Source organism: Actinomycetota bacterium (genome assembly GCA_014360645.1).
Lineage (GTDB): Bacteria > Actinomycetota > Geothermincolia > Geothermincolales > RBG-13-55-18 > Solincola_B.
Map to the genome: position 1 here is coordinate 173,014 of JACIXD010000004.1, position 112,649 is coordinate 285,662.

General features: G+C 65.9%; 85 protein-coding genes, 1 tRNA gene and 1 pseudogene (1 of these 87 running past the window's edge). 43 read left to right on the top strand and 44 right to left on the bottom strand.

Annotated features, from left to right (window positions below; genetic code table 11):
- A protein-coding gene (locus H5T74_04920; GenBank protein MBC7229719.1) for a diaminopimelate epimerase crosses the window boundary here: on the top strand, positions 1-468 show its 3' portion. The gene continues 396 nt to the left of window position 1, outside the view; 468 of the gene's 864 nt are visible here — the last part of the coding sequence; its start codon lies beyond the left edge, outside the window; it ends in the stop codon at positions 466-468.
- A gap of 252 nt (positions 469-720) precedes the next feature.
- Here the strand turns inward: H5T74_04920 and H5T74_04925 are convergent, their stop codons facing one another.
- Positions 721-1,272: a TraR/DksA C4-type zinc finger protein gene (locus tag H5T74_04925; protein MBC7229720.1), complete on the bottom strand. Its 552-nt coding sequence runs from the start codon at positions 1,270-1,272 to the stop codon at positions 721-723.
- A 53-nt stretch (positions 1,273-1,325) separates the two neighbouring features.
- Positions 1,326-2,336: a VOC family protein gene (locus H5T74_04930; GenBank protein ID MBC7229721.1), complete on the bottom strand. Its 1,011-nt coding sequence runs from the start codon at positions 2,334-2,336 to the stop codon at positions 1,326-1,328.
- A gap of 539 nt (positions 2,337-2,875) precedes the next feature.
- Here H5T74_04930 and H5T74_04935 point away from each other — a divergent pair.
- From H5T74_04935 to H5T74_04945, 3 genes are all read left to right on the top strand, one after another.
- The gene (locus H5T74_04935; protein ID MBC7229722.1) at positions 2,876-3,925 is read left to right on the top strand and encodes a DUF2804 domain-containing protein; all 1,050 of its coding nucleotides are present in this window, start codon (positions 2,876-2,878) and stop codon (positions 3,923-3,925) included.
- Between the two features lie 409 nt (positions 3,926-4,334).
- Complete coding sequence (locus tag H5T74_04940; protein ID MBC7229723.1) at positions 4,335-5,207, top strand: hypothetical protein; 873 nt, start codon at positions 4,335-4,337, stop codon at positions 5,205-5,207.
- A gap of 246 nt (positions 5,208-5,453) precedes the next feature.
- Positions 5,454-5,960 carry a hypothetical protein gene (locus H5T74_04945; GenBank protein ID MBC7229724.1) on the top strand — a complete coding sequence of 169 codons (507 nt, stop codon included), beginning with the start codon at positions 5,454-5,456 and terminating at the stop codon, positions 5,958-5,960.
- A 156-nt stretch (positions 5,961-6,116) separates the two neighbouring features.
- On the opposite strand, the gene H5T74_04950 is transcribed toward H5T74_04945, so the two are convergent.
- The 3 genes from H5T74_04950 to H5T74_04960 all read right to left on the bottom strand — a co-directional run bounded on the left by H5T74_04950 (position 6,117) and on the right by H5T74_04960 (position 8,444).
- Positions 6,117-6,740, bottom strand: a complete 624-nt coding sequence (locus H5T74_04950) for a PHP domain-containing protein (GenBank protein ID MBC7229725.1) — start codon at positions 6,738-6,740, stop codon at positions 6,117-6,119.
- Positions 6,741-6,743: 3 nt separating this feature from the next.
- Positions 6,744-7,394, bottom strand: coding sequence for a PHP domain-containing protein (locus H5T74_04955; protein MBC7229726.1), 651 nt, complete (start codon positions 7,392-7,394; stop codon positions 6,744-6,746).
- A gap of 342 nt (positions 7,395-7,736) precedes the next feature.
- Positions 7,737-8,444 (bottom strand): hypothetical protein, encoded by a 708-nt coding sequence (locus tag H5T74_04960; protein ID MBC7229727.1) that lies wholly within the window; start codon positions 8,442-8,444, stop codon positions 7,737-7,739.
- Positions 8,445-8,610: 166 nt separating this feature from the next.
- Here H5T74_04960 and H5T74_04965 point away from each other — a divergent pair, with 166 nt between their 5' ends.
- Positions 8,611-9,234, top strand: a complete 624-nt coding sequence (locus H5T74_04965; GenBank protein MBC7229728.1) for a GerMN domain-containing protein — start codon at positions 8,611-8,613, stop codon at positions 9,232-9,234.
- A gap of 286 nt (positions 9,235-9,520) precedes the next feature.
- Here H5T74_04965 and H5T74_04970 read toward each other — a convergent pair whose 3' ends face one another.
- A complete protein-coding gene (locus H5T74_04970) occupies positions 9,521-10,276 on the bottom strand; it encodes an SGNH/GDSL hydrolase family protein (GenBank protein ID MBC7229729.1) in 756 nt (251 codons plus the stop codon).
- A 339-nt stretch (positions 10,277-10,615) separates the two neighbouring features.
- Between H5T74_04970 and H5T74_04975 the strand changes: the two genes are divergently transcribed.
- Positions 10,616-11,368 carry an alpha/beta fold hydrolase gene (locus H5T74_04975; GenBank protein ID MBC7229730.1) on the top strand — a complete coding sequence of 251 codons (753 nt, stop codon included), beginning with the start codon at positions 10,616-10,618 and terminating at the stop codon, positions 11,366-11,368.
- Between the two features lie 81 nt (positions 11,369-11,449).
- Here H5T74_04975 and H5T74_04980 read toward each other — a convergent pair whose 3' ends face one another.
- Positions 11,450-12,652 carry a glycosyltransferase gene (locus tag H5T74_04980; protein MBC7229731.1) on the bottom strand — a complete coding sequence of 401 codons (1,203 nt, stop codon included), beginning with the start codon at positions 12,650-12,652 and terminating at the stop codon, positions 11,450-11,452.
- Positions 12,653-13,278: 626 nt separating this feature from the next.
- Between H5T74_04980 and H5T74_04985 the strand changes: the two genes are divergently transcribed.
- Positions 13,279-14,235 carry an NAD-dependent epimerase/dehydratase family protein gene (locus H5T74_04985; protein ID MBC7229732.1) on the top strand — a complete coding sequence of 319 codons (957 nt, stop codon included), beginning with the start codon at positions 13,279-13,281 and terminating at the stop codon, positions 14,233-14,235.
- Positions 14,236-14,364: 129 nt separating this feature from the next.
- Positions 14,365-15,918, top strand: coding sequence for an NAD(P)/FAD-dependent oxidoreductase (locus tag H5T74_04990; protein ID MBC7229733.1), 1,554 nt, complete (start codon positions 14,365-14,367; stop codon positions 15,916-15,918).
- A 54-nt stretch (positions 15,919-15,972) separates the two neighbouring features.
- Here the strand turns inward: H5T74_04990 and H5T74_04995 are convergent, their stop codons facing one another.
- A complete protein-coding gene (locus tag H5T74_04995) occupies positions 15,973-17,064 on the bottom strand; it encodes a 4Fe-4S binding protein (GenBank protein MBC7229734.1) in 1,092 nt (363 codons plus the stop codon).
- Positions 17,065-17,311: 247 nt separating this feature from the next.
- Entirely contained in the window at positions 17,312-18,826 is a 1,515-nt protein-coding gene (locus tag H5T74_05000; protein MBC7229735.1) for a long-chain-fatty-acid--CoA ligase, read from the bottom strand.
- Between the two features lie 816 nt (positions 18,827-19,642).
- Here H5T74_05000 and H5T74_05005 point away from each other — a divergent pair.
- A complete protein-coding gene (locus H5T74_05005) occupies positions 19,643-22,522 on the top strand; it encodes an alkaline phosphatase family protein (GenBank protein ID MBC7229736.1) in 2,880 nt (959 codons plus the stop codon).
- 396 nt (positions 22,523-22,918) lie between these two features.
- Positions 22,919-25,147, top strand: a complete 2,229-nt coding sequence (locus tag H5T74_05010; protein MBC7229737.1) for a PAS domain S-box protein — start codon at positions 22,919-22,921, stop codon at positions 25,145-25,147.
- 87 nt (positions 25,148-25,234) lie between these two features.
- Here H5T74_05010 and H5T74_05015 read toward each other — a convergent pair whose 3' ends face one another.
- The 7 genes from H5T74_05015 to H5T74_05045 form a co-directional block, all read right to left on the bottom strand.
- Positions 25,235-26,059 carry a hypothetical protein gene (locus H5T74_05015; protein ID MBC7229738.1) on the bottom strand — a complete coding sequence of 275 codons (825 nt, stop codon included), beginning with the start codon at positions 26,057-26,059 and terminating at the stop codon, positions 25,235-25,237.
- Positions 26,052-27,110 (bottom strand): CoA transferase subunit A, encoded by a 1,059-nt coding sequence (locus tag H5T74_05020; protein ID MBC7229739.1) that lies wholly within the window; start codon positions 27,108-27,110, stop codon positions 26,052-26,054. The genes H5T74_05015 and H5T74_05020 overlap by 8 nt, the downstream gene beginning before the upstream one ends.
- 656 nt (positions 27,111-27,766) lie before the next feature.
- Positions 27,767-28,723 carry an amidohydrolase gene (locus H5T74_05025; protein ID MBC7229740.1) on the bottom strand — a complete coding sequence of 319 codons (957 nt, stop codon included), beginning with the start codon at positions 28,721-28,723 and terminating at the stop codon, positions 27,767-27,769.
- Between the two features lie 43 nt (positions 28,724-28,766).
- Complete coding sequence (locus H5T74_05030; protein ID MBC7229741.1) at positions 28,767-29,654, bottom strand: heme-binding protein; 888 nt, start codon at positions 29,652-29,654, stop codon at positions 28,767-28,769.
- A 2-nt stretch (positions 29,655-29,656) separates the two neighbouring features.
- On the bottom strand, positions 29,657-30,043 hold the full coding sequence (locus H5T74_05035) for a DUF1667 domain-containing protein (protein ID MBC7229742.1): 387 nt from the start codon (positions 30,041-30,043) through the stop codon (positions 29,657-29,659).
- 1 nt (position 30,044) lies between these two features.
- Complete coding sequence (locus H5T74_05040) at positions 30,045-31,298, bottom strand: FAD-dependent oxidoreductase (GenBank protein ID MBC7229743.1); 1,254 nt, start codon at positions 31,296-31,298, stop codon at positions 30,045-30,047.
- Positions 31,291-32,772: an FAD-dependent oxidoreductase gene (locus H5T74_05045; protein MBC7229744.1), complete on the bottom strand. Its 1,482-nt coding sequence runs from the start codon at positions 32,770-32,772 to the stop codon at positions 31,291-31,293. The genes H5T74_05040 and H5T74_05045 overlap by 8 nt, the downstream gene beginning before the upstream one ends.
- Before the next feature lie 292 nt (positions 32,773-33,064).
- On the opposite strand from H5T74_05045, the gene H5T74_05050 reads away from it, so the two are divergent.
- The 13 genes and pseudogenes from H5T74_05050 (at position 33,065) to H5T74_05110 (ending at position 49,476) form a co-directional block, all read left to right on the top strand.
- On the top strand, positions 33,065-33,943 hold the full coding sequence (locus tag H5T74_05050; GenBank protein ID MBC7229745.1) for an SDR family NAD(P)-dependent oxidoreductase: 879 nt from the start codon (positions 33,065-33,067) through the stop codon (positions 33,941-33,943).
- A 456-nt stretch (positions 33,944-34,399) separates the two neighbouring features.
- Positions 34,400-35,059: a TetR/AcrR family transcriptional regulator gene (locus H5T74_05055; GenBank protein ID MBC7229746.1), complete on the top strand. Its 660-nt coding sequence runs from the start codon at positions 34,400-34,402 to the stop codon at positions 35,057-35,059.
- A 42-nt stretch (positions 35,060-35,101) separates the two neighbouring features.
- Positions 35,102-36,178 (top strand): 4Fe-4S binding protein, encoded by a 1,077-nt coding sequence (locus H5T74_05060; protein ID MBC7229747.1) that lies wholly within the window; start codon positions 35,102-35,104, stop codon positions 36,176-36,178.
- Positions 36,179-36,209: 31 nt separating this feature from the next.
- Complete coding sequence (locus H5T74_05065; GenBank protein ID MBC7229748.1) at positions 36,210-37,295, top strand: 4Fe-4S binding protein; 1,086 nt, start codon at positions 36,210-36,212, stop codon at positions 37,293-37,295.
- A 259-nt stretch (positions 37,296-37,554) separates the two neighbouring features.
- Complete coding sequence (locus H5T74_05070; GenBank protein ID MBC7229749.1) at positions 37,555-38,433, top strand: amidohydrolase family protein; 879 nt, start codon at positions 37,555-37,557, stop codon at positions 38,431-38,433.
- Between the two features lie 172 nt (positions 38,434-38,605).
- The gene (locus tag H5T74_05075) at positions 38,606-39,316 is read left to right on the top strand and encodes a DUF169 domain-containing protein (GenBank protein ID MBC7229750.1); all 711 of its coding nucleotides are present in this window, start codon (positions 38,606-38,608) and stop codon (positions 39,314-39,316) included.
- 641 nt (positions 39,317-39,957) lie between these two features.
- Positions 39,958-41,643, top strand: a complete 1,686-nt coding sequence (locus H5T74_05080; protein ID MBC7229751.1) for a fatty acyl-AMP ligase — start codon at positions 39,958-39,960, stop codon at positions 41,641-41,643.
- 183 nt (positions 41,644-41,826) lie between these two features.
- Complete coding sequence (locus H5T74_05085; protein MBC7229752.1) at positions 41,827-42,675, top strand: CbbQ/NirQ/NorQ/GpvN family protein; 849 nt, start codon at positions 41,827-41,829, stop codon at positions 42,673-42,675.
- Between the two features lie 29 nt (positions 42,676-42,704).
- Positions 42,705-44,696, top strand: a complete 1,992-nt coding sequence (locus tag H5T74_05090) for a hypothetical protein (protein ID MBC7229753.1) — start codon at positions 42,705-42,707, stop codon at positions 44,694-44,696.
- A 151-nt stretch (positions 44,697-44,847) separates the two neighbouring features.
- Positions 44,848-46,147: pseudogene (locus H5T74_05095) on the top strand (IS1380 family transposase).
- Between the two features lie 219 nt (positions 46,148-46,366).
- A complete protein-coding gene (locus H5T74_05100; GenBank protein MBC7229754.1) occupies positions 46,367-47,326 on the top strand; it encodes a hypothetical protein in 960 nt (319 codons plus the stop codon).
- A 408-nt stretch (positions 47,327-47,734) separates the two neighbouring features.
- Positions 47,735-48,079 carry a hypothetical protein gene (locus H5T74_05105; protein MBC7229755.1) on the top strand — a complete coding sequence of 115 codons (345 nt, stop codon included), beginning with the start codon at positions 47,735-47,737 and terminating at the stop codon, positions 48,077-48,079.
- Between the two features lie 326 nt (positions 48,080-48,405).
- On the top strand, positions 48,406-49,476 hold the full coding sequence (locus tag H5T74_05110) for a hypothetical protein (GenBank protein MBC7229756.1): 1,071 nt from the start codon (positions 48,406-48,408) through the stop codon (positions 49,474-49,476).
- A 42-nt stretch (positions 49,477-49,518) separates the two neighbouring features.
- On the opposite strand, the gene H5T74_05115 is transcribed toward H5T74_05110, so the two are convergent.
- The 10 genes from H5T74_05115 to H5T74_05160 all read right to left on the bottom strand — a co-directional run bounded on the left by H5T74_05115 (position 49,519) and on the right by H5T74_05160 (position 61,118).
- Positions 49,519-51,234 (bottom strand): amidohydrolase family protein, encoded by a 1,716-nt coding sequence (locus H5T74_05115; GenBank protein MBC7229757.1) that lies wholly within the window; start codon positions 51,232-51,234, stop codon positions 49,519-49,521.
- Positions 51,235-51,272: 38 nt separating this feature from the next.
- The gene (locus H5T74_05120; protein MBC7229758.1) at positions 51,273-53,084 is read right to left on the bottom strand and encodes a metallophosphoesterase; all 1,812 of its coding nucleotides are present in this window, start codon (positions 53,082-53,084) and stop codon (positions 51,273-51,275) included.
- A 249-nt stretch (positions 53,085-53,333) separates the two neighbouring features.
- The gene (locus H5T74_05125; GenBank protein ID MBC7229759.1) at positions 53,334-54,581 is read right to left on the bottom strand and encodes an MFS transporter; all 1,248 of its coding nucleotides are present in this window, start codon (positions 54,579-54,581) and stop codon (positions 53,334-53,336) included.
- 136 nt (positions 54,582-54,717) lie between these two features.
- A complete protein-coding gene (locus H5T74_05130; protein MBC7229760.1) occupies positions 54,718-55,335 on the bottom strand; it encodes a DUF4125 family protein in 618 nt (205 codons plus the stop codon).
- Positions 55,336-55,383: 48 nt separating this feature from the next.
- Complete coding sequence (locus H5T74_05135; GenBank protein ID MBC7229761.1) at positions 55,384-55,659, bottom strand: GlsB/YeaQ/YmgE family stress response membrane protein; 276 nt, start codon at positions 55,657-55,659, stop codon at positions 55,384-55,386.
- A 143-nt stretch (positions 55,660-55,802) separates the two neighbouring features.
- Complete coding sequence (locus H5T74_05140; protein MBC7229762.1) at positions 55,803-56,471, bottom strand: L-2-amino-thiazoline-4-carboxylic acid hydrolase; 669 nt, start codon at positions 56,469-56,471, stop codon at positions 55,803-55,805.
- A 328-nt stretch (positions 56,472-56,799) separates the two neighbouring features.
- Positions 56,800-57,825 carry a 6-phosphofructokinase gene (locus tag H5T74_05145; protein ID MBC7229763.1) on the bottom strand — a complete coding sequence of 342 codons (1,026 nt, stop codon included), beginning with the start codon at positions 57,823-57,825 and terminating at the stop codon, positions 56,800-56,802.
- A gap of 361 nt (positions 57,826-58,186) precedes the next feature.
- On the bottom strand, positions 58,187-59,041 hold the full coding sequence (fba, locus tag H5T74_05150) for a class II fructose-1,6-bisphosphate aldolase (GenBank protein ID MBC7229764.1): 855 nt from the start codon (positions 59,039-59,041) through the stop codon (positions 58,187-58,189).
- A gap of 826 nt (positions 59,042-59,867) precedes the next feature.
- Positions 59,868-60,677: an enoyl-CoA hydratase/isomerase family protein gene (locus H5T74_05155; GenBank protein ID MBC7229765.1), complete on the bottom strand. Its 810-nt coding sequence runs from the start codon at positions 60,675-60,677 to the stop codon at positions 59,868-59,870.
- Between the two features lie 219 nt (positions 60,678-60,896).
- Positions 60,897-61,118 (bottom strand): hypothetical protein, encoded by a 222-nt coding sequence (locus H5T74_05160; GenBank protein MBC7229766.1) that lies wholly within the window; start codon positions 61,116-61,118, stop codon positions 60,897-60,899.
- Between the two features lie 151 nt (positions 61,119-61,269).
- On the opposite strand from H5T74_05160, the gene H5T74_05165 reads away from it, so the two are divergent.
- Positions 61,270-62,727 carry a B12-binding domain-containing radical SAM protein gene (locus H5T74_05165; GenBank protein MBC7229767.1) on the top strand — a complete coding sequence of 486 codons (1,458 nt, stop codon included), beginning with the start codon at positions 61,270-61,272 and terminating at the stop codon, positions 62,725-62,727.
- Between the two features lie 1,714 nt (positions 62,728-64,441).
- Here H5T74_05165 and H5T74_05170 read toward each other — a convergent pair.
- A tRNA-Met gene (locus H5T74_05170) sits at positions 64,442-64,518 on the bottom strand.
- Positions 64,519-65,016: 498 nt separating this feature from the next.
- On the opposite strand from H5T74_05170, the gene H5T74_05175 reads away from it, so the two are divergent.
- The gene (locus H5T74_05175) at positions 65,017-65,634 is read left to right on the top strand and encodes a class E sortase (protein ID MBC7229768.1); all 618 of its coding nucleotides are present in this window, start codon (positions 65,017-65,019) and stop codon (positions 65,632-65,634) included.
- 6 nt (positions 65,635-65,640) lie between these two features.
- Here the strand turns inward: H5T74_05175 and H5T74_05180 are convergent, their stop codons facing one another.
- From H5T74_05180 to H5T74_05200, 5 genes are all read right to left on the bottom strand, one after another.
- Positions 65,641-66,735: a hypothetical protein gene (locus H5T74_05180; protein MBC7229769.1), complete on the bottom strand. Its 1,095-nt coding sequence runs from the start codon at positions 66,733-66,735 to the stop codon at positions 65,641-65,643.
- 395 nt (positions 66,736-67,130) lie between these two features.
- Complete coding sequence (locus H5T74_05185) at positions 67,131-70,043, bottom strand: UPF0182 family protein (protein ID MBC7229770.1); 2,913 nt, start codon at positions 70,041-70,043, stop codon at positions 67,131-67,133.
- A 96-nt stretch (positions 70,044-70,139) separates the two neighbouring features.
- Positions 70,140-70,874 (bottom strand): NAD-dependent deacylase, encoded by a 735-nt coding sequence (locus H5T74_05190; protein MBC7229771.1) that lies wholly within the window; start codon positions 70,872-70,874, stop codon positions 70,140-70,142.
- A 114-nt stretch (positions 70,875-70,988) separates the two neighbouring features.
- Positions 70,989-72,605, bottom strand: coding sequence for a hypothetical protein (locus H5T74_05195; protein MBC7229772.1), 1,617 nt, complete (start codon positions 72,603-72,605; stop codon positions 70,989-70,991).
- A 381-nt stretch (positions 72,606-72,986) separates the two neighbouring features.
- Positions 72,987-74,117: a hypothetical protein gene (locus tag H5T74_05200; protein MBC7229773.1), complete on the bottom strand. Its 1,131-nt coding sequence runs from the start codon at positions 74,115-74,117 to the stop codon at positions 72,987-72,989.
- Between the two features lie 806 nt (positions 74,118-74,923).
- On the opposite strand from H5T74_05200, the gene H5T74_05205 reads away from it, so the two are divergent.
- From H5T74_05205 to mutM, 4 genes are all read left to right on the top strand, one after another.
- Positions 74,924-75,844 carry a response regulator gene (locus H5T74_05205; GenBank protein ID MBC7229774.1) on the top strand — a complete coding sequence of 307 codons (921 nt, stop codon included), beginning with the start codon at positions 74,924-74,926 and terminating at the stop codon, positions 75,842-75,844.
- A 5-nt stretch (positions 75,845-75,849) separates the two neighbouring features.
- Positions 75,850-76,542 carry a response regulator transcription factor gene (locus tag H5T74_05210; GenBank protein ID MBC7229775.1) on the top strand — a complete coding sequence of 231 codons (693 nt, stop codon included), beginning with the start codon at positions 75,850-75,852 and terminating at the stop codon, positions 76,540-76,542.
- A gap of 4 nt (positions 76,543-76,546) precedes the next feature.
- Positions 76,547-78,010, top strand: coding sequence for a HAMP domain-containing histidine kinase (locus tag H5T74_05215; GenBank protein ID MBC7229776.1), 1,464 nt, complete (start codon positions 76,547-76,549; stop codon positions 78,008-78,010).
- Between the two features lie 282 nt (positions 78,011-78,292).
- Positions 78,293-79,114, top strand: coding sequence for a bifunctional DNA-formamidopyrimidine glycosylase/DNA-(apurinic or apyrimidinic site) lyase (gene mutM, locus H5T74_05220; GenBank protein ID MBC7229777.1), 822 nt, complete (start codon positions 78,293-78,295; stop codon positions 79,112-79,114).
- A gap of 221 nt (positions 79,115-79,335) precedes the next feature.
- Here mutM and H5T74_05225 read toward each other — a convergent pair whose 3' ends face one another.
- The 6 genes from H5T74_05225 to H5T74_05250 all read right to left on the bottom strand — a co-directional run bounded on the left by H5T74_05225 (position 79,336) and on the right by H5T74_05250 (position 90,660).
- On the bottom strand, positions 79,336-81,597 hold the full coding sequence (locus H5T74_05225; GenBank protein ID MBC7229778.1) for a caspase family protein: 2,262 nt from the start codon (positions 81,595-81,597) through the stop codon (positions 79,336-79,338).
- Positions 81,598-81,977: 380 nt separating this feature from the next.
- Entirely contained in the window at positions 81,978-84,965 is a 2,988-nt protein-coding gene (locus H5T74_05230; GenBank protein MBC7229779.1) for a glycosyltransferase, read from the bottom strand.
- 184 nt (positions 84,966-85,149) lie between these two features.
- Entirely contained in the window at positions 85,150-85,686 is a 537-nt protein-coding gene (locus H5T74_05235; protein ID MBC7229780.1) for a hypothetical protein, read from the bottom strand.
- Between the two features lie 468 nt (positions 85,687-86,154).
- Positions 86,155-88,023 (bottom strand): DUF362 domain-containing protein, encoded by a 1,869-nt coding sequence (locus H5T74_05240; protein ID MBC7229781.1) that lies wholly within the window; start codon positions 88,021-88,023, stop codon positions 86,155-86,157.
- A 5-nt stretch (positions 88,024-88,028) separates the two neighbouring features.
- On the bottom strand, positions 88,029-89,342 hold the full coding sequence (locus H5T74_05245) for a glycosyltransferase family 2 protein (GenBank protein MBC7229782.1): 1,314 nt from the start codon (positions 89,340-89,342) through the stop codon (positions 88,029-88,031).
- A 1-nt stretch (position 89,343) separates the two neighbouring features.
- Complete coding sequence (locus H5T74_05250; GenBank protein ID MBC7229783.1) at positions 89,344-90,660, bottom strand: HEAT repeat domain-containing protein; 1,317 nt, start codon at positions 90,658-90,660, stop codon at positions 89,344-89,346.
- Positions 90,661-90,752: 92 nt separating this feature from the next.
- Here H5T74_05250 and H5T74_05255 point away from each other — a divergent pair, with 92 nt between their 5' ends.
- The gene (locus H5T74_05255) at positions 90,753-91,610 is read left to right on the top strand and encodes an amidohydrolase (protein ID MBC7229784.1); all 858 of its coding nucleotides are present in this window, start codon (positions 90,753-90,755) and stop codon (positions 91,608-91,610) included.
- A gap of 280 nt (positions 91,611-91,890) precedes the next feature.
- Positions 91,891-93,042 (top strand): DUF3048 domain-containing protein, encoded by a 1,152-nt coding sequence (locus H5T74_05260; GenBank protein MBC7229785.1) that lies wholly within the window; start codon positions 91,891-91,893, stop codon positions 93,040-93,042.
- A gap of 19 nt (positions 93,043-93,061) precedes the next feature.
- Here the strand turns inward: H5T74_05260 and H5T74_05265 are convergent, their stop codons facing one another.
- Positions 93,062-94,000, bottom strand: a complete 939-nt coding sequence (locus H5T74_05265; protein MBC7229786.1) for a carbon-nitrogen hydrolase family protein — start codon at positions 93,998-94,000, stop codon at positions 93,062-93,064.
- A 147-nt stretch (positions 94,001-94,147) separates the two neighbouring features.
- Positions 94,148-94,873 carry an HAD-IA family hydrolase gene (locus H5T74_05270; protein MBC7229787.1) on the bottom strand — a complete coding sequence of 242 codons (726 nt, stop codon included), beginning with the start codon at positions 94,871-94,873 and terminating at the stop codon, positions 94,148-94,150.
- Positions 94,874-95,060: 187 nt separating this feature from the next.
- Between H5T74_05270 and H5T74_05275 the strand changes: the two genes are divergently transcribed.
- From H5T74_05275 to H5T74_05315, 9 genes are all read left to right on the top strand, one after another.
- On the top strand, positions 95,061-96,452 hold the full coding sequence (locus H5T74_05275) for a DUF1727 domain-containing protein (GenBank protein MBC7229788.1): 1,392 nt from the start codon (positions 95,061-95,063) through the stop codon (positions 96,450-96,452).
- An 8-nt stretch (positions 96,453-96,460) separates the two neighbouring features.
- Complete coding sequence (locus H5T74_05280; protein MBC7229789.1) at positions 96,461-97,246, top strand: glutamine amidotransferase; 786 nt, start codon at positions 96,461-96,463, stop codon at positions 97,244-97,246.
- A 473-nt stretch (positions 97,247-97,719) separates the two neighbouring features.
- Positions 97,720-98,964, top strand: coding sequence for an NAD(P)/FAD-dependent oxidoreductase (locus H5T74_05285; protein ID MBC7229790.1), 1,245 nt, complete (start codon positions 97,720-97,722; stop codon positions 98,962-98,964).
- 513 nt (positions 98,965-99,477) lie between these two features.
- Entirely contained in the window at positions 99,478-99,675 is a 198-nt protein-coding gene (locus H5T74_05290) for a 4Fe-4S binding protein (protein MBC7229791.1), read from the top strand.
- Positions 99,676-99,736: 61 nt separating this feature from the next.
- Entirely contained in the window at positions 99,737-100,456 is a 720-nt protein-coding gene (locus tag H5T74_05295) for a Crp/Fnr family transcriptional regulator (GenBank protein ID MBC7229792.1), read from the top strand.
- A gap of 134 nt (positions 100,457-100,590) precedes the next feature.
- Entirely contained in the window at positions 100,591-100,845 is a 255-nt protein-coding gene (locus tag H5T74_05300; GenBank protein ID MBC7229793.1) for a glutaredoxin family protein, read from the top strand.
- Positions 100,846-100,889: 44 nt separating this feature from the next.
- Positions 100,890-101,921: a hypothetical protein gene (locus tag H5T74_05305; GenBank protein ID MBC7229794.1), complete on the top strand. Its 1,032-nt coding sequence runs from the start codon at positions 100,890-100,892 to the stop codon at positions 101,919-101,921.
- A 386-nt stretch (positions 101,922-102,307) separates the two neighbouring features.
- Positions 102,308-103,948, top strand: a complete 1,641-nt coding sequence (locus H5T74_05310; GenBank protein ID MBC7229795.1) for an FAD-binding oxidoreductase — start codon at positions 102,308-102,310, stop codon at positions 103,946-103,948.
- Between the two features lie 318 nt (positions 103,949-104,266).
- Positions 104,267-105,361 (top strand): hypothetical protein, encoded by a 1,095-nt coding sequence (locus H5T74_05315; protein ID MBC7229796.1) that lies wholly within the window; start codon positions 104,267-104,269, stop codon positions 105,359-105,361.
- 467 nt (positions 105,362-105,828) lie between these two features.
- Here the strand turns inward: H5T74_05315 and pyrF are convergent, their stop codons facing one another.
- Positions 105,829-106,536 carry an orotidine-5'-phosphate decarboxylase gene (gene pyrF, locus H5T74_05320; GenBank protein MBC7229797.1) on the bottom strand — a complete coding sequence of 236 codons (708 nt, stop codon included), beginning with the start codon at positions 106,534-106,536 and terminating at the stop codon, positions 105,829-105,831.
- A gap of 167 nt (positions 106,537-106,703) precedes the next feature.
- On the opposite strand from pyrF, the gene H5T74_05325 reads away from it, so the two are divergent.
- From H5T74_05325 to H5T74_05335, 3 genes are all read left to right on the top strand, one after another.
- Entirely contained in the window at positions 106,704-108,812 is a 2,109-nt protein-coding gene (locus H5T74_05325) for a vitamin B12-dependent ribonucleotide reductase (GenBank protein MBC7229798.1), read from the top strand.
- 146 nt (positions 108,813-108,958) lie between these two features.
- Complete coding sequence (locus tag H5T74_05330; protein MBC7229799.1) at positions 108,959-109,810, top strand: hypothetical protein; 852 nt, start codon at positions 108,959-108,961, stop codon at positions 109,808-109,810.
- A gap of 360 nt (positions 109,811-110,170) precedes the next feature.
- On the top strand, positions 110,171-110,860 hold the full coding sequence (locus tag H5T74_05335; GenBank protein MBC7229800.1) for a response regulator transcription factor: 690 nt from the start codon (positions 110,171-110,173) through the stop codon (positions 110,858-110,860).
- A gap of 637 nt (positions 110,861-111,497) precedes the next feature.
- Here the strand turns inward: H5T74_05335 and H5T74_05340 are convergent.
- The 3 genes from H5T74_05340 to H5T74_05350 all read right to left on the bottom strand — a co-directional run.
- Complete coding sequence (locus H5T74_05340; protein ID MBC7229801.1) at positions 111,498-111,884, bottom strand: type II toxin-antitoxin system death-on-curing family toxin; 387 nt, start codon at positions 111,882-111,884, stop codon at positions 111,498-111,500.
- Positions 111,885-112,112, bottom strand: coding sequence for an AbrB/MazE/SpoVT family DNA-binding domain-containing protein (locus H5T74_05345; GenBank protein ID MBC7229802.1), 228 nt, complete (start codon positions 112,110-112,112; stop codon positions 111,885-111,887).
- Positions 112,113-112,403: 291 nt separating this feature from the next.
- On the bottom strand, positions 112,404-112,649 hold a 246-nt coding region (locus tag H5T74_05350; protein ID MBC7229803.1), incomplete at its 5' end, for a transposase.

Below are 112,649 nucleotides of genomic sequence, written 5' to 3' on the forward strand. Positions count from 1 at the left end.
CTGGGAGAACAGGAGGAGGCCGTGGAGGTGGAGCTGGAGGCGGCGGGAAGGAAGCTGGCCGCCACCTGCCTCTCGCTGGGCACGCCCCACTGCGTGATCTTCGTGGAGGACGTGGAGGGATTCCCGGTGGGAGAGATCGGCCCCCTCATCGAGAGGGATCCCCTCTTTCCTCTCCGCGTCAACGTGGAGTTCGTGCAGGTGATGGACGTGTCGGAGCTCGGCCAGCGCTCCTGGGAGAGGGGGGCGGGGGAGACCATGGCCAGCGCCGCCGGAGCCGCCGCCGCCGTCGCCGCGGCGGAGCGCACCGGAAAATGCAAGCGGAAGGTCCACGTGCGCCTCGCGGGAGGGCTCATGGAGGTGGAGATCAACCCGCGGGGCGAGCTGCTCACGCGCGGCACCGCCCGCAGGGTCTTCCGCGGCGAGCTCGACGCGGACTGGCGCGAGAGGAGCCGCATCGTCCTCGCCTGACGGCAATGCCCGGCCACCCTTTCTCTCCCGCCGGTCGCCCATCGCGTCGGTGCCGGTCGGGACCGGGTCCCCGGCGCGGGAAACCCGGTTATGCCCCCCACTCAGACAAGCCCGCGATCCTCTCCTCCCCGACAAGCAGAGCCGGGATATCTCCACGCGAACACGGCCGCGTCCAACGACACGCGCGCGACCCTTGGCCTGACGCGCCCTAAGCAGCGGCCGTGAGCGCCGCCCCGTACGGCCCCGGGCGGTTTATCCCTCCCGGGCCCGTGCGCAGGGGATGCAGAGGCGTCGGCCGTCCTTCTCCACCAGCCGCGTCTCCATGGTGGGCTCCCCGCATTCATCGCAGGGCACGGAGGCGCGTATCTCCGCCTCGGCCGGGAGCTCGTACTCCACCTCCGTGATGGAGAAGAGCTCCTCCGCCGGCGCGGTGAGCAGCCGTTCCGTGACCATCTCGCGCCTGCGCGAAGGGTCCTCTCCCTCTCCGGGGGGAGGGATGGCGCCGGCCTTGAGGCTTACCCGCACCGCCCTGCCGGGGCGCCGCCGCGACGCGAAGGTGAACACCTGTTTGCCGTGGTCCCTGAAGACGAGGTTTCCCTTGCCGAAGGTACAGCCCGCCAGGAACTGCACCGCGTCCACGCTGCAGGAGTCGTTCTCCACCTCGCAGACCAGCTCCTCGTCATAGGCGCGGGCGATGCCCATGCGGAGCATGGCCTCGCGGGTGGCGCGGTAACCTATGGTCAAGCCCGGGCATAAGTGCCCGTGGAAATCCGCCGCCGCGCGCAGGTCCTCGGGTATATCCATGTCCTCACACCTCCTCATCTCCTCTCCCGAGGGCGCCGCCCGGCCGCCCTCCGTCAGACCAGCCTAAGCGCGGCCGCCAGCTTGAGCAGCCGCACCAGCAGGACCTTCATCACCCGGGGCGAGGCATGCAGCACCCTCTCCACCTCCACCATCTCCACCACGTTTCCCTCCGGGTCCTTGATATAGGCGAAACTGCCGATGGTGCCCGACCCCATGTCCACGCGCGTGGGCGGGTGGTAGAGCTCCGCTCCCCGCCCCAGAAGATCGTTGACCGTGCCCGTAAGATCGGTGACGTCGAAGGCCATCTCCATGAGGCCCACATCCCCCCAGCGCCTTCCCTCGTAGATGGCCTTGCCCCTGTAACCCGGGGTATGCACCAGCTTCACCACCGCCCGCTCCAGCAACGGCAGGGCGCTCTCTCCCTCCGGGCGGTGGGCGAGGACGGCCATCTCCATCTCCCTGCCCTCCGTCACCTCGTCCATCTCCGGGATGCGTCCCTTGAACTCGTGCAGGACCTCATTAAAACCGAGGATGTCCGTATAGAAGGAACGCGCTCTCGCCATGTCCGCCACCCCGATGGCCACGTGGCGAACTCCCCCCACGGCGGGGCGCCTGCCCCCCTCCACCTCCACCAGCTGCACCAGAAGGCCGTCGGGATCCCGCAGGTATGCATAGCGCTCCCTTCCGCCCGAGCTCAGCTCCATGCTCCTCACCGGGGTGAGGAACTCGGCCCCTCTGCTCCTCAGGTCCAGGTACAGCCGGTCGAGCAGATAGGCCTTCAACCCCACCTCGAGGTAACCGAGATCTCCCCACCGCACGGGCTCGGGCGGCTCCAGGGGACGGGTGGAGGTATGCTCTATGAGCTCTATGGCCCCGCCGCCCCCGATGTTCATGGCCATGAGTGCCCGCATCTCCACCACCGCACCGATGATGGGCGCCATCTCCTCCAGGTAACTGGTCTGGTCGCTGAGCTTGATGCGGAAACCCATCAGCCCGCGGTAGAACTCATAGGCACGGTCGGCATCGCGCACCCCCATGCCCACATGCTGGAAAGCGGTTATCATCTCCATCCTCCTCGCCGACTGCCGCGGCGCCGGGCCCGCGGGACCTCCACCCTGCATGGCATGCGGATATCCCCACCGGTCACTATTCTATGCCAGCCGCGCCATCCGCGACAGGCGTTCCCTTCCCTTTCCCGTTTTCGGCACGGTCACAGGGGAGGAACGTGTCCCCCCGGGATGCGAAACGGGCCGCATGGAGGCCGCGGCCGGGCGCGAGGGGGCAGGAGCGCCGCCGTATGGGTCTCTGCCTCCTTCCGCCCCGCCGGAGGAGGCCGACCGCACGTCCCCTCCTGCCGGCAGTAGAGGAGATCCTCAACGAGAGCGGGGCGCCCCACCAATCTGGAGAGGGAGGAAAGAGGGCCTCGCCTCGTCGGTCGTCAGGCAAACCACGACCGGCACGGGGAAATGTCAGTAAGAGCCCGGGGGTGACCCGGGAGGCGCCCTGGAGGATAATAGAGGAGACGCGCGCCTCGGGACCGCCGCACTGGGGCGCAGACCGGGGGCACGGCCCCGCGGCGAAGAAGCGCGAGGAAGGAGGAGCCTTGCGAGAGATAAAGAGAACGCCTCCCCGCCTGGTGGAGGAAGGGAGGGTGGTGGAGTTCGGCGCCTTCGATGAGCCTTTCAGGGAGCTCAACCTTGAGGAGGCGAGGATATTCGTGGGCGGAAGGTCCTCCCTCCGCCCCCTCAACCGCCTCCGGCTCAAGGAATGGCAGCACTTCGGGGTGATCCACCCCCGGCACTATTTCGGCATGGTGATCTTCGACGCCAAATTCATGGCCGTTTCCTTTCTTTACCATTACGACCGTATAACGGGAGACATGGCGGAGCATTCCCGCCAGGCCGGAGGAGGAAAGGCGCAGGTGGCGGAGACCACCTGGCGGGGGGAATGCTCCTTCGCCGCCTCCGGCTACTCCCTGCGGTTCGAGAACCGTCTCGAGAAAGGGTATCACCGCGTGCGCCTCGAGGTCAGGGAGAGGCGCGGCCTGCCGGACATGAGCGGGGAGTTCCGTATGCTGGAAGACATTTCCAAATATCGTCCCCTGGTGGCGGTGAGCCCCTTCGCCCCCAACCGCCCCCTCTACACACACAAGGCGGCCTGCCCCGTGGAGGGGCGCATCACGGTGGGAGGCACCGAGGTGGAGCTGGAGCCGGAGCGGGACGTGTGCCTGCTTGACGAGCAGAAGGCCTTCTACCCCTACCGCAGCTTCTGGAGGTGGCTCTGCTTCGGCGGTTTCACCTCCGACGGCACCCTTGTGGCCGCCAACCTCTGCCACAACAACATCGCCGACGACGAGGAGTACAGCGAGAACTGCTACTGGGTGGGCGGCGAGATCCACCTCACGGGGGCGGCGCGTTTCGGATACAGCGAGGCGAAGATCCTGGAACCCTGGTTCATCAGGACCACCGACGGGGCGGTGGACCTCTCCTTCCAACCCCAGGGAGAACGAGCAGAAAGGATCAGGGTGGGCCCCATCCTCTCGGACTTCCACCAGCCCTTCGGGCTCTTCCGCGGCCGGCTGGGCGCGGGCGACGAGGCGGTGGAGGTACGCGACCTCTTCGGCCTCTGCGAGCAGCACATCACACGCTACTGAGGGCCAGGGCGCGAGGCGGGGTATGGCCTGCGCATAAACCGCTGCCCTGCAGGAGAACGACGTCCCGGGACACCACCCCGGCCCGCCGCGGCCCGGACGGCCTCGTCCTCTTGCCGGCCCCGCCGCTCCGGGAAGGAGTGCGCCGCAAGGCGCTGCCCGGTCGCCGGCGGGCTGACCCGCACCGCTGACGCGCTGGCACGGCTGCGCGGGCCGGGCGAAGAACGGGAACGCGAGCCGTCCCTTGATCATCCCGCAGGTACCGGCATGCGAGCCGGATCCCGGACCGCCTCCTCGGGTCCCCGGGGCATCGCGAGGTTAAAGTATACGCCGCATGAGAACGACAACACACTTATGTGAATGACGGTCCGGCCTGGAAATACTCGAGGCCCGATATCAGGGGGTGTGAAAGATGAAGTGTCCCCGCTGCGGAGCCGACAACGGCGAACAGGCCGAGTGGTGCTACCTCTGCGAATACCGCTTCTCCGGAGAGGCGGAGGCGGGAGCGGTCACGCCGGAAGGCGGAGCCGCCGCAGGAACGGCGCCGGCGGTCGGGGCTCCCTGGGAGGCTGTCCCTCCCTCTTACCCCGCCCCCCCGCAGGCGGTCCAACCTCCGCCGGCCCCGGCGGGTCGGGCCCCGGTCCCGGGCGCTCTTCCGCCCGGCTTCCATCCCCACCCCGTCGGAAAACGCGTTCCCAGGAACGTCTTCGCGCTGGTGCTGGTGGTGGCACTGGCGGTCATGGCGGCGGGGCTGCTGGCCTTTTTCCTCCTCCGCGGAAAGACCTATACCATCAAGGTCGACCCACCCCCCGGATATTCCAGAGCCGATGAGGACATGGTCAAGCAAGCCGAGAAGGGTCTCGCTGACTCCGCCAAGGGCGTATCCCTGGATGAGGTGTTCATAGACGATTCCCGGACCAACTTCGTCTTCGTGTTGCACCAGGACGTGCCCTTCTCCGACGCGCCCTCGGGCAAGGACCCCGAGGAGATGGAGAAGTACTTCTACGATCATAAGGACGAGTGGACGGAGGCCTTCTCCAGCGGCATGCTGGAGGCACAGCCGGACCTGAACCCCCGGCTGGAAAAGTACGAGGTGATAAGGCTGGCCGGGGGGGAGGCCGCCCTGCATATGACCACCTCCCTGGGCATCCAGCAGTACGCCTTCACGGTGGATACCCTGTGGATCATCAAGGAGAGCTCCGCCTTCGCCATCGTGGTGGAGGGCCTGGACCCGAACGGGGTCGAGGTGATCGAGTTCCTGCGCCAGAACGTGACCTTCGAATAGCCCCGGAGCGGTCACCTCTTCGATCCTCGGGCACGGGGATACAAGGCGCCGTCCAATATAAATGGCCGCGGGGAAGAGAGCTTGGCCCAAGGAGCCGTGCCGTAGGGTCTCACCTACCCCTCGAAAAATGACCCGGCGTTAGCGGAGCCCCCGTCAGGCCTCCTCTGCACAGGCTTTGCAGTCCCCCTACCATGCCTTATCCTGGCGCCCCTGGGATGTTAGAATGGCTCCGGGAGGTGATGGGAGATGGAGATGCTGGTATGCCCCGCCATGTCCGTGGACGACAAGTACCGTACCCTTTATGCAGCCCTCATGGGGGTGTTCAACGATATCGCGCAATACGCCTCCTCCAGCCTGACCCGGGAACAGAAGCAGGCCCTGGTCAACGCGGCCATGCACGGGGTTGGCTGGAGCGCGGGCAAGAGGCTGGTCAAGGTCTACCGCCTGAAGCCCACGGTAGAGGACGCGCTTCGCCTTCTGCTGCTGCTCAACAACGAGTCCCTGGCCTACCTGCCCAAACTGAAACAGATCTACGCCGAGCTGGACGGCGATGTGGGCTACCTCACCATCCGCCGGGATCCCTGGTACGACTGGTACTTCAAGCACATCGACATCGACTGCGAGGAGAGCTGCTCCCGACACGAGTTCACCGGCCTCGTCTCCCACCTGGGCGGAGATTTCCGCATCGAGGTGCTGGAGTCCCTGCCCCGCGGCGACGAGCGGTGCCGCTTCCGCATCAGCAAGGGGTCGTAGCCTCGAGCTCAGACTGCTGCGCTATGCAGAGTTCACCGACGGATTGATGGATCTGGTCCTCGACTCAGTGATGAGTGGAGGGGAATCGCGTCATCTCATCATCGAAGATCGAGGCTGCGATTCCCGCAAATGTCCCATGTCCGGGGCTGACCCCATTTATTTTTTCAGCTCATCCAGGTAGGTGGCGTAGAACCTGCCCGCGCGCAGCTCCTCCACCAGCTCCTCCTCGCTGGCGATGTCCCGTTCGAAGACGGTCACGCACTTGCCCACCTGCCATAACGCGTGGGCGTCGCTCCCGCCCGTCCCGCGCAGGCCCAACTCCTCGGCCAGGGCGAGGGCCTTGTCGTTGCTGCGCACGGTGTTCGCCCCGTTAAGGGTCTCGATGGCCACGATGTGCCCCAGGAGCTCGCGGGGAAAGTTATGAGCGTGCTTGTGCTGGCGGCCCCAACCGCGGCAGGGGTGGGCGGGGATGATAACCGCTCCGTCCTCCTCCGCCATCTCCAGCAGCTCCTCGAAGGTGGTCAGATGGTACCTGGTGTCTCGCTTCATGCCGTACACCAGCATGTCGCCCAGCTCGGTGTATATCTCGACCCCCCTGAAGACGGGGTAGCCGCTGCCGCGCGCGAACTCCACCATCTTGTGGGCGCCGCGGTGGGAATGGTGCTCGGTCACGCAGATGGCGTCGATGCCCAGCTCCCGCACCCTGTCCAGCAGCTCCACGGGCCCGAGCTGGGAGCAGATGGATCCCAGGTTGGTGTGGATGTGCAGGTCGATGATCAAGTGCTACCTCCAGAACGCCGTAGTCCTGATGCCCTCCGCCTCCGCCGCGTAGGCCGCCCGGCACCTTCCCGCCCTGATCTCCTCCACCAGTTCCTCCTCGCTCCCCAGCTCGCGTTCGAAAACGGTGAGACAGCGGCCCAACTGCATGAGGAAGTGGGCATCGCTACCTCCCACCCCGGGCAGGCCATATCTGCGCGCGTAGGCCTCGGCCGCCTGGTTCGACTCCGGGCTGGAGCCCCCGTTGCGCACCTCTATGGCATCCACGTTGGAGAGCAGAAACTCCGCTCTCTCCTCGCCCAGGACGTGGTGAAAACCCAGCGACCCCCGGCAAGGATGGCAGGGGATGATCACCCCTCCCCCGCTCTTTACCTCCTCCAGCAACTCCGCGAAGGGCGTGGTGACGGGATAACGCTCGCGGCAGGCGCCGAAGACCAGCATGTCCCCGTACTCCGTGTATACCTCCACGCCGCGAAAAACGGGGAACCCCGCCTCCTCGCCCAGGCGCCTCGCTACCTCCGCGCCCTCCAGCTCCTCGTGCTCGGTCACGCATACCGCGTCAAGCCCGATCTCCGCCGCCGTCCTGATGAGCATGCGGGGCTCGATCTGTGAACAGGGCGATGAGACGGAGGTGTGCACGTGCAGATCCACCAACATCGCTTTTGCCTCCTCGCGCCGCCGTCCCGCGGCGGCACCGCATATTCTTTCACATCGTCCGCCCGTCCTTCAAGGTGAAAGGTCAGGGGTGGGGGGGAGCCCGGGGCGGCCGGGAGCTGCCCCGGGGGGCGGGTTCGCGGGCCGTGCCCGGCGGAGATGTGCCGCGGCCCGGCACAACGGGTACGGCGGCGGTAGGCCGTTCCCGCGCCCGGGCGGCGAAGCTCCTGGAGATCGGGCGCCGTCCCCGAAAGCCCGGGACAGCCGCCGGAGACTTCCGGCAGGGAAGGCGATTGAGCCGCGGCGACGCGGGCTACCGGCGGCTCCGGCTCATATGCTCCCCCCTCAGGCAATAGGCCGCAGCGCCAGGAAGACCATGGACACGAGGAACAGGGCGTACCCCATGACCAGAACGCCGACCCGTGCTCCCGGCACCTTGAACTTGCTGCAGAGACCCGCGAAGAAGAGCACCGCCGCGAAGAGCACCGTGAGCAGCACATATCTGTCGGAGTTCTCCAGGGCTTTCCTGGCCTCTTCTTTCTTTGCGTCAGCCTCCCGCTCCAATTCCTGCGCCTGCTCACGGTTCGCGTTACGGTACTCGGGCAGCTCGAAGGGCGTTGCGGGAGCCGTCGGCGACCGTTCCGTGTATGCCGGTTTCCAGACCTCTACCGCCGCCTTCATCTCTTCGCGGAAGAGCCCTTCCTCGTAACGCAGCACCGTATCCCGGTCTCCCGCGCCGAGGGCCTTCAGGTAATCGAGGAACATGGTGACGTCGATGGTGAGCTCCGTATCCGCCAGGTCGCCCGCCTCGTCGGCGTGGACGCGGGCGGAGTTCGACGCGCTGAGGAGCAACGTCTCCCTGCTGCGCCAGCGCGATGCCTGGTACGCGCTCCAGGCAGACGCCACGGTCGCCAGGGCCAGGAGTGCGGTGGCCAGGATCTCCAGCCATTCCCCGTGCAGGCGCGCGAAGAACCCCGGCCTCTCCTCAAGGACCGCGCTTTCCGTGTTCTCCCCGTCCATGGCCATGACCCTCCCCGTTCCCGTGCGTATCATCCCCCCTCCTACCGCCTATATCTTCGGCAGGACAGGATAGCCCTTGAGCCGGCTTGCGGCGGCTCGGTTCACGCCCGGCATCGGCCGGAGGCCAGACCGCCGGCGATGCGGTATCATCTAAGAAGTCGATAACGTCGTGGCCGGACAGGAAAGGAGGTCGTTCGCCTTGCGCGGGAAGATCGGACCGCTGCTCGGGCTGGCCCTGGCGTCTCTGCTCTGCCTGCTCCTCGTGGGCTCGAACTGCGCCTGCTGGAGAACGGAGGGCAATAGAGGCGATGAGCCCGTCGAATCGGACGGAGCGGAGCGCGGAGACGGCGAGACTGCAGAGGTAGGCACCGTGGAGGTGACCCTCTATTTCCGCTACGACACCCCCGAAGGATCTTGGCTGGCGCCTGAGAAGAGGATGATGGAGGGCGCCGAGCCCTGCCGCGCCGCTATGGAGGCCCTCATCGCCGGTCCCGGACAGGGCTCCTCCCTGAAGCCCGTGCTCCCCAACACCGTCAGGGTCCTCGAGACCGCCGTGGAGGGAGGGATATGCACGCTGAACGTCAGCGGAGAGATAATCACCGACGCCGCGCAGGTGGGGGTGAGCGCCTCCGGCGAGATGCTGGCCCTCGCGGCCATCGCCAACACCCTCACCGGCCTTGCCGGCGTGGAGAAGGTGAGGTTGCTGGTGGAGGGGCTCCAGAGCGGCATGGTGGAGGGCCGTTTCGTGGAGGACTTCTGGGGACACGTCGGGCTCCCCGAATACCTGGAGAGGAACGAGAGGCTCATTTACGGAGGAGCTTGAGACGTCCGCCTCGCTCCCGAGAACACCGGACCTCATTGGGTTGCGGATGTCGTCCCTTTCTTATGGACCGTGCCCTCCCCCCGTTCCGGGGAAAGTCTCACCATCACGCCCCTGGCGAGGCAGCACCTCCCGGCAACGGGATCGCCGTAGGAGGGTTCGCGCGAGAACGCGATGCGCGGGGATCCCGCCAGAGTAAGTCATCAGAATCCTATACCGTATCGATGCTGCCTTCCGTCTCCCCGCCGTATCGCGGCCGGCCCGGAGATGCCCCTTGCGCCTCCGCCCTTCAGCCGCCTTCCAGGGCGGAGAGGGCCCCCTCCAGCACAAGGTCCAGGGCGCGGTAGGCGGCGTCGTTGAGATGCGAATCGTAGGGGTCGGCTGCGTATTCGGGCCTGAGCCACCCTCCCGAGACCGCCAGGGTACCATAGAGGTCCACTACCACGATCCTCCCCGGATGGCTCTCCGCCAGCTTTTCCAGGAAGGCGTTGTATCTTCTCTGGTTGTCCACCAGCCACTGGTCGCAGTATTCCCTCACCAGGGGCAGGGCGTTGCCCAGGAGCAGGAAGACGTTCCCCGCTTCCACCGCCGCATCGGCCACCGCCCGCACGATCCCCTTGTTCCTCTCCAGGTTAGCCTCCGCGTCATCCCGGTCTCCTCCCTCGAAATCGGCGAAGCAGAGCTTGAAGAAGACGATGCCTCCGCCCTCATCCGCGAGGTCCTCGATCACCTCCCGCGCCGTGTCCGCTATCCCGGGTGGGGATTCCATTTCATGGTAAAACATGGAATAGCCGCGGAATAAGGCGGGGTCGGCCGGGTCCCATTCCCAACCCCAGTGATCGAACCACCCCCCGAGCACCGAGCGCCCGCACATATGCACCGCTCGGGAGCTTGTTGCCGTGCGTCCCTCGTCGCCGCCCCCCTCCTCCACGGCGACCTCTCCGTTCCCGCCCTCGCCGCGCGGCTCCTGTTTCTCCGCCGCGCCGCCGCAGCCGAGGCTGAAGAGGAGCACCGCCACCGCCAGCAGGACCGCCGTCCTTTTCATCCCCCACCTCCCTGTTCCACGAGACCGGGCAGGAAAGCCGGGAGGCCGCCACCGCCCCGCGCGCCGTACGCCATCCATCGACCATCAGTATAGCAGGCCGGGACCGGCGGGCCGTGTCCCCGGGCTACGGCATGCCGTTCTTGTATATAATCAGATCGGCCCTTCTAAGATGAATGCAGGCGATAGGTGGCGGTGAAAGGGGTCGCGATGAGAGAAGCCGCGCCTCCGACCTGCGATCAGGTCGATGATCACGAGGATACGGTCCCGTCGCGCCGCGATCGAAGATCGAAGACGCAGCCCCCGGAGTGCGACGTAAACGCGGCGCTGCCGCGGGGGGTGATGTTCGCGGCCTACACCGTCCCCGCGAGGGAATATGCCCTCGCCTGCGAGGACGGCACGCCCATCCACGCCCTGCGCCTGGGCAGGGAGCCCGCCAGGGCGGTGGTCATGTGCCACGGCTTCGTGGGCAACAAGAACATCCGCGACTTCGTGGCCCTGGCTCAGGACCTCTCCCTGCGCTATACCGTCTATACCTTCGACTTCCGGGGCCACGGCCTCTCCCCCGGGCGCTCCACCTTCGGATACCGGGAGACGCAGGACCTCCACGCGGTGGCGAGGCTGGCCCGCGAGGAGGGGAACCGGCGGTTGGCGGTGGTGGGCTTTTCCATGGGGGGAGTGGTGGCCATGCGCTACGCGGCCCTGCACGGGGGGCTCGACGCGGTGGTGGCGATCAGCGTCCCCGCGGACATCGCCTCCGCTCGTGCCCCGGGAGCCCGCCTCATCCGCACCCTCCTGGGCAACCCCCTGGGGAGGATGGCGGCGGCCCGCCGCTACGGCGTGAGGGTGAGCGGGGAATGGAAAAAACAGGCAGCTCCCGCGGACCTGGTCAGGCTCATCGTTCCGCAGCCCCTGACCATCATCCAGGGAGAGGACGACTTCATCTTCGAGGTGGAACAGGCGCACGAGCTGGCACGGCGCGCCGGGGACGGCTGCCGCCTCAAGACCTTTCCCGCCTTCGGCCACGCCGAGCAGGGGTACGGCCCCCGCCTGGTGGAATACCTGCTCGAGGTGCTGGAGGAGGACCTGGGCTGAGGACTCCGGTCCTCATTGACCGCGGCCCGGGACGGCCGCGGCGGCGGGCCGGAGCCGGAGAAGGCCTTCCCGTATTCCCGCCTACGGACCCTCCACCACCTCCAGGAGGACCTTCTCCAGCTCCTCCACGCCCTTCTCCCAGGAGAAGCATTCCACGGCCATCTCCCGTGCCCTTTCCCCCAGCAGGGCGCATGCCTCGTCGTCTTCCAGCAGGCGGGCCACCGCGTCGGCGAAGGCGGCGGGGTCGTCGGCGATGACCATCTCCCTGCCGTTCTCCGCCTCCACGCCCTCCGCCCCCAGGGCGGTGGTGACGATGGGCAGCCCCATGGCCATGGCCTCGAGGAGCTTGCCCCTGAAGCCTCCCCCGATGCGCACGGGGTTCACGAACACCTTGCTGCGCTCGAAGTAGGGACGCACGTCGTCCACCGTTCCCGTGACCACCACCGAGGGATCGCGGCGCGCGATGGCGAGAAGGTCCGGGGTGGGGTCCTTGCCCACCACGTAGAAGCGCGCATCCGGGACCCTTTCCTTGACCCGCGGCCACATGTTGGCGTGGAACCAGACTACCGCGTCGCGGTTGGGATCGTGGGGGTAGTTGCCCAGGAACATCACCGCACGCTCCTTCTCGCACTCATCCGAGGCGCAGAAGTGCTCCACATCCACGCCGTGGGGGACCACGGAGATGTTCAGGTCGGGACGGATGTCCAGCAGTTCCTGCCGACCCTCCGGGGTAAGCACCAGCACGCGGTCGGCGTCCGCGTACATGTCGAACTCGAACTTCCTCAGGCCCTTGAGGTTCACAAGGGCGGAGAGGCCTTCGCGCGAGAAGCGCTGCACCCGCCAGGCCTTGCGGCGGGCCAGGTAATAACACTCGTGCACCGACATCACCCGCTTGATGCCCGCGAGGTCGGGGTTGCGGAAGAGATACTGGGCGACCATGGAATATTCGGACACCACCACGTCGTAATGGGCGCTCCTTACCATGTCCCGTAACACGGAATACATCTCGGGGGAATGGCAGTTCAAGAAATATATGGGAACGGGGGAGAAGAGGAAATCCCGCGCCTTGCGCAGGGGATTGTCGTAGACGGGCATGGGCACCCCTCGGAAGTCGCGGCAGAAACGCGCCACCGTCTCCACATGGTCCCATTCTTCAGGGGAGACGAAGGAGAGCAGCGAGACGTTGTGCCGCCGGGAGAGGATGCGCACGCGGTTGTAGATGATGATGGGACCGCCGATGACCCTTTCATGGGGAAGGGTCTTGCAGATGAACAGGATATCCATGCTCCTCCCTTCACTCGCGGCTATCGCCCGGTCACCGCCGCCAACGCATTCCCTGCCCAGATTCTAACCCGCCGGCACGAGGTCCGGAACCCGTTCCCCGGGGCGCTTGCGGATAGCCTGCCGCCGCCCGTTCCCGCCACGGGAGTCAAAACAGCCCGTAGCCCTCCTTTTCCCGCTCCGTCCGGTGGTAAAGCGGCGGAAAAACCGGGGGCCAGCTCCCGGTGAGAGCCCGGGACTTTCCCTTGTACGCTCACTCCTTTCACCGCGAGGCGCCGCGACCCCGCCTCGGAGCGATTTCTCCAACCCGGGGACCTTGCCTTTTCCCCTCTCTCCTTTCCCACCTTATAGACCGCTCCCGTGGCGACGGGGAACCATCGAACGGGGGATTGCGCCGCGAGAAAAGCTCCCTCCTATCTCTCCTCCGCGCCGACCCTCGGAGCCGGAGCCGGGAGGGAGCCTGAGTGCCAGCCGGGAAGGCCCTCTCCGGGGGAACGCGCCGCAGGACGTCAACGGGGGAGGCCCGGAGCCGCGGCGCTTATCAAAAGCTAGCCTGAATCTATGGTCAATCATGGTATCCAAACAGGCCGTGTTTCTGCTACAATCCTGGCGGAGACAAAGGAAGGGAGGTGGCGGCCTTGCGGCTCTTCATCAGCGGGATATCCGGTTATCTGGGCGGAGTGGTGCTGCGTTCCCTGGAGCAGGAACCGTTCATCGAGGAGATCGTGGGCATCGACGTGCGCCCGCCGGCCGTCACCGCGTCCAAGCTGCGCTTTCACCGCCTGGACGTGCGGGACCGCGAGGGCGTGAGGCGGGCTCTGCGGGGCTGCGACGCGGCCCTGCACATGGCCTTCATCCTGGACGAGATCAGGGACAAGAAGGAGACCCACGACATCAACATCAACGGCTCCAGGAACGTCTTCCACGCCTGCCTGGATACCGGGGTCCCCTGGTTGATCCAGCTCTCGAGCATGGCCGCCTTCGGCGCACATCCCGACAACCCCTTCCCCATGGACGAGGAGGAATACCCCCGGGGCGACCCCCGCTGCTATTACTCCTACGGCAAGGCCGAGATAGAGCACTACCTCTTTCGCCTCACCCAGCTGCACCCAGAGCTCACCTTCACCATCCTCAGGCCGTGCGTGATCGTGGGCGAGGGCATGGACAACACCGTCTCGCGCATCTTCGGCCGCCGGCTGGCCATGCGCCCGAGGGGCTCCGATCCCCATACCCAGTTCATCCACGAGGACGACCTGGCGGAGGCCGTCCGCCTGGTGCTGATCTCTGGAGCCAGGGGTATATACCACGTGACCAGCGACGACACCATCGCGCTTTCGGAGATGATCAAAAGGGCCGGCATGGCGGCGCCGGCGGTGAACGCCGACCTCATGTGCGCCCTGGCGGACACGGCCTACCGCCTACGCCTCTCGCCCATCTCCTCGCACTGGATAAACATGTTCCGCCATTCCATGGTGGGAAGCAACGAGAAGATCAAGCGGGAGCTGGGTTGGAGGCCGCGATTTACCTCCCGGGAGCTGTTCGGGCTGGTGCTGGAGGCGGGCCGCGGGTCCCGGCGCAGGGGATGAGCCGACCCGCCTTCCAAGGAAGGGAACGACGGCGAGGCCGGCAAGAGAGCCGGTCCGGAGGCCGCCATATGCAGCGCGGTCATAGCGCGTAGGTCATGTAGGCGGTCAGCGGTAAAGAGGAGGGAGAGGATGAGCGGGAGCGGTGAGCGCTACGACGTCGTGATCATCGGGGCAGGGGTGGCCGGGCTGGTATGCGGCTGCTACCTGGCGCGCGCCGGTCGCCGGGTGCTGCTGCTCGAGCACGGCAACGCGGTGGGGGGCAACATCCAGGGCATCCGGCGCAAGGGCTTTTATTTCGATGCCGGCTCGCAGTCCACGGAGAACGTGGGCATCCTCTTCCCCATCCTCCAGGACCTGGGGATATACGACCCGGGGCAGTGGGAGCGCTCGGAGTGGCGCTGGGTCACCCCGGACTGCGACGTCACCCTGCGCGACTTCGGGCAGGTGCGCGAGGACTTCAAGGGCTTCTTCCCGGAATCCGCCGTCGACATCGACGCCTGGTTCGACTTCATCGAGCCGGGATGCGCGGTGATGCGCGACCTCATGTCCGCCCCGTTCCCCCTCGTCCTGAGGGGACGCGAGAAGCTCCGCAACCTGGCGAGGATGACCAGGGTGGGCCTTCCCATGCTGGGGCTGATGTCCGAGACCCTGCGCATGTCCGGCAGCGAAAAGGGCCGGGAGATATTCCGGGACCCGCGCCTGGCATTCCTCTTCGGGGAGTTCGGGGACACCAACATGCTCCTCTTCATGCACTACTCCTTCTGGTACAGCTTCCTCTACGACTACGTCTATCCCCGGGGGGGCCTGGCCGCCCTGGGGGAGATGCTGGCGGCGAGGTTCCGGGAGCTGGGCGGCGAGCTGCGCCTCTCCTGCACCGTGGACCGCATCCTCACCTCGGGAAACACCGCGGTGGGGGTGGAGACCCGCGCCGGCGAGCGCTTCGCGGCGGAAAAGGTGGTGAACACCGGCAACCCCAAGCGCCTGGTCACGGAGATGTGCGACCCCTCCCTCTTTCCCGCCCGCTACCGGGAGAGGATAAAGAACGCCCCCGTGAGCATCTCGGTGATCACCGCCTTCCTGGGGCTGGACATGTCCGACGGCGAGCTGGCGCAGCACATGAAGACGCACCACGTGGTGCACTGGAGGACCTATTCCAACCGCCAGGACATCTACGACCCCGAGCAACACCGCAAGGGTTGGGCCCTCATGAGCTGGTGTTCCATGCACGACAAGAGCCTGGCCCCGGAGGGGAAGAACTCCCTCATCGTGCAGATCCCCGTGCCCTACGACTGGATGAACGGATGGGGGACGGGATCGGCGGACCCCATGGCGCGCAACGAAGCCTACCGAGCCCTGAAGGAAAAGGTGCTAGAGGACGTCATCGCGGACACCGAACACATCCTGCCCGGGCTGCGGGACAGGGTGGCCTACCGCGAGCTGGCCACCCCCCGCACCCTGGCGCGCTACACCCTCAACCCCCAGGGCTCCATCATGGGATGGTCGTACGACATGTACAACACCCCCCTCTTCGGGCGCTTCGGGAAGTTCACCACCCCGGTGAAGAACCTCTACATGGCCGGCCATTACTCCGTGTGGCCGGGGGGCATCGTCTTCAGCGCCCTATCCGGGAAGCTGGTGGCCGAGGGCATGTACGAGGGTTTCGCGAAGGTCTTGCTGTACTGACCGTCACGCCGGGCGCGGCCGTCTTCGGAGGCCAGTACGGGCCGAACGCCCCCCTCAGGCCAGGCGGCGAGGGGGCACGAAGACCGACCTGATCCCGGTCCGCCGCAGGGCCATGGCCTCTCCCGGACAGTGATAGGCGCACACGCCGCAGCCTATGCATCTCTCGTCGTCGATGCGGGCGAGGTCGTCCACCAGCTCTATGGCCTCCATGGGACACATGTCGATGCAGGTGCCGCATCCGTTGCACAGGTCGGCGTCCACCCCGGCCCGGTAGGAGGTGTAGGTCTGCATGGGGGCGGCCCCGCGGTAATACAGCTCGAAGGTCCCGCAGCAGCACTTGCAGCAGTTGCAGATGGCGAACTCGTCCCGCTGCAGGTCGTTCTTCTCGTGGAAGAACTTGTGGACCAGTCCCGCCTCCTCGCATTCCTTGAGGATCCTCTTGGCCTCCTCTCGGGATATCTCGCGGCCGAAACCATAGTCGATCATGAAGCGGGCCGAGCGCCCGAAGGTGAGGCAGTTGACCTTCTCCTCCGTGACCTCGCATCTCTTGCCCAGGAGGTCCTTGTGGTGGCGGCAGTAGCAGTGGCTGACGGCGAAGGTGTCGAACTTGTCCGCGATCTCCATGGCGTCCTCCAGGGGCATGACGCCCTCCCCTTTTACGTCCACCTCGCACTCCACCGGCACCACCCGGGTTATGGGGGGGATGGCCTTGAGCGCCTCCACCACGTTGTCGTAGTTCGACTGCACCATCTGCGAGAGTTCCTCGAAGAGCCTCTCGAAGAGCACCGCAAGCTTTTTCTCCTTCTCCCCCTTCTCTCCCCGCACCATGGTCAGCTCGAAAAGGCCCGGGAAGGGGGGCATGATGGTGAACACCTCCACCCCCGTGCTGCGGCTGGTGGTGACCATCAGGGCTCCCTTGCGGAGGAGACGGTCGAGCATGGACCTCATGGCATCTTCTTCCATGCCGCAGCGCTCCCTGATCTCCTCCAGGTTCAGCGACGGCTTGGTGAAGAGGTGCAGGAAGGCCGCCTCCTCCTCGTCCATGATGGTGCGCAGCAGCTCGAGCAGGGTGTCGTTCACGGGCATGGGCACGGGCCCCGCCGCGATCATGGCCGCCGCCGCCTTCGTCCATACCTTCTCGGACATGCCTACCTCCTTGGTGGAACGTGCCGCCGACCGGCACATCCTCTTCCCTTTTCGCGCTGGGATCCCGGACAATCCTTGCTTGCCCATACTATACCACCCGCCGTAAGGTGAGTCGGCCCGCCCTTGGGATTGCGCCGCTTCCCCGCATGAGAGAATGCGGCGACCCTTCCCGGTGTACGGGTTATGGAAGGCGACCCGCCAAAAGGATTGATACCGGACCTTCGATGTGTTGGCGATACCCCCATGCTTATAGCTGGGAGCGCAGCTCGCGTTTCAGTATCTTCCCGATGGAACTCTTGGGGAGGGACTGCAGGATGCGCACCTCCCGGGGCCGCTTGAAGGACGGCAGGCGCTCTTCGCAAAAGGCCAGGATCTCCTCGGGCGCGGCCTCCACTCCCGGTTTCAGGGCCACGCAGGCCACGATCTCCTCCCCGTAATCGGGGTCGGGGACCCCGATCACCGCCGCCTCCGCCACCGCCGGGTGCTGGTAGAGGACCTCCTCGATCTGAGTGGGCATGATGTTCTCGCCGCCCTTGATGATGATGTCCTTCTTGCGGTCGGTGATGTAGAGGTAGCCGTCCTCGTCCAAGTACCCGATGTCGCCGGTGTGCAGCCAACCGTTCCGCAACGCCTCCGCGGTCTCCTCGGGGCGCTTGAGGTACCCCTTCATGACCTGGGGTCCCCGGATGACCACCTCCCCGATCTCGCCCGGCCCGAGCTCGTTGTCGTCCTCGTCGAAGATGGCCAGCTCCATATTGTCGTAGGCCTTGCCGGTGGAGCCGTCCCTCCATTCCATGCTGGGGCGCAAGCAGGCCCCCATGCCCGTGGATTCCGTGAGCCCGTAGAGCTGGCGCATGGTGCAGCCGAACTTCTCCATGAAGGCGCGGCGGAGCTCCAGGGGCAAAGGCGCTGCGCCGGCGATGCAGTCCTTGAGCGAGCTGGTATCGTACTTGTCCACGTTGGGATGGTTGAGGATGAGGGAATACATGGTGGGCACGGCGGGGAAGAAATTGACCCGGTAACGCTCGATGAGGCGCAGGCACTCCTCGGGGTCGTACCAACGCATCATGATCGCCTTGCCCTCCGGGAACTCGTTGAAGTTGCTGGCGTTCATGGCCCCCACCCCGTAGATGTGCGCCAGCGGCAGGCACATCAGCCCGATCTGGGGCTCCTTGACCTCGTTGGCGCGGTAGGCGCTCTCGGCGGAGGTGACGAGGTTCTCGTGGGTGAGCATCACCCCCTTGGGCTTGCCCGTGGTGCCGGAGGTGTACATGAGCATGGCCAGGTCGTCCGGCTCGCGGTCCACGATCTCCAGCTCGGAGGGGCCCGAAGAGAGAAGGCGCTCGTATGAAAGGGTGCGCGCCCCGTCCTCTCCCCCCACCACGATGACGTGGCGCACCCGCTCCATCCCTTCCACCGCCTCCAGCACCTTGGGCGCGATTACGGCGTCGGTTATCACCGCCACCGTCCCGGAATCCTCAACTATAAAGCGCATCTCCTGCGGGGTGAGCACGAAGAGGATGGGGAGCGCCACCCCTCCCATGGCGAAGATGGCGCTGAAGGACTCGAAGACCTGGGGGCAGTTGGACATGGTCACCGCCACCACGTCGCCCACGCCCACTCCTAGGTCCCGGAGCGCGCGTTCCAGGCGCCCGGAGGCGTCCCGCAGCTCGGTGTTGTAATACTCGCGGTCCTCGAAGACGATGGAGACCACCTCTCCCACCCTCTCGTAATACTGTTCCCCCAGCATGGCCACGTTCATGGCTTACCCCCTTCTTACCTCACCTTCTCCCCCTGCATGGGACCGTATCCCCCGATCCCGTGTAAGTGGCAATAAATACCATCCGCGAACATGACATCCGCGCCACCCATGATCGCGGGACCGACCCCCTTCAAGAAACCGACCGCCTGTCAATAAATATACAGCAACCCAAAAGCTGCGGAAAGCAATATTTACTTCCTAGTTTACTATGCTGACCGTTATCACGCCGCCATACTCTTTATATCCCCGGCCGCCAAACCTAAACCCCCTGCCATCGGGAATCCCGTAATACCCGCTTCCGGCCACGGCGTGTCAGCTGCCGGGCTTGAGAGCGCGGGTCAAGCACCAAACCGCGAACCACCTCAAGGCTCCGGCAATCGGAAGAGGAGAGAACCATGAGGTTGAATGGCGCTATCCGGTATGCTACCATGCGGTAGTAAAGGGGATGCTTGCGAGCACCGTCGGATTGGGGGGAAACCATCCGCTCTTTCGCGAGTCCTCGAGTTGGCTGTTCCATAAGCACCCGGGCTATCCGGTCGAGCCCTTCCGCCGCATGGAGCGCGGCGTTCCAGCAGCCGTGCCATAAGGCGGCGCGAGAAGTCCCGTGCGGTAGGAGGTCATGTCGCCCCCTCACCCTGGCGGCGGAGTCTGGGAGACCGATGCCTGGACATATGGATCAACGCGACCAAGACACCCCCCGCCTGGTGACGTCACCTTGGCCGGGGCCGCCCACGGGGATGCTCGCGTACCCCCGGCATCACCTCACGGAAGTATATCGGCTTGCTAAGAGACGGAGAGGAGTAAAGGAGGGAGCCAATGCGCGCACCGGGTAACAGCGGATTTCGGAGGAGGCATTCCTTTTATATCACCTTCGCGACCCTGATCGCCGTCTTGGCGGCAACCGCGCTGGCGCCGCTGCCGGTTGAGCGAGCCCAGGCACAGCCGCCGACCTTCACCCCCGCCACCTTCGACCTCTTCAGCATGTTCCCCCAGCAGGCCCTCTCCCCGGCCACGGGCAGGACGGTCACCTGGATGCCGGTGGAGACCCGCAACATCTCTGGCACCGGAGACTGGACCTGGCTGTCGGTCAAGGTGGAGTCGCCGTACTTCAACGCCTTCGTCTTCCCGGCCCTGGTAAGGCCGTCCGGTCCGGAGGGGAAAGCTAAATCGTGGGTGCTGGTCACCTGTTCACCCGCCACCCCGGAAGGAACGGTCGGCTACTTCAAGGTCACCGCCACACGCGGAACGGAGAAGCACCGCCTGTGGCTGAAGGTGACCTCCCTTACTTCCCGACCAGTGCTGGAGAACTCGCCTGGAGACACTCTCACCGGGCAGGGCTACCGCAAGCCGCTCCTGCAGGCCTATACCGGCACCCCGCTCACCTGGTGCCTCGCGGCCACCAACCACGGGGGCGGCACGGACACCTTTTCCCTCTCCTACCGCGCCGACTTTCCCTGCAGGGTCAGGTTCACCAACACCGCGGGAGCGGAGATAGACCGGGTGACCCTGGGTGGGCTGAGCCATAACTACCTCTATTCCACCCCCGCCTACGTCACCGCCGAGGTCGTCCCCACCGCTCCCCTGCCTAAGAACCGGCCCGGAAGCGTGGTCTTCGAGCTGGGGCCCGGCACGCGTTCCTCCACCACCTCGCAGGTGACGGCGCAGTTGCTCAACCCCGGCATGCTCTTCTGCGTCAACGATCTCGAGGGCCTGCGCCCCCACGCGCACCAGGTGATGCCGGGGGAGATGACTACCTTTATCTTCCATGTGACCAATTTCGCACCCTCCCCGGCGGACATCACCCTGGAGGTCTCCGCGCAGGGGGAAGGTTGGGATGCAAGCCTGGACAGCGCCAGGCTGGAGGGCCTCGCTCCCGGAGAGACGCGGCAGGCGATGCTCACCGCCGTCGCCCCCGCAGGCGCCGCGGCGGGCGATGCGCTGGAGGCGACGGTAACCGCAAGAAGCACCTCGGGAGAGGCGGAAACGGTGGAGGTGGCCGCGGAGGTCACGGACGTGCCCAACATCTATTATTTCGCCATCGATTCCATGGAACCCCAATACCTCGACCTAAACCGCGCCGGCACGAGGCCGGGCCGCGACGGGGACTGGCTCATGCCCAACGTCCGCGCTTTTCTCTCGGACTGTGTACGTTACCGTGACGCGCGCGTCTACCTGCCCTCCGCCACGGACATGAACCACACCAACGCCCTCGCCGGCACCTACACGGGCACCGCGGGCATCTACATGGTCGGGGGCAACTTCGTTTCCTTCACCGAGCATGACGAGGTGATCACCGCCGCCAACTCCATGGCCCTGATGCGCCACGGCCCGCAGGGCGAGGCGGTGAAAAGGGTCTTCGAGGTGGCCAAGGAGGAGACGGGGGGCAAGGCCCTCACCGGGTTCTGGTCCAACAAGAACTGGCTGGCGGACATCGAGGGAGAGCGGGGGGTGGACATCGTGGGTAGCAGCGAGCGCTTCCCCCTCTTCTTCCCTCCCCCCTATAAATACTTTGCGGCGGGAGACCCGCGGACGGACAACGATCCCTGGGACCCCCTCTCGGCGCCCTTCTCCGCCTGCCTGTACAACGACACCATGCGCGAGATCATAATCCCGGCCCTGTCGGGTCAGTTCAACCTCGTGCTGGGCCTGGGGCTCTACCTCATGCCCATCAACATGGTGATCGGGTTCATGCCCGGCAACCACTGCGAGGACCGCTATCTTGTGGACTCCTTCCTGCGCTCCATCGCCGAGGAGGACCCGGACGTCTGCTACATCAACGCCGCCGACCTGGACAACACCGGCCACTTCACGGGGAGCTCCTGGGAAAGCGGGGAATGGGACGGCCGGGGGACACCTGGCGCCACGGATGACGTGAGCCGCTATAGCCCCTGGATGCGCCGGGACGAATGCCTGGACATCTGCCGGGAGGTGGACGAGCTCTTCGCGGAGTTCATACGTACTCTGAAGGAACGCGGGGTGTATGACAACAGCATCGTGGTGCTGCTCTCCGACCACGGCATGGAGAACGTCAAGGACGCAAAGAACGGGTACGAGGTCCTGGACCTGCGCCTCATCCTCAGGGCTCACGGCCTGCTGCTCAACGAGGACTATCACGAGGGCGGCGGCACGGAGATCAACCAGATATGGTGCGACGACCCCGCCAAGCTGCAAGCCATCGAGGAGATCCTGGAAGGGTATACCGTGAACGACCCCCAGCTCGGGCCGGTGCAGCCCCTCATGGTCATCAACAGGGACGAGGCCAAGGCAGGCGTGGACTACGGGGAGCTGGGACGCGTGCGCCCCGGGGAGCTGTACTCTGAATTCTGGGCGGAGTACTGGCCCGCTCACCCGGACGGGCAACAAGGACAACTCTGGCCTGACCTCTTCGTGTTCCCCAGGTACAACTACAACGTGGCCTCCCACGGACAGGTCCTGGCCAGCGCCATCAACCCGGTGGGCATCACCCTGGGCAACGTCCCGGACAACGTGCAGCTCGGCTTCCCCGCCGCCCACGGGGGGCTGCAGACCGTGCACATACCGCTGTGCTTCAAGGCCCCCGCCGGTTGGTCCTCCTACCGCCCGGGAACGGCGGTGGACGAGGAGGTTGAGGTGGGAGACATCGCCCCCACCATCTACTTCATCATGGGCTGGGCAGCCCCGTCCTGCGTGGACGGCAAGCCCCTGCCGAAGCCGTAATAGACCAAGCCGCCGGGGGCTTGTCGGGAAGGCGGGCTCCGGTGACAGGGTAGGACGTCACGAGACCACTGCGGCGCGCCGGCAGACCCGAAAGCCGGCGCGCGCCTTTTTGAATGGTGCGGCTCCCCGTGCCCCCGAATGGACGCGCCGGCACGCGAGCATGGCTGCCCCACGCTTCTTCCCTCTGTTCCGAGCGGTCCCGCAAGCCGCGTAACCGCGATGGAGGGCTGAAGCCTGCAGGTGTTATTATCATTTGTGAAAAAACGACGCGAGGGAAAAATCATCTACATGGGCATCTCGAGATGGATTCTTATCCGGATGCTGGTATGTTGTTTCCGGTCAGAGACGGCGTGGTGAAGGATGGGCGATGACCTAGAGGGACGGATCCGGTCACAGGTGCGGGACGGAGCGTTCTCGCCGTGGGCTACAGTCACGGCCTACACGGGCGCGGCCTGCCTGGTTTTCGGATTCCTCTACCTGCTCTCACGTTACAGCTACCTCCTCTTCCACGGCATAGCCGAGGTGTTCAGCGTGCTCATCGCCTGGAGCATCTTCATCATCGCCTGGAACACCAGGAAGACTTCAGCTAATGGATATCTGCTCTTCCTGGGGATCGCCTACCTCTTCGTGGGAGGCATCGACCTCGTCCACACCCTCGCTTACAAGGGCATGGGGGTCTTCCAGGGATACCAGACCAACCTTCCCACCCAGCTCTGGATCGCCGCCCGCTACCTGGAGAGTATCTCCCTGCTCGTCTCCCCCTTCTTCCTGCGCCGCCGGTTCAAGCCCGCCTGGGCCTTCGCCGCCTACGCCGCCGCCTCGGTCCTCATCTACCTCACCATCTTCATATGGGACATATTTCCTGCCTGCTTCGTGGAGGGAATCGGCCTGACCGTCTTCAAGAAGGCCAGCGAATACGTCATCTGCGCTATCCTGCTGGGCGCCCTCGTCTACCTCTACCGCGGCCGGGAGAGACTGGGAAGAAAGGTCTTCTTAATGCTCTCCGCCTCCATCCTGATCACCGTGGCCTCCGAGCTCTCCTTCACCCTCTACGTGGACCCTTACGGGCTCTTCAACCAGCTCGGGCATTTTCTGAAGATCGTCTCCTTCTACCTCATCTACCGCGCGGTGGTGGTGACCTCGCTGACCGAGCCCTACGATCTCCTGTACCGTGAGCTGAAAGAGAGCGAGGAACGCTTCCGCGGCATAATCGAGAACGCCCCCTTCGGCTACTACCGCGTGGATAGGGACGGGCTCTGCCAGTACGTGAACCCGGTATGGGAACGCATGCACGGGCTTACCCTCGAGGAAGTGGTGGGCAAGCCCTTCGAGGTGCTCCGTCCTCGCGAGGAGCCGGAGGCTTACGACCGGTACCTGGAACAAGCTCTCTCCGGGAAGACCGTGAGCGGCGAGATGAGCCGCCTCGCCCGGGATGGCGAAACGGAGCATCTTATCTTCAGTATTCAACCGGTCAGGCGGGGCGGCGAGGTCGTTGCCGTGGAGGGCTTCATCAACGACGTCACCGAGTTGAAGAGGGCGGAAAAGGCGCTGCGGGAATCGGAGGAAAGATACCGGATACTGGCCGAGAACCTTCCCCAGGTTGTGTTCGAGATCGATGCGGAAGGATATATCACCTACGTTAACCGCGCCGGCCTCGAGATGTTCGGATACACGAACGAGGAGGTAGCGCGCGGCCTTCATGTTCTGGAGGTCATAGATCCCGCTGACCGCGCGCGCGCCGAGCGTGACGTCAGAAAGATACTGTCAGGGGCCTCATCGGGGGACATGCGGGAATACCTGGCGCGCAGAAGGGACGGATCCACCTTTTCCTGCATGGTATATTCCACGGTCATCAGGGACAAGGGAGGCAGGCCGGTGGGGATGAGGGGCATCCTCACCGATATCAGCGAACGCAAGCGCATGGAGGAGGAGATCATCAGGGCCAACCGTGAGCTCGAGCTCTACGCGGAAGTGGTCTCCCACGACCTCCGCGGTCCAGTCTCCGTCATCCGCTCCGCGGTTGCGGGCATGGAGGGAATGCTGGAAGGGTGCGACGACCGCGGGGCGGCGGAAAACGCCAGGAAGATACTGGAGATCATGCGCCAGAGTTCGCAGGCGGCGCAGGCGCTCATCGACGACCTGCTGGCGCTGGCCAAGGCGGGGCAGGTGCCGGAGAGGATATCCCCCGTGAGGGTGGGCGAGGTGGTGGAGAGGGTGCTGCGGGAAAGGGCGCCGGAGATGGAAAGCAAAGGAGTACGGGTGGAGCGGGATGAGGAGCTGGGCACGGTGGTGGCGGACCCCACGCACATATACCAGATATTCTCTAATCTTATCGCCAATTCTATCGCCTACAACGACAACGCGCGACCAAAACTGCGTATAGCCTACCGCGAGGAGGGCAGCCTCCACCGCTATACGGTGAGAGACAACGGACCCGGCATCCCCGAGGGGGAGCTCGAGGACATCTTCCTTCCACTCCACAGCGGAGGGGACGGGGGTACCGGGCTGGGCCTCTCCATCGTGCACCGCCTGGTCACCCTCTACGGGGGCACCATCCGCGCCTACAACGACGGGGGAGCCTGCTTCGAGTTCACCCTGCGCGACTACGCCGGACCGGGATCTTGAGGGATAGACCGCGCCGCGCCGGCGGAGTGCGGCGGTCCGCATCGTTCAACCGCCGTGGGGAAGGCCACAATCCCCGGCGACGCGACCTCACGAAGTTCGCGAGGCAAGGATGTTCAGGATGCGCGGGATGGAGAGCTCCAGCTGCAGCCTGCGCCCGGCGGCGATCTCCGGAGCGAACTCCCGGATGAGCTCCACCTCCTCGCGCGTGGGCGGGGGCAGCTCCGCGAGCTCATCCGCCACCATGAGGTCCCAGGGCACCTCCGCTTTTATCTCCTCCACGGTGTGTCCCGGGAAGACCCCCGCGAGGTATATCTCTTTGCTCTCCTCGTGGAAACGGAACACCCCCTTGGTGGCGTAAACGACCTTGGGCCCGCTGCCGGGCGGGAAGCCCGCTTTCTCCCGCGCGTCGTATCCATCGAGGTAACCTGGGGACGAGACGTAATCGACCTTCTCGACGAACTTTCCCCCGCGCATGGTGAGCACCGCCTTGCGCGCGTAGCCGAAGAACTCAGGCGCCCCGCCCGCTCCCATCATACGCATGCGAAAGTCATGGTAGTCCCCGAAAACGGTGGAGTTCATGTTGCCGTAGCGGTCGATCTGCCCCACCCCCAGGAAGGTCACGTCCACCAGCCCGCGGTTGACGATGGTGGAGAAGACGTCGATCATGTCGCACGAGTAGGTGTAGCCCCGGGTGCAGGTGGGATCCGCGATATGCAGGGGATTGCGGAAGGGCTCGATGCCCACCAGCCCCGCCTCGGTGAGGATGACGCAGTTGGGGGCGTGGGTGGCCTTTGCCAGCACCCCCGCCGCCATAGGGATGCCCTGGCCGATGACCACGATGTCGCCGTCCTCTATCTCCCTCGCGGCGTTGGCCACGATGATCTCCGCCTCGGTGTATCTCACCTCAGCCATTGACGAACCCCCCTTTCTCCTCCAGGGCACGGAGGAACTCGTCTCGCGTGAGCTGGAAGTTGAAGCTGACCTCGTTCTCGTCCCAGGCGCGCCTTCCCGAGGCCCCGTAATCGGCGGGGATGCTCGGGTAGGGCTTCGCCCGCAACTCCTGCAGGTACTTGAGGCCGAAGCGGTCAGCGTAGTGCTGCAGATACTCCCGCCGGTCCGCGACGCCGTAAACCCATTCATCCATCCACGCCTTCCCGCCCTCCTCGCTCATGGTCTGCATGAAGAGGAGGCTGCGGAAGATCATGTCGTAGTCGTAGAAACCGAGTAGCTCCGAGGGGTGGGCTCCCCAGGGCTCCTCCACCACCGCGCAGACGCGGAACGACGGCACGATGGTGAGATGGGGGGATCGCATGATGGTATCCCTGTCCACGATCTGCTCGCAGGAGACGATGACGCGGCTCGACGCCAGGCAGGCCCACTTGGAGTTGATCAACGCCCCCCACAGCTGGGCGTTGCCCGCCTTGTCGGCGCGCTGGACGTGCAGGACGGCGACGTCGGGGTTGCGTCCCTTGACCACCACCACCTTCTCGCCGGTGAAGGGGCATTCGACCTCTCCGAACTTCTGCCCCGCGCAGATGGTCTCCTTGCGGTAGACGTCCGTCTCCCTGATGCCGGACATCACCGGCAAGAAGGGATAGCCCATAGCCCCCGCCTGCAACATGGCGAGCAGGGTATAGTTGGAATAATCCTCCACCTCCACCTCGCCCCGGCGGAGGGCTCTCTCGAGCACCGTCTCTATCCTCTCGCCGGCGACGCGGAAATTGTAGGCCATGATGAGGCTGCTCACGCACTTTCCCAAGATGAGCTGGTCGATCTCGTCGATGCCCCCCTGTTGGAAGACCGTGAGGTTCTTCCTGCCCTGGCGGATGATCTCGTGGATAAGGGCATATGGTGTGCCGTAAAGGCAGTTGGCGATGACCAGGGAATCGCCGTCGCTCACGAAGCGCTCCACCGCCTCCCTGGCGGTCATGCGCTTGTCCTCCTGCATGAATTTTTCAGGCATGTGGACCTCCTTCCCCGCTTTGCCGTTTCGTATTCGTTTCAGGCCCTGTCCTTTCTGCGCTCATCCTTCGCTCCCTTCGGTTTCCGCGACTCGCTCCGTCCAGGCGACTGGCACCGCTGTGCCTCCCTGCGGTCGGCCCAGTCGCTTTCGCGCTGCGCTTCTCTCCCCGCGTTTGCGTCTCGCGCGCACGCATGCGTGCCAGGCCTGGACCTCGCTGCGCTCGCCTCTCGTTCGCTCCGACCTTCGCGTACTCGCTCCGTCCAGGCGACTGGCACCGCTGTGCCTCCCTGCGGTCGGCCCAGTCGCTTTCGCGCTGCGCTTCTCTCCCCGCGTTTGTGTCTCGCGCGCACGCATGCGTGCCAGGCCTGGACCTCGCTGCGCTCATCCTTCGCTCCCTTCGGTTTCCGCAACTCGCTCCGTCCAGGCGACTGGCACCGCTGTGCCTCCCTGCGGTCGGCCCAGTCGCTTTCGCGCTGCGCTTCTCTCCCCGCGTTTGCGTCTCGCGCGCACGCATGCGTGCCAGGCCTGGACCTCGCTGCGCTCGCCTCTCGTTCGCTCCGACCTTCGCGTACTCGCTCCGTCCAGGCGACTGGCACCGCTGTGCCTCCCTGCGGTCGGCCCAGTCGCTTTCGCGATGCATTCTGTCGTTATGTTATCTATAATCCGAGGAGGTTGGCGGCGTTGTGATAGAGCCACTTCTCCAGGACGCCCTCGCGAAGCGGCATCTGCCTTATCTCCTCCACCAGTTCCGGGACGCTCATGCCCATGAAGAGCCAAGTGGAACCGAAGATCACGCGGTCCGACAGTATGGTGTTGCCATATTCCACCAGGGGCTCCCAGCCGGTGTTGTGCCTCCCCACGTAGCGCGGGCGCATGGAGGCGAAATCGACGTACACGTTGGGATGGCGCCAGGCCACCGCCACCAGTTCCGCCGTCCAGGGCCAGCCGCCATGCCCCGCGATGATCTTGAGCTCCGGGAAATCCAGCGCTACCTGGTCGAGGTGCGAGGGGTGCTCGACGAACATGGGCAGGCTGGCGAAGCTCACCGACTGGTGCAGCCACACCGGCACCCCGAGCTCCACGCACTTGGCGTAGATGGGATAAAACTTGCGGTGATCGGCGGGGATCCCCTGCATGAAGGGGCGCATGGCCACGCCGGTGAGGCCCAGCTCCTTCACGCAGCGCTCCACCTCGCGCACCGCGTCCATGCCCTTGTGAGGATCGATGCCCGCGAAGCAGCGCAGGCGATTCGGGTGGCGGCTCACCACCTCGGCGAAGTAATCGTTGGAGAGGCCTTTTACTCCGGCCACCGTCTCCTCGTCCATGTTGTAGAGCACCGCCACCTCCACCCCCCAGGAGTCGAGCATGGCGATGAACTGCTCTTCCGTCTGCGCCAGCGGCTCCACCCGCGGTTCCAGGAAACGGTAGAGCTCCTCCTCGCTCATCTCCTCCTTGGCCCGCGCCAGTTCCTCGGCCTCCAAGCCCAGCATGGGGGCGACGCGCGGCCCGTAGATCCTGCGGAGGTACTCGGACATCTGAGGAGGGAGGCCGGTTATCTGGTCTATAACGGCCTCCTTGGTCGGCAGGTTGCACAGGCAGTCGATGATCTTCAATACCCCACCTCCATTCTCTTACCTTAACGGCGACCCTGTTCATTCAGGCGGAGACGGCGGCTGCCCTGGCGATACGGACGTCCTGGGACGGCGTCCCTCCCGCCACCCCGATCGCGCCCGTGAGCGCGCCCTCCGCGTCGAAGATGGGCAGGCCGCCCGGCACGGGGCAGAGGCGCTCGTTCCAGCCGGCGGTGGGTATGCCCAGTCCGGGAAGGTCCCGCACGCCGTAGCGCGTCACCTCGGAGCTGGGCGCGCGGAAGGCGGCGGCCGTCCAGGCCTTGTCGCGGGCGAGCTCGGCGGTGGGATAGGGGGCGCCGTCCATGCGGTAGAGCACCCGCGGCCAGCCCTCGGCATCGCTCAGGCAGACGCTCACCGCCAGCCCCATCTCCTCCGCCCTGGCCATGGCCGCCTCCACCAATTTTACATATTTATCCAGCCGACTCTCGAGCGGCGGGTCCTCGGCATCGTACATGGCCGACCAGCAGCGCTGGCTCACGGTGTTGTCGTCCTGGGCGGATGGGGTGCCGCTGGTGCCTACGCCCCCGATGACGGCCATTTCCTTGTCGCGGATGGGGATACCGCCCATGATGGTGGTCAGCCTCCCCTTGTGCTTGAACTGCAGCCCCATGCCGTGGTGCCCGAGGGGGAGCTGGTCCAGGGGCATGACCGCGGTGCGGGGGTCGGTCATGCGGCCCAGCATGAGGGTGGGGGCGAGGAAGGTGGCCGCGGTCCAGGCCTTCTCCACCCCGATGTCGAAGGTGGCCGGCGGGGCTCCTTCCATGCGGTGCGCCGCGATCACCGCACCCGCCTTGTCCACCACCACGATGCTGCAGGGCCAGCCGATGAGGTCCTCGGCCATGCGCTCCGCCGCCTGCAGGCCTTTGCGCGCCAGGTAGAGGGTGACCACGTCTATCTCGTTGCCGTTGGCCATGGTTATCCCTCCTCTCCCACACGCGCCGGCCAGTCCGCGGTGGCTACCAGGTCGGCCTTGGATTTGAGCACGTTCTTCAGGATGACGTCCCCCGCCTTCACGGGCGCCACCACCTTGACCTTCGCCGTCTCGCGCATGATGGGCTTCATGAGCACCTTGAGGACGGGGCGGGAGGTCCGCACCGGCAGCAGGGGACAGGCCTCGTCCTCGGTACGCACGGTGGCGGTGAGGGTGCGCACGGGGTTGCGCAGCTCCTCCAGGACGTACTTCTGCCCCTGCTTGCACTCCGCGCCCTTCAGGGCGGTCACCATGCCTCCGCGGTCGATCACCGCCGTGACGCGGCATCCCAGCGGGCAACCGATGCAGATGACCGTCTCGCGGGGGGACATTTCAATCGCCTCCCCTCAGCTCGCAGTCCACCACCAGTTCTCCCTTGATCCCCGCTTCTTTCATCGCCTGCCCCTTCACCTCCAGGATGATCATCTCGCTGGGACGCACGGTGCGATACCTCTTCCACAGGACGCCGCCCACCTTGACCGTGGCCTTGAGGCCGGGCCGCTCCACCCGCATGTGCAGGGTCACGTCGTCCTTGCCCGAGACGTACTGGGGGACCACGTACTTGATGTTCTTACCCGGGACCACCCTGACCCCCGTGGCGGCCTTGAGCCTGCCCTTATCGGCGTAGGCCGCGGCGGAGCGTCCCGCCGCTTCTGCCTCCCAGCTCACCCAGTCAACGAGGTCGTGGACCTGGACCACGTTGCCACCGGCGAAGATGCCCGGCACAACTGTCTGCCGGTTCTGGTCCACCACCGGACCCCCGGTCGCCGGGTCCAGTTCCACTCCCGCCTTGCGCGAGAGCTCGTTCTCGGGGATGAGCCCGGCGGAGATGAGCAGACAGTCGCAGGGGAAGAGCTTTTCCGTGCCCGCTATGGGGCGGCGCTCCGCGTCCACCCTCGACACCGTTACCCCCTCCACCCTCTCCTCGCCGTGGATGAAGGTGACGGTGTGTTCGAGCAGGAGGGGAATCCCGAAGTCGTGCAGGCACTGCACTTCGTTGCGGATGAGCCCGCCCGGCCAGGGCATGATCTCCACCACCGCCTCGACCTTCGCTCCCTCCAGGGTGAGACGGCGTGCCATGATCATGCCAATATCGCCGGAGCCCAGGATGACGTAGCGCGATCCCGGCATGTATCCCTCTACGTTCACGAAGCGCTGGCACGTGCCCGCCGTCATCACACCGGCCGGCCTGGTGCCGGGTATTCCGAGGGCGCCGCGCGCACGCTCGCGGCAGCCCATGGCCAGGACCACGGCGCCGGGCTTGAACTTCATGTAGCCGTGCCGGCGGCTCACGGCGGTGATGCCCCGCTCCGCGTCCAAGTCGATGACCATGGTCTCGAGCCGCGCCTCCACGCCCAGCGATTGCGCCCTTCCGATGAACGCCTTCTCGTACTCCGGCCCGGTCATGTCCCGTCCGAAGTAGAGCAGCCCGAAGCCGTTATGGATGCACTGCGGGAGCAGGCCGCCCAGCTGCTCGGCCCTCTCGACGATCAGGACTCTCTCCGCGCCGCGCTCGCGGGCGGCGATGGCTGCGGCAAGCCCGGCCGGGCCCGCCCCGATCACGGCGACATCGACCCGCTCAGCCATCTCCGCCTCCTTCCTCCAGAAGCTGCTTGGTCCGCAGGGGCACCTGTTGCGAAGCCCCTCCCGCCTTGGTCACCTCGGTCTCGGGGATGCCCAGCTCGCGGGCGAGTATGCGCGCCACGCGCGGACCGCAGAAACCGCCCTGGCAGCGGCCGGTTCCGGGGCGGACCCTGAACTTGACCCCGTCCAGGGTGGTGGCCCCGCGCCTGATGGCCTCCACGATCTCTCCCTCCGTCACCGTCTCGCAGCGGCAGACCACGTGGCCGTAGCGCGGGTCCTTCCTTATCAAGGCCTTTCTCTCCTTCTCGGAGAGCATGCTGAAGTCGGGGATGTCCTTGCGGTAGGGGTTGAACTTCGGGTTCGGTTCCAGCGCGAGGCCGTCTTTCCGGAGTATATCCAGCACCTCCAGGGCAGCCCCCGGGCTGGCGCTGACCCCGGGGTAACCGATGGTCATGTTGATGAAGCGGGGCACGCGTGCCGACATGGCCACCTCGCACTCGTGCCAGCCGATCTCGAAGTTCCGGAACATGAGGTAGCCGCAGAAGGAGTTGATGACATCCTTCTCCGAGATCTCGGGGATGATCTTGCGCGCGTTTTCGATAGCCCGGCGCGCCATGAGCGCGGTGGTGGAGCGGTCGTGGCGCCGATTGATCTGCAGCTGGATGCCGAAGAGAAGGTTTCCCTCCACGGTGGGCACCACGATGTTCATATCCCCCGGCTCCTCGGGCAGCACCGCCAGCAGGCTCCCGGCCAGTTCGGAGCAGTTGCGGTCGAGCACGCCCACGTAGCCCTTGATGGGGAAGAGGACGAAGTCGTCCGCGTTGACCATGGCCGCGATCCTGTCCACCCATTCCCCCGCCGCGTTGATGACGTAACGCGCCTTGATCTCGCCCCGGTTCGTGCGCACCCTGAACTCGGTATGGCCGGCCTCTATGTCCTCCACCTCCGTCTCCAGCATCAGCCGGACCCCGTTGGCTACGGCGTTTTCCACCAGCGCCTGGGTGAGGTAGACGGGATGGACCACGGCTATGGCATGGTCGTAGAGACCGCCCTTTATCTCGGGGGATATATGGGGTTCCCTCTCCTTCAACTCCGGATAGGGATAGTAGGTGTCGGAGCCCAGGCCCAGGCTCTCGGTGCGCCGGGCCAGTTTATCCAGCTTCTCTTTCTTGGTCATGTCCCGGATCATGAGGTACGCGCCCACCTTCTTGAAGGGCACGTCGAGCTCCCTGCACAGCGGCTCCATGAGGGGAAGCGCCCGCCACAGAAGCCTGGTGCGGTGATACTCGGGCCGGAACTCCAGGGTGTCCCTTCCCTGGCAGACCACGCCGACGTTGGCCTTGGTGATCCCCCAGCCCACGTCGACGTTCTTCTCCACCAACGTGACATCCACCTTGTACCTGGAGAGCTCACGTGCGGTGGCGGCGCCGAGCACCCCCGCGCCGATGATGAGGACCTCGGTTTCCATTACGGGCATCTTCCCCTCCCTTCCTCTAGAGAAGCGTAGAGTCCAAGCATGATGATATTTTCGTTAATGGCATAAGTCAAAAGTACGGGCCGCTGGTGGGGTCAGATCTTCGATCTTCGAAAACGGGTCCCGCGCATGGTTTCTCGGATCGACCGCAGGCCGCTTCCGAACGGGCCGGTGTTTCTCGGGGAAACATCTGCAGTGGTTTGTCCCATGTCCGGGGCTGACCCCATTATATTGCATATTGCAAACTTTTCAGGATTCAATTATCATGGCGTTGTGGACGAACTGAGGAGGACACGTGAATTCTAAGAAGAGACCGAACGACCTGAGTGAAAAGGTCGTGCTGATCACGGGAGGAGCGAGCGGCATCGGTTTCGCCGTCGCGGAGAGTTTCGCCGCCAGGGGAGCGATACCCGTCCTCGTGGACATCAACGGGGACAGCCTGGAGGGAGCGCTTGCGGCATTGCGGGAGAACGGCCGCCGGGCCCATGCCTTCCGCGCGGACGTAACCTCCGTCGGTGACCTGCGCCGTATCACCGGCGAACTCGAGGCCACAGGCCTCGTGCCGGACATCCTGGTGAACTGCGCGGGCATCACCCTCATCGCCCACGTCACCGCCACCGACCACGAGGAGTGGAAGCGCATCATCGACGTCAATCTCATGGGCACCGTCAATACCCTGGAGGTCTTTCTCCCCGCCATGGTCAAAAGGGGTTCGGGACACATCGTCAACATCGGCTCCATCGACGGCATCATCCCCATCCCCGGCCAGTCCGCCTACTGCGCGAGCAAGTTCGCCGTCACCGGCCTTACGGAAGTCCTCTACTACGACCTCAGGGAGAGCGGCGTCGGGGTGACCCTGGTGTGTCCGGGATACGTGAAGACCCCCCTGGCCAACACCTCGACCATCAAGGACCTGCCCCTGCACTTCAGGGGAGCGCGGCTGCTGGAGAGATTCCTTCTGAGCCTCGGCGCATCGCCGCGCAAGGTGGCAGAGCGCATCGTGGACGCCGTGGCCCGCGACCGTTTCCTGGTCATCCCCGGTTTTCCCTCGCGGATGATCTATCACTACCGGCGACTGTTCCCCCGCTTGGCGACGCGCTCCGGCCTGTGGGTGGCGAGGTTCTTCGCCTGGTGGCGGAAGAAGCTGCCCCGGCGGGCGCTGCAGTCGGTCTGAGCGGGCGCGGGCGGCCACGCCCGTCCCGGGTGACCTCGTTCTTGCCGTTCGGATCCGGCAGGAGAGGAGGTATTCCCCGGCCTCGCAAGCGCCGCGCCAGCCGCCGCTGTGGACCTCCTTGCTCTCCAGCTTCTTGTAGGTGAGGAATGAGTCCTCTATTTCACGATGTCCGGAAAACCCGTTCCGACATGTCCCGCCTCGCTTTCTTTTCGCGGGACCGTCCCTGGGGCATGCCGCCGCGCGTCTTTCCCCGTATGGGGTAAGTATACATCCGTGCGGTTGGGGAAAGAACGAAACGGCTTCCCGGGCTGGGTGCCGGCCCTTGCACATATCCATGTGGGCGCGGTGAGGCCTCATGCGGTCCACCGGCCTGAAGGCGGAAAGCCTCTGATGCTTGACGGGAAGACCGGATCGGGACATAATAAACCGACTGGTTGGTCTATTACAGGAGGAAGGTTGGAGGAGACCGAGCCCTCGTCCAAGGGCGAGAAAACGCGCCGGCGCATCGTCGGCCACGCCACCCTGCTCATGTACGAGAAGGGCTATAACCGCACCACCGTGGACGAGGTCATCGCCGCGGCGGGGGTGACCAAGGGGAGTTTCTATTTCCACTTCTCCTCCAAGGAGGAATTGGGGTACGCGGTGATCGAGAGCGCCTCCGAGCATATCCTGGGCCGGCTGCGGGGATTCCTCGACCGCCCGGACCTCACCCCCTACGGGCGCATCGAGGGTATGCTCGAGGAGATCCAGGGCATCGTGGAGTCCGCCGACTGCTCCCGCGGCTGTATCCTCGGCAACCTCGCCCTCGAGACCGGCAACACCCACCGGGGATTCCGGGAGCGGATCGCCCGGGCCTTCCGGGACTGGTCGGAGCTGATCGCGGGCGAGCTGGAGGAGATGAAGCGGGCGGGAGAGCTTCCTCCCGACTTCGACTGCTCCGCCTATGCCGGTTTCGCGGTCAGCGCCCTGGAGGGCGGGATCATGATCAGCAAGGTGACCCGGGACCCGGCCCCCATGCGCAACAGCGTGGCGCTCATCCTCGAGCAGCTCGGGGATCTCGCGGGGCGCGGGAGCACGAGCCCGCGGGCCCGTCCCCGCGGGAAGGGGCGGCGGTAAGAGAGGGGCGGCCGCGGTTGCGGCCGAACGGATGAGGAGGAGATGCTCATGCCGGACGAGACCTACGCGGCGCTGGCGAAACACCTGGACAAGATGCCCATCGGGGCGCCCATGAGCGAGGAGCTCATGGAGATACTGCGCATCCTCTTCACCCCCGAGGAGGCGGAGTTGGGCTCCAGGCTGCCCTTTATGAACACCGGCCTCGATGCCCTCTCCTCCATGACCGGCATGCCCGCGGGGGAGCTGGAAGCGATGCTGGAAGGCATGGTCTCCAAGGGAACCGTCTTCAGGAGCGAGAAGGGCGGGGTGGTCAAGTACCGCTTGCTTCCCACCGTGGTAGGTTTTTCCGAGACGCCCTTCTGGCCCGGGAAGGACAATGAGAGGGTGCGCAAGCTGGCCCCGCTGTGGAGAAGATACTTCGAGTCCTCCTTCGGGAAGGAGCTGGGCGAAAGAGAGGTCCCCGTCCTGAGGGTGGCGCCGGTGCGGGAGGAAGTCGCCTCCGGCTCCCAGGTCCTTCCCTTCGAGACTGTGCGCGACCTGGTGATGGAGGCCGACTACAGGGTGGTGGCCTACTGCCCATGCCGCCAGATACAGGCCTATGCCGGGGAGGGTTGCCGGCACGAGCGGGAGAACTGCTTCCACTTCGGGTCCATGGGGCGCTACATGGTCGAGAGGGGCATGGGCAGGGAGCTGACGCTGGAGGAGACCCTGGAGAAGCTCCGCGAGGCGCACGAGGAAGGCCTGGTGTTCTCCACCGACAACTACCGGGGAAAGGTATCCACCATCTGCTGCTGCTGCGGCTGCTGCTGCGTGTTCATCAACACCAGGAAGGAACTGGGCTTCGCCAATGCCCTGGCTCCCTCCAACTACGTCCCTCACGTCGACGAGAGATCCTGCGTGGGATGCGGCACCTGCGAGGAACGCTGCCCGGTGGAGGCCATAAGCCTGGGAGACGGGGAGACAGCCGTCGTCGACCCGACCCGCTGCCTGGGATGCGGCGTGTGCATTCCCACCTGCTCGGGTGACGCGCTGGTGCTGCGGCGCCGCGAGGATGCCCGGGAGATACCCGCCCTGCAGGAATTCATCGCCGCGCAGATGAAGGAGAAGGGCCGGCCATAAAATGCCATATAATACCGGGGAGGTCCGTGACATGTCGGAGGAAGTATACGAAGGGCTGCGGGAGCTTCTGGACCGCCACCCCACGGGATGTGCGCCGGCGCCGGAGATCATCGAGATCCTCAAGACTCTCTTTAACGAGGAGGAGGCGCGCGTGGCCCTCGGCCTGGGCTTCCGCCCCTTCAGGGTGGAGGACGTGGCTCGCCACGCGGGCGTGGATATCGGGACGGCGCGCGGCTGCCTGGAGTCGTTGGCGGAAAAAGGGGTGGTCTTCGTGCGGGAGAAGGAGGGAGAGCGCGGCTACGCCCTCCTCCCGGTCATGCCGGGCATCTTCGAGTTCCCCTTCATGAAGGGCATGAGCGATGAGATGAGGGATAAGCTCACTCCCCTCTGGAAAGAGTATCTCCCCAAACTGGGAACACGCTTCGGAGGGACGGAGACGAGGTTCTCCCGCATCATCCCCATCCAGGAGGAGGTGGAGAGCGAGCCCGGCGTACTCCCCTACCAGAAGGTCTATGACATGATCGACCGTGCGAAGGTGGTGGGCATCGCCACCTGCGCCTGCCGCGACCTGGAGCGCAAGTGCGACGCGCCGCGCGAGGCGTGCATGCTCTTCGACGAGACCTGCGCCTACCTGGTGGAGAGAGGCTTTGGGCGCTATCTCTACAAGGAGGAGATGAAGGAAAAGCTGCGCCAGTTCGACCGCGCGGGGCTGGTGCACCAGATCAACAACGTGCAGGAGCGCCTCACCTTCGTCTGCAACTGCTGCACCTGCTGCTGCGGGCTGCTGCGCATGAGCCTGGAATGGGGGAACCCTCCCGTCTTCATCTCCTCCGGCTTCGTGCCGGTGGTCGAGGAGGACCTGTGCAACGGCTGCGGCACCTGCGCGGAGGAGAGATGTCCAGTGGGGGCCATCCGGGTAGCGGACGAGAAGGCCGTCGTGGACACCACAAAGTGCATAGGCTGCGGACTGTGCGTGACGGGATGTCCCAACCGCGCCCTACGCCTGGAGGCGGTGAGCGGGTTCCCGGAGCCCCCGGCCACCACCGCGGAGATGGGCATGAAGATCCTGCAGGAGAAGGGCAAGCTGGAGCGCTTCCTGGAGGTGATCAACCCCTGAAGCGACCCGGACTAGAGGGGTCCTTGAGGCTGCGCCGCACCGCCCCTTGTCCTTACCTTCCCCAGCCTGGCGGTGGCCGCCGGACCGTTCATGCCGACATCATGCTCCCGACGGGTTCACCTCGACCCGGGCGGGCCACGGCGCGCACCCGCGCAATCCGACCTGCCGCGCCGCCGGATGACGGACGGCCTTCCGCCTTCCGGCCCATGGCATATAATCGAAACGGTGCTGGGAAAAGCCTGCTCGCGGCACGGAGGTGATGCCATTGATCGTGGACGCGCATGCCCATCTCGAAACCCCCGTCCTCGGCGTGACCCCCGACCCCGGGCGCCGGCGCACGACGCACCTGTTGATGTGGAGCTACGAGCTCCTGGGGTTCCGCAACCCGCTCTGGAAGGGGGAGCCGCCAGGAGCGGCGCGAGCGCTCATCGCCATGGAGAACCAGCTGCGCCTGTCCATGGGATGCAAGAAGAACCTGCTGCGCAGCATGGAAAGGAACGGCATCGACAGGAGCGTGGTGCTGCCCATCGCCCCCTTCTCATCCTCCAGGGAATACCTGGACGCCTGCGAGGGCGAACACCGGCTCATACCCTTCGCTAGCGCCTGCCCGGCTCCGGGATGGGAAAAGGAGCTCGGTGAGGCGATGGAGCGCGGATGCAGGGGCCTGAAGATACATCCCATCCTGCAGCGCATCGCTCCCGAGGACCGTTTCTATTTCGACCTCTTGGAGGAGTTCTCGCCCCACCGCAGACCGGTACTCATCCACGCGGGCGAGTTCGATTACTATGTGGTGAGGGACGGCTTCTCGTCCTACGGGGACACCTCCCGCTACGAGAAGCTCATCCGCGCCTTCCCGGAGGTGCCCTTCATCCTCGGGCACATGGGCCTCTATTATCCACAGAAAGCCCTCCGGCTCGCGGAGCGCTACGAGAACGTATTCCTCGAGACCTCCTTCCAGCCCCTCAAAGTGGTGCGGGAGGCCCTGAGGGTAGCGGGCAGGGAACGGGTGGTCTTCGGCTCCGACTGGCCGGAGAGCGACCCCCGTTACGCCCTGAGGATAGCCCGCAGGGCGGCGGGCGAGGACGGGGAGCTGCTCCGGAGGCTGACGGGCGGGAACATCCTGGCGCTGCTGGGATAGGCGGCTGAAGACCGAGAGAAGAGGAGATGGCGGGAATGCGGCAGCATGGCGGACGGCGCGAAGCAGGTCACGAGATGATCGGTAGGACCTCATCCATGCCGGATAGCGGAAACGAGACCGCTAAGCGGAAGAGGTGCGCTTGGGCATGCTCACGGAACCGGGAGGTGGGAAGATGAAGAAGGTCTGGCAGGGAGAGCTGGACGGGGTGGTGGAAGCGCTGGGGATAAGGAGCAGGCCGGTGGCGGTGACCTTCACCAACCAGGAGTTGGAGGCCGGTAAGCATAAGAAGGTCTGGGTGTGCAACGCCTTGAAGCAGGCGTCGCGGGGGAGGTCCTTCGTCATAGACGCGGAGACCTCGGCCTGTCCCGGAGGCGGCTGGCACTGCGGCCTCACCCCGCCGCCCCAGGGTCCGGCCTGGCGCGGCCTGCAGTGGTTCCTCACCCGCGGCGAGAAACTGACCGCCTCCATAGTGAGCTTTCACCGCATGCAGTCCCTGGCTGCTCCCCCGCCCCTGGGGATGGCGGAGCGCATGGTCATGGCGCCGGTGAGCGAGGCGGAGCTCCGCCCCGACCTGGTGGTCTTCCTGGTCAACGCGGAGCAGGCCTGCCGGCTGGTCTTCCTCGACCACTACTGGGACGGCATACCCCTGCGCGCGGAGCTCACGGGATCCCTTTGCCACTCGGCCATCGCCCATCCCCTGGTGACCGGCCGCTCCAACGTGACCTTCGGGGACTGGACGGCCAGGCGCATGCAGAAATACGGCCCGGATGTGATCTTCGTCAGCGTGCCCTACGAGCGCATCCACAATCTGGTGGAGGCGGTCCCCGCGTGCTCCGCGGGCACGGCCGAGCTGGAGATCCCCAAGGGCTTCCGGAGGCGTTGATCCCCGGACCTCGGGGAAAGCCACCACCAGCCCGGCTGAGACAGACGGTCTGGGGACGAATTCGCGGGAACCGGCACTCGCATGGTCCTCGAGGCGCCTGTGCCGGGGGCCCGCGCGACCGCCTCGCCGCCAACTCACCCGGGTAACGCCCGGTGCCCCCGCGACCGGGCTTCAAGGGCAGGCCGTGGCCCTGAGAACGAGGATAGGAGCCTGCCTTCTGTATGCCATTTAATACCATATGCTCTCCGAGGGGTCATGTTCACCTGCCACCGTCATTCCGCCACTCGGCGGGCACCTGCATGACCTGCGCCGCCCTCCGCCTTCCCCGGCCCGGCTACCGCGGTGCCCGTACACGCGGCGGGAAAGCCGTGTAACCAAACCGCGCTGGGAGGTGTTTAAGCCTGCAGATATCGAGGGGTTCGGCTGGAGGCGGGAGGTCGGTCTTCTCGCAAAAGCTCAGGCAGACAACCCCGATCGAAGCGGCGCTCCACCCGTATTTTCGCGTCCCCAGGGCGCGACAGGGGAGTCGCGGCGGATCGCCTTGTGGCGCATCCGCCGGACGCGGGAGTCCGCGGGAGCGTAGAGGACGAGAGACAGGCACAAGTTCCAGGAAGTAAAGGTCCAAGAAGGAGGTGTTGCCCGTGAAGAACGCGAGAAACGTATGGGAGAGCATACTTAAAGGACTGTCACACTCGGAACGGGGCTTGACCATACTCGAGGAGGAGGGGGAAAAGGTCTATTCACCCCGAGAGCTGAAGGAGGCGGCGGAAAGGGCCGCCTGCGGCCTGATCAGGGCGGGCGTCGAGCCCGGCGACCGCGTGGGCATCATGGCCCAGACCACCCCCGCCACCGTTATCACCTTTCTGGGTTGCTGGGCGGCGGGGGCGGTGGCGGTTCCCCTTCCCCTGCCCATGCGGGCCGTGGACCCCGCCTCTTTCATCGAACAGAGCCGCGGGCGCCTGGAGAGAGTGGGCGCCAGGCTTCTAGCCCTGCCGGAAACGTTCATGCCCATGGTCGGCGAGCTGGGCGTGGGGGTGAGGATGGTCGCCTGCGAGGAGCTCTCCTCGGGCGGGGGCCTTCCTCCCGCGTCCACCACCCCTGAGGACGTCGCCCTGGTGCAGTTCACCTCCGGGTCCACCAGCGAGCCGCGCGGGGTGGTGCTCACCCACGCCAACATCATGGCCAACGCCAGGGCGATAGCGCGCAAGGCCAAAATCACCCACCATGACCGCGTGGTCTCGTGGATGCCCCTCTACCATGACATGGGCCTGATCGGTTTCCTGGTCACCGCGCTGAGCTGCGGCACGGACCTGGTCCTCATGTCCCCCCAGCGTTTCGTGTCCGACCCGGGGCTGTGGTTGCGGGCGCTCAGCGACCACCGCGCCACCATCACCGGTGGGCCGAACTTCTCCTACGCCCTCTCCACGCGCGTCCTGGAGGGAGGCCGCGCTGGCGACCTGGACCTCTCCTCGCTGCGCCTCGCCCTCAACGGCGCGGAGCCGGTTGACCCCGAGGCCATGGACGGTTTCGTGAGGGCGGGCTCGGAGTACGGACTGAAGCCCGAGGTTCCCTATCCCGTTTACGGTCTCGCCGAGGCCACCCTGGCGGTGACCTTCCCCCAGCCCGGCAAGCGCTACCGCGTGGACCACGTCTCGCGGCACGACATAGAGGACGCCGGCGTGGCCTCACCTGCCGAGCCCGGCGAAGAGGGGACGCGAGCCCTGATCTCGCTGGGCACCCCGCTGGAGGGAGTCGGCCTGCGGGTGCTCAAGGAAGACGGCAGCGAGGCTGGAGAGCGGGAGCTAGGCGAGGTGTGCGTGAGCGGTCCCTGCGTGATGCAGGGCTACTGGGGCGACGAGGCGGCCACCGCCCGGGCCATCCGTGAAGGGTGGCTGCACACCGGCGACCTTGGCTACCTCGCGGGGGGCGAGCTCTACCTCGTCGGCCGCATCAAGGACATGGTGATCATCGGCGGGCGCAACCTCTTCCCAGAGGACGTGGAGCGCTGCGCGGAGCGCGTGAGCGGCATGCGCAAGGGCAACGCGGTGGCCTTCGGGGTCAGGACCAGGCGCGGGAAGGAGCGGCTGGTGCTGGTGGGAGAGACGCGCCTCTCCTGCGCCGAGGCGGCGAGGGAGACGGCGCGGGCGGTCTCCGAGGCGGTGCGCGAGGAGATCGGGGTGCCGGTGCGCGAGGTCATCCTGGTGCCCGCCGGCACCCTGCCCAAGACCTCGAGCGGGAAGAAGCGCCGCTTCCTGTGCCGCGAGCTGTACCTGGGTGAGAGGCTGCAGGCGGTGGCGCGCAGCGGCGTCCCCATCTACAGCGGCTGAGCGGCAGCCGATCCCTTGCCTTCCGGGCAAGGCGATATCCTCTCCTGTCGCGGCGTGTGGGTCAGGCCTCCGGTCAAGGGCCGGAGGCCTGACCCTCGAGAGCCGGGCTGGTAGAATGTTCTCGGGTCGCCGGAACAGGTGCGGGCACAACCGGCCCACGGCCGGGCAAGAGAGGCGGTGGAAATGGAACCGGACGGTGGCTACCAGAGGGAGCTGTCCTACCAGGAGCACGTCTTCGAGGAAGAGCCCTTCTACCTTCCCCATGGGGATGAGGTGGAGATATTCCGCGCCGCCTACCGCGCCCGTCTGCCCGTGAACCTCAAGGGCCCCACGGGGTGCGGAAAGACGCGTTTCCTGGAGTACATGTCCTGGCTGCTCGGCAGGGAGGGCGGGTTCCGGCTGCCCCTCATCACCGTGGCCTGCCACGAGGACCTCACCGCGGGCGACCTGGTGGGGCGCTACATCCTCCGCGGCGACCAGACGGTATGGGTGGACGGCCCCCTCACCGCCGCGGTCAAGGCGGGGGCTATCTGCTACCTGGACGAGGTGGTGGAGGCGCGCAAGGACACCATGGTCCTCATCCATCCCCTGGCGGACCACCGGCGCATCCTTCCCCTGGAGAAAAAGGGCGCTTTCATCCGCGCCCACCCCCGCTTCCTGCTGGTGGTCTCCTACAACCCCGGTTACCAGTCCATGCTCAAGGACCTTAAAATAAGCACCCGCCAGCGGTTCGCCGCCATCGAGTTCTCCTATCCACCGCGGGAGGCGGAGGCGCGCATCATCCGCGGGGAGGCGGGGGTGGACGAGGCGGTAGCGCGGGACCTGGCGCTGCTGGGGGAGCGCGCGCGCAACCTGGGGGAGAAGGAGCTGGAGGAGGGGCCGTCCACGCGCCTGCTCATCTACGCCGCCAGGCTCATCGCGGGCGGGGTGCCGCCGCGGCGCGCGTGTGAGACGGCGGTGGTCTCGGCGGTCTCCGACGACCCGGTGGTGCAGCAGGCGCTGCGGGACCTGGTGGCAGCGGTGTTCCCCTGATAAGGGGCGCGCGGAAAGGAAGGCGGGCGTTGACCTCCAGCCTCAACCTCTCCATCTACGCCACCGCCCTGGTGGAGGAACCGGCGGGGTCGGATCCCCGCGCGGTCCACCTCGACGAGGCAAGAGCGTGCTTTTCCCTTTTCTCCAAGGGGGTGGGGGGACGGTACCTGCAGGCCAGGTCCCTGGCGGAGGCCCCGGGCTTGCTCGCCAACCCCAGGCGGCATTTCCCCTTCAGCGACGGTAGGGACGTCTATCTCCCCCCGCGTATGGAGGCCTTCGAGTCGCGCGCTGACAACTGGAGGGTCTTCCGCCTCTACACCGCCCTGCAGGCGGGCCAGTGGGAGGCGGGTAGCTTTGACCGGCCGCGCGCCCGGGAGGCAGGGAGCCCGTCGGGGGGCATGACCTGGCGTGACAGCGGCGAGCCCCTCGCCTTCCTGCGGTACTTCTTGGGAAGATTTCCCATGCCGGGGCTGGCCGCGGACATCTTCATCACCGTGGAGTCTGCGCGCGTGGCCATCCGCCTGGCGAGGGGTTTCGGGGGGATCGCCGCGGACCTGGCATGGTTCCTCGAGCGGTTGGGGCCCAACCTCGAGCCCCTCGACCATCAGTGCGTGCTCTGGAACCTCTTTTTCGCCCTCCTCTCCCCCGTGGCGGGGACCTCTCGCCAGGGTTGCCCCTCGGAGGTCCTCCGCGTGGCGGAAGGGGCCGCGGAGGAGGGCGCGGACCTCAAGACCAGCCTCGAGGTCACCCTGAACCTCTACCGGCTGTTCTCCTCCCGGTTCACCGTAACCGCGGGAGAGGGAGGACGCCTCCGCCTCGACGGGCTGGACGCCTTTTTCTCCGAGGTCATGCCGGGCTTGAAGGGGAACCGCGCCACCCTCTTCGGGCGCGAGGCCGCGGAGGGAGAGGGGGCGGATCTCGTGCCCCCGGAGCTGGGAGAGGTCCTCTCCCTGGATTTCTATTCCCACCTCATCCCCTCCGGGGTGGGCGAGTTCCTGGCGGAGGACGCCCTGGGAAAGAGGCTGGGGGAGGGAGAGGAGCGGAGCGGCGCGCGGCCGGGGCGCGAGGCACCGGGGGACCAGGAGACGTATTCCGGTGAGGAGGGCGTTTTCCGCTACCCGGAATGGGACTACCTCGCCGGCGCCTACCGGCGCGAGTGGACCACCCTCCACCAGCAGGCGGCCGAGCCCGGAGACCCCCTCGCCGCACGGCGCCTCCTGGGCGAATGGGAGGAACTGGTAAGGGAGGTCACGCGGCAGTTCCGCCTGCTCCGCCTGCAGGAGAGGGCCTGGAGGAAGAGACTGGAATGGGGGGAGGAGATAGACATCGCCGCCGCGGTGGAGAGGGCGGTGGCCCTGCGCGGCGGGCTGCCCGCGACGGAGAAGATATACATGGAGAAGCGGCGCGTGACCCGCGAGGTGAGCGCCCTCTTCCTGCTGGACCTCTCCGCCTCCACCTCCTCGCAGATCGAGGATGGCGACCACGCGGGCGAGACGGTGCTGCAGCTGCTTCTTGCCAGCGTGGCGGTGATGGCCCGCGCCCTGGAACAGCTCGGCGACCGCTATGCCATCTTCGGCTTCTCCGGCTACGGGCGCCACCGGGTCGATTTCCTGCGCATCAAGGGCTTCGGCGAGCCCCTGGACGAGGCGGTATGGGGCAGGCTGGGCGGCCTCAAGCCCCTGAAGAGCACGCGCATGGGGGCGGCGGTCCGCCACGCCCACCGTCTGCTCGACGCGGAGGCCTCCTCCCTCAAGCTCATGCTGGTGCTCTCCGACGGCTACCCCCAGGATTTCGACTACGGGGAGGACCGCACCGACCGCGAATACGGCCTGCGCGACACCGCCATGGCCCTGCGCGAGGCGGAGGCGCACCAGATCCTGTCCTTCAACCTCACCGTGGACGCCGCCGGCCACGATTACCTGCGGCGCATGTGTCCCCCGCACGGCTACCTGGTGCTGAAAAGCGTGGAGGACCTCCCCTCCGAGCTCCCCAAGGTGTACCTCAAGCTGCGCGGAAACTGAGGGACCGCCCCTCATTCCCGTCCCGGATTTCACATTTCGAACAGCAAGGGTTCCTTGCATGATTTGCTGAAATAAGCATCGGAACAGCAATATCAGCAATGCAGGAGGGGGAAACATGTAGAACCTTGCGGGTGAAGCGTAAAACGGGCGTCTGAGGCTCCATTTCGACCACGATCTGAGGCTGGAATTTCGCGGTCCCAAGGTCACCACCGACACCGGGTTTCCGGCGGTGAGGGAGCTGGACGAAGTGCTGGGGCTCACCGAGATGGCGGGAGTGATGTTGCAAGACGGAAGGATGGGCAGGAACATCAGGCACCGGATGACGGGGCTTCTGAGGCAGTCCGTCTATGTAAGGCTGGCAGGATACGAGGATGTCAATGACCAGGAGGCGCTTGCCCGTGACCCCGCCATGCGGGCTGTTGTCGGAAAGAAAGCCTTGGAGAGGGGCGCCGTCAGCTCCCAGACCGTGTCCCGCTTCGAGACCCAGACCCTGACAAGCAATGAGAACGTATTAGCCCTGGCCGCCATCAATCACGCCTGGGTGGCCAGGGCGATGCCTGCAAGAAAATCGTCCCGGACACGGACCCGTCCGAGTCTCCGGTGTACGGAAAGCAGGAGGGCTCGGCCTACAACGGGCACTTCAACTGTACCTGCTACCATCCCCTGTTCGTCTTCAGCAGCACGGCGACTGTGAAGGGGCTCATTTGCGGCCGGGCAACGTCCACTTCGCAGACGGCTGGCGGGACCTGCTGGAGCCCATAGTGGACAGATACCGGGCCTCAGGCGGAAAGCTCTACTTCCGCGCCGAAGCCGCCTTCACCTCCCCGGATATTTATGAATACCTTGAGGAGGAAGGCGTCCTCTACGCCATCGGGATCAAGGCCACCGGCAGGCTATATGAACGCGTAGAGCACCCGACGACCAGGCCGGTGGGCAGACCATCGCTGAAACCGAAGGTCTTCTGTCATGACTTCTTCTACCGGGTAAAGTCCTTAAGGAGGCCCCGGAGAATCATCGCCAAGAGATTGAGTGGCACCAGGGAGAGCTATTCCCCCGGGTGGGGTTCATGGTCACCGATTTAGGCAAGGGAGCGAAGAAGGTGGTGAGATCCTACAACCAGCGTGGTTTTTGATAGCAGCACATCAAAGAGGGCAAATACGCCCTTTCCTGTACATACATGTCGTGCCCTAGCTTTCCCTCCAACCAGGTGAGGCTGGCCCTCTTCGCCTTAGCCTACAACCCGGGCAACTTCCTCCTGCGCTTCGCCCTCCCTGAAAAGATATCCCACTGGTCGCTTTCAAGCGTCCAGCTCGAGCTGATAAAGAGAGACGCCTAGGTCGTCTGCCACTCCCGCTGTACGGTCATTTAGGATGGCGGAGCCGGCCATTTCGGGGGCTCTCTCCGCCGAGGTCTTTGCCCGCATCAGGTCACCGGCCATGGCTCCGACTTGAAGCGGCGGATAGAGAAAAGTAACCGCACATGCAGCCCACCTCGAGCGGTCAAGCCTCTCCGTATATCACTGGAATTGAGATTCCCGTTGCGAAAACGGGAGGGGGCATCATGGGTAAGGCGGAATACCGGGGCTATGACTTTTTGGCCTGCCTCAATTTTGGTAGAATCATGCTGTCTGGAGCTGTATATGGGAAATCCTGGAGAAAAGAGGGGGAAAGATGGGGCTTATGCGTATCCTGAACGTCCTAAGCAAACCGCTGTTCAAGATCATCATCAAGCACCGCTGGGGCTACGACGAGGCCGAGTACCGCAAGGCCATGGAGCTGGGCTTACTGGAGGCGGTGGACATGGAGGCCATGACCTACTGGCTGGTGGCCGAGCCGGTATGCTCCCACCACTGCTCCGGTTGTCACAACGAAGGGCGCCCCCTCTATTTCAACCCCATGGGCATGCTCATACGGCACAAGTGCCCGCCGGGCGTCTGCATCCACGGGCTCTCCCAACTCTCGCCGCTGATCTACGACTACTACGACCACATGCTGCAGGGCAAGGACCCTAACCAGATGGTCTTCGACCACGTCACCTGCACCGACGCCGGCCTGGAGATGGGAGGCCTGGGCGACAACCTCTTCAGGCTGCGCCGGGAGAAGATGCCCCTGATCGAATACGCGCGTTTCATGCTCACCATGCTGCCTTTCCTGTTCATCAAGAACAGGCGGGCGAGGGGGGAGTGCCGGGCGATGGAGGAGGCTCCCACCTCGGGCGGGCCGGAGCCGAGCGATTTCATGAGGACCCTGCCCCTGCAAGAGGATGAACTGGAGGCTTTCCTCGCCTCGCCCAAGCGCGCGAGGAGGCTGCAGTCCATCGAGAGGTTCAAGGACCATCATATAGTGATCCGGGTGGTGTCCTCCCGGGCCTGTATCGCAGGGCACAAGGAGGGGGACGAATTCCATCTCGATGCCCTCGGCAGGGTACTGCGGCCCGAGGGAAACGAAGGTGTCTGCATCATGGCCCTTACCAAGATCTGGTGGAGAGTGATGCTGATGATGGAGAGGATGGCGGCCGGCACAGAGTGCGCGAGCAAGCTCTTCGACCTCCCTATGAACTGCTACGGCGCCGGCCTGCCACTGGGAGCCTGCGGCGAGATCATGATGAGAGTCGAGCTCCGTAAGACATGAAACATCTCTACAGTTTGCATCGCGGAAGCGATGGCGCCGACCGTAGGGAGGCGGTACGGTGCCAGTCGCCTGGACGGAGACGGAGCGAGCCCGTGGCGAGCAGAGCGAGGTCCAGGCCTGGCACGCGTTCATCTGCGCAGGCCCCGCATCGCGGAAGCGACTATGCCGCAGGCGCAGCTGTGCAAGTCGCGTGGACGGAGACGGAGCAAGCCCGGGGCGAGCACAGCGAGGTCGAGGCCTGGCACGTGTTCATCTGGTAAGAGGCAAAGATCGAGAAGGGGAAGAGACGGCGTTTGAGAAGTTCAAGAAAACCTTCCTGCCCGCAATCCCGAGGTACAGTCGAACCTGAAGGTCGTCGTAGACGAGGAAAAATGCTCCTGGTGCGGCGACTGCGTGCAGGCCTGCGCCATGGCCTGCCTTTATCTCGTGGACAAGAAGGCGCGCCAGATAGAGAGGAGGATGTGCTTCGGGTGCTCCGCGTGTCTCTCACACCGCGAGAAGGGCGCCTCCTCCATGCAGGACTTCTATAACGTGGATGAAAGCCTCTTCAAGACCATGTCCTTCCATCCCGATGACGGGTACCCGGACATCCCCGAGGTGGAGGGCATCGAGGGCCTGACCCCGGTGGAGGAGGTCATCTACAAACGGCGCAGAAACCGCATTTTCTCCAAGCAACTCGTGCCGGACGCGCTGGTGCGCCGGGCCGTGGAGGTAGCGCCCTATGCTCCCTCGCACGGCAACTGCCAGCCCTGAGCCTTTATCGTGGTCAACGGCTGGGTGGAGATGCACTATATCGCGGCTTAATCCTGTCAATTCCCCTACTAGTGCAGAGGCATACTCATGACATAAGGCATTGTGGTCGAGAGAATGTCCGTCGTCGATAATCCGGATCCCGTTCAACGTCCCCACCTCCCGGCGACCCCGCGCCCAACGCCCGCTCCCTCCACATGCGGGGCGCCCCCTGCCCCGCGCTCAAGTGAATGGTGCCCTCGGGCCGATTCCGACGATATAATGCGTACACCATGCAGGTTTACGCGCCGGTTGACATCGGGGCTGGTAGGTGACCGGAGGTAGTAGAGATGAGCGAGATAGAACGCTGTCCGGCGTGCGGGGCACCCTCGCAGTTCACGGGCAACCACCTCTGGCTCGCGGGAGGGGTCATCGTGCAGGCCAACGACCGCGAGCACCGTATGGTGCTAATCGAGAGCGACAACCTCGACCCCCTCTTCAAGGGCGTGGAGGAGATCATAGGGCTGCCGCTGGAACGCATGATCATCGAGACCAAACGCCGGGCGAGCCGGGAATACATCAACCGCATCATCCCGCCCCAGGTAAAGGAGGGGGTGCAGAGATTGGAGTTGAGCCTGGACCCCCTCATCGAGGCCATCAACGTCATCAACTACGTCATGGGCTACGGCAGGAGCTCGCTGGTGGGATACCGTTACCGGGGGGACGACGACGACTACGTCACCGAACGCATCGTGGAGCCTTACTCCATACCTCTGTGGTGCGGGGACTTCACAGGGTCCACGGAGGCGGTGACGGACCGCGACAACGACGTGACCTACGAGCTGTTGGAGGGCAACGCCATCGAGGTCACCTGCAGGCCTGCCCCCCACCCTCCACAGTTCCAGGGCAGGCTGGAATTCCACAGGCGCCCGTTCGAGGAGTCGGGTATCGAGCTGGAGCGATGCGGCTCCTGCGGCGGCCCGGCCCTCCTCTCCTCCCTGGAATGGGACACGAAAAAGGGCGTCATAACCAGCAGAATCACGGGCCGGCGCATGGCCATGTTCGGATCCGCCTACCTGGAGGTGGTCTTCGACGAGTTGGAGCGCGAGCTGGGAGAGGAGATCCCCCGCGCCGTCGTGGAGGCGCAGAGGCGCTTCTCCCTGGGCGGATTCTACTCCTCCAGGGAGGTCGAGGACGTTGACGGCCTGCGGCAACAGCTTGCCCTGCGCGGCCTGGGAGACCTGCAGGAGTTACGCCTGGAGGGCGCGGCCTTCAGGATGACCCTGCGCAACGCCGCCCTGCCCCTGCTGCTCGTCGGCCTCATGCAGGGATATTTCGAATCGGCCACCAGGAGCGGCTCCGAGGTCACCTGGGAGATGTCCGATGAGGGTGTGCTGTCCATGGAGGTCAGGGGGAAGTGAGGACAGCCGGGAAACGACCCCGGAGCGGCACCCGTCCCGGGTTCATGCGGCGTTCCTGCGCAGCACCTTGCCGGCCAGGGCGCCGGGGACCGGCTCTCCTCCTTCCACCACCGGGGTCCCGTTGATGACCACCGCTTCCAGGCCCCTGGGAAAGCGCTCGGGGTCGCGGAAACAGGCCTCGGTACCGAACGCCTCCGGGTCCAAGACCAGCAGGTCCGCGTAGTACCCCTCCTTCACCAGTCCTCGCCGCGCGATGCCGAAGAAATCCGCGGGCAGGGAGGTGCAGCGCCGCACCGCCTCCGGCAGATCCAGCAGCCTCTTCTCCCTCACGTAGCGCCCGAAGAACTTGGGGTAGCAGCCGTAGAAGAGGTAGGAGGGCTTCCCCACCCCCATGAGGATGGTGTCGGTGGTGATCATGGTGCGCGGGTCCTGCAGGGCGGGGAAGGTGTAGCGCTCGGTGAAGGCGTCGTCGGGCTCGGACATGGACTCGAAGACCAGCACCTTGCCGTCCTCCTCCAGCAGCAGGTCGCACATGACGTCGAAGGGATGCCTGCCCTGCTCCGCGGCGATATCGGTGAAGAGGCGCCCCTCCAGGTGCTTGTTCTTCTCGCTGTGCACGGCCATCACCGTGACCGCGTCCCAGCCCATCTGGCGCATGATGTTGAGGGACCAGTCGTTGCGGCCGCGGTGGGGCCAGGTGGGCCTGCCCTTCTCGATGTCCCGGAGCATCTCCCGGCGCAGCGCGGGGTCGGAGGCGCGGGCCAGCACCTTCTCGCGCCCGCCGGTAAGCGCCCAAGGCGGGAAGAAGGCCAGCAGGTGGGTGAACCCCGCCGTGGTGGGCATGACGTCCATGGCCAGCTCCGCGCCCGACCTGCGGTTCTTCTCCAGGCGCTTGAGCACGGTGTTCATGGACATGTCCAGGGCGAAGTCGGGCAGCACCCTGAGGGCCGCCTCGGGGTGACGACAGAGCCACTTCAGGCCCCTGAGGGCGATGGGGTGCAGCGGCCCCGCCCAGGGGATGGAGAAGATGTGCGAGACCTGTCCCCGGATGCCGTTGCGCCGCGCCACCTCCCCCACCTCGTCGATGGCCCTGCCCAGGGTGGTGGCGGTGTAGGAGCGCAGGTGGCTGGTGAAGATCCCGCCGTAGCGGGCCAGCGGTGCCGCCAGCTCCACCAACTCCCCGGTATCGGAGAACAGCCCCGGGAAATACTGCAGCCCCGTGGAGAGGCCGAAAGCCCCCGCCTCCAGCGACTCCTCCAGCAGCCGCTTCATGGTCCCCATGGCGGCGGCGTCGGCGGGCTTGTCCTCGAGGCCTAGGGCGGAGATGCGCAGCATGCCGTGGGGCACCAGCAGGGCCATGTTGAGCAGGAGACCTTTTTCGTCCATATATTCCATGAACTCCCCCATGTTCTTCCATTTTATGGCAGTATCGAAGTCCATCTGCGTGAAGACCTCGAGGTAGGTCTTGAGGCCCTCGCGGTTCTCGTCGGTGATGGGGGCCAGCGCCATGCCGCAGTTCCCGCCCACGAAGGTGGTGATGCCCTGCCGCACCAGGGGCTGCAGCAGCTCCGCCGCGTCCTCGCGGAACATGGTGAGGTCGGCGTGGGAATGTACGTCGATGAAACCGGGGCAGACCACGCGGCCGGTGGCATCCATGCGCCGGGCCGCCTCCGCTCCGCCCAGGTCCCCCACCGCCTCGATGCGCGGGCCTTTTATCCCCACATCCGCGCGGTACGGCTTTCCCCCCGAGCCGTCCATGACCGTCGCGCCCGTGATCGCCAGGTCGAACAACCTCCTCACCTCCCCTGTACCGGCAATACCCGACCTCTCTTCATGGAGGGAACGCCGGGTCGGTCTCCCGCCTCTCCCGGCACGCCCGCCTCCACCATCACCTCGAGATAGAGCAGCGCCCTGCTGCCATCGCCGGGAAGGGCGACCGCCCGGATCAGGTCCGCCCCCTCCACCTCGTAGCGCCCCGAGGGCGACGCTTCCGTATCCAACACCAGGCCCCGCAAACGCACCGGGACGGCGAGAAAGTTGCCCGCCGCGAACCCGGCGACGGCACCTTCCCCGGGATCCTCCTCCTCGGCCCAGACGGCGGGGGTTTCCAGGAGGTCCAGGTCCACCACGGCGCCGGGATGCGAACCGTCGTAGAGTGGGTATGAGGACGTCCCGTCCAGGTAGGAGAACGAGACGATGCCTCCGTCCTCCACCTCCACCAGCCTGTAGCCGGGATAATGCTCGCTCCAGCCGCCCCCGCCGAAATATACACAGGTCTGGCAGGAATAGACCGTCTCTCCCCCGCCTCCCTCCCAGGGCAGCGAGCTCACCGCGTCCATGTGCAGGTGTCCCCCGAAGACGTGGTGCACGCGGTGCAGGGCCATGAGCTCCAGCAGCTCCTCCCTGCCCCTTCCTCCCCCTCCGGCGTGGTATATGCCCCAATAGTTCACGTTGATGTAGGAATAGCCCCTGCCCTCGGGGGTGCAGGGATCGTGGTGCATGGCCACCACCCTCAAGGCGGAGCCGGCATGGTCGAAGAGGTCCTTTTCCAGCCAGGAGAGCTGCGCGCCGGGCGCCGAATAACCCTCCCCGGCGGGCGCGTCCAGCACCTGTCCCTGCCAGCGGCGCGGCTCCATGAAAAAGAGCTTGTTCATCACCACTCGGTCGCCCTCCGGCCACTGGTAGGAGTCCAGGCAGGTGAAATGGCACCCCCCCACGTCGAAGGAATAATAGAGGGGTCCAAGGTTGGCCTCGAACCACCGCGCGCCGTCGATGCCGTTCACGTACTGGTCGTGGTTGCCGGGCAGCAGGAACGCCGGGACCTCGAGCTCCAGCAATGCCTGGTAGAATCTCTCGTATTCCTTCAGGAGTTCCCCAGGCCTCCGCTGCCCTCGGATGAAATCGCCCAGCATGAGCACAAAATCGGGCCGGATGAGGTTGAGCTGCTCTATGGCCTGGTAGAGGAAGAGCGGCTCGCCGGTATCGGAGAGCCCCCGATCGGTCTGCCGGGAGAACAGGGAGGAGTTGCCGCGCTCGTGCACGTGGATGTCGGAGAGGGTGACGAAGGTGAAGCGGTCATCGCCGTCCTCCATGATCCCCAAGGCGTGGGGCTGCTCCTCGCTCATTGCCGCGCCTTCACCCTCCGCCTCCACCTCCACGCGCAGGTCGTAGAGCTCGGGGAAGGCGTCCCCGGGCACCCGGAAGGAGACCGTCCATACCTCCTCGCCCTCTCCTTCCGCGCCGCGGTAAGGCCAGCGCCGCGAAGGGCCCCTGCGCGCCTCCAGGGGCTCCAGTTCGCGGGAGATGCCCGCGAGCTCCGCGCGCGCCGGGCGCATGGAGGCCCGGAAGTCCTCCGCCTCCAGCCATTTCGCCCCCTCCAGGCCATCCAGGTCCAGCTCCGCCTCCAGCACTCCGCCGGGCGTCACCAGGGCTGGGCAGCCGATGGTGGGCCAGATGAGCCGGTGGATGCGCGCGGGGGGGAACTCGTCGCCGGTGGGGTACCTGAAGAAAGGGGAGTGCAGGAAGCCGAGGGTCAATCCCAACAGGGCCAGGGCCGCCAGGACGAGGACGAGAAAAGCCTTCACGCCCCTCCGCAGCCAGACGCTCACGGTCTATCCCTCTTTCTCTTTCTTTCTCTCACCCTTTTCGGGCAGCCATCCCGCCGCCTTACCGACAGCATCATATTACCAGCCGGACACGGTAACATGTACCAGCCGGGAACGGCACCTTGCCCGCCCTTCCGCCGCAACCCACGGAAAGGGCCTCTCCTTTTTTCCAGCGGCAGCATGGATGAGGGGCAGGGGATTCCTCGAGAAGGGAAAACGCCGGCGTCTCCGGAAGTCAGAACGGAAAGCGCTTCAGGCGTGCTCCTCTCTCAGGCGTGCGCCCAGCAGCAACGCCACCGCGAAGAGCGCCGACAGGAAGGCCATAGCCCACAGGAAATCTCCCGACTCGCCGCCCGTGAGCCCCTTGATGCCCTCCATGGCCAGAGTGATCACCACCCCGCCCGCGTTGCCCAACAGCAGGAGCACGCTGGTGCCGGTGCCGGTGAGATGAGCCCCCGTGGTCTCCTCCGAGAAGGCGAGCAGTACCGGCAGGGCGCTCAGGAGAAAGAAGCCCAGCAATCCCCCCACGACGAAAAGAGCGGGGGTGCCTTCCAGGATCCCGAGCAGGAGCATGGTGGGGATCGCGGCGCCCGCCGCCAGGAGCAGGAAAGGCTTGCGCCGCATCATCCGATCCGAGAGGGCCGGGAGCAGGATACAGCCCACCACCCCGGCCAGCACCATGGCCGCACCGATATTCCCCGCCGTGGTGGTCCCTATCCCCTTGGGAGCAAGGATCTTCTCGATGAGCTGCATAAGACCCACGAAAGAGCCGTTTCCGATGAGGATGATGGCGCACAGGATGCGGAAATTCCGCAGGCGGAACAGGGCACGCACCGCGCCGAGGTCTATGGAAACCTCCCCTCCCAGGGCGTCGGCCTCCGAGCGTCTGGGAGGGTGCGGCGGGCGCGCTTTTCCCAGCAAGGCAAAGAGAACGAAGCCCGTCAGAGCGGCCAGGCTGTAGACGAGCACCACCCAGCGCAGGGAGGATACCTCCCCCTCGCCGAAGGCCTTGAGCAGCGAGGGGGTGGCGGCCATGGCCACGATCATGCCGAGGAAAAGGGACAGGGTCCCCAGTCCGTTGGCCAGAGCCGATTCCTCTCCCGGGAACCAGGTGCTGACCATCTTGGTGATGCTGTTGAGCACGAAGGGCTGGCCCACGGAGACACCGACCATCCCCAACAGCACAAGGGCATAGTTGTCGGCGAAGAGGCGCAGGAAAGAGAATGCCGCGGTCAAAAAAGCGCCGACCATCACCGCGTAGCGGAACCCCTTGCGGTCGATGATGAAGCCCGCCGGTATGGATACCGGGATATATACGAGCGGGAACACGGTGGCCAGCAGCACCACCTTGAGCTCGCTGACCCCCATGAGCTTCTCGGTCTCGGTGGCGATGGGCGCGTAGTTCAGCCATATGAGCTGCGTGATCGCCGCAACGAACATGAAGCTCGCAAGCACCACCCAGCGATAGGGATGGGCTCCGCTTTCCTCCCCGCTCTCCATCCGATCACTCCTTTTCCATCGCTCTCCATGCCGCTGACCTACCGTCCTCTTGCGCCTCCCGAGACGAAAGAAGGACTCGCCAGCCGCAGCGGGCGAATGACCTGCCGTGGAAATGCCGGAATCTCGCGGCGGTGTCTCAAGAACAGGGCGCGTAGCCGACGCTCCCCCCTCGGCCTCCCTGCGAGGCCAGGAGCTCCCTCCAGTCCGCCACCTCCCCGCAGGCCAGGCGCCGCATGTGGTCGACGGCCATGGCGATGCGGTTCTCGCCCCGCGAGGCCATGGCAAGGATGTCCATGTAATAATATTCCAGAGTCTGGGTGGAATAAGTATCCAGCTCCGCGCGGGAGTAGGTCTCGGAGGAGATCACCCCCGGGGCATCGTCGTGCGAGTAGATGGGGCGCGCCAGCCTCTCCCCGGGATTGGCCGCGAGGTACTCCTCCGCCCACAGGCACTCCTTGCGCACGATGCGGTCTATGAGCGAGGCCGCCTCGGGGTTGAGGGGCGGGATCAGGCCCTCCATGCGGGCGTACTTCTCGACCATGAGGTTCCTCCCCCTGGACTTCGCCAGCCTGAGGTCGTTGAGGTAGCTGGCCAGGGTGGTCTCCGACCAGGTGAGGAAACCGGCGGCGCGGATGATGCGGAATGTCTCCGGGTCCTCCCGGCAGGAAGCGCCGCCGCCCTCCGCCTGCAGCGAGGAGAGCATCTCCCATTCCATCTCCAGGATCCCCGAGATCAGGTCCTCTTTCCAGCTCATGGCCCCCTCCCTTTACGTTCGTCTCCTTTCCTCTCTCCGCCTGCTCCGTCAGCCTTTGCGGCGGCCGGAGAAGATCCAGGCGAGCAGCTTCACCGCCAGCAGCAGCACGCAGGCGCCTACAAAGGCTACGAAAAGGCTCCACCAGTCGAAGGCGAAGGTGACCTTCTCGTTGCGGATATAGCTGAAGATGAAACCGCCCACGAAGGCGCCCAGGATACCCACCACGGGGTTGAGCAGGCATCCGAACCGCTCCTTGGTGCGGGTGGCGACGCCCGCCAGCCAGCCCGCGAAGAACCCGATCACTATCCAGCCAATCAAGGACATGGAGGTCCGCCTTTCTTCCCGTGACGCATGGCAACGCCGTCCGGGTCTGCGCCGACATCTTCACGGCAGGGAGGTCTATCCGCATGGCGACCGAAGGCCCTCGCCAACCGCCCCCGGCCAGCCCGGGATACGCACGTCATCACCTAACCCCTCTCCGCCTCCTCCGCCAGCTCCAGGGCTTTTCTCTCCAGCTCTTCGCTGTACTCCTCCCACCGGGACCTCTCGCCTCCGGGAGCGCGCCAGAGCACGAAGCGGCAGGTGTCCGCGCCGGCGGGGATGGTCTGGGTGAAGCGCACCTGCCAGCCCTCGAGCATTCCCTTTTCCCTCACCGCCTCCAGCATGCCCTGCACGAAGTAGCGCTGCACGCGGCAGTCGAAGGCGGAATATACGTCCTGGTGGGGGCACCAAAGGATGTGGAAGCTCACTTCGTCCTCGGAATCGATGCTCGGCTCCTCCAGCGAGGCGTAGGCGATGCAGTTAACCACGGTGGCGAAGAAGCTGGCCATCTCCGCCTCGCTCAGTCCCTCCGGAGGCTCCAGCTCTCCCATCATCTGACGGCCGACCTCCCTTCCCACCTCCACCAGGGCCTCCCTGACCACCCGCTGGCCCTCCTCCCCGAACTCGCGTTCGCAAGCCTTGAGGACCTCGATCACCGCCCTGGCCTGCATGGTTCCCCATACCCATAACACAGCGGGGTCGAAGTCGGTCTTTTCCAGCACCTCCTCGCGCAGTCTCCTCAATCCCTCCGCGTAGGGGAATTCGAAGGTGAACCTCTCCCAGGATTCCTCCTCACGATGATGGTAATGCGCCATGGAAAATCCCCTCCCAGACTCGCTCCTCGCCAAGAGCCTTCGCCGTAAATCTACCAGTTATCGGCCCGCGCGGCAAAGCCTCCGCCCGGCAGGGCTTCTCCTTTCCCGGTCATTCTCCTCAAGGGCAGAGATGGATTAAACGGCCTCGAGCCTCCGGGTGCGCCGACGGCCCGGGCAGGCTGGGCAGAACGCCTTGCCTTATCGCGGACGAAGGCCGGGGGAGGCGGCCCCTTCGGCTACAGGGCCTCGAGCCTCCGGGTGCGCCGACGGCCCGGTAAGAAGGCTTTGCCTCATCGCTGAGGAATACCGGGAGAGGCGACCCCTTCGGCTAGAAGAAGAGCTGGGCGAGCTCGTAGAGCTCGAGGTCCACCTGCTTGGTGCCGGCCAGCGCCTCGGAGTAGGGCACCGCTTTCACCCGGTTGGCGCACATGCAGGCCATGTGGTCGAAGATCCCCTCCTCCACCATCTGCACCGCGTAGGCCCCCAGCCGGGTTGCGAGCACGCGGTCGAAGACGGTGGGGGTTCCCCCCCGCTGCAGGTGCCCCAGGTGGGTCACCCTGGTCTCGTAGCCGGTGGCACGCTCTATCTCCTCCGCGAGCCAGTTACCGATACCGCCCAGGCGCACATGGCCGAAGGGGTCCTTCTTCTGGTCCAGGACGAACTGTTCCTCCACCCCTTCCGGCCGCGCGCCCTCCGAGACCACGATGATAGAGAAGTGCTTGTTCATCCTGCGGCGCTTCTCGATGCGCTCCACCACGTCGTCGAGGGCGAAGGGCACCTCAGGGATGAGGATGCTGTCCGCTCCCCCGGCGATACCGGAGATGAGGGCGATCCAGCCCGCGTCCCTGCCCATGACCTCCAGGATCATGATGCGGTGGTGCGAAAAGGCGGTGGTGTGGAGCTTGTCCAAGGCATCGGTGGCCACCGCCACCGCGGTGTCGAAGCCGATGGAATAATCTGTTCCCGGCAGGTCATTGTCGATGGTCTGGGGGATTCCCACGCACTTCACGCCGTGTTCCGCCAGGCGGTGAGCGACGCCGTTGGTGTCCTCGCCGCCGATGGCTATCACCGCGTCTATGCCGTGTTTGCGCAGGTTCACCATGATGTTCTCGAGGCCGTTCTCTATCTTGAAGGGATTGGTGCGGGAGGTGCCCAGGATGGTACCTCCGCGCTGGATGATCCCCGAGACGGAGCCCATGAAGAGCGGTTCCACCTCGTCGTAGACGAGTCCCCTCCAGCCGCGCTTTATACCTATCACCTCGTGGCCGTCGGCTATGGCCTTGCGCACAACCGCACGGATGGCGGCGTTGATGGCGGAACTGTCCCCGCCTCCCGTAAGCAACGCGATCCTCACTCCGTCATTCCTCCTTTTTCTTCCCCGTCCGTATTTATATGCCCGCGCGGCGGGCTTGATCGCCACGTCACCCCATGACCGTCTCCGCCGGGCGTCTTTCGCCTTTTCCCCTCACCTCCTCGGAGCTCACACGTTGCCGCGTGGGACTCCTTGCCCGTCTTTTCTTACGACTCCGCTGCAACGACTCGGCATTCTGTCCCCGCTTCCGCGGCCCCTATCGGCGCGCCTCTCCGCCACCTCCCCAAGCGTGCGGCTCTCCCGCTTGCCAACCCGGTCGCGCTCTTCTTGCTTCAGGGGGTTGAGGGTCTTTCGGACTTGCTTTCCGGCGCGGATTTATGTCCCATGTCCGGGGCTGACCCCATCAAGCGCGGCCGGCGCAGCCGAAGAGCCGCATCTTGCGCGCCACCACCTCCCGCATGGCCTCCCGTGCCGGGGCGAGGATCTTGCGTGGGTCGATCTGCTCGGGGTTCTCGTTGACGAACCTGGCCACCGCCTGCCGGAAGGCGTCCCGCACCTCGGTGTCGATGTTTATCTTGTCCACGCCGATGGCACACGCCTCCCTGATCATCTCGTCGGGGATGCCGCTCGCCCCGTGCAGAACCAGGGGGATGGAGACCCGGGCGCGGATGGCGCGCAGGCGTTCGAAATCCAGCTTCGGCTCGCCCTTGTACCATCCATGGGCATTGCCGATGGAGACCGCCAGGGAGTCGATCCCCGTCCTCTCCACGAACTCCGCCGCCTGGTCGGGATCGGTCATGGAGGCCTCCCTCTCGGAAACGGATATCTGGTCCTCCACCCCCACCAGGCGCCCCAGTTCCGCCTCGGTGGAGGCGCCCGCAGCGCGCGCCATCTCCACCGCCTGGCGAGTGAGGGCGACGTTCTCCTCGAAGGAGAGCTTGCTGCCGTCGATCATCACCGAGGAAAAACCGTGGTCGAGCGCCGCCTTGACCTCCTCCAGGCTGGTCCCGTGGTCCAGGTGGAGGGACATGGGCACGTCGGCGGACTCCGAGGCCACGCGGGCGATGGCCGCCAGGTAGGCCACGCCGGCGTACTTCATGGCCCCCGGGGACACGGCGAGGATGAGGGGCGAACGCTCCTCCACCGCCGCCTCCACGATGGAGAGGGTGATCTCCAGGTTGTTGGTGTTGAAGGCCCCTACGGCGTAACCTCCGGCCATGGCCCGGTCAAGCAGCTCCGCGTTGGTCACGAAAGCCATGCGCATCCCCTCCTCCGGGTGACGTATTGCCTGCCATCACGCAAGTAAAACGGACGGTTCCCGTCTCTGCTCCGCTCCATATCCATCTTCTTCCATCCCTTTTCGCACCCGCCGGAAGGCCATCGGGCCGCACCTCGCGGGACGCCGGCACGATCCCGCGCCCCATATCCGGGTCCGCGGATCAGGGTAAGACTCCCCGCCCGCACCCCAGGTTCCCGGCGCGACGGCCGGACCACTCCCGCGCCGCCTTTTTACCGCTGCCCGTGCTCCCCCGCCGAAGCCCGCCCGTGCCCTAATACATACGTTCTCAGGCCCGCGGTTCAGCTCCTGCGTGCGCCGACCCCGCAGTATAGCAGCCGTGCCCCGAAAAGGTTACTCGCGAGAAGACGTTTTCGCGGCACGACCACATCCAGCCACCACTCTTTATATTTTTCCCTTCGGACCTGGATTCATGCCCACGCCGCGGATGAAAGGCACCCCGCCGCGCGTCCGGTCGACGGGACAAGCACACGGGCGCCTTTTCGCCGCGAGGTCCTCGCCGGGTCACGAAAACGGGGCCGCGCTGTTCCTCATCCGCCCGGGGGCGGAAGGTGTCACCGTATTCCATGAGGGGTCTCTCTTTTCGAAAGCTCTTTGAAAACGGGGCCGCGCTGTTCCTCATCCGCCCGGGGGCGGAAGGTGTCACCGTATTCCATGAGGGGTCTCTCTTTTCGAAAGCTCTTTGAAAACGGGGCCGCGCTGTTCCTCATCCGCCCGGGGGCGGAAGGTGTCACCGTATTCCATGAGGGGTCTCTCTTTTCGAAAGCTCTTCGAAAACGGGGCCGTCCTATTCTTCCTCCGCCGGAGGGGTCGTCTCGCGCGCGCCGAGTCCTCGCTCCCAGCGCCGCAGTATCCCGCGCACGGCGGCGCGGTGCTCTTCCGACAACAGCATCACCGGCTGCACGCTGCATTCGAGTCCCAGCACCGTGCGCAGCTCCAGCAGGCGGGAGCGGTTGAGCATGCGCTTGGTGGTGGAGATGGTCTCCGGAGACCTCCCGGCGATCTCCCGCGCCAGGTCCATGACCTCCCGCGAGATCCTCTCGTGCTCCACCACCCGGTTCACCATCCCCATCTCCAGGGCCTCCGCAGCGCCCACCATCCTCCCGGTGAAGGCCATCTCCTTTGCCCTGGCGATGCCCACCCTCTCGGCGAGGAAGAACGACGACCCCATATCCGGCGCGGCGGCGATGCGTACGAAGCCCATGCAGAAGAGCGCCCTTTCCGTGGCATAGGTGATGTCGGAGGCGAGGGCCAACCCCAGGCCTCCCCCCACCGCGAAGCCGTCCACCTCCGTGATCACCGGCTTGGGACCCTCGTAGAGCCGGAGGATGACCTCAGCGAGGAGGGTCATGCTCTGGTTGAGAAAGACGGGGTCGAGGTTCTCCCCCAGCAGGCTGAGGTCGGCTCCGGAACAGAAGTGGCCCCCCTCGCCCCGCAGCACGATCACCCGCACCGACTCGTCCTCCAGTACGCGCGTGAGGCCCTCCACCATGGGATAACCGAGCTTGAGGCTGAGGGCGTTCATGTCCTCGGGGCTGTTCATGCTGCAGCAGGCTACGCCGTCCTCGAGCTCCACCTTGAAGATCTCGCCTTCCATGCCCCTGTCCTCCCTGCCATCTCCGGCAGCAAACCCATGCCGCCTTCCCCGTGATCCGTCATGCCAGGCCGGATCGAGCCGCTGAAGCGGGTGCCGCAAGCTGACGGCCCCCTCCTCTCCAGGAGCCGGTGACGCGAGCTCAGCCCCTCAGCGCCTCGACCAGCTTCTTTCTTCGTAATCCTCTCGGAGCCAATTCGGATGAGGCGCGGTTTTTCCTGCTCAGCCCCTCAGCGCCTCGACCAGCTTCTTTCTTCCCTCCTCGTCGGAGAGCATCTCCTTGAGCTTCCTCCACGCGAGAGGACAGTCCTTGTATTCCACGCCCACCAGCGCGTGCAACCTCGCGTCCAGTTCCCTCTTCCTCGCCCCGTCCGCCTTGACCTCCTGGAGGTCTATGCCCGCCTCCTCGAAGAGGCTGGCCAGATGCCGGAAATAGCAGGACATGCAAGGCCTCCTTTTCCTCGCGCCTCCCTCGCCCCGTCCCGAGGGGTCCTTCCCATCCTATTCAACCACAAACGGCCTTACGCCGCAGGGCTCGTTTCCATTATCATAGGGTGTACGCACCCCGCGGCGAGGGAGGGAGACGAGACGGGACATGCGCGTAGCCCTGATATACCCGGACTACTATCACAGCGGCTGCATCGAGGGGGAGCCCCAGGGCAGGGTGCACCTCGGGAGCGGGTACCTCTCCGCGGTGCTCAAGCGCGCGGGGCACGATGTGGCCTTCCTGCACCTCCTGGAGCCCACCGACCGCGACGCCTTCCTGGAGTGGCTCACGGCCCAGGACGCCGGCCTGGTGGCCTTCTCCACCACCAGCCTCATGTTCCCCAAGGTGCGCCGCATGGCGCGATGGGTCAAGGAGGAGACGGGGCTCCCGGTGGTGACGGGAGGGGTGCATCCCACCCTGGACCCCCTCGGGACCCTGGAGGAGACGAGCATCGACCTGGTGTGCGTGGGCGAAGGGGAGGCGGCCCTGCTGGAGCTGGTGGAGGCGCTGGAGGGGCGCGGGGAGGTGGACGCGGTCCCGAGCCTCATGGGAAGGTGGCGGGGAAGGGAGTTCGCCAATCCGGTGCAGCCCCTGCTGGAAGACCTTGACAGCCTTCCCTTCCCGGACCGCTCCATCTTCGACATGTCGCGCCTGGCGCCGGACCAGCGCGAGCGCATCACGGTGATGGCCTCGCGCGGTTGCCCCTACCGCTGCCGCTACTGCTCCAACCACGCCCAGAGGAGCGTCTATCCGGACGGGGGCCGCTATGTGCGCTTCCGCAGCGTGGACAACGTGCTCACGGAGATCGAGGAGCTGGCGGCGTACGCAGAGGGCGTGGACCACGTGCGCTTCGACGACGACATCCTCACCCTGCGCCCCGCCTGGTTCCAGGAGTTCGTGCGGGAATATCCGCGCCGCGTGGACCTCCCCTTCATCTGCAACTCCCGGGTGGACCTCCTCGACGAGGAGAAGATCGCTGCCCTCAAGGAGGCCGGGTGCAAGACCATATGCATGGGCATCGAGAGCGGCAACCCCTGGCTGAGGAAAAACGTCCTCGGCCGCAGGATGAGCGACCAGCGCATCCTGGACGCCTTCCGGCTCTGCCGCAAGTACGGCATCGGGACCGTCTCCCTGAACATGATGGGGTTCCCCCAGGAGGACTTTTCCATGGTCCTGGACACGGTGAAGCTCAACGGGCGCGCCCGGCCCGGCATCACCCAGATCACCGTCTTCTACCCCTTCCCGGGCACCGAGCTCTACCGCGACTGCAGGGAAAAGGGCCTGTTCGTGGACGAGGACACCGACACCCTGTTCACCCGCCGCTCCGCCCTCAGGCTGGAGGGGATCAGCGAGGAGCAGATGGAGCTGGTGAGCGAGTACTTCACCGTCCTCGCCTGGCTCTACCACGGCATCTTCACCCTCCCGGACGCGCTCTCCCGACCCCTAGAACGCCTGACGGACCAGGCACTGTCCAGCGGGCTCATCCCCCACGCATGGAAGAAGAAGGCCTGCGAACGCCTCCTTTCCCGCCTGCCTTGGGAATGGTACATGACCACCAAGTATTAGCGTTCGCCTTCCTCCGTTCTGCGCCGACGGCGCGATGCGCCCCACATGATCCCTCGGGGCGGGCCGGCCGCCTGCGGCGCTGATCCCCGCGCCCGCCGGCCGCAACACCGCCCTCTCCAGTAAGGTCTCGGACATCACCCTCACAGCGGAGCCGGACGGACAAATCGAAGAGGAGGCCTTCGCGGTGCCGGGGGACTTCCGGGCGGCGAACGTAGCCCCCGAACACGTAGGACCTGGATATCATCCCGGGGAACACGCTCCCCAACGTGCATTTCATCGCCCATGACCCCGAAGGGAGGGCCCCACCACCACCCGACGGCAATATGCGGCATATGCGGTGACCGTGCAGGTATCGAGGAGGCCTTCCAGGGATGCAGCGGCCACCTCGTGGAGGAGTGCAAGGCTTACCTGCCTGCGGAGGGGCACGGACTCTACCGGAGGCTCTACCGGAGGCTCAGGAGGCAGTGTCCGGCAAAAACGCATACCGCCAGATGACCTCTTGGACACCCGGCATACTGACCATACGTCTTTCTGCATTCGCCCCGGTCAAAAGAAGAAACACCCCCCTCGTTTTACTGATTCTTGACCTTTTCTTGGTTCCTGTTTAGAAGCGTCCGTTTACCATCGGTGTTGTTGAGGTGCCGGGGTGCGGCCGGTCAAGCGGAGCGGTGGTCGTGGCGGAAGAGAGGCCGCGAGACGATTAGGATACGAACCCGCCCAGCATAAAGGAGGTGTAGGCGGCGATATTGGTGGTCTGGACGCGCCGCGGCGAGGTGGAGCGGGCGGCCAAGTCCAAGGCGACCACAGGGAAGAAGGTGGGTAGCGGAAAGGGGGCAGTACAGATGCCATGATGCCGTGGCGCATGCATGGCTCGATGCGGACGGGCAGAGATGTCGCGAAACCCGTGCTGCCGGTCACGACATGGCGGGACCGCGAAAGGGGAAACGGAGAGAGGGGGTGTGCCGGATGTTGTTCATAAGCTCGTATTCCTGGCTCCTGACCGTCGTATACATATGCTTCGGAGCCCTGCTGGCCGTCTACTTCGCGGCCGTGGTCGTCTCTTACAGGCGCCGGCGCGGCGGGGGGATGCCGTGCGCTGGGGCGAGTATACCGGGTGCGTACGGCATTTCAGGCGCAAGCATGGCCTGATCAGGCACCGGCACGGAATCGTTCACACCTGAAAGCCGCAACTGCCGCGCCCGAGAGCCTGAGAGAGTGTCCGCATCCGGGTGCGTCTGAAGAAGAGTATGCCGGAGGACGCGCAAGCATGCGGCGCCGGCGGGATCTCCCTCGGCGGGCCATATGGTTGCATGATCCGCTGCTGTTCATCTCGATCGGTTTTCCCGGCAGTCGAGAAGGCTCGAGGCGAGGACCGTCTGCCCCGGCCTGCCCCGTGGCGGAGGCCTTCCGATTCCTCGGCATGCAGGCGCCGAAAGCGCGAGGATGAGGCGGGGCCGGAGGCCGCGTCGCCGCGGAGCAAGTCGGGGACAAGCCGTGGAGAGAGGCCGCACAATCCGCAAGGCCGGGGGCCTCTGTCCCGCGTTTTGCCGCGAACCTTCAAAGACGGCAATGGCGGGAAGGGGAAACCTCCTCACGAGGAACAACCCCGGAACGCAGCGCTGCACGAGCCGCCGACGCTCAACGACGCGTTCAGGGGAGGCAAGGGTATGGGTAGAAAACAGGTCAGGGTTCTTGTCCCTGACCTGCTCTTGCCTGGTAGCGGGGGGGAGATTCGAACTCCCGACCTTCGGGTTATGAGCCCGACGAGCTACCTGACTGCTCCACCCCGCGTCGATTCTCACGCTTACAACTATTATATGTAACAGCATACGGGTGAATTGTAAAGGAACCGGCACTCGATCTCCTCACCTTACGAGGAGCTGCTGCGCCAATGGCGGTATGCCCCGGGTGAATCGCAAAGGAACCGGCACTCGATCTCCTCGCCGCAACTCGCTTCGGAGATCAGACATATGGTCATGGTCCATCGGGTCGAATGCCCTTGAGCCCGCCCCTTTCTTCTTGCTGAGCTTGCCGGGCCCGTCGGAACGATCGGTCGTCTTCTTGTTTTCAACCCGGAGCGCCTGCCGGCTCTCCGCAACATCGCTTGCCCGACCTCCATGGACACGATGGCGGCGCACCGGACTCCTTCCACGTTGTCAACGTATCTGCCCAGAAAATACAATCTCATCAGGTATAAAGCCTCGCCAAAGTGGACGTAACGGGCATGTTGCCGCGGTTGCGAGGCGGAGCGGACCGGATCGGGACACGCGAAAGGCGGGAGAGAACAGCATGCGCGGGCGCAAGGGAACCATGGTGGCTGTGCTCATGACCGCCGCGGTGATGGTGGCGGCGGCTCTGATCATCCCCTATCTTTACCGGCGCGCGCGCGACGCGTCCTCCGGGAGCCCGGACGGGGAGACCCGGCCCCAGGACTACAGGCCCCTCACCCACGACGAACTGCTCGGTCCGCCCCTCACCTTCGAGACGCCCGCCTTTATCAGCATCCCGGCGGTGGGCATCGACGAGGAGGTGCGCGAGGGCAGCGACGACGAGGAAGAGCTCTATGCCATCCTCGCCCTGGGGCCTATCCACCTCCCCCACACCGGCTTTCCTGGCTGGCCGGGCAACTGCGTGATCTCCGGTCACCGCACCACCAAGACCAGGCCCTTCAACCGCCTGGACGAGCTGAAGCCCGGGGACGCGGTGTTCATCCGCAACCCGCGCGGGGTCTACGAATACCGTGTCACGGAGCTGCGCTACATAGACCCCAGCGAGAACGTGACCCTCTACACCTCCGAACCCACCCTCACCCTCACCACCTGCGCCCCCGAGGGAGACGCCACCCTGCGTCTGGTGGTGAGGGCCTCCCTGCAAGGCTTCACCCCCGTGGAGGAGATGGAGGAATAGGCGGGGTCATGCCGTCCGGAGCTCCAGCCTGAGCACCCGGGGCTCCACCATGCGGTGTTCGATCAGGGCTTCCTCGCCCTCCAGGTACTCGAACAGTCCCGCTATACGCCCTACCAGCCGGGGCAGATAGAAGGGGTTCGCGATGGTCATCTCCAGGTGGCCCTCTCCGTAGGAGTACTCCATCACGTTTCCGAAACCGCCCGCCAGCAGGTACCTAACGGCGGCCCGGTAGGCGCCGTGACGGGTGCGTATGCTTATCCCTCGTAGGTCCCGGAGATGGTATTCCTTGGTTATCTCCGTGACCAGGGACTCGAGCTCCTTGCCCAGCTTTCTTTGCAGGTCACGGACCACCCCGATGAATATATGCCCGGATGAGAAGATGTAGCGCCTGCCGCTGTCGCGCCTGCGGATCACTCCCTCATCCTCCACCCATTCCAGCTCCGTAAGAGCCCGGGGGAGCCCGCAAAAGGGGCAGGGATCGCCCCGATCCTCGCCGGGAGGGATGAACTCGCCTCCCAGCAGAAGCTCCTTCTTCGCCTCGCGTATCGTCTCCAAGGCCTCCCGGTCAAACGCACCCCGGGCAGCTCCCCGGGGCAGCAGCACGATGGTGAGGATGTAGTCGTCTCCCTCTTTTCTCCAGGAAAGCTGGGCCTCTTTCCCCGTTGAGTACTCGAGAAACCCCTTCGCCCCCCAGGCGATGGAGATGATGTCGAAGGGGGACACGACTCTGAGGACCACGAACTCGCGCCAGCGATGCGCCAGCAGCTCCATGCGGCAGAACCCCAGCAGCGCCATCTCCTTCATCACGGCATCGAAGATCACCCGGGTGGGCAGGTAGCGCGCCATCAGGCCGCGAAGGCCGATGAGGATATGGTCCGCGAGATACTCCCTGGTCGCCGCCTGCTGCCCCCTGATCATGGCATCCGCGGCGTTGACGCCCAACCTCCGCTCAAGTTCGGACCATACGTAAGGGTAATAATCGGCCTCGAACATCACCATGCGCATCTCGGGGTCGCGGCGCGAGAGGATGACGCCGTTCCCCTGCCATACATATCTCTCCGAGAGCTTGCGCGGAAGACCGCACCTATCACAGCGCTTCACGGTCCTGCCTCCCTCCCGGCAGCGACGTTCCCGTATCCATGTTACCATTTTCTGTATCCGGAATCACCGCCCAATCCCGGTCCGGCACCGCATGAACGTGCCTGAAGGTCATCGGGATCGTGTCCGCCCCAGATATGAACCTGCATGCGTAAAAAGGGGAGCGCCGGAGAGGAGAAGATTGACCCTGACCGCGTGCGGCAACGTCCACCGCAGGCATGCGGCGGCGGGCACCCGGCATATCCTGAAAGGGAGCCGCTTCTCCCCGCCTTCGTGGTATCCGCACGACGGCGGGCCCCGGAATATGCCTCCGCGCTCCTCCCTGCGTGCGACCGGGGGCGGCGCCGAAACAGGCGCTTGGATGTGGCCAGGGATACCCGTTACTCCGGCCGCCGCCTTCAGGGCTGGCCGGAGAGGGCTGCCATGCGCTCGAGGACCTGGCCGAGCTGGTCCATCTTCGCCCCGTAGGCCGCCCAGTCCCCGGCGCGCAGAGCCGCCTGCGCCTCTCCGTAGAGCTGGTTGGCCCGCCGTACCAGCTCCGCGAGGTCGCCCTCGGGCTGGGGCTGAGGCCCGGGTTGGGGTTGGGGCGTGGGTCCCGGCTGCGGCTCGGGGGCGGCGCCGAAGACCGCCTGCAGGGCCTCCTCCAGGGTCTCGCCCATCTCCACGCGGTCGCCGTATCCCACGATGACCCGTTTGAGCTGGGGGATGGCGGGATTGGTGGCCTCCAGGTAGAGGGGCTCCACGTAGATGAGCGATCCCTCTATCGGGATCACCAGGGTATTGCCGCGGATGACCCTGGAGCCCGCCTGGTTCCAGAGCGTGATCTGCTCCGAGATCTCCGTCTTCTGGTCCACCAGGGACTCGAACTGCTGGGTGCCGTTCACCAGCCTGCCGGGCGGGAAGGAGAAGTTGATCAGCTTCCCGTAATGGGGAAAATCGCAGCGGGCCGCCACCCAGTCCACCATGTTGCTCTTTCCCCGGGGGTTGAAGGGGAGCATGAGCACCATCTCCTCCTTCTCCTCGCCGGGAAGGTTGATGATCACGTAGTAAGGCCTTACCTGCTGGGACTGGTTCACGTCGTAGGTCTCTGTGGAGACCTCCCATACATCCTCTTTCTGGTAGAAGGAGTCCACGTCGTTGAGGTGATAGGTCTTGTACATCTCCATCTGCACCGAGAAGAGGTCCTCGGGATATCGCAGGTGTCGCTTGATGTCCTCGGGCATCTCCTCCATGGGGGTGAAGAGCTCGGGGAAAATCCTGCCGTAGGTCAGCGCCACGGGATCGCCTGGGTCGGCCAGGTAATAAGTGAGGGTCCCGTCGTAGGCGTCTATCACCACCTTCACGGAATTGCGGATGTAATTGAAGTCCTGGTTGTAGTACTGCGAGTAGGGGTAGAGGTCGCTTGTGGTGTAGGCGTCGAGTATCCACTTCTGGCGTCCGTCATCGGTGACCACCAGGTAGGGGTCGCCGTCCAGGGTGAGGAAAGGCGCCACCTCCAGGGCCCGGTCCTTGATGTTGCGCCTGAACATGAGGCGCGTTTCGCCGGTTATGTAGCCGCTGAAGAGGAAGGTGATGTCGCGATTGCGGATGGAGAAGGCCAGGCGCTTGAGGAAGTTGGACACTTGCACCCCGCCCTGGCCCTCGTAATACGGCTCCACCAGCTTGTTGCCGCTCTCGAGGGGATAATCTATCTCCTCCGCCCCCGTGCGCACCGCCACGTAATCGTGGGCGAGCTCGCCGTAGTAGAGCTCGGGGCGAGTTATCTCTATCCCCAGGCCTTCCTGGGATACGGGAGGTATATCCTTAACGGCGAGTTCCGGGTCGCCTTCCTTTGTCTTGCGGTTGGAAGGAGCCATGACCAGGCCGTAGCCGTGGGTGTAGGAGAGACGCGTGTTCTGCCAGGTCCTGGCATCCTCGCGCAGCTTGTCTATCACCAGCTCCCTGCCCGCTACCAGCATCTGGGTATAACGACCGTCGAAAACCGTATAGCGGTCCACGTCCACGTCGTTGAAGTCGTAGAGCTGGCGCAGCTCCTGGCGCTGCATGAAGACCTGTTTGATCAGCCGCGGGTCCCAAAGGCGCACGTTGCCTATGGTGGCGGCGTTGGCCACGACGTCCTCGTAGGTGAGGTTCAGGTCCGCCGGGAACAGCCTCTTTTCGACGTCCGCCTCCTCGCCCTCGTCCTGGATGCTGTAGGCGTCCTGGGTGAACTCTATGTTGTAACCTATGTATTCCCTCTCCCTCGCCAGCTCCTTGGGCTTGACCACGTAGTTCTGGACGATGAGAGGATAGAGGGACCCCGCCAGCAGGGCTACCACCACGATGCCCACCACCCCCGCCAGAGGGAGCTTCCAGCCTTTGTAGCGGATGTTGAGCAGGAAGAGGCCCGCGCACGCTAAGCATGCGGCGATGAGGATCCAGTAGGCCGGGATCTGGGCATGCACGTCGGTATAGCTGGCCCCGGTCACCGTGCCCCGCGGCGAATACAGCAGTCCCAGCATGTCCAGGCGGAAACTCCAGGCCTGCACCATCAGGGTCACCGCCGCGAGCACCGAGAGATGCACCTTCACGTGGGTGGCGAACTTCCGGCCCCTGCCGGCGCTGAAGCTGATGGCCCCGTAGAGGAAATGCACCGCCGCGGTGACGATGATGATGAATATCAGCGAGGTGATCAACCACCCCACGAAATAGCGCAGGAAGGGGTATTCGAAGACGTAGTAACCGATGTCCTTGCCGAAGATGGGATCGGTCTTGCCGAAGGGCGCGTGGTTGAAGAAGATGAGCGCCTTCTCCCACTGCGCCGCGGAGGCCCAGCCCACGATGAAGGAGACCAGCGCCGAAAATGCGACCAGCCCCCTGTCGAGCCATTTGCCGGCTCGCTCGCGGAAGTTGGCCAGGGATTCCTCCACCGGCGAGGGGGTTTCCGCGGGCCTCTCGTAGCGCGGGACCAGGCGCCTCGCCAGCCAGATGTTGCCGTAGAAGATGGCGAAGAACAGCAGCCCGAAGGCGAAGAAGAGCCAGATCTGGGTGACGATCCTCTTCCAGAAGACGGAGGTATATCCCACCTCTTCGTACCACAGGAGATCGGTGTAGAAGGTGGACAGCCAGGAGGCGCTCAGGATGAGTACCGCCAGCACGAGGATGACCACGCCCGCGATCCACTTGGTGCGGGGCTTGATGCTGTTCCACCTGTCCCGCAGGCCCGATGAAGGCCGCTTGTCGGCCTTTCCGCGGAAGAGTCCGGGAAACCCTCCCCCGTCGCCGCCCCCTCCCCTGAAAATGGAATCCCAGGGGAACTTTTCCTCTGGCACGTCTTTCCTCCTTGTCTCGCCGCACGGTTCCCCGCCGGCCGGTGCGCCTCGGCCGGCCCGCCTCCGCGCCGCGCCCTGCCACACCGGGCGCGCGCTTTAGCCCAGGCCGGCCAACTTCTTGTACTCGGATACTATCGCAGGGAGAACCTCGCCCGCCTTGCCCAGGCACACGAGGTCGGCCTGCTGGTCGTGACAGGTGGCGGTGGTGTTCACGAAGATGAGTTTGCCCCTCCTCCTCTTGGTGTACTCCGGGAGAGCCGCCGCCGGATAGACCTCGAGACTGCAGCCCACCACCAGCATGAGGTCGGAGGTGGAAGCCAGCTCGGCGGCGCGAGCCAGCACCCTGGAGTCCAAGGGCTCCCCGAAGAAGACCACGTCGGGCTTGATGGTCGCCTGGTCGTCGGGGCAGCAGGCGACCTGGTCCCCGTCACGGCTGAGCTCCTTCATCTCCTCCAGGGTGAACACGCGGCGGCAGGACATGCAGTGCCCCGTGCGGTGGGTGCCGTGGAGCTCCAGGACATCCGAGGATCCAGCCCGCTGGTGGAGATGGTCGATGTTCTGGGTGATCACCGCTCGCAGCTTCCCCATCGTCTCAAGCTCCGCGAGGGCGAAATGGGCGGGGTTCGGAGCGGCGTTCTCCAGGGTGGGATTGAGCTCCTTGGCCATCTCCCAGAAGCGCTCCGGGTGGTTGACGAACCCCTCGTAGGTCCCGTAGAGCAGGGGGTCGTATTTCGTCCACAGTCCCCCGGGAGAGCGGAAATCCGGGATGCCGGATTCCACGGAGATGCCCGCACCGGTGAGCGCCACCACCTGGATGGACTCCAGTATCATCTGCGCGGCGCGCCTTACGCACTCCTCATCCATCTCTCTCTCCCGCCGAGCAGCTCATCGCACTTCTCCCCCGGCAGCCCGTTGCAAGTGATTATAGCACGGCGGCGGCGGCTCCTAGGGGACGCTGCCGAGGGCGTTGTGCCCACCCTCCCAGACGCCGTGATAGGAGAAATACACGGAGCGTTCTGCCACCACTCCCCGGTCCGAGCGCACCGTCACCGCCACGTCCTTCTCCGGCCCCACCACCTCGTTGACGGAGATGGTAAAGCGCTGCCCCGGCGCGAGCAAGAACTCCTGCACCTGGCCGGTGGCATCCTGGAAGGAGTACTCCACGCTCACCTGCGCCGCCACCTCGCCGGGGTTGAGTAGGCACAGCCACTCCTCGAAGCCCGCACGGGTGCTGCCCTCGGAAAAATACCACTCCAGGGCGGGGGCCGCCCCCATTGAGAGGTGCCCTCCCCTCCAGGCGCCGCGGTACTCGAAATACATGGGGCGTTCGGCGACGATGGGCCGGTCGGAACGCACCTCCACCGCGACGTCGCGCTCCGGTCCGACCACCGGGTTCACCGGCACCGTGACCCTACGGAGGGCGGGAACCGCGATCTCCTGCTCCATATCCTCTCCGTCCGCGAAATGGTAGGTCAGCCTCGCCGCCGCGTCCTCGTCGCCTGGATTGGCGAGGCAGATCCAGGTCTCGAAGCCCGCGCGGGTGGTGCCCTCGGCGAAATACCATTCCTCGCGCGGTGCCGTGGCGCCCACCGCTATATGCCCGTCGTCCCAAACCCCCCGGTAGGAGAAATACATGGGGCGCTCCGCTACCACGGGCTGGCCGGACTCCACCTTCACGGCCACGTCCTTCCCCGGCCCCACCGCGGCGTTGACGTTGATGGTATATCTCTTCCAGGCAGGGACGGTGCAGCGTATGGTGACCAGGTCGCCGTCCGAGGTGAAGAGGTCCACCCGGGTCTCCGCGTCGGTGCTGCCGGGGTTGGCAAGGCAGAGCCAGGTCTCGAAGCCCGCGCGGGTGGTGCCCTCTGCGAAATACCAGGTGGTGGAGGCCTCCAGCGCTGGCTCGGAACAGTGCCCGCCGGTCCAGGCGTCGCGGTAGCGGAAATACATGGGGCGCTCCGCGTATATCCGTTCCGTCGCGGTGACCGCCATGGATACGTCGCGGTCGGAGCCGATCTCGGAGTTGACGTAGACGGTCACCCGGGCATGGGCCGGGATGTTGTAGTAGCGTATGCGGTTGGCGCCCTCCGCCACCATATAGGTGACGGTGGCGGTGTGCTCCGCGTCGTAGGGGTTGAACAGGGTGAGCCATTCCTCGAAGCCCGCGCGGGTGGTGCCCTCTGCGAAATAACAGGGCACGGCGGCGGGCAGCTCATAGACAGTAAAATCATAGGGGTTGCTCTCCCCGAAAAGAGTGGTGACCACCACCGGCCCGGAGGTCGCCTCCTCGGGCACGATGACCACGATGTAGGTGTCGGTCCATATCACCGCCGTTCCCGCGTCGGCGCCGTTGAAGGTGACCGAGCACACCTCGGGTATCTGCAGTTGCCCGAAGCGCGCGCCCTGGATGGCCACGGGCGTCCCCCTCCAGGCGGCGCCGGGAAGGATGGCCTCTATCTCCGGCCCCAGGCCCTGCGAGCGCGCCACGCCCGCCCATGGATACGCGCCGACGATCAAGACGAGGGCGAGGAAGAGGGCTGCATGCGTGGCTCTTTTCATCATCGACCTCCCGCCATCTCCGCTCCTCCCGTGAAAGGACGCCGTCACGCCCCAGCCCGGGCCGGAGGCTACCGGTCCCGCCAGGACACCCGCCCCGCCGTTCCATACCGCGGCGCGCGTTAACCTCTATTATAACCGCAGCCCCGACATGCGGGCGCCATCGGGGCAACGGGGCGGGATGGCAGTGGAAACCGTGCAGGTCATCCCGTTGGGCTCCCCCATCATTGCCCGTTGTATCCCGGGCTGATCGCGGGCGCGGGGCGGGGCGGCTGCGGACCGGAGGGCGGCGGCGGATCGGGTTGATCTCGGGCGCCGGGCGGGACGGCAGGCATGCAAAAGGGCGGTCCGCGGACCGCCCCTGGCAGCCGCCTCCGCTGCAGCCGGCTAAGGCTGTTTCTTGCCCCCTTCCTCGAAGGACCCCAACACCCAGATGCCCGTGGAGTTGAACCACACCTTGTCCCTGCGCATGGAGTAGTAACCCGTAGCCTCGTCGTAGGTCGGTCCCGGCACATTGGGCAGGCTCTTTATCCCCACCACCGTGCCCACGCCTTGCACGAGCCACTGGTATTCTATGCGCGTCGCGTTCACCCGGCTCTCCGGGAGGGTATAGTCAAAGCGCAGGAGCAGGGCGTCGTAGGTGCCGGCGGGGGTGGTCATCTTGCCCGCGGATACCACCTCGAAGGTGGTTCCGGGATACTCCGACCCTGAGGAGAGATATATGGGGGGGATGGTGCCGGTGTCGCCCACCTTGAGGGGGAAGGATATGGTCACCGAGACCGGCGTCCGCTTGTCGAGGGGACTGAGGTAGCGTACCGTCTCCTTCCTGGAGCTCGTGCTGCCCTGGGGGAAATGCTCGACAGTGTAGCCCCACTCGTGCCATTCGGATGCTATGGAGTCGTTGCTCTCGTAGGCGGTGATCACGAAGCGGTGCCCTCCCGATCCTATATAGGTCTGCCTCAGGGCGTAGGTCGCCTGGGGGAACGCGCCCGCGTCCGCGGCCTCGTGGATGCCTATGACCTCCTCGATAAGCTTGTAGGGAGTGGTCATGTTGAAGTACCAGGGGCCCTCGAGGTCGAAGTACACCGGGTACATGTTGCTGGTGGCTTCCACGCTCTTATAGAAAGCGCTGGACCAGTTCACCGGGGGCTTGGGGCTCTCCGCCGCATAGAGTTCGACGTCGTCCCAGTAGCCCAGGGTCGAGGTGTCGTAATGGTCGCCGTGCTCGTCGTTGATCCAGTCGTTGATGTGATAGACGAGCCGCGTACCCACCGCAGGCTCCCAGAACTGAACCACCAGCCCGTCTTCCTTCCTCTGCTGCTGCTGCGGACCGGGCTGGACGACAACCTCGCCCTTTTCCGCCGGCTGCTGCTCCTGGGTGGTCTGTTCCGCCGGTTGCTGCTCCTGGGCCCATACCGTCATTCCCAGGACCAGGAACAGGCACCCCGCGACCAGCAAGGCGCACATGGTGAGCGCCGCCCTGCGCCAACCTCTCGTCGCGCGCGCCATCTCGTACATCTCCTTACCCCCTTAGCCTCACGCACATGCCGATTCAGCCGCCGGGCCGCCATCATGCAGACCGCTCGTCACCCGCACGGCGGCCGCCCGCCTTTTCCTTTTCCTGCCACGGAAGCAGGTCTCCAAGCGGCAATAATATGTTATTCCCGGGTGGAAGACCTGTCTATCCGCAATGCGTGTTCGCAATGCGCGTTCCTGAACCTTCCAAGTATTGTATTCGGCTCGAAATGCTTACTCCTGAAGGAGGAAAATCCGCGCCGGGACCATGCCCGCAGGTGATAGTACCGGGGCGATCCACGGCGCCCGTGCTCCAGCGCGGCGGCCGGGATATGAGCACACGGCATGGAAAGAGGCGGTGCGCGGACCGCGAGATGGAGAGGTTAAAGCGAGGCCGGCCTGTATCCGACTTCAAGAAGAGTAGGAAGAGCGTCGGGACATCAAGGGGGGCGGCGGACCCCGGAGCGCGCCGCGCCCGGGGCGGGAGCGCGTGTTGGCGGGGGCCACGGCGGCCGCCGTCAGCGAGCGGCCCGGCCGGGCGGCGGCGGGAACCTGATGGGCGGAAAGGAGAGGCTGATCCGCCCCGCCGGTAGTCGGCTCCAGGAGATGGAAGATGTGCCCCGGCGCTGCCATAATCATGGTTATGAGGCCGGGCGGTCCAGGACGGTCGCGACGCGGACATGAGCGCGGCGTCGGCGGAAATGACGGCGCCGCTTACCGCAGGTAACGCCGTGACATGCGGCAGCGAGACGGCGGGTCCGTATAGTCGAAAGCCAGCCGTCCGATAAGTCCAGACGGAGGGAGCTCGCATGCAGGGAAGGATCCTGGTGGTAGACGACGAACCGGAGATCCTCAGGGCGGTCAAGTTCTACCTCGAGGACGAGGACTTCGAGGTGCACGTCACCGAGGACGGAAGCCGCGCCGCGGAGCTCGCGGAAGCCCTGCATCCCGACCTCATAATCCTCGACGTCATGATGCCGGTGACCGACGGCATCCAGGTATGCCGCCAGCTCCGCTCCCGATCCCGCACCCGCCTCATCCCCATCATCTTCCTGACCGCGCGCGAGGCGGTGGAGGACAAGATCAAGGGCCTGGAGGCGGGGGGGGACGATTACGTAACCAAGCCCTTCAGCAACCAGGAGCTCCTGGCGAGGATAAAGGCCCATATCAAGCGCTCGCGCGAGGAGCTCAGCTCCCACCCCGTCACCGGCCTGCCCGGCGCGGTGACGGTGGAGGACGAGGTCAACCGCCGTCTCCACGCGGGGGAGATCTTCACCGCCGTCTTCGCGGCCATGGAGCACTACCGCCCCTTCCAGGAGGCCTACGGGGTGAGCCGGGGCGAACGCCTCCTCCTCCACATGGCCAGGACGCTGGAGGAAGCCCTGGACGCATGCGGGGCGGAGGGATGTTTTCTGGGACAGCCCTCTTACGAGGAATGCATCCTCCTCTTGCCGCCCGACCGGGCGAACGAGGTGTGCTCACGCGCCGTCGCCATCTTCGAGGAGGGCAAGCTCGATCACTACCTTGAGCAGCACCGCCGCCTCGGCGAGCTGACCTACTACGATTACCGCGGCGACCTCGTCCGCGCCCCCCTGGTCTTCCTCGCCCTGGGAGGAGTGTGCAACTCCAAACGCTTCATCGCCACCTACGCCGCACTCGCGGAATGGGGCGCCCAAGTACTCCTCAAGGCCCGCGCCCGCGGGCGCGGCGGCCACGTCCTCGAGGAATGATGGCCATGGCCGGGGAACTGATCCTGGTGGTGGACGACGAGGCGAACATCGTGGAGCTGGCGCGCCTGTACCTGGAAAAGGAGGGGTTCCGGGTCGCCCAGGCCTCGGGAGGCGAGGAGGCGCTGCGGCTCTTCGAGGAGCTGCAGCCGGCCCTCATCATCCTGGACATCATGATCCCCGAGCCGGACGGCTGGGAGGTATGCAGGCGCATCCGTTCCCGCTCGCGCCTGCCCATCATCATGCTCACGGCGCGGGAAGACGAGGTGGACAAGGTGGTGGGCCTGGAGCTGGGCGCGGACGACTACCTCACCAAGCCCTTCAGCCCGCGGGAGCTGGTGGCCAGGGTAAAGGCGGTGCTGAGGCGCACGCAGCCCGCTCCCACATCCTTGGAGGTGCTCCACCTGGATGACCTGGTCATCGACTGCTCGCGGCGCCGCGTGACCCAGGGAGGTAGGGAGGTGGAGCTCACGCCGCGGGAATTCGACCTGCTGTTCGTCCTCGCCCTCAACCGCGGCATAGTCATGAGCCGCGAGAAGCTCCTGGAGCGCGTGTGGGGCTATGAGTACTACGGCGATACCCGCACCGTGGACGTGCACATCCGCCACATGCGCGAGAAGCTCGGTGAGGACTCCTCCAACCCCCGCTACGTGGAGACGGTGTGGGGGATGGGGTACAGGTTCCGGGAAGGGAAGAAGTGAGGCCATGGCGGAGAGTCGAGCCCGCCCCTTCCGCTCCCTGCGCGGGCGTTTTCTCTTCTATTTCCTCATCCTGGGCGTCTTGAGCCTACTGCTCTTCGGCGCTCTCTTCGCCTACCTGGCCTGGAGGGAGCGCGGCCGCGAGGAGCAGGCCGCCCGGGACGTACTGGTGGAACAGGCGAGGGAGATGGGGCGCGACATGGCAATGCTCTTCGCCCTGGGAGAGCGCCTGCCAGGCTCCGCCCTGGCCGATACCCAGAGGGTCACCCAGCTCCTGCGCCTGGAGGGAAAGCTCATCAAGGCGGTGAGCGTGATCGTGGACCGCGGTGGCGAGGTGGTGGCCCCCCGCCCCATACCGGCGCGCACTCCGCGCTCCTTCGACCCCGAACTGCTGGCGGAGAACGAGGTGATCGCCCGCCAGGGTTCATTCGGGATCCTGGGCGAGGTCTACCTGGTGTCCGTGCCCCTGAACATACCCAGCCATCCCGAGTACCACAACCTGCTGGTGGCCAAGCGCCCCCAGGACCTGGTGACGGTGTCCGGCGCGGAGATAACTCGCTACCTAGTCATCGCCGGCGGAGCCGCCCTGCTGCTCTCCATCATCATGGCCCTGTACCTGAGTTCTTATGTGCTGCGGCCCCTGCGCAACCTCACCCACGCGGCCTGGGAGCTGGCCCACGGGAAGCTGGAGCGGAGGGTGGAGGCGTCGGGGCAGGACGAGATCGCCGAGCTCTCGCGCTATTTCAACTACATGGCGGACCGCATCCAGACCAGCGCGCGGCTGCAGAAGGAATTCGTGGCCAACGTCTCCCACGAGATCAGGACCCCCCTCACCTCCATCGAGGGGTTCTCCCAGGCCCTCCTGGAGGACATGGTGGAAAGCGACGAGGATAGGCGGCGTTACCTGGGCATCATCGCCGAGGAGAGCCGGCGCTTGAAACGGGTATTGGAGCAGCTCCTCGCCCTCTCCCGCATAGATGCCGGCGCCTGGACGCTGCAACCCTCTCCCCTGCCCCTGGGGCCCTTCCTCCGCGAGTTGGTCGAGAAGGTCATGCCCAAGGCAAGGGACAGGGGGTTGGAGCTCAAGCTGGCCGCGGGCGATGACCTGCCGACGCTGGAGACCGACCGCGACGCCCTGGAACAGGTGCTGCACAACCTCCTGGATAATGCCGTCAAGTTCACGCCCGAGGGGGGCGAGGTGATCCTTTCCGCCGACCCCCTGCCCCTGGGCGGGGCACGCATCCAGGTCAGGGACACCGGGCAGGGCATCCCTCCCGAGGAGCAGGAGCGCGTCTTCGACCGTTTCGTGCGCGTGGAGCGCTCGCGCTCCCAGCGACACGGAGGATCGGGGCTGGGCCTCTCGGTGTGCCGGGATCTCGTCCGCCTGCTGGGCGGCAGCATCTCCCTTTGGAGCCAGCCCGGCAGGGGTACCGTCTTCACGGTGGAGCTGCCGCCGGAGATCAACCGGTGAGGACCAGGTCTTGCGTCTTGTATAATTTACCATGCTCTTCCATGCAGCGACTCCCGGGAGGAGCGGGGGTCAAAGTTAAGTTGTCGCCGGGACCGCTGCGCGCTGCGCCTGAGCAAGGGCCTCGATGACCCACTTTCGTCCTCCGCGTCCCTCCCTGGGGGGACGCTCGAGGTGGCTGGGACCCCGAAGACGGATCATCGCCGGGACCGCGACGCGATGGTATAAACGGGTGAGGGATTCAAGAACAAGGGCCTGGCCCCGTTTTTTAGGCGAGGAGAGAACATGCCCGAGCTTCCCGAGGTAGAGATCATCCGCCGGCAACTGGAAAGAGAGCTGGCGGGCGGGCGCATAACGGGCTGCGAGGTGTCGCTGCCGCGGCTGATCACCTATCCTACCCCCCTGGGTTACCGCCGGGGGCTTAGGGGGAGGCACGTGCTGGCCGTGAGGCGACGGGGAAAATACCTGCTCCTGGAGCTGGAGGGCGGCCGGGAGCTGGTGATCCACCTGGGGATGACCGGCTCGCTGCTCTTCTCCCGCCCGCACGAGGAGCGTCCCCGCCACACCCACCTCGTCTTCCACCTCGAGGACGGCAGGGACCTCCTCTACGTCGATCCCCGCACTTTCGGCGAGACCGCACTGCTGCGAAAAGGGGACCGCCGGCCGCTGCGCGGGCTGCACAACCTGGGCCCCGAGCCCCTCGCGGAGGACTTCGACTGTACCTCCCTCTCCTCCGCCCTGCGCGGAAGGTGCCGCGTCAAGTCGGCGCTCATGGACCAGTCCCGCATCGCGGGCATCGGTAACATCTACGCCGACGAGGCGCTGCACCGCGCCGGCATAAGCCCCCTGCGCCGGGCTTGCGACCTCACGCCCGGGGAGACCGCGCGCCTGCACGCGGCCCTGCGGGAGGTGCTCGCGGAAGCCATCGCGCGGGGAGGCTCTTCGGTGAGCGATTACGTGGACCTGCGCGGCGAGCGCGGCTCTTTCCAGGAGGCCCACCGCGTCTACCGACGCGCCGGGGAGTCCTGTCCACGCTGCGGAGCCCCCATCCGCCGCGAGGTCATCGCCGGACGCGGCTCCTACTTCTGCCCCGCCTGCCAGGAGTAGTGATCGGCGGGGGAGACGGGGTCCCCGCGTCCCCTATACCCCGCCCGAGATTGCGCGGGCCGCGGACGCCCCCTGCGGCAAGCGCCGGCGGTGCCCTCCTTCCCGGACCTCCTCCCCACCGCCAAGATGACGCGGGCTTCCTGCGAAAAGCCTCGGTGCCCCGGATCCCGCCCAAGTGAAAGGGGCCGGGCGCCGTGCCCGGCCCCTTTGTATGGTAATTATTACCAGGTACCGTACCCGATGGAGCAGGAGCCTCCCGCCTTGCGCGAGCCGTCCTGGGGATCGGTGTATACGAAGTACATGGCCCGCTCCACCACCACCCCGGAGGAGCAGGCGGCATTCACCCCCGCCGCCTCCATGGGACAGGCCTCCACGCGGACGGAGACGTCCGTCGCCTCCAGGCCCGGCACGTCGTCCACCTTAACCGTCATGCGATAGTTGGGCGGGCAGTCGCGCTCCTCCACCATGGGCTCCCCGCTGGGGGTCATGTAGGTTAGTTCTATCTTCTGCCAGAAGTCGTAGGGGTTCATGATGAGTACGAAGGTGTCGAATCCCCCGCCGGTGTAGCCCTCGGCCAGGAACCACTTGGGACGGGTCTCCGGCGCGCCGATGGAGGTGGCCCCATCGCTTGACGCGCCGTATCTGAAATAGACGGAGCGCTCGGCCACGATCCCCGCGGGCACCTTCTCCATCGTGAGATCGACGTCTCCGGCGATACCGTCGAAGATCCGCGGCACCTGGGACTCGCCTTTCTTCGCGTTCACAAGGCCGGTCACCCTGTCCTTCAGGTAGGCATGGGCTTCCTCGGCGCTTACCCGGTTGTTGCCGTTGGTGTCCGCGGCCTTCTTCCCCAGCGCCTCCACGAAGTAATACGCCCAGGCGCCGTTGCCGTAGTCGCCGCTCGCGGCGGTGAAGTCGGCCTCGGGGAACTCGTACGACCTCTCGCCCCTGTCGCAGGAAGCCAGGAGCACCCTCCCTGGAGCGGCCAGTTCCTCAGCGATGCCCCCGCTGTTGTCGCAGCTGAAGAGGCCCACCAGTTTCTGGGTCGGCCAGTCGGAGAAGTAGCCCTCCAGCTCGTCCACGGAGACCCTGCCGTCATAGAGGTCCAGATAATCGCCGGAGGCGTCGGTCGAGCTGCGGCCCCCGAAGAAGAAGACCACGATGTCGTCGGCGTCGGTGTTGTCGGCCAGCCACTCCATCTTGTGCCGGAAGTTATCCACGCAGGCGTTGTCCCCTTGGTAATAGAAGTACGTGAAACCGCCGTTGTCCGCCAGGCGGTGCTTGATGTCGTACATGTCGTCAATGGCATACTCGAGGTCGGTCCCATCCGGGTAGTCCTCGATGCCGAAGAGCACCGCGTAGCGCTTGACCTCGCTCTCCTCGCCGGCCGAAGCGAGCTGCACCTGGCGGGTGGCGGTGACCTTGGTGGACACGTCCGTTCCCTCCAGTCCGGGCACCTCGTCCACGTGGATGGTGTCGCGGGCCCAGGGCTTCACCCCGGCATGGGTCACGCTCACCGGCTCGAAGCCGGGCTTATTGGAGTAGAAGGTGTAGGTGATGTCCACCGTGTCCCAGGAGGGGTTCATGGCCATCACCCAGGTGTCGAAATCCCCGCCGGTGTAGCCCTCGGGGAGGAACCACTCCGGGGAGGTGCCGGTGGTGCCGATGGAGCAGGAGCCGCCCGCCTTGCCGTAATAGTCGAAGTACATAGCCCGCTCGGCGACAAGCGGCCTGTCGGAGAATATGCAGGTCGCGACGTCGGTGTCGTCGAACCTCACCTGCTTGGGTTCCCCGCCGCCCCCCTCGCCGGTGGCGGGGATGAAGTTCTCCTGTCCCTCCGTCCACACCAGCTCGTCGAGCTTGATGGTCTTCCTGCGCCCGGCCGGAATACTGGTCTTGAACATGTAATAGCGGCCGTCCTGGGGCTTCAGCAACTTGACGTGCACGTTCTCGGCATCCTCCTCGCCGGGGTTCATGAGCAGCACGTAGGTGTCGAACCCGCCCCCGGTGTAGCCCTCGGGGAGGTACCAGCTCCAGGCGGGGGCGGTCGCGCCTACGGTGGCATGGCCGCCGGCCCTTTTTCCCTGCCCGGCCTCGTAGTTGAAATACATGGCCCGCTCCGCGATGATCCCGTCGCTCTCGCAGACCACCTCCGCCGCTACCTCCTTCTTCTCCAGCCCGGGGACGGTGTTGAGGAATATAGTGGTCCTGGTCTCCCCATTCAGCGGCACGTCCAAGGAGATGGGCTCCCCGTCCGGCGTGAAGAACCGGCAGTGGGCTATATCGTCACTCTCGTTGGGGTTCTGGATGAGGATCCAGGTGTCGAAGTCGCCGCCGGTGTAACCCTCGGCGAAATACCATCCCCTGGCTCCGCAGGCCGCCTTGACCTCCTGCGCGGGCGCCGCCGCCGTGCCCATGGCGCAGAGCAGCCCGCCGAGGACCAGGGCCAGCAGGACCGTCGCGAACCTCTTTTTCCCGCTCATCTCGCAGCTACCTCCTTTTCGTCGCCAGAGACGGGAAGTCTGCCCCCTTCCGTACCCCGGCTCAAGCTCGCGTTGCCCTTGCCTATCACATCGACGCGCCGAGTACGTCCCTTGAGATGCGGCAAGTTCCGCACTCACGCATATATGAACGGCGGCTGCGGCGCATCATTACAGATCGAGGAACGAAAAAACCGGCCGGGAAGGGAAGCCGGTATGAGGCGCCGGGGGCCTCCGGGAAAGCCCCGCGCGCGCCGGCACTGAGGTCCAGGGGCTCGAGAAGCTGGCCTCGGCGGCGGGGCCGGAGGCGGAAACGGGAGACTTTCGCCCCGGGGGTCGCGGCAGGGCGGTCGCGGCGGCAATCCGCCATCCCGATCCGCCTTTCAGTCGGGTAAGAAGCCCGGCAGAGGGTCGCCGGCGGCGGGGCGCGGCTCGTGGGCTGGGGCGCCGGGCGGTTCCACGGGCCTCCGCCGCGTGGTGAATGCGCGCGCCGTGCCTTGCGGCTCCACGCGGACCGACCCCGGACGAACACGGAAGAACAACCCGTCGATGGTCGCCGATATCAACATGCGTATCCCCGCCACCGCCCCCAGCGAGGAGCTGCCGGAAAGGCGCGGCCTCATCTCCACCGCCGTCTCGCGCACCCTGAGGCCGCAACCGCACAGCAGGAGCAAGGACCTCACCTCCGGATAACGGCTGGTATCCGCGCTGGCCAACAGGCGCATGGCCTGACGCGAATAGGCGCGGAATCCGGATGTGGGATCGGTGAGGGGGATGCCCGTGCGCCGGCGGAGTAGCGCCCTGAGCCAGGAGATGCCCGCGCAGCGGAAAAAGGAGGGCGCATATGACGGCAGCGTATCCGCCATGAACCTGGACCCCACCACCACGTCCGCCTCTCCGCGCACCAGCGGTTCCAGCAGGTCCTGGATATGACGGGCGGGGTGCTGTCCGTCGGCATCGAGCCTCACCGCGAAAGAATACCCGTGTTCGAGGGCAAAGGACAGCCCGTGACGCTCCGCCTGGCCGACTCCCTCGTTACGCGGCAGGCGCATGACCAGGGCTCCTTCCGCCAGTGCCCCGGCGCCCGTGCCGTCCCGGGAGGCATCGTCCACCACCAGGATCTCCATGCCGGGGCACGTGGAACGGATCTCCCTCACCACCCTCTCCACGTTCCCCTCCTCGTCCCGGGCGGGCACCACCGCCAGCGCGGAACCGCCCTTCCCTCCCGCGCCGCCTTCCGGCCGGTCAGAAGGGCTGTGGGGGGAAGGGTCCTGCCATTTCCGCCCGACCTCCCTCTCCACGTTCCCCTCCTCGTCCCGGGCGGGCACCACCGCCAGCGCGGAACCGCCCTTCCCTCCCGCGCCGCCTTCCGGCCGGACAGAAGGGCTGTGGGGGGAAGGGTCCTGCCACTTCCGCCCGACCTCCCTCTCCACGTTCCCCTCCTCGTCCCGGGCGGGCACCACCGCCAGCGCGGAACCGCCCTTCCCTCCCGCGCCGCCTTCCGGCCGGTCAGAAGGGCTGTGGGGGGAAGGGTCCTGCCATTTCCACCTGTTTCCAACCACGAAGAGGTCGAGCACGATGGCGGCCACCGCGGCCAGGACCAGCGCATACGCCGCCCAGAGAGGAAGCGCCGAGGCGGCGGCGGAGACGCCCTCCTCAACCTCGCCGTCTCGTACGAGGAGCAGGTAGCCGCCAACCCTTTCCGCCGCCGACCAGCCCTCACGCGCCGGGAAAGCGTCCGTTTTGCCGCCGGCTCCCGCTCCCGCTCCTCCCCCACCGGCAGGAGGCACAGCCTGCGGGCCGGCGTTCACCACCGCCAGGGTCGCCACTTCCCACGGATCCCCCCTGCGCTCCGGCTGCACCTCGTGGAACATGCCCTGGGTGACGCACCTTCCGGTCAGGGCGTAGATGAGATCGCCCAGCCTGCCCTCGGCCACGTAAACGGTGTCCCCCGGATCGCTGCGGGCCTCGACGGCGCGCATGAGTTCCATGTTCTCCTTACCGAACGCCTCTCTGGAGCCGGGGAGCCCGGCTGGAACCGGCTCCTCCAGCCTCAAGAGCACCGTGAGTACGGTGGGCTGGAGCCTCAGGGCAGTCGAGCCTCTCGCCGGCTCTCGCAGGCGCAAGAGGCGCTGTTGCCGCGCTCCGGCCACGCCGCCCGTCCCGCCTGCCCTGTAGTCTCCACCCGGCAGCGGGGGCGCCCCCTCCCGTAAGTCCGGGTTGCCCCCTCCACCCGGCATGCCCCCCGTACCTCCTGCCGGCCCACCGCCCAGGTACCCCGCGGCACCGGGCGGCAAGCCCGTCGCACGCGGTCCGCCTTCGGACGCCAGTACGGGGTAGACGAAGAAAACCGCCACCGCTATGAGGGCCATGGTCGCGGCGGCCAGCATCCCCGCCGAGGCGCTCGCGCGTTCGCCGCGGGACAGGCGCTCGCGCAAAAGCCCGTGCACGCGGTCCAGGGCCACGCCCCCCAGCATAGCCAGGGGCAGGAAGACATGTCCCTCCCAGAAACGGTGGGAATAGAAGAACGCAATGGGCACCATGGAGATGAGATACGCGGGGAGCAGGTAATACTGCATGCGACGCAGGTAGCATACCACCACGCCGGCGGCCGCCAGACCCCAGAGGAGGATGTGCAGCGCGAAGCCTCCGCCCATCCCGGGCTCCGACACCGAGAAACTCCCCAGGTTGGATGCCACTACCACCCCCCAAGGCAGGTAGAGGAAGTGGGCGGCGGCCAGTATGACCGCGGTCCTCTTCCAGAGCTCGCGGCGGTGGAGCATATAAACGGCCAGCGCCAGCGCCGCCAGGTGACCCAGCACGAGGTGCGCGTAGAGGCACATGGCCAGGAGCAGGGAGGCGGCGAGCTTGCGGTCCTTCTCCAGGGCCAGGAACACCAGGGGGGTCAAGGCGAGCACCACGGAGGCGGCGATGGTGATGCCGGCCTGGTAAAAAAAGGCATAAGGAACCGCCAGGAGGACGAGGGAATAAAAGGCGGCCCGCGGCCCGAACAGCTTGCGCACCGCCCACCACATGGAGATGAGGACAAGGGGGAACATGACCACGCAGACCATGGTGGCCACCGTCTCGGGAGAGAGGCCCGCGTCCTCCAGCAGGGACATGCCCACGTGCAGGAAGGGCGGATAGATGTGCGGGCGACCCGAGGGAGCGGAGTCCCAGAAGTCCCAGGTCACCACGCCTCCCGCCTCGCGGAACGCGCGTGTCACCGCCATGTGATAGGGGATATCGAGGTATACGGGATACATGGACAGGTTCGCGAGGATGAGGACCAGGCACAGGAGCAGGAACAGGCCCGCCAGGAGGTCGAAGGGATCTCTCCCCCTCCACCAGGACAGGATGCCCGCCTTCATCTTCGCGCCCTTTCCTTGTATGCCGGGTCACCGGGGGGAGGGCCTCCCGGGGGGGACCGGAGGACCTTCCCCCTCCCCGGTGCCGGCGGTTCGAAGCGTGGAATACCCTTCCTCTTTCCCGTCCTTTACCGCATGTATCCCCGCATATCGCCTCTCGTGAGGACGGCAGGCGGCCGAGAGGGCCTTATCCGGACCCCAGCGCGTCGCTCACCGTACGCTTCAGCTCCTCGATCTTCACCAGCGCCTGGTCGATCTTCTCCACCGCTCCCCGGGTATCGCCGGCATCCCATGCCTCCCAGGCCGCCTTGAGATCAGCCCTTATGGCCTCCCTCGCGACCCTGGTGGTCTCCGCGACCAGCTTCAGCGGGGCCATCTTCTCGCGCAGTCCCTTCGCCAGCTCGCGCCTTTTGGCGATGCCTTCCCGCCAGCTCTCCTGCTCTCCCATCCAGGCGGAACGGTTTTCGCGCACGTATTCCCGGATGCTCTTCGTCAGGGGCGCAAGGGTTTTCCTTAGCTCCCTCATCGCCTCCTTGAGCTGGCCCAGCTTTTCCTTCAACTCCGGCGGCACCTCTTCTCCTTGCTCCTCATCGAGATGCTCCTCCTGATTCCCTTCCGGCTTCTCCTCCTGCGCCAGCACGGAGCCGGGGACGGAGAGGAAGAGCGCCGCCGCCAGCGCCGCCGCCAGCGAACTCAGGATTACGCTCACGGACCTGCTCTTCATGGTCATCACCTCCTTTTGCTTCCATAATCGTGGGTGATCTTTATGCCGGCTTAAAGAATCTGTAAAGAATCCGTTAAAAAGATCCGCCACCCGCCAAAACCCATACCCGGAGCGAGACCGTTACCCGGCGGCCCGGGCCGGTCATCTCTTCCGGAGGGGAAAACGCACGGGCATAGGAGACGGGCCATACGCCGCCCCCTTGGCGGGTGTCGCCTGAATCCCACCCCCCTGCCCGGAAGGGGTTGCCGGCGAGGCCGCATGGCGCGCGGAGGAGAGCGCCGGGCGCTTCCGCGCAAGGCCCTGCCCGGGAACGACCGGGTCGGTACGAGCGAGGCCGCGCCTGAGGCGGCCTCGTCTCCCGAGCAAGCTCTCATGCGCGCCGAGCGAGACCGTTACCCGGCGGCCCGGGCCGGTAGAATGTCTCCTCGCTTGATATGGGCGAGCCGGTATACCCTTTCGGGCGACCCTCTATCGCTCAAAATACATAGGGCGCTCGCAGACCACGGGGGCGGAGGCGCGCACGGATACCGAGACGTCCTTACCCGGTCCCAGGAGATGGTTGACGTGGAGGGTGGAGCGGGAATGGGGAGGAAGGTCCAGGGCGTGGGGGATGACCTCGCCCTCCCCGGTCATGAAGGAGAGCTCGGCCCTCACGGCGCGGTCCTGGGGGTTTAGCAGGCACAGCCACTCCTCGAAGCCCTCCCGGGTGGTGCCCTCGGCGAAGTGCCATTCCTCCCCGGGGGCGGGGACGCCGGTGACGCAGTGGCCCCCGGACCAACGCAGCCCCACGGCGAGGTCGCGCACGTGCACGCCCATGCGCGAGGGATTAAGGGTCACGTCGTGTCCCCCCTCCCGCAACACGGCAGCGGTGCTCTCCAGCATGACGCGGAAGGCGTTGTACGGATACCCGGTGTTGCGCGTCCCGTCGTGGTAGGGAGAGGTCCCCTCGGTGTATGGGGTGTCGGGATCATGCCTCCCGTAACCGCTGATGGGGTAGAGGACCTGCTTCCCCGCGTACCAGTCCAGGGCCACGGGGTCCTTTCCCGCCGGGAGCACGTTCGCCCGCACCGCTTTGGAATAGGGACCCGCGGGGCCGTCGGGGTGCGCGGGGCTCACCCAGATGGCGTCGATGACGTTCAGGTCCGGGTAGATGACCTCGTTCATAATCCTGCCCATGAAACCCCGGTAAATGAGGTCATGGTGCACGTTCTCGGTCTTGTGTATGGAAGGGACTCCCATGAAGTTCTTGAGGGCCGCGGTCACCCCGGTGGCGTTATGGCTCTTGAGCACGGGCACGTTGATGAGCTTGATCCTGCTCTTATCGTAGCCTGACCCGGTCCAGACGCCGTTGCGCAACGATATGCAGGTGCCGCGCCCGGTAACGAACTTGGGGTAGGAGACGTTGTCGCCCAGCAGCACATAGCCCTGGCGCATGTCGCCGGCGTCGAACTCGTACACCGCCTCGTCGGTGAAGGACCACCAGCTGGATGCGGACACCCTCGCCGGATCGCCGAAGGAATCCACCACCGCCCGGAAGGACTGGGAGGGGTCCTCGGCGTTGTTGCGGACATGGTCGTAATCCGGGCCCCCCTCGCAGTTCTCGACCAGCACCACCTCCCCGGTGAACCCGTCGGGATGCCTGAGCACCGCGGAGATGAGTCCCCGCACCACGTCGGTATTGGTCATGCCGCGCTGGTCCCACGCCGCGTTGACCTTGATGAGCACCACGTCGTCGGGGGAGACGATGCCTTCCGGTCCCGCTCCCGGATAGTCGGCGGCGCTGCGGTAGAAGGACAACCCACCTTCGTCGAGAAAGCGGATGAGCCCGTCCACCCCGGCATGCGCGGGGCTGCCCGCGGCCGGCACGGGCACGTTTTTCACCACGAATATGTCATGGGACCCGTCTGCCAGCTCCCCCGTCCAGGCCGAAAGCTCGAGGGACGCCGCCCGGAATCGGGCCTCTTCCGGGTCGAAGATGCTTCGGCCTTCCGCATCCACCCCGACCTGGCCGCCCAGGGCGAGGGAGAGCAGGGCCACCATCGCCAGGGCCGAGACCGCCGCCGGGCGGCGCGCTCTTACCCGTTTTCTCCACGCCCAGCGTGCCATCCCCGCGCCCGCCGCCCCTATCACCCAGGGGGCATGAAGCGCCGCCGCCTGCTGGCAGGGATAGCGGAGGCGGGAGGGCTTGCGCGCGCTGCGCAGGGCCAGCCAGGCGAGGCAGAGGAGGCTGAAGGCGGGGTAGAGGTATCCGTACAGCTTCCCGCCCTTTATCCCCTGGGTCCCTATATCCTCCTGGAGCCCTTCCCGAGCCGGTGATACCGAACGAGTTCCCTTCACCCTACTCACCCCCGGCTGCCGTACCTTGCCAGAGCTGAGAACTGGCGGAACCATACCTGGGTGAGGAAGGCATAGCCGTAGAGCAGGGCTCCCTGCCCGCCCAGGATGTCCAGTTCCCGGCGCGCGGCGGCCACCGCCAGCACCCCCACCAGGGCGGGATAGAGGGCGAACGCGGCCAGGAAAGCGGCAAAGACCGGCCATCCCACCAGGCCCAGGACGAAAAAGAGCAGCGAGAGCGAGAAGGCAGCCAAGCCAAGGGCGGGAGCAAGGTTGACGAAGAGCCAGAAGGCCGGCAGGTGGACCATCCCCAGCCATCCGTAACCCCGGCGCAGTAACATGTCCGCATGGGAGGCGAAGGATCGTTTCATGCCCCGCCTCATCTCCGCGACCTCCCGCACGTGTTCGCCCCATGTACGCGGAAAACACCGTCTGGCCACGAGCTGGGGGAGGAATGCGAAGCGGTAGTGCCTGCCGCTCTCGCGCATCAGGCGGTGAAGGCGCAGCGTCATGTCCATCTCCGCCTCCGGGACCCGGGAATCGGGGAGGAACCCGCCCGCCGAGACGAGGTCCTCCTTGCGGTAGAGGACGAAGGCTCCGGACGCGACGGCCGGCCCGCCCAGGTAGGGGGAGCCTGCCAGGTAACCGAGCTGCCAGCGCAGCGACTCCATGAGGGAGAACCTGGTAATACGGCGGGGAGGCAGAAGGTGGTCCCCTTCCATCTCCAGGGGTATCTCCACCCCCATCACCGCCGGGGCACACGCCTCGGCCTCCATGAAAGGCCTGACCATGCGGAGAAGGGCGTCCTCGGCCAGGTAGGAACTGCGGTCGGCCACGCCGAAGAGCGGGTAGCGTGCCAGGTTGAGCGCCAGGTTGAGAAGCTCGCCTGTCCGGGCCCCGCCGGCCGTCGCCAGGGTCAGGCGCCGGTCGTCGCTCTGGTAGACCCTCTCCGGGGACGGGGCATCCAGCGCCTTCCTGTACACGCGGTCCACGCGGCGCAGGTAATAGGTCCTTACCAGCAGGTCCGCCCTCGAGTCCTCGAGGTCACGGCACAGGACCAGCACCTCGAGGCGGGGAAAGCGGTGCGCGAGCACGTGGTCCACCCAGCGGACCGGGTCGTCACCCGTGGCGTCGATGTCCACGGCGATGCTCACGGGGGGCACCAGGGCACTGCGGGAAAGGCGGTGCGCCTCCTCGATATATCCCGTGAACCTCCAGCGCCGTGCCGCTCGATAACCCATGAGCAGCAGCTGCAGATGTAGGGAATAGAGGAGAAGGTAATAGGCGATGGCCAGGTATGCCAGCACATTATACAGGGACATCCTACCCTCGCCCCTCTTCCTCCCCGGCGCCGGCCCCGTCCTCGCGCACGTCCTCGCCCTCCGCCGCTCCCCCTCTCGCACGGGCGTAATCCTCCAGGACGTCTTCCAGCTCCCGGGAGCCGGACCCCGCCAGCAGGTCTCTCAAATCGTTTTTGAGCCCTCCCGGGGGGAGGTCCAGGAAGACCTGGATGATGGTCCCCACGCACCCCATCTCCGCCAGGCGGCGGACGACGCGCTCCGCGCGTGCCCTCTCTCCCTGTCCTCCCAGCTCCCTCATCATGCGTTCCACCGCGCCGCTCTCCTCGAGGGCCAGCGCCGCCGTCTCCCGCGCGAAGCGGTCCTCGCTCCAGAGGGCCTCCACCAGCAAGGCCTCCCCGGCCGCGCCCGTCTCGCGCAGCGCCTCCGCCGCGTTGTTCCGCACCCACCACTCGGGGTCGCGCAGGGCACGGGCCAGCAGGGGGGCGTCTTCCCCCTCCCCGATGCGCCCCAGTGCCCTGGCGGCCTGCGCCCGCACCTCCCAGGCGGGGTCTTCCAGGGCCGCCGCCAGGGCGCGGCGAGACCCCGGCCGTGCCATCCTCCCCAGGGAGGAGGCGGCGCGCGCCCTCACGTCGACCTCCCCGTCACGGAGCGCCTCCTCCAGCCGCCGGGCCACCTCCTCCCCTCCCACTCCTCCCAGGACCTCGGCCGCTAAGGCGCGGTGGCGCGGGTCCGCGCTTCCCAGCAGCTCCACGAGGACGGCGCGCGATTCGTCTCCCGCCTCCTCCACCGCCTCGGCCACTTTTTCCTGGGACCAGCGCCCTCCTCCCTCCAGTCCGTCCAGCATGGCCTCCAGCGCCTGCCTGGTGCCGATCCTTCCCAGGGCGAAGAGGGCCGCCTCCCTCACCTCCTCCCGCGGGTCCGCGAGCAGGGTCTTCAGCTCCGGCACGGAATCGGGGTCGCCGATCCTGCCCAGTCGCCGTGCCGCGTCGCTGCGCCTGGACTTGCGCCGCGAGCGCAGCTGCCGCAACCTCCGTTCCCTGAACCCTGCCAGGCCGTAGAGGGCGATCACCTTCTCCTTCACGCCCTCCGCTCCCTCGTCGCCCATGCGCAGCAGGACCTCTTCCAGGGCATCGCGGTCGGGATCCGGGAGCAGGGTCTCCAAAGTCTTTTCGGGGGAGACCTTCTGTAGAGCGGCGTAGAGGATGGTCTCGTAGCCGCGCATGGTCTCCAGCCGGCGCGCCCGTGCGTAGATCCTCAGGATTCGCACCAGGAGGTAGGAGGCGAAAAGGGCGAGCGATACCACCAGCACCAGGAGGATGGAAAAGAGTGCCAGACCCATGCTCACCCCTTCGCTCTCGCCGGCAGGTCCCATGGCACGCCTCTGATATTATAAATCGTGTCGCCGACGCTTGACAGAAAGGCGAGGTGGCGATGTTGGTGGTTGACGCACACACCCACATGTTCCAGCCCTCCGCCCGGGAGCGCCCGGAGGGGGTGGGCGAGGAGGAGGCCGCCTTCCGGCTCATGTTCGGGCACGGCGGAGCGCGCATGGCAAGCCCCGCTGAGATGCTGGCTGAGATGGACGACTGCGGGGTGGACACGGCGGTGCTCTGCCCTTTCCCCTGGTCGACCCTGGAGCGGTGCGCCGAGAACAACGATTACCTCCTGCAGGTGGCCGCGGATAACCCGCGCCGCTTTCTCCCCTTCGCGGTGACCAACCCGAGGCTGGGAAAACGAGCTGTCGAGGAGGCACGCCGCTGCCTGGAGGCGGGCGCCAGAGGCCTGGGGGAGCTGCACGCCCAGCCCCAGGGTTTCGACCCCTGCGATGAAGAGGTCATGGGTCCGCTGGTGGGGCTGGCCATCGCCTACGGGGTGCCCCTCATGATCCACGTGAACGAGCCCGTGGGGCACGACTACCCCGGCAAGGGTCCGGTGACGCCGGGAAAGATATACCGTTTCATCAAGGCCTTTCCCGACCTGGTGCTCATCTTGCCCCACTGGGGCGGCGGCCTTCCCTTCTACGAGCTCATGCCCGAGGTCGCCGAGGCCTGCCGCAACGTCTATTACGACACCGCCGCCTCCCCCTTCCTTTACAGGAGCGACGTCTACCGGCTGGCGGCGGAGGCCGCCCGCGGGGAAAGGATCCTCTTCGCCACCGACTATCCCCTGCTCCCCTACCGGCGCACCCTGGCGGACGCCCTTGCCGGCCTGGAGGGAGCAGGCCATGCGGAAAAGATCATGGGGCTGAACGCAGCCCGCCTCTTCGGCCTCGATCCCCTTTCCGCTTGAAGGCGTGCGCCGTCAAAAGGCGGCGGGGGGCAACTCGTGGGGCCGGCGGCCAAGCGGCCGCTCGCCGCGGGCCTCGAGCCGGATCGCCCGCCGCCAGAGAGAGGAAGAGCGGCAAAGAGAGACGAAAGAAAATAGCGGCGGGGTCGCGATGCGGGAGCGACACGGCGCAAACGAATGGAGAGAGGCGAATGGCCTCAGGTATCGGCGAAGGCTTTACTATATAAGGTATAAGGGACGTAAGGGACGGAGGAAATCACCTGCCCGGAAAGGAGAGCAACACATGGCCGTCACGCGCAAGGGAGGACGATACAAGGCCGCCACGGGCTGGAGACGCCGGCGGGAACCGCTCCTGGTCATCCTTCCGCTGCTCCTGCTGTCAGCAACCCTCCTTCCCCTGGCGGGATGCAAGGCCACGAGGGTGGGAGAGGAGACGGTCGAGCCGCCGCCCGAGCCCGAGAAGCCCCCGGTGAACCCCCTTACCGGAGAGACCGTGGCGTCCTGGGACCTGGTGACCCGCCGCCCCCTGGCGGTCAAGGTGGAGAACGACCCCAAGGCCCGACCCCAGAGCGGCATCGTGGACGCCGACCTCGTCTTCGAGGAGCTGGTGGAGGGAGGGGTTACGCGGTTCATCTGCATCTATCTATCCCGGGACTCCCAGGCCATCGGTCCCACGCGCAGCGCGCGGCCGTCGGATATCGACATCATCTCCTTCCTGGATCCCCTGTTGATCTGCAGCGGGGGGTCAACGGCGGTGATCTCCATGGTGCAGGCATCGGGACTCCACTATATCACCGAGGACGCCTCGCACTTCTGGAGGGAACGCTCCCGGCGCGCGCCTCACAATCTTTATACCAGCACCTCCCTGCTACGGCAGTACCTGGCCGAAAACGGGGACTCCTTCAACAAGCTGCCCGACGCGGGACTGTACTTCGCCGAGGACGGAGCCAGTGAGGAGCCGGAGGGTGCCGGCGGTCAGGAGGAAGGGGAAGACGGCGGGGAAGCGGCCTCTCAGAGCGTCATGTACTCCCCGGCGACCGCCATCAGCATCGCCTACAAGGCCACCATATGCGCCGCCTCCTACCAGTACGACGCCGCGACCCGCTCCTACCTCCATTTCATCCAGGGAGCGCCGCATACCGACGCCACCACCGGAAGGCAGGTCGCCCCCCGCAACGTCATCGTGCAGTACGTCAGGGTGACGGACAGCGGACTGCGCGACACCACGGGCGCCTCGGTGCCCGAATCCCATGTAACGGGAAGCGGCAAGTGTCTGGTGTTCACGGACGGGAAGGCCTACCACGCCACCTGGAGGAAGAACAACCGCAACTCGCCCACCGTGTACGTGGACGAGAACGGCGACCCCGTGCCCCTCGCCCCGGGCCAGACCTGGATACACCTCATCAACGAGGAGATCGCGGTGAAATACCAGTGAGGGCGCCCGGCCTCCGACATCACCCGGGGATCTCGAGCCTGCCGGATCGTTTGGCGCGGCGGTAATACCATCTCCCGTGCAGGTTCTGGTATCCCCATACGGCGCGGATGAGCCAGGGGAGGTCCGGGATCCAGAAGCGGTCCGGCGGATCCTCCACGGGGGCGATCCTCCCAGGTTGGACGTCGGCCACCGCCACGCCCTCGCCGTCCTCGCGGGACAGCCGCGCCAGCACCTCGCCCGTGGCGTCCACCACCATGGTCTCCCCGAGGTAGCAGGACCGGTACGGCAGCCCGGGCAGCAGCGGCATGCGGGCGGCGAGGTCGCCCGCATGGGCGGCATGGACCACGGGCACCCCCAACATGCGGGCCATGCGCACCGGCGTCTCGCGCATGATCTCCAGGTTGCGCCGGTGCACCCCGTTCTTGCCGGGGATGGGGATGGCGCGGTCCGGCACCGTCCACCAGCAGGATCCCCCCACCAGGAGGTCCACCCTGTCCCGCAGGCGTCGCACGGTGCGCGTGCGCACGAGCTCCCAGCACAAGGCCACCCCCACCGGACCCAGGGGCGTCTCCAGGATTCCGTCGTCCTTGCCCCCGAGGTAGTAGCAGTTCTCCCACATGGTCGGCTGGTCCTTGTCGTGGACGGCGTAGTCCCCGTCGGGGAAGGCGAGCACGAAGGCGTTGAAGTTGTCCCCTCCCCGCGAGGCGATGAATGACCCTCCCACAAAACCGCCGTGGCGGCGGGCCATGCCGCGCATCATCTCCAGGGCGGGGCCGTCGAAAGGAAGGGCCGCCTTGAGCATGGCGGGGTGGAAGGCCACTGCCGAGGTGAAGAACTCCGGCAGGATGACCATCTCGCATCCCCGTGAGAAGGCCTCCTCTAAAAGCTCCCGGGCGCGCCCTAGGTTGTACTCCGTATCCGCCACGCGCGCCGCCATCTGCACCGCGCCGACCCTCATACCTCCCTCACCTCCGTGCTCGACGAAAAACCGCACCCCGCGTAGCCCTGTACACATGTTTCCGCGCGCCCTAGGTTGTACTCCGTATCCGCCACGCGCGCCGCCATCTGCACCGCGCCGACCCTCATACCTCCCTCATCTCCGTGCTCAACGAAAAACCGTACCCGATATCACCAGGTCCGGAAGCTCCTCCAGGCTGGTGATCACCGCGCAGTCCGGGCCGGCCGCGAGTTCCCATCGGTCCAGGAGCACAGGATGGATGCCCGCGGCTCTCGCGCCCATGACGTCGGCGTAATAGTGGTCGCCCACATGCACCGCCTCCCACGGAGCCACCCCCACGCGCTCCAGGGCGAGGCGGAAGATGGAGGCCTCCGGCTTGATGCGCCCCAGGTTTGCGGAGCTGATGACGAACTCCAGGTAGGGGCTGAGGCCCAGGTGGTGGCAGAGCCCGGGCAGGCGGACGTCCCAGTTGGAGATGATGCCCATGCGCATCCCCATGTCCCGCAACCTCTCCATGGCGGGCAGCACGTCCGGATACAGCGCCCAGCGGTCGCCCCTCCCGAACTCGTCGTAGAGCTTCCTCCCCAGGCCCCGGGCGGCGTCCTCCTCCACCCCGGCCTCCGCCACAGCGAGGGCGTACATCTCGCTCCACATGGCCGCCGCCTCCTCCTCGGAGGCCCAAAAGGTGTCGTCGCTCCAGTAGCGCTCCTCATAATAACGCTCCGCGCGCTCCAGGCCCCGCCGCAAGTCCTCCGGGGACGGGTGATAGCCGCTCCCCGCCAGCACCTGCGCGCACACCTCCTCCACCGAGGGGTGGGGCAGCAGCAGGGTGTTGCCTGCGTCGAAGAACACCGCCCTGATGGTCGTGCCCAACGCGTTCACCTCCAAGACGGATTCTAACAGACGGGCGCGACATCGCATTCCTCCCCTCGCGGAAAGGGGAAACGGAGGCGGGCGGGGGCGCCGAGCGAGTGGACCATGTCGCGACCGAGGGAGCCCTCCGCCTTGCGACGGTTTGAATAACGGGGCGCGGAGACATCCCAACCATTACAATAGACGCATGAACGCACGACTGACAGCGGCGGTCGCGGCGGGGAAGGCGGCGACCTGGCTCTCCCGCCGGCTGGGGATGGGCGCGGGTTCCAATTTCCCCGGCAAGGTCATCCTGCGCCTGCACGCAGGGGCTCCGGAGGCCATGGCCGCGCACCTCCCCGGGGGGTGCGTGCTGGTCAGCGGCACCAACGGAAAGACCACCACCTCCAACCTGCTCGCGGCCGTGCTGCGCGCCGGCGGCAGGCGGCCGGTCCACAACCGCGTGGGCGCCAATCTCATCACCGGCATCACCGCCGCCCTCGCCCAGGCCTCGGACCTGCGCGGGGTGCCGAGCGGCGACCTGGGGCTCTTCGAGGTGGATGAGGCCACCCTGCCCGCGGCGGCGGAGCGCCTGCGGCCCCGCCTGGTAATAATCACCAACCTCTTCCGGGATCAGCTCGACCGCTACGGCGAGCTGGAATCCCTCGCCCGCAAGATGGATGCCGCCCTGGCCGCCCTGGAACCCGGTGCCCGCGTCCTCCTCAACGCCGACGATCCCCTGGTGGCCTCGCTGGGAAGAGATACCAGGGCATCCATCCACTACTACGGCATCGAGGGCGCCGGGGATACGGAACCGGGCCTCCGCCACGCCGCTGATTCCAAGCACTGCAGGGGATGCGGCTCCCCGCTGGCCTTCGAGGCGCACTATTTCGGCCACATGGGAAGGTACTCCTGCCCGGGATGCGGCCTCTCACGGCCCATGCCCGAGTTCCTCGCCTCTCGTGTGGAGCTGGCGGGGACCGCGGGCTCGCGCGTGAGCGTGGACACCCCGCGCTGGAGCGCCGAGTTCTCCCTGCCCCTGCCCGGCCTCTACAACGTCCATAACCTGCTGGCGGCGCTGGGCGGCGCGCAACTTCTCGGGCTCGACGAGGAGGCGGTGCGGAAAGGGGTGGAGGGATACAGCACCGCCTTCGGGCGCGGCGAGCGCATCCCCGTGGACGGGCGCACCCTTTTCCTGGTGCTCTCCAAGAACCCCACCGGCTTCAACGAGGTCATCCGTACCCTGCGCGGGGAGGGCGAGGGGCTGGTGATCCTGGCGGCCCTCAACGACCGCATCGCCGACGGGCGAGACGTTTCCTGGATATGGGACGTGGATTTCGAGGAGCTGGCGCCGCTGCCACGCCGCCTGGTGGCCACGGGTACGCGGGCCTGGGATATGGCCTTGCGCATGAAATACGCGGGACTCGAAGCCGCGCGCCTGGAGGTGCGGGAAGACCTGCGCGAAGCCCTGCGCGCCGCCCTCGACGCGGCCGCAGAGGGGGAGACGGTCTACGCCCTCGCCACCTACACCGCAACCCTCGACCTGCGGCGCCTGCTGACGCGCATGGGCGCCGCCCCCGGGATCTGGAGGGAGGGATGACCGTGGCCATGCCGGTGCTCCGCATCTGCCACCTCTACCCCGAGCTCATGAACATCTACGGCGACCGCGGCAACGTCATCGCCCTGGTGGGACGATGCCTCTGGCGCGGCTGGGAGGCCAGGGTGGTCCGGCTCAGCCTGGGTGACCCCATCGACCCCTCCTTGCACGACCTCTTCTTCATCGGGGGCGGGCAGGACCGGGAGCAGATGATGGTCTGCGAGGACCTCGCCGGGGAGAAGGGCGAAGCCCTGCGCGCGGCGGTGGAGGACGGGGCGGCGCTCCTCTCCATCTGCGGCGGCTACCAGTTGCTGGGAAGGCGTTTCCTCACCTGCACGGGAGAGGACCTTCCCGGCGTATCCCTCTTCGACGTGGAGACGGTGGGCGGGGACACGCGCTTCATCGGCAACGTGGCCGTGGAATGCGCCCTGGAGGGAGTGGGGGGGACGCTGGTGGGCTTCGAGAACCACTCCGGACGCACCCGCCTCGGCCCCGCCGCGAGGCCCCTCGGCCGGGTCCTCAGGGGCCACGGGAACAACGGCGAGGACGGGACCGAGGGTTGCGTCCACCGCCATGCCATAGGGACCTACCTCCACGGCTCCCTGCTCCCCAAGAACCCGCGCCTCGCCGACTGGCTGATACTGCAAGCCCTGCGCCGCCGCCACGAGCTCGAGGAGCTGCCGCCCCTGGACGACGCCCTCGAGGAGGCGGCTCACCGCGCCGCCCTGCGCCTGGTGCTGGGGGAGAGACCGCGCAAGGGACGTCCGCGCCTGCGGCGACTTCGCCCATCCCGCTGACGCCGGAGGCCCGCTCACGCAGAGCCCGCATCCATCCCGCTGACGCCGGAGGCCCGCTCACGCAGAGCCCGCTTCCATCCCGCTGACGCCAGCGTCCCTTTCCGGGGATCGCCTTCCCTTTCTCTCCCGCCGGAAGACCGCCGGGCGTGCCTGCGACGCCCGTGCGGCCGGACCCGAAAAACGCCGGGCGCCGCGCGAGCCCCGTCCCGGAGCCGCATCCATATGCATCCAGCACCGTGATGGAGCGGGGCATTCCTCTGGTAGAATGTCGTGGGTACGAGGGAACCCGGGGCACTCCACAAAGACGCGGGCCGCCTGTGGCGCGCGAGCCCCGTCCCGGAGCCGCATCCATATGCATCCAGCACCGTGATGGAGCGGGGCATTCCTCTGGTAGAATGTCGTGGGTACGAGGGAACCCGGGGCACTCCACAAAGACGCGGGCCGCCGGGATCGGCGAGGAAGGAGATGCGCCTATGCGTTACCTGATCATCGGAAACGGGGGGGCCGGGGTCCGCGCCGCCCAGGTGATCCGTTCCCGGGACGCGGAGGGCGAGATCATCATCGTGGACCGCGAGACTCACCCCTGCTACTACCGCATGAGGCTTCCCGACTACATCAGCGGATGGCGAGAGAGGGACTCCGTCTTCTTCGTGGACGAATCGTTCTACAGCCAGAACCGCATCGAGTTCCGGCGCGGGGAAAGGGTGACGGGAGTGGATACGCGCAGCCGCCTGGTGAGGCTCGAGGGAGGGGAGGAGCTGCGCTATGAACGGCTGCTCATCGCCGCGGGCGCCCGGCCGCGCGAGCTGGCCTGCCCCGGCGCCACGCTGGACGGCGTGGTCTACCTGCGCACCCTGGACCAAGCGGACGAGATCATACGGCGGGGAAAGGAGGCTGAGGCCGCGGTGGCCCTCGGAGGGGGTCTGCTGGGGGTGGAGATGGCCCGGGCCTTCAGGGAGATGGGCCTCGCCACCTCGTACCTCATCCGCGAGGACCGTTTCTGGCCCCAGATGCTCGACGTCCAAGGCTCCTCGCTGGTGGAGAAGAGACTGGAAGAAAAAGGCATCGAGCTCCGCAAGGGTGAGGGCATCGAGACAATAGAGGAAAAGGACGGACGGGTAGCAGCGGTGCGGACGACCTCGGGCGAGGTGCTGCCCGCGGACATGGTGGGCGTGGCCATCGGGGTGGTGTCCAACCTGGAGTTCCTGGAGGGGAGCGGGCTGGAGACGGACCGAGGCGTCCTGGTGGACGCGGGCTTGCGCGCCTCCCTCCCCGACGTCTACGCGGCGGGAGACATCGCCCAGGCGCTGGACGTCGGCAGCGGCGAGCACCGCCTGGTCACCTCGTGGCTCAACGCCCAGCGGCAGGGAGAGACGGCGGGCATCAACATGAGCGGGGGCGAGGCCTCCCTGGAGGCGGTCATCCCCTACAACGTCATCGTCATCTACGGCCTACCCGTGGCCTGCATCGGGCTCGACCTGCCGCCGCAGGAAGAAGGCTACGAGACGCTGACCGGCGATTACCCCCGCGACGGCAGGTACCGCAAGCTGGTGTTGCGCGAGGGCGTCCTGGTGGGCGCGACCTTCATCGGCGAAGTGAGAGAGGCGCAGGCCGCGGAGGCGCTCATCAGGTCGCGGGCCGACATCTCCGCGTGGCGCGACCGCCTCTTCGAGCCGGGCTTCGACCTGCGTCGCCTGCTGGAGGAATTGAAGGGCTGAGCGCGGGGTCGTCGCCCTCACCTGCTGCACTTGCTCATAACCGTGTCCGGCGAGGTGGAGGGATTGAAGGGCAGATCGCGGGCCACGGACACGCTTTTTCGCCCGCAAAGAACCCCGCTTCCTTCCCAGGGCGACGGCGCCGTGCGTCTTTTTCCCTCCGGAGATACCGGGCACCGCTCTCCTCTCTCTTCCCATCCCGCCCCGTCCTCGTCTTTCCGCCTTCCTCCGCCTACCCTCTCTTTTCCCCGCAGTATCGCCGGGGGGCCGCGAAAAGGCGCCTCGCTTTGCCGCCAGCACTAACCCCCTCGCCGCCCCCCCGGAAGTACGTCCATCCCTCGCCATCACCCTCACCGCAACCCCCCGGAACGGGCTGGAAACGGCCTCGGGCACTGCGCGCCGACCCGCATGCCGACCCGCGCGGTTCCCCATTGCCTGGACTTGATCTCTGTGTTATAGATAGTTGGGGATTCCGGTAGCCCCCGAGGAGCAAGCCTTAGAAAAGGAGGATTCCGAATGGGAGAGCCAAGCGACAAGAGGCCCGTTTTCGACGCGGACGAGTGCACCGGCTGTGGGCTGTGTGTTGACGAATGCCCCAACGACTGCATCGACCTCAACGACGACGACGTGGCCTTCCTCGCCAGGCCCGAGGATTGCGACGGTTGCGGCACCTGCGCGGAGGAGTGCCCTTCCGAAGCCATCTCCATGGAGTGATCCGGGGAGAAAACAGGCAGGGGAGCCCGGGCTCCCCTTTTTAAGTTCCGGGGGGTGGATCATGGGCGGCGAAAAGGGCGACGCTTCGCGGGTTAACATTTTCTGGAAGATTCCCATGTTCGAGTTCCTGGAGGCGGAGGAGCTAGACCGCCTATACTCCCTCTGCACCACCGAGCGCTTCGCCAAGGGGGAGTATATCTTCCTGGAATGCGACCAGCCCCGCAACCTCTACGTGGTGGTCAAGGGCGAGGTCAAGCTGCTCAAACAGACCGATGACGGCCGCGAGACCATCGTGGAGATGGCCTACCCCGGGGAGATCTTCGGCGAGGAGGCGGTCTTCGACGGCCAACCCTACCCCATGACCGCGCAGGCCCTCGACGATGTGGAGCTCCTCTCCATATCGCGCGGCGATTTCTTCTCCTTCCTTCGCGACAACCCGGACCTCGCCCTGGAGATCATCACCGAGCTGGGCGCCAGGCTCCGCGAGGCACAGAACACCATCCGCGCCCTGGCCATGGAGCGGGTGGAATGGCGCATCGCGCGCGTCCTCCTCATGCTCTCGCGCAAGGCGGGCGTCAAGGAGGCGGACGGCGTGAGCATCGACCTCCCCCTCACGCGGCAGGACATCGCGGACATGGCCGCCACCACGGTTGAGACCACCATCCGCGTCCTCTCCAATTTCAAGAAGATGGGGTTGGTGGACACGGAGAAGGGCAAGATCATCCTCCGCGACCGCAAGCACCTGGAGGAGATGGTCAGCGAGGGCTGCCGGCAGCCGTGAGCAGCCGGCCCGCGCACCGCCCAAACCTTCTTACTGACGGAGGTCATGGCACCCTGGAGGGAAAGCGCTAGGATGTTGACCTGAGCGTCGGCTCGTACTCTACCGGACGCAGTCTCGAAGAGGAGGACCAGGATATGCCCGAGGTGAAGCTGTATTCCACCCCCACCTGCCCCTATTGCCGCATGGCCAAGGATTACCTCGAGAAGGAGGGTGTGGACTTCTCGGTCATCGACGTCTCGGAGGACGTCAAGGCCGCACAGGAGATGGTGGACAAGAGCGGCCAGCTGGGAGTGCCGGTCATGGAGGTCGGAAACACCATCATCGTGGGCTTCGACCGCGAGACCTACCGCAAGGCCCTGGCCGACGCGGGGGCGCTGCCCCCGTCCTGAGCGGGGCCGTGGAGCCCGGAAGAGACGGCGCCGGGGATCGCGGGATGATCGCGCCGCCCGGAGACCACCGCCTGGAACTCCCGTCTCCCCTGCTCACCACGGCCATGGGCATCCTGCCCCACCGCGATGCGGAGCGCGCCCTGGATCTCGCCTTTTCCCTCGATATCCCCTTCTGGCCCCAACTCCCCAACCTCTCCTACTCCGAGGACACCTACGTGCAGACGGTGCGGGGGATGCCGGGAGTGAAGGTGGACCACGAGGGTCTGAAGATCGATTTCTACGAGGAGCGTTTCTACGCCGAGCTGGAGGACTATCTCTCCCTCCCGCCCGGCGACGATTACTTCGCGGTGTCGCCGGAAGAATCCGCCACCTACGCGGGTTTTCTGGAACGCGCCTCGGCGAGCTACCCCGCACTGCGGGGACAGTTCATGGGCCCCATCTCCCTGTGCCTCATGGTCAAGGACCTGGAAAGGAAACCCATAATCTACCGCGACGACGCACGCGAGGTGGCCATCCGCCACGTCGCCGCCAGGGTAAACCGGCACCTGGCCGACCTGCGCGCCCTCTGCCCGCATGCCTTCGTATGGGTGGACGAGCCGGGGCTGGAATTCCTCTTCACCGGCATCACCGGCTACACCTCGGAGAGCGCCCGCGCCGACCTGGAGCTCTTCCTGTCCCTGCTGGAGGGCCCACGCGGCGTGCACCTATGCGGCAACCCCGACTGGGACTTCCTCCTGCAGTCGGAGGTGGACCTCATATCCCTGGACGCCTACAACAACCGCGACATCCTGGCGGGATACCGCTCCGGCATCGCGCGCCTCCTGGGACGCGGGGGAGCCGTGGCCTGGGGCGCCGTCCCCACCCACACCCACCTACTGGAGGCGGAGAATCCCCGCAGCCTGGCGGAGCGCCTGCGCGGCCTGTGGGATAAGCTGGAAGAAGAGGGGCTGGAAAGGGCATCCATCGCTTCCCGCTCCCTGCTCACCCCCGCCACCTGCTGCCTGGTCAACCCCGACCTCACCTTCACGGTAGAGAGGGCCTTCTCCCTCCTCCCCGCGCTCCGCGAACATTTGTAAGAATGGGGTCAGGTCTTCGATCTTCGATGGACGGCCGTACGCGAAGCACCAAGAATCTAAGAGCGGGGTTAAACATCTAGCGATAAGTCCATTAGCTCAGGAAGGGATGACGCCGGCATGATATGAGGTTGCGCCATAGGCTTAAAACACCCTCATTTAGCGTGTTCCCGAGCAGATGTCATAATCGTTAAGATTTATGAACGGGATCAGATCTATAGCAGCGTCATAGGCATCCATTTTTATCGGGCAAGCGGATCGTTGGATCTCGCTGGCCGGATCAATGACCTCTCTCGATGTCTTAGGAATGTCCCATGTCCGGGGCTGACCCCATGTCTTTTTCGTATGGGGTAGAATCAAGCTCGGGAGGGGTCGGAAAGGAGGAGGCGATGATAAGCGACGAGGCTTACCGCGACCTGCAGGCCGCGGTGGGGGATGAGAACGCTTCGCGAGAGCCGGCGGTGCTCGACTCCTACGCCTGGCAGCCCTTCCTCAACGAGGACCCCGCCCTGTGGACGGCGCGCCCCGAGGCGGTGGTGCTGCCCGCCTCCACGGAGGAGGTACAGGCGGTGGTCAGGGCCTGCAACCGCCACGGGCTCAAGTTCAAGGCCCTGTGTACGGGATGGGGCGTGCACGCCGGCCCCACCTCCGAGGGCGTGGTACAGGTGGACCTGCGACGCATGGATAGCATCCTGGAGATAGACGAGAAGAACATGTACGCGGTGGTGGAGCCCTACGTGAGCGGGGCCCAGCTCCAGGCGGAGGCCATGAAGCGCGGGCTCAACACCCACCTCATCGGGGCCGGGCCGGTATGCTCCCCCCTGGCCAGCGCCACCTCCATGCACGGGGTGGGGCACGACGGCATCTACATGAGCTACAGTCCCCGCAACGTGCTGGGGGTGGAGTGGGTGCTTCCCGACGGAGAGCTGCTGCGGTTGGGCGCGCCGGACTCCGGACTGGGATGGTTCACGGGCGACGGCCCCGGGCCGTCCCTGCGGGGGATCATGCGCGGCGCCTCGGGGGCTTTCGGAGGACTGGGTATATTTACTAAGTGCGCGCTGAAGCTCTTCAACTGGCCGGGGCCGCCGGTCCTCGATGCGGAGGGGACGGTCTTCGACTCCGTGGTTGAACGGCCGGAGAACATGCGCTTCTACGGCTGCGTCTTCCACCGGGCGGCGGATTTTGCCGACGCGGTCTATGAGCTGGGGGAGGCGGAGATCGGGTACCTCTGCCTGCGCATCACCTTGGGGTCCTTTCCCATGGCCATGGCCCCCAAGCTCTACCGCAAGCTGATGCGCGCCCCCAACCTCAGGAGCATCATCTACGACGCGCTCAGGTACCCCCTCACGGTGCTGCTGGCGGGGGATTCCGAAGATGAACTCCTCTACCAGGAGGCGGTGCTCATGAAGATAGTGAAGGGCCATGACGGCATCGTCCTGGACATGCAGCTCTCTCCTGTGGCGCCCATGCTGCCCCTGAACCTCATCCGCGCCAGCCTCATCCCCGCCGCCTTCCGCCTGGGAGGGACCTTCTGCACCAACCTGGACGAGAACGACGCCCTGGACTCCCAGATGGACTGGGCGGACGCCGTCGCGGAGGTGAAGAGGCCCTGGATCGAGAGCGGGGCCATACTGGACGACGGAGGCGAGAACCCCTACTTCGTGCCCTACGAGAACAACACCTGGGCCCACTGCGAGGTGGTGCACATGTACAGCGTGCACGAGGAGAAGAGCCTGCGCGCCCTCAAGCCCATCTCCTTTCTGTCCACACTGGAGGCCATCGAGCGCTGCATGACCCCCCTCTCGGTGCTCAACCCCGAGGTGAGAAAGGCCCTCAGTCCCCTGGCGGGCCACTTCAACCGCTGGCAGAAGAGCATCTCCGCCGCCTTCGACCCCGGGCAGGCCGCGGACGCCGGCCTCTTCACCGCGGAGCGGGACTTCGACACCAGCGGCGTCAGCCCGGAGAAGGTGCGGCGCTTCGAGGAACTCCGCGAGCGCCTGCGCTGGACCGAGGACGGCCCGCCGGCCTGAAGCGGCGCGCACGCGGCAAGGCAGGGGCCCGGTGATGCCGCCACACGCTCCCGGTCGACCCATCATAACGCGCCGCCGCGTACCTTCCGCTTGCGGGGCGGCACCGCCCCGGCTTCCGGCCGCGGGGCACGAAGTGGAGAGGCCGCCCGCCGCCGCGCCGCCCGCTCGCAGCATCGTCGATGTTACTCGATCCGGAAAATCCTTCCAACCCCCACGGGAGAGGGGCGGAAAGGCTAATGATATACAGTTAAGTGCCGAAAAAACAATTAGGCTAGTGGCACTGGAGCGACGGCTGTCGGCGCTGATGGTGGAGGAGGGATGATGCGTATCCGGGAATGCAGGGCCTGTGGCTTCCCGTACTGGCTGGCCAAGATAATGCGCTGGCATGAGAACGGCACCATATCCTGGTCCCTGGCGCCAGAAGGCAGGCTGGTGCTGATCAAGAGCGACCTGCTCAACAGCGTGTTCTCCCGCCTGGAATCGGAGATGGGCCTGCCCATCGGCCACATCGTCTTCGAGGCCCAGAGAAACGGCGTGGCGGCGGGGATCAGCTCGCTGTTCAATCGCTTCCCCGCCTCCCTGGGGAAACTGGGACCCAACAGGCGTCTGGTGATCAAGTTCTTCTGCCGCCTCTCCATATGGCTCGGGACCGCGTACGTGGAATACATCATGTACCGGCCGGGCAAGGAGGGGGAGGCTCTGCTGCGCAACCCCTATAACCGCGACCTCATGGCCGCCCTCGTACTCGGCGCTTTCGAGGGCCTGGAGGGCAAACCCTTCGACCACTACTGGAAGAGCAGGGGGGGCGAAGACGTCATCCACGTCGTAGCCGCTTCCGGGAAGCCCGAGTTCTCAGAGCGCCTCACCGTCGCCTCCACACAGCCTCTGGAGGGCGGCAATGCGCTGGCGCGTTGCCCTCGCTGCGGCGTCCCCAAAGACCTCGCCCCCCTGGAATGGCACGAGGGCGAGGGCGTGATCATTGATACCCGCAAGGGGATCAGGGTCAGTTTCGTGGATGCCTTCACCCCCGGTATCGTTTTCCGCGAACTGGAGAAAGAGCTGGGCTCGGAGATAAGACCCCTCATAGTCGAGGCGAGCAAGGAATTCTTCTTCCAGCAGGTGATGGGCGCCGAGAGGCATGCGGCGCCCGGAGGATCGCAAGCCTGCCAGAGCCTGGAAGAAGCCTTCCGCGACGCGCTGTCTTTCCTCCCCATCTACGGCCAGGGCCTGGTGGAGAAGGTGTCGGGCGAGCGAGGGGAGCTGGAGATAAGGATCGTCAATCCCTATGAACCCCACCTCCTGGCCGGCTACCTCTCCGCCCTCTATGAGTCGTCCACGGGAACGGCGGCGGGGGTGGACTGGGAGGAGCGCGAGGCATCATCCGTAACCTACGTCCTGAGGGTGGAGCGTTAGGACCGGCAGGTGCTCCGGATAGACGGCGGATCGAACAGCAAGCGGCCCCGCGGACGGAAAACCGGAAATACCATTAGTCCGTTAGCTCAGGAAGGGATGGCGCCGGCACGACATGAGGTTGCGCCATGGGCTTAAAACGCCTACATCTGGCATGTTCCTGAGCAGATGTCATAATCGTTACCGGAAAAAAGGGATCCGGGGCAGTCCGGCAGCCCATGACCGCAGGCGGGAAACCGCCATCGAGACCCGACTTACGAGAGAAACAATACCCTGATGCATCAAGGCACTTCTCGCCTACGGCTGGGGGCACGATCTTGGCGGAGCGCGCCGGTCTCCGGCCCGGTTCCATCATCTTGCCGGGCAGGCTGGACGGTCTCCGCACCGGCCCCCGCCCGCCAGGCACCGGCGGCAAGCTCGCGGCCTACAGCCCCGCGGCGGATTGCGCCTCGGCTCGCGCGCCCCGAAAACTAGGCCGACAGCCCCGCTCTCATGTCCTCGATGATCTCCAGGGCGGCGCGTGCGGGATCCGGAGCCCGGGTGATCGGCCTCCCCACCACGATATAATCCGCCCCCCGGCGCATGGCCTCGCCCGGGCCGGCGAACCTCCTGTGCTCCTCGCCCTCGCCGAGCTCCGTCCTTATCCCCGGGGTCACCACCAGGAACCCCCCGCCCGCCTCCCTCCTCACCGTCTCGATCTCGCGGGGGGAGCAGATCACGCCGTCGCAGCCGTATTCGCGGGCCTTCCTCACCCTGTGCGCCACCAGCTCCTCGAGCCGGCACCCGTACCCCATGTCCTCGATATCCTCCTGATCCAGGCTGGTGAGCACGGTCACGGCGAGGAGCTTGAGGCCTGCGTCTCCCCTGCCCCGCACGGCACCCCGGATGATGGCCGCGTTCCCATGCACGGTGAGAAAGGAGACCCCCAGGGCGGCCGCGCGCGCCACCGCCCTCTCCACCGTCTCCGGGATGTCGTAGTACTTGAGGTCCAGGAACACCCTCTTGCCCCTCTCGAGCAGGTGATCGACCACCTCGCGCCCCGCCGCCGCCTGCAGGATGATCCCCACCTTGAAGAAGGACACGATGCCGTCCAGCCTCTCGACCATGGCCTTCGCCTCCGCGCCGTCCTCGCAGTCCAGGGCGCAGATAAGCCTTTCTCCCACGGCGTCCACGCTCATGCGGCTTCCCCTCTCGTCGCTCTCCCGGCCCGTCTCCACCCCTCGCCCGGCGAACCCTTCCCCGCGGCGTTTACTGATAATATAAAGCGTCGTACCCCACGGGTAAAATCATGGTATGAGAGGCGGCGCCGGCCGGCGCCCCGGTGGCAGAGGTGAAAGGGGAGGCCATGCCCTTGGAGAGGATCCGCAAGCGGGACGGCTCGGTGGTGGACTTCGAGGCCGGCAAGATAGAAGCCGCGGTGCGCAAGGCCATCGAGGCCACGGGAGAGGGGGAGGCAGCGCGGGCCGGCGAGCTCACGGAGAGGGTGGTGTCCAAGCTCGAGGCCCGCTTCGTCGAGGACATCCCCACGGTGGAGGAGGTCCAGGACCTGGTGGAAGAGGCACTCATCGAGGAGGGGCTGCCCCGTACCGCTAAGGCCTACATCCTCTACCGCGAGAGGCGCGCGGAGATCAGGCGCACCAAGGACTTCATCGGCGTCAAGGACGAGCTGAAGCTCACGGTGAACGCCGTGAACGTGCTCAAGAAGCGCTACCTGCTCAAAGACGAGCACGGGCAGGTGGCGGAGACGCCCGACCAGATGTTCCGTAGGGTGGCGAGGGCGGTGGCCAGGGCGGACCTCCAATACGACCCCGGGGCCGACGTGGCGGCCACCGAGGAGGAGTTCTACCGCGTCATGGTATCCCTGGATTACCTTCCCAACTCCCCCACCCTCATGAACGCGGGCACGGAGGTGGGTCAGCTCTCGGCCTGTTTCGTCATCCCCGTGGAGGATTCCATCCCCGGCATCTTCGACGCGGTTAAGAACATGGCCCTGGTGCACAAGTCCGGCGGGGGCACGGGGTTCTCCTTCTCGCGCCTCCGTCCCAAGGGCGACGTGGTGCAGTCCACCATGGGCATCGCCTCCGGCCCCCTCTCCTTCATGCGCATCTTCGACGTCACCACGGAGGTGATCCGGCAGGGAGGCAGAAGGCGTGGCGCCAACATGGGCATCCTGCGCTGCGACCACCCCGACATCCTGGACTTCATCATCGCCAAGGACCAGGACGGCTTCCTCGCCAACTTCAACTTATCGGTGGGCATCACCGACGAGTTCATGCAGGCCTTGGAAAAGGACGAGGTCTATTTCCTGCGCAACCCCCGCAGCGGCGCCGTCACCGGCAGCCTGCACGCCCGGGACGTCTTCAACCTCATCGTCACCCAGGCCTGGCGCACCGGGGACCCCGGGCTGGTCTTCCTGGACACCATCAACCGCCACAACCCCACCCCTCACCTGGGAGAGATCGAGTCCACCAACCCCTGCGGGGAGCAGCCCCTGCTTCCCTGGGAGAGCTGCAACCTCGGCTCCGTCAACCTCTCCAACATGGTGAGCGGCAGGCGGCTGGACGAGGAGAGGCTGCGACGGACCATCCGCACCGCGGTGCACTTCCTGGACAACGTCATCGACATCAACCGCTGGCCCCTGGAGGAGACCCGCCGCATCACCCTGGGAAACCGCAAGATAGGGCTGGGGGTCATGGGCTTCGCGGACTGCCTGCTCAAGATGGGCGTCCCTTATGACTCCGAGGAAGGGCTGCGCCTGGCGGAGGAGATCGCCGCTATCCTCGAGGAGGAATCCCACTTCGCCAGCGGGGAACTGGCAAGGAAGCGCGGCAATTTCCCCAACTACCCCGGCTCTATCTGGGAGAAAAAGGGAATGCCCATGCGCAACGCCACCACCGTCACCATAGCGCCCACGGGCACCATCAGCATCATCGCGGGTTGCTCCTCGGGAATCGAGCCCCTCTTCGCCATCTCCTTCGTGCGCAACGTCATCGAGGGCACGCGGCTCATGGAGATCAACCCCGTCTTCGAGGAGGCGGCCAGGGAAGGGGGCTTCTACAGCAACGACCTCATGATGGAGATCGCCCGCAGCGGCACCCTGCAGTACGCCGAGGGAGTGCCAGAGGAGGTCAGGCGAGTCTTCGTCACCGCCTTCGACATCGCCCCGGAATGGCACGTGCGCATGCAGGCCGCCTTCCAGGCCCACTGCGACAACGCCGTCTCCAAGACCATCAACTTCCCCTCCGACGCCTCCATAGACGACATCGAGGAGGCCTACCGCCTCGCCTACGAGCTGGGGTGCAAGGGCATCACCGTATACCGCTACGGCAGCAAGCGCGAGCAGGTCCTCTACCTGGGGAGCGACTCCATGATGCGCCTGCTGGAGAGGCCGGAATACACCATCGCCGAGTCGGAGTACGCGGGCGGATGCCCCACCCCCCTCTGCTTCTTCTGAGGACAGGGCGCGAGGGCGACGGGGGCAGCGGTGGGAGCACGTGTAGTCATCTCGCCGGCCGCGGGGCAAGGCGAGAGCGCCCGCAATCCCGGCCGCCGGGAGGCGCGAGGCCCGCGGCGGGATGCGGTGAGGCGGGGGGCAGGCGGGTGAGGCTCCTGGTCGTCTACTGCGGAGGCCCGGTTCCCGCCAGGCGGGAGAACTTCACCGTGACCTTCGACGACACATTCGCGCAGCGCTTCATCCGCCACCTCGCCAACGAGGAGAACTACTGCAGCGGCTGCGGAGCTCTCTGCGACCACTGCCGCGACACCTACGGCATCGATTTCTCCGGGGACATCGTGGACATCTTGCAGCTCCCCTCCGTTCTCCCCTACTACCTGGACGACCCCGAAGGGTTGCTGGGAGGGGGACTGACGCCCCACGACGCCACGGTGGCGGTGAACGTGCACCAGGAGGTGCTCCTCGCCCTTCCGCGCCTCGCCGCCGCGGCGGGATCGCGGGTGCTCATCGCCCCCTCCGAGGGCCCGGAGTGGGTTAGCCGCTGGGTGAGAGGAGAGGTGAAAAAGGCGTGCCGCGAGCTGGACATGGGGTGCGCCTTCCCCAAACCCTTTTGCTCCCTTCCCCCGGGCATCCACCCGGCGGTGGACGAGTTCATGCAGCACTTCCGCATCGGCTACCCCGAGCTGGAGCTGGTCGCGGGGGAAGGGGTCATAAAGGAGGCGCGGGTGCTGCGCAGCGCCCCCTGCGGCAACACCTATTACGTGGCCTTCAACCTCAAGGGCGCTCCCCTGGACGCGCGGGTAGCCGAGGTGGTGGCCAAGTACTGGCACAGCTTCCCCTGCGTGGCCTCCATGGAGATGGACCGCGAGGTGGGCGAGACCATCCTGCACCTGGGAGGCTTCATGCACTACCGCGCGGTGCAGGAAGCCCTGGCCGAGGTGGGGGTGGAGGTGGAGCTGCCCTCCTCCCCCGCCCTGGCGCGCATGAGGGCCCTCTGAGGGACGGTGACAGGACCCGGACAACAAGCCACTTCGAGCGGCGGCTCTTCGAGGCCGGAAAGATCATCTGAGGGGCAGGCACATTACCCGGGCAGAGAAAAACCCGCGGCGGCCGCAGGCATCCCACGCACATGTAGCCCACGATGTCCACGTAGTCGGCCAACTCAGAGACACACCCGCGGCGGCCGCAGGCATACCACGCCGCGACGGCCTCACGCCGGGCGCGCGAGGGCGGGCCGCGGCCTCCTGTCAGGGGAGGCCCATGATCCCGCGGGCTCCACCGGATGGCCCGGGCTAAACCGCATCCACGGCGCTACCGAAATATAATCTTGGAGAAACAGTTCAACGACGGGAGAGGACATGGCGGAGAAGACCATCCTGGTGGCGGACGACGACCCGCACATCCGGCGCCTGATCGCCGAGCTCCTCTCGGCGGAGGGGTATAAGGTGCTGCTGGCCGAGGACGGCGAGGCGGCCATGAAGATATGCTGCGAAGAACGTCCGGACCTGGTGATCCTGGACATCATCATGCCCAAGATGGACGGTATGGAGGTCTGCCGCCGCCTGCGCGACGAGACCGCCGCCCCCATCGTCTTCCTCACCGCCAAAGACGACATCACCGACCTGGTGAGCGGGCTGGCCATAGGCGGAGACGACTATATCACCAAGCCCTTCAAGGGCGCGGAGCTGATCGCGCGCGTGAAGGCGGCCCTGCGCCGCGCGGATATGGTCAGGGACCCCACGGAACTGGAGGAGTACGTCTCCGTGGGCGGCCTGGAGATCGACCGCAAGCGGCGCGAGATATCCCTGGACGGAAGGCCGGTGAACCTCACCCAGACGGAATTCGACCTCCTGTGGCTGCTGGCCAGCCACCGGGGAACCGTCTTTTCGCGCAAGGACATCGTCAAGGCGCTGTGGGGTTACGAGGACCCGGGTATATCCCGCACCATCGACACCCATATCGCGCGCCTGCGCAAGAAGATCGAGCGCGACTCCTCCAACCCCGAGTTCATCAAGACGGTGACCGGCGTAGGCTACAAGTTCTTCTGAGCCTCTTCGGATACCCCGCGGGGCGTCAGTGGCATCCCGGCCCGCCGTACCCGCGAGCCCCCGTGCGCGTACATCCATTCCGGGGAACCCCGAAGGCCTGGAGGAGACCCCCGGCCCGCAGCCTCCTAAAGCGTAACCGTCCGCGGCCTGCTATGGCTCACCCCTTACGGCGCCTTTTCCACACAGCAGTCAGCTCCTCACAAGAATCCGTGGGTCGTTTCCGGCATCTTCTTACCGCAGGAGGAGCAGATAGGCCTGGAGCGCGCGTTGGCGGCGAGCTCAGCGACGATTTTGCCTTCATCCATCGCACCCTCTTTACCCTGTGGCCCTTCAGTCCCAGAGTCAGGCGTCATAGACTTGAGATGTGCATTTCTCCCTCCTGTTTCCTGCTCACGTTTACAGCAACCAGTAAATAGGGGGAGAAAGCCTTTATGGCAAGGTTTTTTGGGGTTCAGCTACCCACAGATTCTTGTGAGGACCCATTATTTTAATAATTCTGGTTTCGGTCAAGCCCAATAGATCTCGAAGAGTGAAGAGACTCCATTGGTCATGGCAACAGCCGCAGCTCAATACTTGTTTCTCTGGCTAGTTCGTGCCGCCCCCACCGGGACGATAAGCGGGGGCAGGTTTTATGGGATTACTTCGCAATCGATCTAAAGAATGCGGCGATTTCGCTCTTGTTGATTTCGCCTCCAGCGACTCTCCAGACCAACTCCTCGAATTCCTTCTCCTCCGCATCGACCTCGATTCCGTTCAGTTCCAGGAACACGAGGGCTGTAACGGTTCCGGTCCTCTTGTTGCCGTCGATGAAGGGATGGTTGCGCACGATGTGAAACAGGTATGCAGCGGCCATCTCCATGAAATCAGTATGGAAATACTCCTCCCCCATCCCCGCCTGGGGCATGGCCAGGGCGGACTTGAGAAGATCGATGTCCCTCATGCCGGGACTGCCACCATAGCGATGTATTTGGTCCTGGTGTATTTCCAATACTTCGGCGAGGGTAAGGAACAGAGGCCCTGCCATCTAGTCCGCCAGGTTTTTGAGCATCCTGCCGTACCTGCGGTTTGTCTTTTCCAGTGCCGCCTCGAAAGCCTTGCGGCGCTTCATATCACGTACAGGGGTGATGATCAACGCCTCTCCGTCAGTGGTGATTTCAAGAGGCGTATCGGCGTCGATATTGAGCAGATCGAGTATGGGCCTGTCTATCACCAAGGCCATACTGTTCCCGTGCCTGGTCATCCTCTTAACCATTCCCGCCTCCTCTAAGTAATTACTTTGTATAAACATTATATATCCTTGCTAGGATGCGGGCAACCCCTGTCGTCGAAGAGGTCGTTGCAGATTCTCTGCAGGAATTCATGCCATGTACTAGGGGACGATAAGTGGGGGTAGGTCTTCCAAGGGCCTTAACGCCAACCAACCACCAGTGCCTTTTTGTCCTTTTATTTGTATTTGGGTCAACCCGCATGGCTCATCTCCCTAAAGTGTGGGTAGCCGGCCTGAAAGCTCCCCGTATCTTGAGAAAGAAATAATCCTCGTCTCTTACCTATGGGCCGCCCTCTTTATGACCTTGACCTTGTTGTCGGTTCCCTCGAGCACGCCGGCATGAATAGGATAGCGGCAGTGGGCCAGGATGCCGGGAAGCCTTCTTTTGAGCATGCGCGCGAACTTCTTCAGGGGCTCGATCTCGGAGCAGGCGGCCCTCAGGTGCCAACCCCGGAGGAAACGCTCCGCCCAATGGGGGCTGCGGCATCGCCGGAGGCGCTTTAAGCCGTCCCTCAGCGGATA

What these genes read in the sequence shown, in the direction of transcription:
- H5T74_05155 (MBC7229765.1), bottom strand. Translation starts at nt 60,677, where the DNA reads ATGGAAGGCGAGATCTTCAAGGTGGAGCTCGAGGACGGCGTAGCCTGC.
- H5T74_05275 (MBC7229788.1), top strand. Translation starts at nt 95,061, where the DNA reads ATGAACGCACGACTGACAGCGGCGGTCGCGGCGGGGAAGGCGGCGACC.
- H5T74_05245 (MBC7229782.1), bottom strand. Translation starts at nt 89,342, where the DNA reads ATGTCCCTGTATAATGTGCTGGCATACCTGGCCATCGCCTATTACCTT.
- H5T74_04990 (MBC7229733.1), top strand. Translation starts at nt 14,365, where the DNA reads ATGAGCGGGAGCGGTGAGCGCTACGACGTCGTGATCATCGGGGCAGGG.
- H5T74_05140 (MBC7229762.1), bottom strand. Translation starts at nt 56,471, where the DNA reads ATGGCGCATTACCATCATCGTGAGGAGGAATCCTGGGAGAGGTTCACC.
- H5T74_05175 (MBC7229768.1), top strand. Translation starts at nt 65,017, where the DNA reads ATGCGCGGGCGCAAGGGAACCATGGTGGCTGTGCTCATGACCGCCGCG.
- H5T74_05130 (MBC7229760.1), bottom strand. Translation starts at nt 55,335, where the DNA reads ATGAGCTGGAAAGAGGACCTGATCTCGGGGATCCTGGAGATGGAATGG.
- H5T74_04995 (MBC7229734.1), bottom strand. Translation starts at nt 17,064, where the DNA reads ATGTCCGAGAAGGTATGGACGAAGGCGGCGGCGGCCATGATCGCGGCG.
- H5T74_05215 (MBC7229776.1), top strand. Translation starts at nt 76,547, where the DNA reads ATGGCGGAGAGTCGAGCCCGCCCCTTCCGCTCCCTGCGCGGGCGTTTT.
- H5T74_05100 (MBC7229754.1), top strand. Translation starts at nt 46,367, where the DNA reads ATGGGGCTTATGCGTATCCTGAACGTCCTAAGCAAACCGCTGTTCAAG.
- H5T74_05250 (MBC7229783.1), bottom strand. Translation starts at nt 90,660, where the DNA reads ATGGGTCTGGCACTCTTTTCCATCCTCCTGGTGCTGGTGGTATCGCTC.
- H5T74_04925 (MBC7229720.1), bottom strand. Translation starts at nt 1,272, where the DNA reads ATGGATATACCCGAGGACCTGCGCGCGGCGGCGGATTTCCACGGGCAC.
- H5T74_05195 (MBC7229772.1), bottom strand. Translation starts at nt 72,605, where the DNA reads ATGATGAAAAGAGCCACGCATGCAGCCCTCTTCCTCGCCCTCGTCTTG.
- H5T74_05065 (MBC7229748.1), top strand. Translation starts at nt 36,210, where the DNA reads ATGTCGGAGGAAGTATACGAAGGGCTGCGGGAGCTTCTGGACCGCCAC.
- H5T74_05075 (MBC7229750.1), top strand. Translation starts at nt 38,606, where the DNA reads ATGAAGAAGGTCTGGCAGGGAGAGCTGGACGGGGTGGTGGAAGCGCTG.
- H5T74_05305 (MBC7229794.1), top strand. Translation starts at nt 100,890, where the DNA reads ATGATCGCGCCGCCCGGAGACCACCGCCTGGAACTCCCGTCTCCCCTG.
- H5T74_05310 (MBC7229795.1), top strand. Translation starts at nt 102,308, where the DNA reads ATGATAAGCGACGAGGCTTACCGCGACCTGCAGGCCGCGGTGGGGGAT.
- H5T74_05135 (MBC7229761.1), bottom strand. Translation starts at nt 55,659, where the DNA reads ATGTCCTTGATTGGCTGGATAGTGATCGGGTTCTTCGCGGGCTGGCTG.
- H5T74_05235 (MBC7229780.1), bottom strand. Translation starts at nt 85,686, where the DNA reads ATGAAGAGCAGGTCCGTGAGCGTAATCCTGAGTTCGCTGGCGGCGGCG.
- H5T74_05000 (MBC7229735.1), bottom strand. Translation starts at nt 18,826, where the DNA reads ATGAACGTGGCCATGCTGGGGGAACAGTATTACGAGAGGGTGGGAGAG.
- H5T74_05255 (MBC7229784.1), top strand. Translation starts at nt 90,753, where the DNA reads ATGTTGGTGGTTGACGCACACACCCACATGTTCCAGCCCTCCGCCCGG.
- H5T74_05290 (MBC7229791.1), top strand. Translation starts at nt 99,478, where the DNA reads ATGGGAGAGCCAAGCGACAAGAGGCCCGTTTTCGACGCGGACGAGTGC.
- H5T74_05265 (MBC7229786.1), bottom strand. Translation starts at nt 94,000, where the DNA reads ATGAGGGTCGGCGCGGTGCAGATGGCGGCGCGCGTGGCGGATACGGAG.
- H5T74_05230 (MBC7229779.1), bottom strand. Translation starts at nt 84,965, where the DNA reads ATGAAGGCGGGCATCCTGTCCTGGTGGAGGGGGAGAGATCCCTTCGAC.
- fba (MBC7229764.1), bottom strand. Translation starts at nt 59,041, where the DNA reads ATGGCTTTCGTGACCAACGCGGAGCTGCTTGACCGGGCCATGGCCGGA.
- H5T74_05105 (MBC7229755.1), top strand. Translation starts at nt 47,735, where the DNA reads ATGGCCTGCCTTTATCTCGTGGACAAGAAGGCGCGCCAGATAGAGAGG.
- H5T74_05045 (MBC7229744.1), bottom strand. Translation starts at nt 32,772, where the DNA reads ATGCCCGTAATGGAAACCGAGGTCCTCATCATCGGCGCGGGGGTGCTC.
- H5T74_05325 (MBC7229798.1), top strand. Translation starts at nt 106,704, where the DNA reads ATGCCCTTGGAGAGGATCCGCAAGCGGGACGGCTCGGTGGTGGACTTC.
- H5T74_05285 (MBC7229790.1), top strand. Translation starts at nt 97,720, where the DNA reads ATGCGTTACCTGATCATCGGAAACGGGGGGGCCGGGGTCCGCGCCGCC.
- H5T74_05110 (MBC7229756.1), top strand. Translation starts at nt 48,406, where the DNA reads ATGAGCGAGATAGAACGCTGTCCGGCGTGCGGGGCACCCTCGCAGTTC.
- H5T74_04960 (MBC7229727.1), bottom strand. Translation starts at nt 8,444, where the DNA reads ATGATACGCACGGGAACGGGGAGGGTCATGGCCATGGACGGGGAGAAC.
- H5T74_05225 (MBC7229778.1), bottom strand. Translation starts at nt 81,597, where the DNA reads ATGAGCGGGAAAAAGAGGTTCGCGACGGTCCTGCTGGCCCTGGTCCTC.
- H5T74_05015 (MBC7229738.1), bottom strand. Translation starts at nt 26,059, where the DNA reads ATGGCTGAGGTGAGATACACCGAGGCGGAGATCATCGTGGCCAACGCC.
- H5T74_04975 (MBC7229730.1), top strand. Translation starts at nt 10,616, where the DNA reads ATGTTCGCGGCCTACACCGTCCCCGCGAGGGAATATGCCCTCGCCTGC.
- H5T74_05315 (MBC7229796.1), top strand. Translation starts at nt 104,267, where the DNA reads ATGATGCGTATCCGGGAATGCAGGGCCTGTGGCTTCCCGTACTGGCTG.
- H5T74_05340 (MBC7229801.1), bottom strand. Translation starts at nt 111,884, where the DNA reads ATGGCAGGGCCTCTGTTCCTTACCCTCGCCGAAGTATTGGAAATACAC.
- H5T74_05035 (MBC7229742.1), bottom strand. Translation starts at nt 30,043, where the DNA reads ATGTCCCCCCGCGAGACGGTCATCTGCATCGGTTGCCCGCTGGGATGC.
- H5T74_04980 (MBC7229731.1), bottom strand. Translation starts at nt 12,652, where the DNA reads ATGGATATCCTGTTCATCTGCAAGACCCTTCCCCATGAAAGGGTCATC.
- mutM (MBC7229777.1), top strand. Translation starts at nt 78,293, where the DNA reads ATGCCCGAGCTTCCCGAGGTAGAGATCATCCGCCGGCAACTGGAAAGA.
- H5T74_05085 (MBC7229752.1), top strand. Translation starts at nt 41,827, where the DNA reads ATGGAACCGGACGGTGGCTACCAGAGGGAGCTGTCCTACCAGGAGCAC.
- H5T74_05160 (MBC7229766.1), bottom strand. Translation starts at nt 61,118, where the DNA reads ATGTCCTGCTATTTCCGGCATCTGGCCAGCCTCTTCGAGGAGGCGGGC.
- H5T74_05165 (MBC7229767.1), top strand. Translation starts at nt 61,270, where the DNA reads ATGCGCGTAGCCCTGATATACCCGGACTACTATCACAGCGGCTGCATC.
- H5T74_05345 (MBC7229802.1), bottom strand. Translation starts at nt 112,112, where the DNA reads ATGGTTAAGAGGATGACCAGGCACGGGAACAGTATGGCCTTGGTGATA.
- H5T74_05005 (MBC7229736.1), top strand. Translation starts at nt 19,643, where the DNA reads ATGCGCGCACCGGGTAACAGCGGATTTCGGAGGAGGCATTCCTTTTAT.
- H5T74_05030 (MBC7229741.1), bottom strand. Translation starts at nt 29,654, where the DNA reads ATGGCCAACGGCAACGAGATAGACGTGGTCACCCTCTACCTGGCGCGC.
- H5T74_05280 (MBC7229789.1), top strand. Translation starts at nt 96,461, where the DNA reads ATGCCGGTGCTCCGCATCTGCCACCTCTACCCCGAGCTCATGAACATC.
- H5T74_05115 (MBC7229757.1), bottom strand. Translation starts at nt 51,234, where the DNA reads ATGGACGGCTCGGGGGGAAAGCCGTACCGCGCGGATGTGGGGATAAAA.
- H5T74_05205 (MBC7229774.1), top strand. Translation starts at nt 74,924, where the DNA reads ATGCAGGGAAGGATCCTGGTGGTAGACGACGAACCGGAGATCCTCAGG.
- H5T74_05020 (MBC7229739.1), bottom strand. Translation starts at nt 27,110, where the DNA reads ATGCCTGAAAAATTCATGCAGGAGGACAAGCGCATGACCGCCAGGGAG.
- H5T74_05125 (MBC7229759.1), bottom strand. Translation starts at nt 54,581, where the DNA reads ATGGAGAGCGGGGAGGAAAGCGGAGCCCATCCCTATCGCTGGGTGGTG.
- H5T74_05210 (MBC7229775.1), top strand. Translation starts at nt 75,850, where the DNA reads ATGGCCGGGGAACTGATCCTGGTGGTGGACGACGAGGCGAACATCGTG.
- H5T74_05260 (MBC7229785.1), top strand. Translation starts at nt 91,891, where the DNA reads ATGGCCGTCACGCGCAAGGGAGGACGATACAAGGCCGCCACGGGCTGG.
- H5T74_05200 (MBC7229773.1), bottom strand. Translation starts at nt 74,117, where the DNA reads ATGTACGAGATGGCGCGCGCGACGAGAGGTTGGCGCAGGGCGGCGCTC.
- H5T74_05295 (MBC7229792.1), top strand. Translation starts at nt 99,737, where the DNA reads ATGGGCGGCGAAAAGGGCGACGCTTCGCGGGTTAACATTTTCTGGAAG.
- H5T74_04955 (MBC7229726.1), bottom strand. Translation starts at nt 7,394, where the DNA reads ATGTTGGTGGATCTGCACGTGCACACCTCCGTCTCATCGCCCTGTTCA.
- H5T74_04930 (MBC7229721.1), bottom strand. Translation starts at nt 2,336, where the DNA reads ATGATAACCGCTTTCCAGCATGTGGGCATGGGGGTGCGCGATGCCGAC.
- H5T74_05070 (MBC7229749.1), top strand. Translation starts at nt 37,555, where the DNA reads ATGCCATTGATCGTGGACGCGCATGCCCATCTCGAAACCCCCGTCCTC.
- H5T74_05040 (MBC7229743.1), bottom strand. Translation starts at nt 31,298, where the DNA reads ATGGCTGAGCGGGTCGATGTCGCCGTGATCGGGGCGGGCCCGGCCGGG.
- H5T74_05300 (MBC7229793.1), top strand. Translation starts at nt 100,591, where the DNA reads ATGCCCGAGGTGAAGCTGTATTCCACCCCCACCTGCCCCTATTGCCGC.
- H5T74_05335 (MBC7229800.1), top strand. Translation starts at nt 110,171, where the DNA reads ATGGCGGAGAAGACCATCCTGGTGGCGGACGACGACCCGCACATCCGG.
- H5T74_04940 (MBC7229723.1), top strand. Translation starts at nt 4,335, where the DNA reads ATGAAGTGTCCCCGCTGCGGAGCCGACAACGGCGAACAGGCCGAGTGG.
- H5T74_05190 (MBC7229771.1), bottom strand. Translation starts at nt 70,874, where the DNA reads ATGATACTGGAGTCCATCCAGGTGGTGGCGCTCACCGGTGCGGGCATC.
- H5T74_05060 (MBC7229747.1), top strand. Translation starts at nt 35,102, where the DNA reads ATGCTCATGCCGGACGAGACCTACGCGGCGCTGGCGAAACACCTGGAC.
- H5T74_04945 (MBC7229724.1), top strand. Translation starts at nt 5,454, where the DNA reads ATGGAGATGCTGGTATGCCCCGCCATGTCCGTGGACGACAAGTACCGT.
- pyrF (MBC7229797.1), bottom strand. Translation starts at nt 106,536, where the DNA reads ATGAGCGTGGACGCCGTGGGAGAAAGGCTTATCTGCGCCCTGGACTGC.
- H5T74_04970 (MBC7229729.1), bottom strand. Translation starts at nt 10,276, where the DNA reads ATGAAAAGGACGGCGGTCCTGCTGGCGGTGGCGGTGCTCCTCTTCAGC.